The sequence below is a fragment of the uncultured Bradyrhizobium sp. genome, assembly GCF_947648125.1.
Taxonomy (GTDB): domain Bacteria; phylum Pseudomonadota; class Alphaproteobacteria; order Rhizobiales; family Xanthobacteraceae; genus Bradyrhizobium.
Map to the genome: position 1 here is coordinate 1 of NZ_CANSMR010000006.1, position 113456 is coordinate 113456.

Here is a 113456-nt window from a genome sequence, read left to right on the forward strand (position 1 = left end):
GCCCAGTCTCGCCGGGGAGAGCACGAAGTAAGCCGTAACCCATCGCGCAGGGAAAAGCCGGAGTTCCCGGTTACACCTGTGGTCCTACCTCCCGCGTTTTTTACTACGCGGGACCCATGGGTGCGATCGGCACCCGGCTTTCCCTGCGCCCTCTGCGAGAGGAGAGGGCGGAACGAAGAGCAAAGCTCGGGCAATTCATGTCGCGAGAATGCTGACGTATGACTCACGGGCCGCGCCACACACTCACTGTCGTCCCGGCCTAGTGCGCAATTGCGCACGGGGGCCGGGACCCATAACCACAAATGCCGATTGTTGTGCACCGTTGGAACGACGAGTCCCGCCAACTACAGCTGCTGCGGCGTATGGGTCCCGGCTTTCGCCGGGACGACGGATGGGGGCCATGCATTCCTCGTCGCCAGCCCCCAGCGATTGTTCAATCCTTGCGCAGCTGCATACTATTCCACCGCGGCCCCGACCGGCGGCCCGCCCGGCGGGCGGTGCAGGAAGGTGATCGACGCATAGGCGCCGACCCAGGAACCGGCCGCTGCGAAGCCGACGTAGAGCCAGTTCTCGGTGTAGCTGATCACCGCATAGGAGGAGAGCACGTACCAGACGCTGCTCCAGGTCGCAGCCGGCACGCGCTTGCGCGCCACGACCGCCGAGGTGAACATGACATAGACCGCGTCGGTCGCGGCGGTCGCGAGGAAGACGCCGCCGGCGGTGAGGGGATCGATGGCAGCCATTGCAACTCCTGTTCAGGTCGGTATGACGGTCGGGATCGGGCACCGCCATTCTGTCATCATGCTCGGGCAGAGAATAATCGCCAACAGGAATGCACATGCAGGGCATCCGTGAAATCCTTGCCGATATCTGGATCGGCGTCGGCGGCACACCGTCCGCGCTCGATGCGGTCACGCTGACCGGCAGCGAGCCGCAATTGCCGTCGTCGTTTCGGGTCGCGGCCGCAGCGCAGGCTCCGATCGCCGCCGCCGGCCTTGCGGCGGCCGAGATCTGGAACGCCCGCACCGGCGAGATGCAGAAGGTCGCGGTCGACATGCGCCATGCCGTCGTCGAATGCCGCAGCGAGCGTTACCTGCGCGTCGACGACAAGCCGCCGCCGCCGGCCTGGGACAAGATCGCCGGCGTCTACCGTGTCCGCGACAACCGCTTCGTCCGTCTCCACACCAATTTCCCGCATCACCGCGACGCCGTCTGCAAGGTGCTTGGCTGCAACGCCGAACGTGACGACGTCCAGGCGGCGCTGCTGCAATGGGACGGCGAGGCGTTCGAGACCACGGCCTACGCGGCCGGCGGCGTCGTCGCCTTGATGCGCTCTTACGACGAGTGGTCGGCGACGCCCCACGCCAAGGAGCTGGCAAAACTGCCGCTGATCTCGATCGAGAAGATCGGCGAGGCCGCGCCAAAGCCGTGGCCGGCGGGGAAGCGGCCGCTGGCCGGCATCCGTGTGCTCGACCTGTCGCGCGTGATCGCGGGTCCCGTCGCCGGCCGCACGCTCGCGGCGCATGGAGCCGATGTGCTCCTGATCTCCGGTCCCGACCTCCCGACGATCCCGTGGCTCACCATCGACACCGGCCGCGGCAAGCTGACGAGCTTCCTCGACTTGCGGAGCGAGGCGGGGCGGGGCGTGATGCGCGGTCTGGTCGCGCAGGCCGATATTCTCTCCCAGGGCTATCGCCCGCAGGCGATCGCAGGCCTCGGCTTCTCGGTGGAAGAGGCGGCGCGCATCAATCCCGGGATCGTTTATGTGACACTGTCGGCCTACGGTCATGCCGGATCGTGGGCCGAGCGCCGCGGCTTCGATTCGCTGGTGCAGACCACGACCGGCTTCAATCATGCCGAAGGGCAGGCGGCGGGTGTCGATGGACCGAAGGAACTGCCGGCCCAGATGCTCGACCACGCCACCGGATATTTCATGGCGTTCGGCGCAATGATGGCCAAGGCCCGCCAGGCGCGCGAGGGCGGCAGCTGGCACGTCCGGGTGTCGCTGGCGCAGACCGGGCGCTGGCTGTGGAATCTCGGCCGCCTCGACGGGGGCCTTGCAACCGAGGACCTAAAGGCGGACGCAGTGCGGCCCTTCGTCGAGCGGGTTCCGTCCGGTTTTGGTACGCTGAGTTCGGTCCAGCATGCGGCCGTTCTGTCGCGAACCCCGGCCTATTGGTCCCGTCCTGCCATGCCGCTTGGCAGCCATCCCCCGGAGTTTCCTGCCCCGGAGTTTCCCGGGTGAGACATTCTGTCGCCGTTGAGGTCGTCCAAACTTTCACAACAGGTGTTGCCGAAGTGTGATTTTTAGGTTGTTCGAAACGGCAATTCGGCACTATTAGCGCGCCGCTGGGGCTGCCCCGCCGGAAGCTGCAACATCGACCCGGCGGACCGCATGCTGAAAGAGTTTACCAAGAGAGTGCAGAGCTTTAGACGCCCGCGTCTGCTCGTCACCGCGGCGGTGCTGGTGGCCGCCTGCGCGGGTGCCTATGGCTACACGCGTATCGGCGCAGAGAAGCAGAAGCCTTCGGAAGTCTCGAGCCAATCCCGCAAAGGGGGCGCGCGCTACACCCCGTCGGCAGCGGAGTGGGCCAGCCTGACCTTCCAGACCGTCACGGAGCACACCTTCCGCTCCGAGCTGGTGACCGAGGGCAAGATCGGGATCGATGAGGACCGCTCGACCCCGGTCTACTCGCCCTATACCGGGCGGGTGACCCGTCTGCTGGTGCGGCCGGGCGATGCCGTGGTGAAGGGCCAGCCGCTGTTCGTGATCGAAGCGGCCGACACCGTGCAGGCGCAGAACGACTACGTCGCCGCGATGACCGGCCTCAACAAGGCGCAGTCGGCGCTCGATCTGGCCCAGATCCAGGAGAAGCGCGCCAAGGATCTGTCTGAAGGCAAGGCGATCCCGCTGAAGGATTATCAGACTGCGCAGGCCGCGCTGGTGCAGGCGCAGAACGATGCGCGCTCGGCGCAGACGCTGCTCGAAGCCGCGCAGAACAAGCTGCACATCCTCGGCTTCGGCGATGACGCCATCACGACGCTGCAGCAGAAGGGCCGCCTCAATCCGGAGACGACGGTGTTCGCGCCGATCGGCGGCACCGTGGTCCAGCGCAAGGCCGGCCCCGGCCAGTATGTCTCGACCGGCGCCAGCGACCCGGTCTATGTGATCGGCGATCTCTCGACGGTCTGGCTGATCGCCTTTGTCCGCGAATCCGATGCCGACAACGTCGCGGTCGGGCAGGACCTCAGCTTCAGCGTGATGGCGCTGCCGGGCAAGGTGCTGAACGCGCGCGTCAACTATGTCGCCGCTGCGATCGACGCGACCTCGCGCCGGCTCCTGGTCCGCGCCACCATCGACAACGTCGACAATCGGCTGAAGCCCGAGATGTTCGCCAATGTGACACTGTATTCGAAGGGCGACCACCCGGCCGTCGGCGTGCCGAAACAGGCGCTGATCTACGAGGGCGATCAGGTTCGCGTCTGGGTCGCGAAGGCTGACGACAAGACCATCGAGCTGCGCCAGATCAAACCCGGCCTCATCAATGGCGACCTCGTCGAGGTCGCCGGTAATCTCAAGCCGGGCGAGCAGATCGTGACGAAGGGAAGCCTCTTCATCGACCGCGCCGCATCTGGCACTTAAGACGCATGATCCGGAAAAGGGGGGAACCGGCCTTCCGGATCGACCATGCTCATCAAGAAAAATCCTCACCGTTGAAAGTGCCGATCTGAATGGATCGCCTCGTTGCCCTTGCCGTCAATCGCCGCTACTTGATGGTGGCCATGTTCGTCGCCGTCTTCATCGGCGGCCTGCTTGCGTTCAAGCAGCTCAACATCGAGGCCTATCCCGATCCGACCCCGCCGATGGTCGACATCGTGACGCAGAGCCCGGGCCTCTCGGCCGAGGAAATCGAGCGCTACATCACGATCCCGATCGAGACCCAGGTCGCTGGCATCAAGAACCTCAGGACCATCCGCACCATCTCGCTGTACGGCCTGTCCGACGTCAAGCTGCAGTTCTCCTTCGACTACACCTATGACGAGGCGCTGCAACAGGTGCTCAACCGCCTGTCGCAGCTTGCACCCCTGCCGGGCAATGTGCAGCCGGGCATCTCGCCAGTCAGTCCGATCGGTGAAATCTTCCGCTACCGGTTGAAAGGCCCGCCGAACTACAGCGTGCTCGACCTCAAGACGTTGCAGGATTGGGTGCTGCAGCGCCGCTTCCGGGCGGTGCCCGGCGTGATCGACGTCACCGGCTGGGGCGGCAAGACCAAGACCTACGAGATCCAGGTCGACTTCAACAAGCTGGTCGCCAATGGCCTGACGCTGCCGCAGGTGCTGCAGGCGGTCTCCAACGCCAACATCAATGTCGGCGGCAACACCGTCAACATCGGCTCGCAATCGGCCGTGGTGCGCGGCGTCGGCCTGATCCGCTCGATCGACGATCTCGCCAACACCATGATCTCGCAATCAGGCGGCAATCCGGTGCTGGTCAGGGACGTCGGCGCCGTCACCATCGGCGAGAAGCCGCGGCTCGGCATCGCGGGCATCGACAATGACGACGACATCGTGCAGGGCATCGTGCTGATGCGGCGCGGCGAGCAGAGTTCGCCGACGATCGCCCGCGTCGAGCAGCTCGTCAACCAGATCAACAATTCCTCGGTTCTGCCGCCTGGCGTGAAGATCGAGCGCATCTACGACCGCAAGGACCTGATCGATCTCACCACCCACACCGTGCTGCACAACATGGTGGTCGGCATCCTCCTGATCGTGCTGTTGCAATGGATCTTCCTCGGCGATCTCCGCAGCGCGCTGATCGTCGGTGCGACGATTCCGTTCGCACTGTTCTTCGCCGTGATCATCCTGGTGCTGCGCGGCGAGTCCGCCAATTTGCTGTCGGTCGGCGCGATCGATTTCGGCCTGATCGTCGATGCCACCGTGATCATGGTGGAGGCGATCTTCCGCCGGCTCTCGCAGACCACCGCGCTGTCGGAGGCCGAGCAAAGCCACATCTCCGAAGACACGGTGATGGGCATGAAGAGCCACGCAATTTTGTCGGCCGCGGCTGACGTCTCCCGGTCAATCTTCTTTGCCGCCACCATCATCGTCGCCGCGTTCCTGCCGCTGTTCACGCTGGGCGGTGTCGAGGGCAACATCTTCGGGCCGATGGCGCGGACCTATGCCTATGCCCTGGCAGGCGGACTGCTCGCGACGTTCACGATCACGCCGGCCCTGAGCGCGATCATCCTGCCGGCGCATATCCACGAAACCGAAACCTGGATCGTCAAGAAGCTCGACGCGATCTACCTGCCGGCGCTGAACTGGGCGATCGCCAATCGCAAGATCGTGATGGCCGGCGCCGCCGGCCTCGTGGTCACCACCATCATTTTCGCGCGCTTCCTCGGCCTCGAATTCCTGCCCAAGCTGGAAGAAGGCAATCTGTGGATCCGCGCCACGCTGCCGTCGACGATCTCGCTGCAGGAAGGCAATGCCTACGTCAACGACATGCGGCGGCTGATCCGCAGCCGTCCCGAGGTGGAATCCGTGGTGTCGCAGCATGGCCGGCCCGACGACGGCACTGACGCCGCAGGCTTCTTCAACGCCGAGTTCTTCGCGCCGCTGAAACCGGCCAGCCAATGGCCCGACACGCACGACAAGGAAGAGCTCACCGCGCAATTGCTCGCGCAGTTGCAGGCAAAGTTCCCCGGGGTCGAATTCAACTTCTCGCAGTACCTGCAGGACAACGTCTCGGAGGCGGTGTCGGGCGTGAAGGGCGAGAACTCGATCAAGCTCTACGGCAGCGACCTGCAGGCGTTGACCGACACTGCCAACAAGATCAAGGCTGTGCTGTCGACCGTGCAGGGCATCACCGACCTTGCGGTGTTCACCTCGCTTGGCCAGCCCACCATCCAGATCGACGTCGATCGTGCGCGCGCCGCGCGCTACGGTCTGGCGCCGGGCGATATCAATGCCACCATCAAGGTTGCAGTCGGCGGCGACAGCGCCGGCGATCTCTATGAGCCCGGCAGCGACCGGCACTTCCCGATCATCGTCCGTCTCGCGCCGGAATATCGCAAGAGCGCGGAGGCGATCCAGAACTTGCGGATCGGGGTTGCGAATGCCAATGGCGGCATCACGCAGATCCCGCTGAGCGAAGTCGCCTCGATCAAGCTGATCTCCGGTGCTGCCTACATCTATCGCGAGCAGCAGGAGCGGTATCTGCCGATCAAGTTCTCGGTGCGTGACCGCGACCTCGGCAGCGCGATCCTGGAAGCGCAGCAGAAGGTCAACGAGCAGGTCCAGTTGCCGCCCGGCTCGCGTCTCGAATGGGTAGGCGAGTTCGGCAATCTGCAGGACGCCATCAAGCGGCTGTCGATCGTGGTGCCGATCAGCCTCGTGCTGATCGCGGTGCTGCTGTTCTTCAATTTCGGCTCGATGGTCGACACCATGCTCGCGATGAGCGTGATCCCGATGGCGATCTTCGGCGGCGTGCTCGGGCTCCTGATCTCGGGTATTCCGTTCAGCGTGTCGGCGGCGATCGGCTTCATCGCGCTGTTCGGCATCGCGGTGATGGACGGCATCATCATCCTGTCGCAGTTCAACCAGCTGATCGACGAGGGCTATGACCGGATGCGCGCGGTGATCCGCACCGGCGAATTGCAGCTTCGTCCGGTGTTGATGACCTGCGTCGTCGCCGGCATCGGCCTGTTGCCGGCGGCGGTGTCGGAGGGCATCGGCTCGCAGGTGCAGAAGCCGCTCGCCATCGTCGTCGTCACCGGCATGATGCTGGCGCCGCTGGTGATCCTGATCACGCTGCCGGTCCTGATCTCCTCCTTCTCGCGCCGGCCGAAGGACAACGTTAGGTAAAGCCGTAGAGCCGTGCGGGATTGTCGACCAGGATGGTCTTGCGCACCGCGGCGTCCGGTGCCCAGACCGGAAGCTGGTTGAGGAGGCGGCCGTCGTCGATCTGGTACAGCGGCGTGACGTCGGTGACCCTCTTGCCTTGGGGTGTCACCGAATCCGGATGCGGCCAGTCGGTGCCCCAGACGATGCGCTCGGCATTGGCCGCGATCAGCGCCTGGGCCAGCGGCGTGGCGTCGGCATAGTCGGGCGCGAGCCTGGAGGCGCGGTAGGCGCCGGAGATCTTGACATACGCCTTGCCGGATTTGACCAGCGCGAGCAGATCGTCAAAGCCCGGCTGGCCCGTGCCGAGCGCGGCCTCGGCGCCGCCGAAATGGTCGAACACCACGGGTACCGGCGCTGCCGCGACCAGGTCCTTGATCGCGGAGATCATGGTGAGGCTGGTGAACAACTGCACGTGCCAGCCGCGCGCCCTCATCCGCTCGATCGCGGCCGAGAAGCGCTGCCGGCCGACATTGGGATCGTTGACGCCGCCGGTCGCAAGGTTGAGGCGGATGCCGCGGAAGCCGGCCTTCTGCATGGCGTCGAGATCGCTCTCGCTGGTCTTGTCGTCGATCACGGCGACGCCGCGCGCCGTGGGACCGCGCGCTGTCATGCCGAACAAGGTCGACGAATTGTCGGGGCCGTAGACGCTCGGCGTCACGATCACCACGCGCTCGACATGCAGTGCCTTGTGCAGCGCGCTCATCTCTTCCGGCGAGGCCGGTTCCGGCGTGTAGAGGCGGCCGGCGAAGAACGGGAATTTCGTGGGGTCGCCATGGATGTGGGTGTGGCAGTCGCAGGCACCGGCGGGCATGTCGAAGCTTACCGGGGTGGATGGTTGCGATGCCTTGGAAAATGCGTTGCTGCTGGTCATGGTCACTCCCGCTGCGATGGAAGCCGCCATCATACTGCGTCGCGTCAGCATTGGACGTCTCCCTGCGTGCTCGGCTGTTATGCGCGTGATCCGCGCACCGGCATTATTGATGGCCGGCGGGGGCGGAGGTTATCGGCGGAGAGAGCGGGCGGAAAGGACCGGTTCGCGGTGCGAACAGTTCCGCAACGCCTATTGTCCCGACGGCGTGCGCAGGCCGTGCCAGGCGTCGCGCACCTGATGGTAGTGCACCTCGGGCAGATAGTCGGGCGTCTTGAGATTGAGCGTCTTGACGTCGAGGCGTCCGACCGCGCTGAGCAGCGTGTAGGACGCGATCACGCGGTCGCGCTGCGCGCCGATCAGCCGGGCCCGCGCCGTGATCAGATCCTGTTGAGAGTTGAGCACGTCGACCGTGGTGCGCTGGCCGCCGGCAGCTTCCTTCTGCACGCCGGCGAGCGCAACTTCCGCAGCCTTCACCTCGGACTCGGAGGCCGACACCGCGATCTTGGCGCCCTCATTGGCGACCCAGGCGCTGACCACGGCGGTCTTGGCCTGGTTGCGGACATGGTCCAGCACAAGCCGGCTCTGCGCCGCCACTTCCTTGGCCTGCCGGGTCTGCGAAGCCGCGGTGCCGCCGTCGTAGATCGGCTGCGTGACCTGGCCGATCACCGAGGCTTGGTCGGTCCCGAACGTACCGAGCGTCTGGTCGCTGTCGCGGCTGCGGCTGACGCTGCCCTGCAGGGTGACGTTCGGCATCAGGCTGCTCTCGGCGACGCGGATCGAGGTCGAGGCGACGTCGACGTCGTAGCCTGCAGCCATCACGGCCGGATGCTCGCGCACCGCAAGCGCGATCGAATCCTCGCGGCTGCGCGGCAGCAGCCGGTCGATGGTCTCGGCCGGACGCAATTGCGACGGCGCGCTGCCGACCACCTGCGCATAGGTCGCCTGGCTGATCGCGAAGTTGACCTCGGCGGCGTTGAGATCGGACAGGCCGCGGTTGAGCCGGGCCTCCGCCTGCGCCGTATCGGTCGGCGTGACATCGCCGGCATTGAGGCGGCGCTGGGTGATCGCCTGGGTCTCCTTCAGGAAGGCGACGTTGGCGCGCTGCGCCTCGACCAGGGTCTGGTTGGCCAGCACGTTGGTGTAGGCGGTGACGGCGTCGAGCAGCACGCCCTGGCCGACATTGCGGAGGGCCTCGCGCCCCGACTGCACCTGCAACTCGGCGACGCGGACACTGTTTGCGGTCTTGAAGCCGTTGAACAGGGTCTGGGTCACGGTGACCCCGATCTGCCAGGGCTTCAGCGTCGCGCCCTGGATCACGTTACCGGGCAGCTGGTCGCGCACGGCCTGCAGGCCGACCGAGAGGCCGGCGATGATCTGGGGCCGGTAACCGGCCAGCGCCTGCGGCACGTTCTCGTCGGTGGCGCGCTGCCGCGCCCGTTCGGCATTGAGCTGCGGATTGGTCTGATACGCCTTGACCAGGGCCTCCGGCAGGCTCTCGGCGCGGGCTGCGGTGGCAGTCAGCAGCGCGCATGTCAATGCGCCAAGGCCGATGCCCGACAAAAGCACGCGCCTCGCTACGTCGCCAATATCAGCGGCACGCCCAACCATGTGATCCCGCAAACCAAAACCCCGGCAGTCCGCCTCCGCCGACGCCGTCGACACATCTACCTGTTTACGGGGCGGCGCCGCCACAGGCAAACCGCCGCGCCCCATCTGCACATCATTTCGGCTGTTGTCTGTTGCCGGTTCGTCACAGGCGAGCGCAACCGTCATATGAAGTATAAGTTCGAACCGCCGGCCGCCGATTCAGCGATGCCGGTCATCCACCGCCTTGCCCGGGTTCATCGCAGATGCCAAAAATCTTCACTGACCCCGAGGCGATCGCGGAGCATATCATTCGTGACGTCGGAACCGAGCTCGTGGTGGGGCTGCCGCTCGGCCTCGGCAAAGCCAACCACATCGTCAATGCACTGTACGCGCGGGCGGTCGCCGATCGCTCGATCAATCTGACGTTGTTCTCGGCGCTGACGCTGGAAAAGCCGAAGCCGAAGAGCCTGCTCGAACAGCGTTTCATAGGTCCGGTGATCGATCGCCTGTTCGGCGGTTATCCGGATCTCGCCTATGCGGAGGCGCTGCATCGCGGCGCGCTTCCGCCCAACATCAAGGTGATCGAGTTTTTCTTCCTCGCCGGGCAATGGCTGCATCAGCCGTTCGCCCAGCAGCACTACATTTCCGCAAATTATACCCACGCAGCGTCGTACCTGCTGTCGCGCGGACTGAATGTCGTGCCCCAGCTCGTCGCCACGCGCGTGGTCGATGGCGTGCCGCGCTACAGCCTGAGCTGCAACACCGATACGACGCTCGACGTGCTGCGCGCCCGCGCGCAGGGGCGCGCGTCATTCAAGCTGATCGGCCAGGTCAATTCCGAACTACCGTTCATGCCGGGGCCCGGCGATCTGCCGGCGGATGAATTTGATGCGGTGCTCGACAGTCCCGACACCGATTTCCCGCTGTTCGCGCCGCCGTCGGAGCCGATCAGCGACACCAAATATGCGATCGGATTGCATGCTGCGGGTCTGGTCCGCGACGGCGGCACGCTGCAGATCGGGATCGGGCAGGTCGGCGATGCGCTGGCGCAAGGGCTTGTGGTGCGTCACAGCGACAACGCCCAATTCCACGGCATCATGCAGCGCCTTGCGCCCGGTACCGCACAGCTCGCGGCGGCCGAGACCGGGCCGTTCGAGAAGGGCCTCTATGGCGTCAGCGAGATGCTGTTCGAGGCGTTCCTCGGGCTGATCGACGCCGGCATCCTCAAGCGCGACATTGGCGGCGTGATCCTGCACGGCGCATTCTTCCTGGGGCCGCAATCCTTCTATCGGGCGCTGCGCGAGATGACGGGCGAGCAGCTGGCGCGAATCCAGATGATGCCGGTGTCCTTCACCAACGAGATATTCGGCGACGAGGACGGCAAGCGCCGCGCCCGCGTCGATGCGCGCTTCGTCAACAACGCGATGATGGCGACGCTGCTGGGCGCTGCGATCTCCGACGGGCTCGAGAACGGCCAAGTCGTGAGCGGCGTCGGCGGCCAGTACAATTTCGTGGCCCAGGCGTTCGCGCTCGAGGGCGCCCGCTCGGTGCTGGCGCTGGAGGCGACCCATCCGTCCGGCAAGCAGACGCAGTCGAACATCCGCTGGTCCTACGGTCACGAGACCATTCCGCGCCACCTGCGCGATGTTTTCGTCACCGAATACGGCGTCGCCGACGTCAGGGGCAAATCCGATGCCGACGTGATCGCCGCGATGTTGCAGGTGTCGGATTCGCGCTTCCAGGGCGAGTTGATGCGGCAGGCCAAGGATGCCGGCAAGCTGCCGCGCGGCCATGAAATCCCGGCCGCTCACCGCGAAAATTATCCCGAGCGCATCAGCAGGGCGCTGAAGCCCGCGCGCGAGGCAGGTCTGTTGCCGTCATTCCCGTTCGGCAGCGACTTCACCGACGTCGAGCAACGGCTGATTCCGGCCCTGCAGATCTTGCAGCAGGCGCAGCAGACCCCGCTGCAACTCGCCGGCCTGCTGTGGCAGGGGATGCGGCATCCACCTGACGCCGCCGACCGCGAATGCCTGGCGCGGCTCGGTCTCGACAAGCCGACGCATTTCGCCGAGCGCGCCTATCGCGCGCTCGTGACCGCGGCATTGCAACGAAGCCGCGTGAACTAGCGGTTCTTGTTGACCGGCTTGCGCTTCTCGATGAAGGCGGCCATGCCCTCGGAGCGATCCTCGAGCGCGAAGGTCGAGTGGAACAGGTTGCGCTCGACATTCATGCCTTCCGAAAGCGGCGTCTCGAACGCGCGGTTGATGGCTTCCTTGGCCATCGCGGCCGCCGGACGCGACATCGAGGCGATCTTCTCCGCCGCGGCGAGCGCCTCTTCCAGCAGCTTGTCGGCCGGAACGATCCGCGACACGAGGCCCGAGCGTTCGGCTTCCGCCGCATCCATCATCCGTCCGGTGAGGCAGAGATCCATCGCTTTCGACTTGCCGATTGCGCGGGTCAGGCGCTGCGTGCCGCCGATGCCCGGGATGGTGCCGAGGGTGATTTCCGGCTGGCCGAACTTGGCAGTGTCGGCGGCGATGATGATGTCGCACATCATCGCAAGCTCGCAGCCGCCACCGAGTGCATAGCCCGCGACCGCCGCAATGGTCGGCTTGCGGCAACGGGCAACGCGGTCGCCGCCGATGGCGGTGAAGTCGCTGTTGAACATGTCGATGAAGCCCTTCGGCTGCATCTCCTTGATGTCGGCGCCGGCCGCGAAGGCCTTCTCGCTGCCGGTGATCAGGATGCAGCCGATCTTGTCGTCGGCCTCGAGATCGTCGACCGCCGCGGCGATCTCGCGGAACACGCCGAACGACAGCGCATTCAGCATTTTGGGCCGGTTCAGCGTGATGACGCCGACCGGTCCCTTGCTTTCGACGATGATGAATTCGAACGTAGCCATGACGCAAACCCCGTGCCTGATTTGCTGGGCAATGTGCCTGCTGGCGGGATGCGCTTCAAGTGGCTGAAACGAGGCTTTGGGCCGCGGCGCGAGGCTGCCCCCGCGCCGCAAGCCGCGAGGATGTCGGCCTAGGCCATGAACATGCGCGCGGCGGAGGCCACCGTGAGCAGGGCGCCGAAGCCGATGAAGATCTTGCCGATCAGCGAGGTCTGGTCCCAGCTCGCGCTGTCGCTGCTCGCCAGAACCGGGGCCGGCTTGGGCGCCGCTACGGCGGCAGGCGGCGGCGTCGCGGGCGCCTCCTGCTGGGCGGTCTGCGGTTGAACCGGTTGCGGTTGTTCCGCCGGCGGCTCCTGCTGCAGGGCCCGGTCGAGGTCGTTGAGCTGGTCGGATGCGACCACGCTGCCGTCGGGTTGCGCGTCGCCGGGCTTGTCGGAGGCGGCCATCACCGGATTGACGGCGGCGGGCGCGGTGCTCGCATTGCCGTCGCCGGACGTCAGCTCCGCATTGGCATTGGCGACCGTGGCGGGCATGCCCGCCGACGTCACGCTGCCGGCACCGTTCGTGGCCTTCTTGCTCTCGGATTTGTCGGCCGTCTTGGAAGACTGGTGGCGCGCATGGCGCCGGCCATGCCGCGAACTCTGGTCCGCGGACTTGTCGGTCGAAGCATTGTCGGATTTCGTCGCGGCGGGATCCGAACCGGCCGCATGCGCCGGCAACGGTCCGGCGAGACACACACAAAACGCTGTCAGCCCTGTCGCAACCATCAAGGCCAAGCGCCCGCTGGCTTTGATCTTCATTCTGATGATCTCCCCATTTCGCCCGTCCCGAACGCGAAATGAGACCCCGCGGCGTGTCTACACCGGGGCAAAAAAAGGGAATCTTCGGGCATCAGAGGGCAAAAGCTGGGCAATTTCATCCCGGTGGATCGTCGACGGCAGCAGCACCGATGCGTGTCGGACCGATCGGTGTTATGAGCCCTTCCGTCTGGAAACCCGCCGGAGCGATTCTTTGAGGCTGATCTTCGGCGCGGCCTTGCCGGAGGATGCTGGTCACGAATTCGTGATGTCCTTGGCTTGCCGCGTAACAAACTGAAAGATCGGCCGAATTGCAATTCAGGAGCCTGCGTGCGCGAACGTGAGGATGAATGGACCGACCTGATGCGGTCGGCCATTTCAGGCGATGACGCGGCGTATCATCGCCTGCTCAGGGCCATCACGCCGGTACTCCGTGCCGCGGCGCGACGCGGCCTGGCGCGCGCGGGACAACCGGTCGATCAGTCCGAGGACATCGTGCAGGACATCTTGTTGGCGGTGCATTTGAAGCGACAGACCTGGGACACCAGCGCGCCGTTCGCGCCGTGGCTGTTCGCGATCGCACGCAACAAGCTGATCGACGCCCTGCGCCGCCGCGGCAGGCGCATCTTCGTCAATATCGATGATTTCGCCGAGACGCTGCCGGGGGAAACACCGGAGCCGACCGCGTCGCCGAGCGAGGTGACCGCCCAGTTGCAGGCGTTGCCCGCGCGGCAGCGTGACGTGCTGCAATCGATCGCGGTCGACAGCACCTCGATCAAGGACACCGCGGCGAAATTCGCGATGACCGAGGGCGCGGTACGGGTCGCGCTGCATCGTGGGCTTGCGAGCCTGACTGCGAAACTACGGGACCGATGAGCATGGACACGGATCAACTCATTCGAACCCTGACCGCCGACAATGCCTATCGGGCTCGCCCGATCGGTCTTGCGCTGATGATGGCGCTGCTGGCGGCGGCGCCGGTCTCGCTGCTGATCTTCTTCGCCGAGCTCGGCGTGCGCCCCGACGTGATGACCGCGATGCATAATCCGTTCTTCGATCTGAAGTTCGCGGTGACGCTGGCGCTCGCCGCCTCGGCGATCGCGGTCAGCCTGCATCTGTCGCGGCCGGAAGCCTCGCTGCGCAGCTTCGGCTGGTGGCTGCTGATTCCCGCCGGCATCCTCGTCGCCGCGATCAGCGGCGAGATGATGATGCCGCAGCGCACGCCGATGATGACGCGCCTGATCGGCAAGAACTCGATGGCGTGCATGACCGCGATCCCCGCGATGTCGCTGCCGCTCTTGGTCGGCGCGCTGTACGGGCTGCGGCAGGGCGCGCCGGCGCGGCCGGCGGTCGCCGGCGCGGTGGCGGGCCTGCTCTCGGCAGGCCTCGCGGCGACCGTCTATGCGTCGCACTGCACCGATGACTCGCCGCTGTTCGTTGCCACCTGGTACACGCTGGCGACGGCGATCGTCGCAAGCGTCGGCGCGCTGATGGGGAAGCGGGCGTTGCGATACTAGGCCGCGGGCGCGGACTGCTGCATGCGATGGAAGCGCAGCACCTGCTGCGCGGTGGATGGCCGCAGCCGCTCATAGGTGTCCTTGCAGGCCTGCAGATCGGTCGGTTCACCGCCCGAGATGTCGTCGCGCAGATTAATGATCGATCGCACTGTCGACCATGACAGGCCCGAGACCTTGGCCAGGATCATCACGCCCTCGGCACGGGTTTCGATCATCATGTTCTCGGCGATGCTGACCGAGACATTGGCGAGCGCGGCAAGCGAGGCATTGGTCTCGTCGAACTTGCCGGCCTCGGCGAAGGCTGCGAGCTGGAATTCGTCGAGCCGGCCGTCCTGGTAGAGCGACTTGACCAGCGCATGCGCGATCGTGGTGTCCGGAGTGACGGCGGCGGGCGCCGAGCGCGCGCGTCGCGTCGCCTCCTTTACCGCGATCGGAATCTCCTTGGCCTGCTGCGGATTGGCAGCCTCGAGCCGTTGCCTGACCGCGTCCGAGGCCTTGGCGACCAGCTTGAGGTAGAGATGCCGCGGGATGTTCGGGCGCAGGCCGACACAGGTCGACAGATTGTCGTCGCCCTCGGCGCGGCTGACCAGCCGCGTGAAGCCGCGCTCGGTGAATTCCGCGCCGGGATTGTTGACCGCGCTCTGGATCACCTCGTCGTTGCCGCGCAGCACCAGCACGTCGGTGACGGCGCCGCTCAGCGTCTTGCGGTTGGAGATCGCGAGCAGATGCGCCTGGCTCTTGCTGCGCGCGGTCTCGATCAGGGTGTCGTCGTCGAGCCGCGGCGACAATGTCAGCACAGGGCCTGCGACCTCGATTAGGTCGTCGAATGCAAGGGTACGGATGGTCTGCGACGGCGCGGTGTCGATCGGGGCGAGGCGGTTGGCGAGTAACGCCTTCGCCGAATTTTCGATGTGCTCGAGCAGGCATTGGAAAACGTCGTCGAACAGCACGATCTGCTCGTCCGAATAGTTGACCGAGCCGTTGATGAAGAGGTCGGTCACGCGGCGCAGCGTCTCGACACGGCGTGCGACGGTGCCGTGCGCGAGCGTCGTCTGCAGCTCGTCGAGCAGACTTTCGGGGGCGGTCTCGGGCTTCGAACTCATGACTCTGTCCTGGAGCGGTGGCGACGGATTCTCCGGCGCCGAATAGGGAAATGAAAGGATGTTAGGCACTGGCGATGCGGTTGCGTCCCCTCGCCTTGGCTGCGTAAAGCGCGCCATCGGCGCGGGCGAGTAATGTGTCGGAGTTTTCGTGCGGCTTGAGCGTCGTGACGCCTGCGGAGATCGTCACCTGCATGCCGGGCGAGAATGCGCTCCAGTCGAGACCCGCGATGATCGCGCGCAGCCGCTCGAGCGCGCGCATCGCCTGATCCTGCGACAGGTCGGGCAGCACCAGCAGGAATTCCTCGCCGCCGTAACGGCCGAAGCGATCGATGCTGCGGAGATTGGCGAACATGCCGATGGCGAAGGTGCGCAGCGCCTCGTCGCCGATCGGATGGCCGTAGACGTCGTTGATGCGCTTGAAATGGTCGAGGTCGATCAGCGCCACCGCGCAGGAGCTGCCGTTGCGGGCGCAGCGCGCGATCTCCTCCTCGAGCGTGCGCATGATGCTGCGGCGATTGGAGGTGCCGGTCAGCTCGTCGAGCTCGGCGAGCTCCTCGATGCGCCGGTAGGCCTCCTTCAGCTTGACGCCGCTCTGATACAGCGATTGCTGCATCGAGCTCGAGAAGATGCCGAGATACATGCAGCGCCCGATCGTCAACGCGAACACCAGCATGGTGGCGAGGCGGTCGATCCTGGTCCCGGTCGGCATCCCGATCGCCTTGTCGGTGCCGAGGAACAGCGCGGCGAGGCCCAGCACCATGATGGTCCAGACGACCGCGGTCTGCCGCGCCGAGGTACGCAGCGCACCGAAGCCGAACACCACGAACAGGTTGCAGAGGAACAGCACGCCGACTTCCGGCGCGATGTAGGTGAACACGAGCAGGTTCACCATGTTGACGGCCGATTGCGGCGCGACCAGGTAGTGGTCGCGGAAGCGCTCGTGAAAACCGCGCTCCGAAAGCAGCACATAGATCGCGACGAGGGAGAGGCCAGTCAGGGCATAGCCCGCCGCCACCAGGACCGACGTGGTGCCGGCATGCGCGTAGATCAGCAGCACGACGGCATCGAGCACGAAGCAGGCGGCGATCATCGATTGGATCTGGCGGCGCTGCTTGGCCCGGCGCGCCAGGCGCTCGCGAGTCAGCCTGGGACGGCCGCTTTCCGATGCACCCGCGATCGGGCTGGGAAGTGACGACGCAGCGCTGCCCATGGTCTCGCCATTGCTGAAATCCGGCGAAAATCTAAGTGGGAAAGCCTTTAGGTTTGGTATCTTTTGGAACCGAATCTGCTCCGATGAAACCCGGTCATCACCCTTGTTTCGTAAGGGGAATCCGTTCGCCGAAGCGGGTCGGGAGCGATCGGGGCGGGGGCTTGCGGCGGCGCCCGCTTCGCAACAGCGCTGGCTTGCCGGCAAAGCCTTGGTATGGTCGCGCCGGATGGTGCGAGTCCGCGAGAGTTTTCACTATTATGATACCGCTTACCGAGTCTCCGGCGATTTTCCCTCATCGGGATCGTCGACTGTGTCATAGATCACACATGCGGTGCGCACATTGCCGTAATGTGAAGAATCTTGCCTCTCGCGTCGAACCACGCACCACCCCCCTCAGACCAACTTTGCGAGACGGCCATTGAGCGCGACACAGGCGGCTTCAGACGAGGTTCTGATCGCTCGGATCGCTCAAGGCGACCGGCTCGCCATGCAGGTGTTATACGGACGGCATCACGTCAGGGTGTACCGCTTCGGGCTTCGGCTCGTGCGGGACGAACAGGTGGCGGAGGATCTCATTAGCGAGGTCTTTCTGGACGTGTGGCGTCAGGCGGGCAAATTCGAAGGACGATCCGCCGTTTCGACCTGGCTTCTGGCGATTACCCGGTTCAAGGCGTTGTCTTCGCTGCGGCGAAGGAAGGACGCCGAACTGGACGATGAGGCCGCGAACGCGATCGAGGACACGTCCGACGATCCGGAAACGGTGGTGCAGAAGAAGGACACGGGTGACACGCTGCGCAAGTGCCTGACGGGACTATCGGCGGAACACCGGGAAATTGTCGATCTTGTCTACTATCACGAGAAATCCGTGGAAGACGTCGCAGAGATCGTCGGGATTCCGGAGAACACCGTGAAGACGCGCCTGTTCTATGCGCGCAAGAAACTTGCCGAGTTGCTGAAGGCAGCCGGTGTCGAGCGAGGTTGGCCATGATGGCTGCGAGCAACAAGAAAGTGCAGGGTCAAGATCCTGACGATGTCGAGATGCTGCTGCCCTGGCACGCGGCCGGCACGCTGAACGCGCGTGACGCGCGCCGCGTCGAGGACGCGCTCGCTTCCGATCCGGAGCTGGCCAGGCAGTATGCCGTCATCCGCGAGGAATATGCCGAGACGATCGGCCTCAACGAAAGCCTCGGTGCGCCCTCGGCGCGTGCCATGCAGAAGCTGTTTGCGGCGATCGATGCCGAGCCGGAGCGCAAGCCGTCGGCGGGCGCGCGGATGTCGGCCTCCGTCTCGGAGTTCTTTTCGAAATTGTCGCCGCGGACGCTGGCCTGGTCGTCCAGCCTCGGTGCGATCGTGGTGTTGCTACAGGCCGGCGTAATCGGTGCGGTGCTGATGCGCAGCGAGCCAGCCTCATTCCAGACCGCCTCGCTCGATGCCGCCGAACAACGCAGCGCGCCCAGCGCACCAAGCGCGGCCGTTGCACCCAGCGCGCCGATCACCCGCGACCTCGGCGCCAGCGTGGCGGCTGCGCCGACGCGGCTGTTGGTGCGCTTCACGCCGGATGCCCGGATCGCCGACATCACGTCGCTGCTGGACAACTACCAGGGCGCGATCGTCGACGGGAAGGGCGGCATGTTCCGGTTGCAGTTCCGCGCGATGGACAAGGACAGCGTCGCGGCGCTGATTGCCCGTTTGCAGAAAGAGAAGATCGTCAGCCTCGCGGTCGAGACGCCGTAAACGGCGGCTGACGGTCTGTGCCGAGTTGAGGTCACCATGACCGCCAACGGCCGGACCCGATCGACGAACAGAGCGGCCATCGCGGCCGCCGTGTTGTTGCTGGTGTCTGTTGCCGGCTCGGCCTACGCCCAGAATTTCATGCGATCACCGATCGGCGGCGGGCCGCAGCTCTCCATCGGGCCGCGGGTCAATCCCGGCATCGGCAGGGCCGGTGGCAACGCCGGCGGCGGGCTGGACGGCACGGTCGGCCGCATGCCGCTCCACGGCCCGGCTACGTCGTGGACCGACGATGGGCCGCGATCGAGCATGCCGCCGCTCCGTGCGCGTGACGCCCCCCGTTTCTCTGCCGATTGCGATGACGGCACGCGCCAATGCTCCGGCCGGCCGGTCTCCGTCAACGGGGGCGGCAAGGGCGCAGCGCGGAAGGGCAGGGCCGGCAGTGGCGGCAGCAGCCGCGCGCAGGACGTGGCGGCCACGCGAACCGTGCCGGACGAACTCGTGGCGGAGATCAACGGCGCATTGACCGAGACCCAGACCGATGCGCTCGCGCGCCGCCATGGTCTGAGCCGGATCGCCTCGCAGAACATCCCGCTGCTCGGCGCGACCATCGGCCTGTTCCGCACGGCTGGCAATCGCTCCGCCAACGCGGTGGCCCGCGACCTTGCAAGCGACGGCAGCGTCCGCGCCGTGCAGCCCAACTACCGTTATGCGCTGCAGGACCAGAAGCCGGCAGCGGGCAACAGCGATCCGGCGCAATACGCCCAGACGCAGCTGCATCTGCCCGAGGCGCACAGGCTGGCGCGCGGGATGAACGTTACCATTGCCGTCATCGACTCCGGCATTGATGCCGCCCATCCGGAACTGGCCAACACGGTCGCGGATACGTTCGATGCGCTCGGCAGCAAGGATGGCCCGCATGCCCACGGCACCGCCGTCGCCGGCGTGATCGCGGCGCGCGTCCGGCTGACGGGCAGTGCGCCGGAAGTACGGATCCTTGCCATCCGCGCCTTCGGTGCGGCCGCCGGCGGCGCCGAGAGTACGTCCTATGTGATCCTCAGGAGTCTCGATTATGCGGTGGCGCACGGCGCGCAGATCGTGAACATGAGCTTTGCCGGACCGCAGGACGCACTTGTCGCGCGCGCCGTGGCCGCCGCCGCGGCGAGGGACGTCGTGCTGGTTGCCGCGGCCGGCAATGCCGGCCCGAAATCGCCGCCGCTGTATCCGGCCGCCAATCCCGATGTGATCGCGGTGAGCGGCATCGATGCCGGTGAGCGGCCGATGGCGGTCTCCAACCGCGGCAGCTACATCGCGTTGGCGGCGCCGGGCGCCGATCTCCTCGTGCCGGTGCCCGACGGCAAGTACCAGCTGATGTCGGGCACCTCCTTTTCGGCCGCGTTCGTCAGCGGCATCGCGGCGCTGGTGCTGGAGCGCAGTCCGGCATTGAAGCCCGCCGAGGTGCGCAAGGTCCTGACCGGCACGGCCCGCGATCTCGGGACACCCGGACGTGACGATCTGTTCGGGGCGGGGGAGGCGGACGCGCTTGCCGCAGTGATGGCGGCGACCAATGCGCCGGTCGCGGCGACCGCGGACAAACCGTCGCAGCCTGCACCGGAGGCGGACGGCAATAACACTTCCGTGAGCCGCGCGTTGAATGAACCCGCGCCGTCGATCGCATCGCACGATTCCGCTGTAAATCACCGTGCTGCGCAGTGATTTTCCGTGCCGGACACCTGCAATGGTGCGATGGAACCGGGCGGCGAAAAGGTTAAAAAAATAGCCGGTGATTTGAACGTCCGCCGCCCTCTCACGACTTATGTGTGTGGGAGCGGTTTATCCCTCCCCGGCTGTATCAGGCGCGAGCGCCCATCCACCCCAAGCGCCCATATGGCTTTGACCCGTCCGGTTGTCCCCCCGGACGGGTCTTTCATTTTGGGGGCTGTCTTGCATGACGCACTGGCCGGACGTGATCGCGCTCGGCGATCGCGACGGGATGCGCGCGATGGCCGCGGCTGTTTGCTGTGGATCGTTCGGCTGCGCGGCGTTCGGAGGCGACGCGCATCGCCACCAAGGCAAGTCGATGACTTGACGAAGGTTCGGGCAACAAACTCCGTAGTCGAGCGGACTTCTTTCATCGCCCGTCCGCGATTAAGAATTTAGTTAGACTTTATTTACCTTTTCCACAGAATATCAGTGTCACGTCCAGTTGATTCGGTTCGGTTGCGTCTGCGTCCGTTTCTTTCCCTGCGGGCAACTTCAATGACACATCGGACCGACGTGGCCAGAGGCCAGGAGATCGTTGCACGCTGGTGCAACCTCGCCGAGCAAAGGCTGGAGCACCTCAACGAGCTGTTCGAAACCGGACGCTGGCGCCGCTATCACAGCGAGCAGGCCTTTCTCGAGAACGTCAGGGAAGCACGGGCCGCGGTCGACATCTGGCGGGAATTGCTGACCCGCGAAGCTTCGCTCGACAATTCGCCGATCGATCTGTCGTGGCTCGGCCGCGGCAAGTCGAAGCTGCCGCCGCGCGATCTTTCGGCGCTGCCAGAGCGCCGCTCGGAGACGGCGACATTGGCAGAGGCCGCGATGACCGCAGTCGCGGCCGCGCTGGAAACGGCGGCCGAGGTCCTCGAGCAGCCGGCCGTTGTGGCCGACGCGCCGCCGCTGGAGATGCCCCCTCCGGTGATGCCGCCGCCGGTGCTCGATCTCGACACCATCCAGCGGCGCTATCCGCTGCTGCGCAACGCGCTGTAGGCCGAAGGTTAGCGCCGCACCGCGTTCGCGCCGACCACGAGCTGTGCATATTGCTGGGCGCCGCCCACTGACAGGTCGGTGGTCACAGGGCGGGCGTGGTCGAGCCCGACCACCGCGCCGCGCGGGGTTTCCGAGATCATGTTGTTGTTGATCAGCGCGGTGCCGGCGCCCGGCACCACCGAGACGCCGATCCCGACGAAAGCCTTGCGCACGACATTGCCTGAGATCGCGACGTCGCGCAGATACTTGCCCCAGCCGGCGACGATGCCGAAGGTCGGCGCATTCTCGATCACATTGCCGGTGACGGCGCTGTCGGCCTCGACATAGATGCCGATGCCGGCGCCGTCATTCGGGTCGGTGCCGATCGGGCGCTTCGGCAGCAAATTGCGGATGATGTTGCCCTGGACCACCGCGATGCGGCCGCCTTCGTTGAAATTGCACACGGAGACGCCGATCGCGGCCCCGTCGACGGTGTTGTTGGCGATGACCGCGGCCTCGAACGCGAACTCCGAATAGAGCGCGACCTCGCGGACATTGCTGACGCTGTTGTCGGTGATGTGGATATTGGAGGCCGAATTGCCGCGCACCGCCGAGAAGTCGCAGTTGCTGATGCGGTTGCCGCGCACGATCACATTGCCGGCGCGGAAGGCGTTGATGGCGTTGCCGTACTGTCCGGAGCCGCCGGGACCGGCCTTGATGTCCTCGATGCGGTTGTCGGCGACGATCGAACCGTCATCGCCGATCGCGGTGCGCAGGATCTCGATGCCGTTGTCGTTGGTCCCCTTGATCGTGTTGCGCGAGACGAGGAGGCCGAGCGCGTCGAACGACACCAGCGCCGTCGACGCGATGCCGGTGAAGATGTTGTTGCTGACGTCGCCCGACATCTGCTCGAACCAGATGCCGGCGCCGCCGCTGCCGGTGAACTGGCAATCGGTGATGCGGATGTCGCGGCCGGACAGGCAATGCACAAGGCCGCGCCGCGCCGGCAGCGGGACGTTGCCGCCGTCGAGGGACAGGCCCATCAGGACGATGCCGCCGGCGCCTTCGCCTTCCAGCAGCGAGGCGCCGCCATTGAACACCAGCCGGCTGGCGCCGCGCACGCCGATCAGCTGGCTGCCGGGCGCAAGCCGCAGCAGGCCGGTGCGGTAGACGCCGGGCGGAAACGCCAGCGGCACCTGCGCGCGCGCGGCATCATCGATCGCGCGCTGCAGATTGCGGGTTTGATCGTCGGGGCTGCCGGGGCGCACACCATATTGCGTGACGTCGCGGCCGAGCGAGCCGGCAGATTGCGCGGCGCGCGCAGCATCCGGCGACATCGCAAGCGCGCCGGCGACGCCGGCGGCGGAGGCTCCGATCAGGTGGCGGCGGTTGACGTCCATGGGCATGGCCCTCGCTGAAGGCGCGAGCGGTGATCTTCGTTGCCGATTAGGTAATGCGAAATGCGCCGCTGCCTGGTGAACATGCCGACGCAGCCGGCTGTTTGTTGGCGGTAGGGTTAATCTCGGGTGCAGCAGGTCAGCGCGCGTCGTTAACGAGAGGTGGCCTGCCTCGTAACTGCGGGTGACGGCGCAGGAACTCCCGGCCGAAGGCGCGCGCTGCCAAAATATCGAAAACAACCCCATGCAAAGTAGGCTGCGGCTGCCGGCGTTCGACAAGGCAACTTGACACGTCGGGCAACTCAGGGATATTCTTCCAATATTCCGAAATCATGCACGCTCCTCACGCGCGACAGGTTGTGCGTGGAGGTTCTGCTATGCGTTGACGAGGACGCGCAGTTGTCCGCAGCCCCATGAACCACTCGAACGCGGCACCGCTCATATTCCTCGCTATGATCCCCATGGGCGTGGTTTTGTTTGGAGGCTTGCAGCTCTTTTCCCATTACCTCTGCGAGGTTAGGCTAGGAGCCGCGGCCGTCGAATTTGTGATCCTCAAAGGATTTGTTGTTTGGGCGATCCCGCGCGATGAGATCATGAGATTTGAAAAGCTCTCTTTTTGGGAGGCAGCTTTCACCTGGGCCATTAATCTCGTGAACCGTCCGTTTGGGCCGTATGTTCTCCTTCATCGCGACCGGGGCATTTTTCGGAAAGTCATTGTGACGCCGAGGGATGCGGACGCATTTTGCAAGGCGTTTAGAGAGCAGTGGGCAACAACAGCCTGAGCCGCGTAGGCGCTTATGGCCCTGTCACTTCGGCACTTCGCAAGGGGGCGCCGGTTACCAATAGCCACAATGGTCGCGCGCCTGACCGTCGTGCCGGGAACTCCGAGCTAACCCAACGAGCGCTTCTCCAGAGCCACCGCGATCTTCTCCAGGGCGGCGTTCTTGCGCTGCATTTCGGCGACCTCCTGTTCGCAAATCTCGACCATTGTCCGCCCGGAGAACCGTCCGCGCGCCTGCATGCCTAGTCGGCGACAGAGCCATGCCGCAGCCGCTAAAAAGACAGCAGTAGCAAGCCATGACGACACCTGACCCGGATCGGAGTCCGCGATGGCATGACGGAAATCGCCCTTGGACCAGTACGCCTTGGCGCGATTGCTGTGGGCGTCGTTGTCGTTCGGATCGAGCGCGATCATCTGATCGTAGTCGGCGATGGCGCGCTGGAGGTCCCCCTTGGCTTGGTAAGCGTAGGCGCGGTTATAGTAGGCGTCCCTGTATCTTGGATAGAGAGCGATCGCCCGACTTGAATCGGCGATGGCGCGATCGAGATCACCCTTCACCCGGTATGCAGTGGCGCGATTGTAGTAGGCGAGCGCATACTTCGGATCGAGCGCGATCGCCTGGTCGTAGTCGGCGATGGCACGATCAAGGTCGCCTTTGGCCCAGTAGGCGTTGCCGCGCGTGATGAGGGTAGCCTTGTTGTTCGCATCCAGCTGGATACTGCTGGTGTAGTCCGCGATGGCACGGTCGTTGTCCCCTTTGGCCTGATAGGCATAGCCGCGCTCGCCGTATCCGACCTGCTTTCCATAGTGCGACAGACCGCCTTCGAATGCCTGGTTGGCGTCCGCTATCGCGCGGTCGTAGTCGTGCCGTTGGTTGTAGATATGCGACCGGTTGAGCAGCGAGTCGGCAGCTTTCGGATCAATCCGGATCGCCTCAGTGTAGTCCTTGAAGGCGCGGTCGACCCGATCGGCGTCGTTTGTCCATGACCAGGAGTAACCGCGCTGATGATACAATTTGGATAAGCTCCGGTCACTGTAGTCTCCGCTTTCGATCGCCCGTGTGCAGGCGGCGATCGTCGCGACAGCGGTCTCCTTCGATCCTTTCAAGCACTCCTGCTGATCATCGGCCGCCGCTGCCCGGCTGACGGCTGCGGCGAGTGCCAGAGCAACTATCCAGAGATGCGCAGAGGCCCCCGAGCGCATATCTTTCATCCCCCGATGCGCCAGTGTCCGAGCTAGCCCGCAGACGGCTTTTCCAGAGCCGTCGCGATCCTCTCCAACAACGCATTCGTGCGCTGGGATTCTGCGACCTGCTGCTCATAGAGATCGACCCAACTTGTTCCGGATGATGTGCGGTAATTCCTGCGTGAGATCCACAGCCAGAAGCCCATCAGCACCAGGAACGGCAGCCAGGACACAATCAGACCGATCACCCAAGACGGTGAACCGCCGCCCGGCTTATTCATGAACGTGAACCATACGAGGAGAGCACCGACGAGCGCGACCCAGATCGCAACCAACAGAATCCAAGAGCGAGTTTTGGTCGTTCCGGCCACGGCAGTTCCCTTTGATAGGTCCAACGAGGCGCATGCTATCACTGGTTGATCGACGTTTCCCATGCCTGGCGCGGGCAGCCGTTGCCGTGTGGTTAGCCGTTGGTTGCAAGATCGATGAAAAGCTGTTCGAGGTCCGCCCGCGTTCACGCGCGCGCGGCTTGCCGGGTCAACTTTACGAGCTTCATGAGCATCGCCTCGCCGGCATCGACAAGCTGCTCCAGCGTGATGCGTGATTTGCCACGTTCGGCCGTTCCGTCATGCGCGAGCGGCGGCACGTGGACGAACTGCGCCAGGCGGAGGTCATTGTCCTCGTTGACGGCCTCGATCGCGCGCCAGCTCAGATAGTTGCAGAGATAGCTGCCGGCATCGCGCGACATCCGTGCATCTATGCCGGTGGCCAGCGCGGCGCGCAGCAGCTTTTCGCTGTGCGGCCCGAACAGCTTCGCATCGGCGCCGCCTTCGATCGATCCCTTGCGCGCGTGCTGGCGGCCGGCATCGGGGAAGCGCGTCGTTACCGCATTACGGGCGCGGCTTTCGATCCGAAGATATTTGGTGCGACCGGCAAGGCCGAACATCAACAGCGCCTGCGGGCGATGTCGTGTGATCAGCTCGGGCAAGTCGCGATCGACGGCAGCATAGGTGACGTCGAAGATGTGGCTGGTCAGCGCGACGTTGTCGAAAGCCGGGCGGCGCAGGGCGGTCAGCCGCTTCACCAGTGGCATGGTCGGGTTGAACGGCGCACCCGGGAACGGCCCGAAGCCGGTGACGAGGATGCGCAGTTTGCCGCTCAATGCAGCATCTCCGCGATCTGCTCGGCGGCGACCGCGGGCGAGATGCGGCCGCCGGCGACCTCGGCCTCCATCTTCTTCACCTTGGCGCGGATCGCAGCGTCCGAGCGCAGTCGCGCCATCATCCGGCCTTCCAGCATCGACCACATCCACTTCACCTGCTGCTCCCTGCGGCGGGCCTCGAATTCGCCCGAGGCGTTCATCGCGGTGCGGTGCTCGAGGATTTTTTGCCAGAGCCGGTCGAGCCCGGCGCCGGTCAGCGCCGAATAAGTCTCGACCGGCGGATGCCAGTGCTCGGAGCGCGGCGCCAGGATGTGCAGCGCGCTGCGATAGTCGGCAGCGGCGAGGTTGGCGCGCTTGAGGTTGTCGCCATCGGCCTTGTTGATCGCGATCATGTCGGCGAGCTCGACAAGGCCCTTCTTGATGCCCTGCAATTCGTCCCCGGCGCCCGGCAGCATCAGCGCGAGGAAGAAGTCGGTCATGTCGCAGACCGCGGTCTCGGATTGGCCGATGCCGACAGTCTCGACCAGCACGACGTCGAAGCCGGCGGCCTCGCACAACAGCATCGCCTCGCGGGTTTTCGCCGCGACGCCGCCGAGCGTGCCCGAGGAGGGCGAGGGGCGGATGAAGGCCTGGTCGGAGACGGCGAGCCGCGCCATCCGTGTCTTGTCGCCGAGGATCGAGCCGCCGGTGCGCGCCGAGGAGGGATCGACCGCCAGCACCGCGACCTTGTGGCCGCGCTCGATCAGGAACATGCCGAGCGCATCGATGGTGGTCGATTTGCCGACGCCGGGCGAGCCGGTGATGCCGACCCGCACCGCCTTGCCGGTGTCGGGCAGCAGCGCCTGCACCAGCTCGCGCGCCGCCGCCTGGTGATCGCCGCGCCGGCTCTCGACCAGCGTGATCGCCCGCGCCAGCGCGGCGCGGTGGCCGGCGCGGAGCTCCTTGGCGAGGGCGTGGATGTCGGGAGAGGCGGGCTTCGGCGAGGTCATGGCCTTGGTTTACAACGGCTGCCGGTTGCAGGCGAGGGCGGAGTCCGCACTCGTCCCCGATCAATCGCGAGATCGGAAATCGGGTGGGCGCGCCCGACGCCATGCGGTTGATCAGGGCGCGTTCCGCATCACCGCGGACCGACATTCCGGAGCCTGCCATGACCCGAGCCTATTACAGCACCGTTCTCGACCATCCGCTCGATACCGTGTGGTCGCTGATCCGCGACTTCAACAATTACCCCGCCTACATCGAAGGCGTCAGCGAAAGCGTGATCGAGGATGACAAGCGCGGCGACCAGATCGGTGCGGTCAGGCGCTTCTGCTATCTTGGGCTCTGGGTCAGGCAACGCCTTGCCGGTCACTCCGACACGCAGCATTCGCTGACCTATGCCAGCATCGAGCCGCTGCCGTTCCTGGCGGATGCCGGTTCGGACGCGCCGCAGCCGACCCATTACGAGGGCACGATGCATCTGCTGCCGGTCGTCGAGGGCAACCGCACCTTCATCGAATGGTCAGTCAAGCTCGACACCGTGCCCGGCGATGCCGATCGCTGGCACACTCAGTTCCAGGCGTGGATCCCGGACTGGACCGGCTCCCTGGTCAGAGCGCTGGCGCGCCAGCCAAGCTGAGGCCCGCTGAAGCAGCTATTGTTGCTGGTCGTCGGCGTCGGCCTTCGGCCGCGTCCCGCCGAAGATTTTGGTGCCTTCCGCCGTCAGATACGGCTTCAGCATCTCCCACGGCACGAAGACGACATACTGGCCTTCGGCGTAGGGGCCGACGGCGTAGGGCGGGTAGTGGAAGGTGAGGCCGGAGCTCTTGCCGGCTTCGGTCGACGGCGCCAGCGTCACGGCGCCGATCTTGAGCAAGGTCGGCTTCAGCTCCTTGTACCATTCGGCGGTTGCCGTCTCGCCGGCACCGCGCCGCTTCTTCTCGGCGTTCAGTGCGCTGACGACGGCCTTGCGCAGCGCCGTCAGGGTTGGGCCGTTGTCGGCTGTCTCGGTGAAGAAGGGACGGATGCTGATGCGCTTCTTCGCCGCCGTATCCCACAGGATGGTGTTGACGTCGGTGTTCGGATGCGCGCCGAGTGTGTCCATATAGTCGTCGCGCAGCACGCTGACATAGCGGCCGTCGACGATCGACCGCACCGTGTATTTGCGCTCGAATGAATAGCCGCCGCGGTCTTTGAAAAGCTCAGGCTCGTCCTTGCGCGCGGAAGCCGCCTCCGCAGCGTTCTTGTCGATCCACTTCCGGCCCTCGGCGAGGCAATCGGCCGCCAGCGCTGCGTCCGCCTTGATCTTGTCGTCGAGATAGACGTTGGCCTCGACGCTCGCGTTCTTGATCGTGGCGTCGGGCTTGGGATCGGCGGCGTGCGCCGGCAGCCAGAGGCACGCCAGCATGCCGGCAAGGCCCATGATGCGGGCAGACGTCATCGAGCGAGCGGCGCGCATGGAAAACTCCCATCGGTGGGCAGGAAATTGCGTACGGCGACGAAATTCTTGGCGCTGCCTTTTCCACGCTCGTCATGGCCGGGCTTGTCCCGGCCATCCACGTCTTTCTCGCCTGGAAGCCAAGACGTGGATGCCCGGCACAAGGCCGGGCATGACGAGTTTGTGGAGGGATCGAGCGCACCTGGTATGGCCCTGCTTCGGAGTGGAAGAGGGGACGCGGCAGCGTTACTCCGCCGCAGCGCTATGGCCGAGCCGGGCGTTGAGCTTGTGGATCAGCTCCTCGGCGGCGTCCGAGATCACGGTGCCCGGCGGGAAAATCGCCTCGGCGCCGGCCTTGTAGAGCGCGTCGTAGTCCTGCGGCGGCACCACGCCGCCGATGATGATCATGATGTCCTCGCGGCCGTGCTTCTTCAGCGCGGCCTTCAATTCCGGCACCGCGGTGAGATGGGCTGCGGCGAGCGAGGAGACGCCGAGAATGTGGACGTCGTTCTCGACCGCCTGCCGGGCGGCTTCGTCGGCGGTTGCGAACAGCGGCCCGATATCGACGTCGAAGCCGACATCGGCGAAGGCGGACGCGATCACCTTCTGGCCGCGGTCATGGCCGTCCTGGCCGATCTTGGCGACCAGGATACGCGGGCGGCGCCCCTCGGCTTCCTCGAAGGCGTCGATCAGCGCCTGCACCTTTTCGACCTTGTTGGACATGGCCGCTGCCTCTCGCCTGTAGACGCCGGTGATGGATTTGATCTCGGCACGGTGGCGGCCGAACACCTTTTCCATGGCGTCCGAAATCTCGCCGACGGTGGCTTTGGCGCGCGCGGCGTCGATCGCCAGTGCCAGCAGATTGCCGTTGCCTTCGCCCGCCGAGCGGGTCAGCGCGGCCAGTGCCGCGTCGACGTCCTTCTGGTTGCGCTCCTTCTTGAGCCGCGCCAGCTTGTCGATCTGGAGCCGCCGCACGGTGGAGTTCTCCACCTTCAGCACGTCGATCGGCCGCTCGTTCTCCGGCTTGAACTTGTTGACGCCGATCACCGCCTGGCGGCCGGCATCGATCCGCGCCTGGGTCTTGGCGGAGGCTTCCTCGATGCGCAGCTTCGGCACGCCGGCTTCGATCGCCTTGGCCATGCCGCCGAGTTCCTCGACCTCCTGGATGTGACCCCAGGCCTTGGCCGCGAGATCCCGGGTCAGCCGCTCGACATAATAGGAGCCGCCCCAGGGATCGATGATGCGGTTGGTGCCGCTCTCCTGCTGCAGGAACAGCTGGGTGTTGCGGGCGATGCGCGCCGAGAAGTCGGTCGGCAACGCCAGGGCCTCGTCGAGCGCGTTGGTGTGCAGCGACTGGGTGTGGCCCTGGGTCGCCGCCATCGCCTCGATCGTGGTGCGCATCACGTTGTTGAACACGTCCTGCGCGGTCAGCGACCAGCCCGAGGTCTGGCAATGCGTGCGCAAGCTGAGCGAGCGCGGGTCCTTCGGGTTGAACTGCTTGAGCAGCTTGGCCCACAACAGCCGCGCGGCGCGCATCTTGGCGACTTCCATGAAGAAGTTCATGCCGATCGCCCAGAAGAAAGAAAGGCGAGGGGCAAAACGATCGACGTCGAGGCCCGCGGCAAGCCCGGCGCGTAGATATTCGACGCCGTCGGCCAGCGTATAGGCGAGTTCGAGATCCTGCGTCGCACCGGCTTCCTGCATGTGATAGCCGGAGATCGAAATCGAATTGTATTTCGGCATCCGCTGCGAGGTATAGGCGAAGATGTCCGAGATGATCCGCATCGAGGGCGTCGGCGGATAGATGTAGGTGTTGCGCACCATGAACTCTTTCAGAATGTCATTCTGAATGGTGCCCGACAGTTTCTCCGGCGGCACGCCCTGTTCCTCGGCGGCGGCGACGAACAGCGCGAGGATCGGCAGCACCGCGCCGTTCATGGTCATCGACACGCTCATCTGGTCGAGCGGGATGCCGGCGAACAGCGTGCGCATGTCGTAGATGGAATCGATCGCGACACCGGCCATGCCGACGTCGCCGGAGACGCGCGGATGATCACTGTCATAGCCGCGGTGGGTGGCGAGGTCGAACGCGACCGACAGGCCCTTCTGTCCCGCCGCGAGGTTGCGGCGGTAGAAGGCGTTGGAATCCTCCGCCGTGGAGAAGCCGGCATATTGCCGGATGGTCCAGGGCTGGTTGACATACATGGTCGGGTAGGGGCCGCGCAGATAGGGCGCGATCCCCGGCCAGGTCTCGAGGAAGTCGATGCCTTCGAGATCGGCCTCGCCGTAGATGGATTTCACCGGAATGCCTTCGGGCGTCAGCCACGGCTCGGCGCTCGCGGCCGGCATCGCCGTGGCAACGGGCTGGAAGGCGACATCGGCGAAATTGGGAATGCGGGTCATTCCTTGGCTTCCTTAATCATGGTCCGGGTGCTGATGGCTGACGATGGTCGCCATCTTGTCCGGTCCGTAATTCTGCATCGTGGTCTGGCTCGGCAGGTTGGCGATGCCGACCACCCAGCCGTGGCGGGACTCGGTTCCGAATTGCTGCGTCGGGATCACCCGGTCGGGCCGGTCGAAGGCGCCGGTCATGATCTCGATGCGGGGACCGTCGATCCGCCGGAAGCTGAGCGGCGTGCCGCAGGCGGCGCAGAAGTCGCGCTCGGCGATCGAGGAGGATTTGAACGCCGCCGGCTTGCCCCGGGTCCAGGCGAAGTCCTCTTTGTTGATGTCGGCGAAAGAGGCGAACGGCGCACCGGAGGCCTTTTGGCACATCCGGCAGTGACAGATGCTGACGCGGTTGGGTGCCGCGGACACCGCAAAGCGCACGGCGCCGCACTGGCAGCCGCCGGTCAGAACGGGTTTCGCTGGTGCCTCTGCCGTCATGCCTGCTCCATCCGCCGATAGGCGTCGCGCAATGTCGCCAGCGCGTCACCGCCGGAGAAGACGAACTCACCGATGCCGGCCGCCCGCAGCGCCGCTTCCTGGTCGCCGGGCCGCCCTGCCAGATAGATATGCCTTGCTCCGCCGCCGTGAAGGGCCTTGGCGGCCTCAATGGCGCTGACGGCATAGACCTTGTCAGAGGAACAAATGCACGCCATCGCGGCGCCCGAGGCCTTGAACGCCGCGGCCAGCGCGGCCGCGTCGGCAAAGCCCTCGCTGTCGATGGCCTCGATCCCGCCGGTCTCGAAGAAGCTTTTTGCAAATGTGGCGCGGGCGGTGAAATCCGCCGGCGTGCCTAGGTTTGCGAGGAAGATCCTGGGCCGTGCGCCATGCGCCTTCAGCGCAACGTCCGACTTGTCGCGCAGCGCCTCGAACGGTTCGGCGAGCCGCATCGGCGCGAGGGCATCGAAGGTGACCTTGGCACCGGCGCTGGACACCGGCGCTGATGGTTTCACATCCAGGACCGCGAGGTCGGCCTCGTGCAGGTTCGGGAATTCGCTGGCGCCGGTCAGCACGTCGCGGCGCTTCGCCACGTTGGCTTCGCGCTGCAATCGCGTCGCGGCGACTTTGTTTTGCAGCAGCCCCTGCTCGAGCGCGACGAAGATGCCACCGGCCTTCTCGGTCTCCTGGAACAGCGCCCACGCCGCCTCGCAAAGCTGCGAGGTCAAGGTCTCGATGCCGCCGGCGCCTGCCGCGGGATCGGAGACCTTGGCAAGGTTGGATTCATCGAGCAGCACGAGTTGTGTGTTGCGCGCCACGCGGCGGGCGAAATCGTCCGGCAGGCCGAGTGCCAGCGTGTGCGGCAGCACCGTGATCGCATTGGCGCCGCCGAGCCCGGCGGCAAAGGTCGCGATCGTCGCGCGCAGCATGTTCACGTTGGGATCGCGCTGGGTCAGCATTCGCCAGGCGGTCTGCGCGTTGACGAAGATCGGCTTCGGCGCGAGGCCGCAGGCTTCTTCGATCCTTGCCCACAGGCGGCGCAGCGCGCGGAATTTCGCCATGGTCAGGAACTGGTCGGCATCGGCGCTGAGCCGGAACGACACGGCGCCACGCGCCGCATCGAGATCGAGTCCTGCGGCTTCCAGCATGCGCAGATAGGCGAGCGCGACCGCGAGCGTGAAGGCGAGTTCCTGCACCTCTGAGCCGCCGGCATCATGCACCGGCCGGCCATCGGCCAGCACGAACGGTCCCTTGAAGCCGCGCTTGATCAGGCCGTTGACCACCTGGCCGAACGGCTTTGCGTAGTCGGCCCACCTGGCTGCCGCTGCACCGCGCACGGCAATCGTGCTGAGCGCCTGATAATTGAAATGCAGGTCGAGCTTGGCCGGATCGAGCTTGCGAGCCTCGACCATCTCGGCAAACGTCTCGCCGGCATTCTCGCGTCCGATCACCGGGTTGAGCGCGATCATGATGCCGGCATCGAGATGGACGCCGCCGCAGGCCCGCGCCAGCGTCTTCTTGCTGGCGTCGGTGAGACCGAAGCCGCGCGCGCCGGGACCGCCGGCGAACTCGAATTCGAGGCCGGTCGCTCCGTTCTCGAGATCCTGCAAGGCCTGCGCATTGGCCGCTGCGGCATCGGGATGGTCGACCCGCTGCAGGATCTGCCAGGGGGTGGCAGCGGCGCGGCCCGGAAGGGGGCTCAGATTGGTGGCGCGACGATAGATCGGATCGATCCTCAGGCCATCATAGGTCTTGCCGACCAGCTTCTCGAACGGCGCGCCCTTCAGCACGCCGTCGACCAGCTTGCGCCAGTCGTCATAGGTCGCCGGTGCAAAATCCGAAGCCAGAGCCAAATCGTCAGTCGAGGTCGTCATCCGCCCAAATCGTCCTTCATCGGCCCCGCGAGGGCGCCCCTTGATTTGGCCGGAAATTGCCACGGGCGGGCGGCCAAGCCAAACGGTTGTTTGCGCTCGTGCGGCTTTTAATCGAGGTCCGCTAGACGGAAAATACCGTCCGTCGAGACCCCCGCCAGCGCATCCGCGACGCGGCGCCCGGCGATGACGCGGTCGGGAACGATCTCGGCCAGCGGCACCAGCACGAAAGCGCGCTCGAACAGGCGCGGGTGCGGCAGCGTCAGTTCCGGCTTGTCGAGTGTGACGTCGTCATAGGCGATCAGGTCGAGGTCGAGGGTGCGGGGTCCCCAGCGCTGTTCGTTCTTGCGGTCGCGGCCGAATTTGGTTTCGATCTTGTGCAGCGTGAACAGCAGCGCGTGCGGATCGAGGCTGGTGTCGATCTCGATGCAGGCATTGACGAAGCTGTCCTGCTGCGCGTCGCCCCAGGGCGGCGTCGAATAGTCCGACGAGCGCGCCACGAGCGCGGCCTGCGTCATGCCGCAGATATTGGCGATCGCCTTGCGAAACGTCGTGCGGACGTCGCCGACATTGCCGCCGAGTGCGATCAGGACATCAGCCATCGGTTCAACCGTGCGGCGGCGGATGCCGCGAGCGCGTCAGCACCACGCCGACATCGTCGAAGATCGCGGCGATCGGTGCATGCGGCTTGTGCACGGTGACCTTGACCGCCCTGACACGCGGGAAGCTCGCCAAAATGTCCTCGGCCACCGCGCCGGCGGCGCGCTCCAGCAACTTGTAATTGGTGTTCTTGAATGCCGAAGTCGCGGTCGCGACCACGTTGGAATAGGACACCGTGTCGGAGAGGCGGTCGGTGCGCGAGGATTCCGAGAGGTCAGTATAGAGTTCGAGGTCGATCACGAAGCGCTGTCCGACCTCGGTCTCATGTTCCATCACGCCATGACGGGCATGGATGACGATCCCGGTGATGAAGATCGTGTCGGTCATTGCTGTCCCTCGATTGCGGCGGCCACCCGCAGCGCCTGAACGGTTTCGGCGACGTCGTGCGCGCGGATGATGCGGGCGCCATTCCGCGCGGCGATCAGATGCGCCGCGATCGAGCCGCCGATCCGCTGTTGCGGCTCCGAGGCCACGATCGTGCTGATGAAGCGCTTGCGCGAGGCGCCGACCAGCACCGGCAGGCGGAACACGTCGAGCTCAGCGAGCCGCGCCAGCGCCATCATGCTCTGCTCTTGCGTCTTGCCGAAGCCGATGCCGGGATCGAGCACGATCCGGTCGGACGCAATGCCGGCGCGCGCCGCGATCTCGAGCGAGCGTTCGAAGAAGGCAGTGATGTCCTGCATGATGTCGATCGCGGGATCAGCCTGCTCGCGATTGTGCATGACGATCACGGGCACGCTGCGCGCGGCGACGAGCGGCGCCATGCCGGCGTCGCGCTGCAGGCCCCAGACGTCATTGGCGATCGCCGCACCCTGGTCGAGCGCCCACGCGACGACCTCCGACTTCATGCTGTCGATCGAGACCGGCACGCCAAGCGCGACCACCTCGGCCAGCACCGGCTTCAGCCGCGCCATTTCGGCCTCGGCGGTGACCGGCTGCGAGCCATAGGGACGGGTCGATTCCGCGCCGATGTCGATGATATCGGCGCCCTCGGCGATCAGCCTGCGGGCCTGCGCCAGCGCCTGTTCGGGCGCGATGAACTGGCCGCCGTCGGAGAACGAGTCCGGCGTCACGTTCAGGATGCCCATCACCGCCGGGTAGGGCCTCAACAGCAGCGCCGGCAGCACCGCTGATACGGCCGGGCCGGTCACCGCCGATGCTATGGGCCTGGTTGCCATCATGCGGTGGCTTTGCGCTGACCGCAGCGGCAAGTCAAGGTGCCGCAGCGATGCGTGGCGCCGGCGGCCGCGGGTGCGGTTAAGGCAGGCTAATAGTGATGCTAATAGGTGATCTTGAGCGGCAGCTTGCGTGCCTGTTCGATCAGCAACTCGACCGATTTCTCTGACGGCATCACGCGGACGAGCTTACGCCGCACATTGGCGTCCTTCATGCTCTGCGCCAGCCGCGACGGATTGCGCTGTGCGAGCTCCCGCACGGTGGTGACGCCGGCGGCGCGGACCAGCCCGACCTTCGCCTTGCCCATGCCGGGAATCCGCATGTAGTCGGAGATGTTGGCCCATTCGAGCAATTGTTGTTCGCTGATCCCGGTCTTGGCGGAGAGCGCTTTGCGTCCCTTGACGGTGCGGGCGGCTTCAAGCAGTGCGTCGGTCGTGCGGATACCCTGCGATTTCAGTTTGGTGGCGCAATAGGCGGACAGGCCTTCGATCTCGGAGAGGGGGTATGTCATGATACTCGTATGCAGGTAACAGGTAGAAGGGAGCGCGCGTGCAGGGGCGTTGGAAAAGTGCTTCAGGCAAACTGGCTGAGGCCCGGCGTCCCCGAGATGATCTCGCCCATTTGATCCGCTCCGATTTTGTCGCGGCCGAACCTGAAAAGTTCACGCGCGACGTTCTGAATTTCACCCATGCTCAGGCCAAGCGCCATGAGCCGGGTGCCGACAGCCATCAGGCCGCCGCCCATCAACCGCGATAGGCCACCGCTGTTGTTGGAGGCGGCGATTGCCGCTTCGGCGCCGGGGATTTGGTCGATCAGAGCCTGGACTTTGTCGGAAGGTCCCTCGTTACGGAGGAAACCCAGAACGATGCCGATGGTTTTTTCAGCGACAGCGCCGTCGATGCCGGCCTTCGCGGCCAGCTGTCCAACCAATTCGTCCATCTTGCCCCGCCTCAACCGGACTTTGCCGGGTCGTTCTTGAAGATTTATCTTGAGCGCCTGTGTCACGAAATACAAGCGATCCGCGCATTTCAGTTCGTTTTCTTTTTCGATCGCGTCGTGACTGTGGCCTCGCTGCAAGAGTGAGCGGCGGATTCACACCATCTTGTCGCAATGCGCAATGCCTTTCGTCACTTCGCCGGGAATAAAATATGAGGAACCAGTGGCGCGACAATATACGTCAGCATCTGCTGACGGTTTCAATCGACCGGCAAGATGCAATATGATGGCACTGGTTCGGTATCGAGCCGGATACGGACATCGAACCGGGTTCGAGGTTTCGAACCGGGTTCGACGTATCGGACCGGGTGCGATGATCGAAACGATCTAAATCTCCGCGAAGAGGCGAAGCGATGGCGACCTCCGACAACAAGTTGGCCGATACCGACGAGAAGATTTTTATCGGCAAGGGTGAGGAGACAGCCTGGCTGACGCTGGCGCTGGCCAACCGGCATGGCCTCGTCACCGGTGCAACCGGAACCGGCAAAACCGTCTCGCTTCAAGTCATGGCTGAAGGCTTTGCGCGCGCCGGCGTTCCGGTTTTCGCCGCCGACATCAAGGGCGATCTCTCCGGTATCTCCGAGGTCGGCGAGGCCAAGGACTTCATAGTGAAGCGCGCCCAGGAAATGGGCTTGACCTTCCAACCCGATCAATTCTCGACCGTGTTCTGGGACGTGTTCGGCGAGCAGGGCCATCCCGTGCGCGCCACCGTCACCGAGATGGGACCGCTGTTGCTGTCGCGGATGCTCGATCTGAACGACGTGCAGGAGGGCGTGCTCAACGTTGCCTTCCGCGTCGCTGACGAGAGCGGCCTCGCGCTGATCGACATGAAGGATCTGCGCGCCCTGCTGGATGCGATCGCGCCCGACAGCAGCAAGAAGGGCGCCGACGAGGGCGAAGATCCGCTGGCGTCGATCCGCAAGGCCGCGCAGAGCTACGGCAACGTGTCCAAGGCGACCGTTGGAACGATCCAGCGCCAGCTGCTGGTGCTCGAGAACCAGGGCGGCGCGAAGTTCTTCGGCGAGCCCGCGCTGACGCTGAAGGATTTCATGCGGACCGACCGCGACGGCCGCGGCATGGTTAATATCCTCGTCGCCGATAAGCTGATGCAGAGCCCGCGGCTTTACGCCACATTCCTGCTCTGGATGCTCTCGGAACTGTTCGAGGAATTGCCGGAGGCTGGCGATCTGCCGAAGCCGAAGCTGGTGTTTTTCTTCGACGAGGCCCATCTCTTGTTCAACGACGCGCCGAAGGCGCTGATGGACAAGATCGAGCAGGTGGTGCGGCTGATCCGCTCCAAGGGCGTCGGCGTCTATTTCGTGACGCAGAATCCGATCGACGTGCCGGACAAGGTGCTGGCGCAGCTCGGCAACCGCGTGCAGCACGCGCTGCGCGCCTTCACGCCGCGTGACCAGAAGGCGGTTGCCGCCGCCGCGCAGACCTTCCGGCCCAATCCGAAGCTCGACACCGCGCGGGTGATCATGGAGCTCGGCAAGGGCGAGGCGCTGGTGTCGTTCCTCGAGGGCGGCGGCACGCCGTCGATGGTCGAACGCATCATGGTGCGGCCGCCGTCGGCACGGATCGGGCCGATCACGCCGGAGGAGCGCAAGGCGATCATGGACGCGAGCCCGGTGAAGGGCAAATACGACACTGCGATCGACGCCGAATCCGCCTACGAGATCATCCAGAAGCGTCTCGCCAGCGCGGCGACGCCGGCAGACGGTACGGGCGGCGAAGGCGGCGGTATCCTCGGCCAGATCGGGGCCATTGCCGCCACGATCTTCGGCACCAACGTCAAGCGCGGCCGGCTCTCGACCGGACAGGTGATCGCGCGCAACGTCACGCGCTCGGTGACCGACAAGGTGGTCGGCGGCGTGGTCGCAGATCTCGGCAAGTCGGTTGGTGGTTCGGTCGGCGGCTCGATCGGTCGCGCGCTGGTGCGCGGCGCGCTCGGCGGAATTCTGCGCAGGTAACATCGCGATCATCCGACCGGAACGGGCAGCCGGCTTTGCCTCCGGCGGCCGGCGCGCTACAACGTCGGCAATGTCCAAACAAAAAGGATATAAGCGATGTCCAACGCCAAGCTGCAGCCCGTGCTCGACCGTATCGACGCCGATTTCGACAACAGTCTCGAGCGGCTGTTCACGCTGCTGCGGATCAAGTCGATCTCGGCCGATCCGGCCTTTGCCGATGACTGCAAGGCGGCCGCCGATCACCTTGCCAAGGATATCGCAACCCTCGGCTTCAAGACCGAGGTGCGTCCGACCGCCGGCCATCCGGCCGTGGTCGGCAAGCTGAACGGCGCGACCGACGGGCGTCCGCATGTGCTGTTCTACGGCCACTATGACGTGCAACCGGTCGATCCGCTGAATCTCTGGCACCGTCCGCCGTTCGAGCCCGTGGTGACCGACCATGCCGACGGGCGCAAGATCATCGTCGCGCGCGGGGCCGAGGACGACAAGGGACAGTTGATGACCTTCGTCGAGGCGTGCCGCGCCTGGAAAAATGTGACGGGATCGTTGCCGATCGACATCACCATCGTCATCGAAGGCGAGGAGGAGATTGGCTCGAAGAATTTCGTGCCGTTCCTCGAGGCGAACAAGGCCGAGCTCAAGGCCGACTTCGCACTGGTCTGCGATACCAGCATGTGGGATCCGAACACGCCCGCGATCACGACCTCGCTGCGCGGCCTGGTCTATGACGAGGTCAAGATCAAGGCCGCCAATCGCGACCTGCATTCCGGTGTGTTCGGCGGCGGCGCGCAGAATCCGATCCGCGTGCTGACGCGGATTCTTGGCGGCCTGCATGACGAGAACGGGCACATCACCATCCCCGGTTTCTACGACGGCGTGAAGGATCTGCCGCCGGACATCCTGGCGCAGTGGAAGCAGCTCAATCTGACGGCGGACAGCTTCCTCAAGCCGATCGGCCTCTCGGTGCCGGCCGGCGAGAAGGATCGGCTCCTGATCGAGCAGGTCTCCTCGCGCCCGACCTGCGACATCAACGGCATCGTCGGCGGCTATACCGGCGAGGGCTCGAAGACGGTGATCCCGGCCGAGGCGTCGGCCAAGGTCTCGTTCCGCCTGGTCGAAGGACAGGACCCCGAGAAGATCCGCCAGGCGTTCCGCGATTACGTGACGGCGCGCGTGCCGGCGGATTGCAAGGCCGAATTCATCGATCATTCCTCTGCGCCGGCGATCGCGCTCGACTGGAACATGAAGCCCCTGGCGGCCGCCCGCCGCGCGCTGACCGACGAATGGGGCAAGGAGGCGCTGCTGGTCGGCTCCGGCGCCTCGATCCCGATCGTCGCCGACTTCAAGCGCGCGCTCGGCCTCGACAGCGTGCTGGTCGGCTTCGGGCTCGACGACGACAACATCCATTCGCCGAACGAGAAGTACGACCTCAAAAGCTACCACAAGGGCATCCGCTCCTGGGCGCGGATTCTCGCCGCCTTCGCCGACGCCAAATAACATGAGACGCTCCAAACGCAAAAACGCCGCCCGGAATTGGGCGGCGTTTGTTTTGCGCGTAGGATGGGTAGAGCGCAGCGAAACCCATCACTTCTTGATCACGATCAGTCATGGTCACTTATCGTCGTAACTTCATTGCTGGAGGCAGCTTCTTCTTCACGGTCAACTTGGAGGACCGGCGGCGGCGATTGCTGACCGAGTACGTCGATCGCCTACGCGCCGCTTTTCGCGAAACGCGCGAACGGCATCCGTTCACGACCGAGGCGATCGTCGTTCTGCCCGACCACCTCCATGCGGTCTGGAGCTTGCCGGAAGGTGACACCGACTATGCGACGCGGTGGCGGCAAATAAAGTCGGCGTTCTCGCGAAGCCTTCCGGCCGGCGAGATCGTTTCGACCAGCCGCGCTGCCAAACGAGAGCGCGGGATTTGGCAGCGCCGCTACTGGGAGCACACGATCCGGAACGAGGATGATTTCGCTCGTCACATTGACTACGTGCACATCAATCCCCTCAAGCACGGTTTGGTAAAACGAGTGAAGGATTGGCCGTATTCGTCGTTCCATCGCATGGTCAACCTTGGCCTGTACCCTGAGGATTGGGCTGGTGACGGGGAGAGGGTGGATGGGGTATTCGGCGAGCGGTCTTGATGCGGGTCCATGATGGGTTTCGCTGCGCTCTACCCATCCTACGTTTTCGCCGGGTCCACGAACGCAAAAGCGCGGCCCAGGGCGCGCGGCGTGTTGATTTGGACGTAGGATGGGTAGAGCGAAGCGAAACCCATCGCTTCTTCGCTGCGATCGGCATGGTGACCCATCGTCGCGCTTTCATTGAATCCATCCCGCGGACTGGGCTGGCGATCGAACGAAATTGGATGGAATGTCCGGCGAGCGGTCTTGATGCGGGTCCATGATGGGTTTCGCTGCGCTCTACCCATCCTACGGTTTTCCGCCGGGTCCCCGCACGCAAAAACGCCGCCCGGAATTGGGCGGCGTTTTGATTCAGGTCGTGTAGAGGGTGTTGGCGGCTAGCTTACTCGAAGATTGTGAAATTTCAATCACGGTAGCCGGGATTGACGCGGTCGAGCTTGCGCAGCAGCGGCGGCCAGACCAGCTGGGTCGAGCGCAGCTCGGCGCGATCGGGGTTCGACAGCAGCTCGGTGTTCTTGTCGATCGCGTGCTGGTCGACCGGATAGACGCTCCCGCCGAGCGCGCGGGTCGCCACCTGCATCGAGCAGGCGCGCTCCAGATGGTACATCCGCTCGAAGGCGGATGCGACCGAGCGGCCGACCGTCAGCGTGCCGTGATTGCGCAGCAGCATGTGGTTTTTGGTGCCGAGATCGCGCTGCAGGCGCGGGCGCTCGTCATGATCGAGCGCGATGCCTTCATAGTCGTGATAGGCGAGGTCGTGGGTAACGAGCTGCGCGGTCTGGTTCAGCGGCAGCAATCCATCGGGGCCGCTCGACACCGCGGTGCCGTCGACCGTGTGCAGATGGAGCACGCAGCCGGCGTCCTCGCGCACCTCGTGGATCGCCGAATGGATGGTGAAGCCGGCCGGGTTGATGCTGTAGTCGCTCTTCGAGAGCTGGTTGCCGTCGAGGTCGACCTTGACCAGGCTCGATGCGGTGATCTCGTCGAACATCAACCCGTACGGATTGATCAGGAAGTGATGCTCGGGTCCCGGCACGCGCGCTGAGATGTGGGTGTCGACCAGATCGTCCCAGCCATAGAGCGCGACCAGCCGGTAGCAGGCAGCCAGATTGATCCGCTGCTCCCATTCCGCCGCACTGATATCCGACGGCACTTCCTTCAGGCGCGCTTCCGCTGGCGACATGGCCGATTGCTCCATTGATGACTGTTACTTGACGCGAGCCTAGCGTTGCGGCCCGACCTCAGCAAGGCAGCGTAACGGCGTGACAGACATGCCGGCATGCGGCCCACGATCCGAATGGCGACGGTCAGTGGGCAACCGCAGGATGGATATTCCAAGGCCGCGATCGGCGAGAGCATTTTCGGTTCTGATTGATGCGAACCGGCGTCTACTTCGTTCGAAAACGCCTTAGGGCGCCGGGATCGCGAGCAGGCTCGAGATGCTGCGGCCGCGGATATCGTAGACGCGGGCGAACACGACGTCGTCGCGCTTGATCTCGACCATCACGGGGGCGGCCAGGCCCTTGCAGTAGAACTCGCCGAGCGTCATCGCGAAGTCGGCGGCATGGCTATCCCAGCCGATCGTGAAGTCGGGCCCGAGCGCGACCTGCGCGGGGCGCTGCGGTCCGCACACCGCGACCTTCCACTTGCGGTGCTGCGGCGGCACTTCCTGCCGCTCCGCCAGCTGCTCGCGCAGCCCGTCGGATGCCTGCTTCAGCGCCAGGCCCCAATAGTCCAGCATGAAGAAATTGTCGGCGGTCCGCACCGTGCCGGCAATGTGGTTGAAGTGCGTGTACTGGTAGGGATGCAGCCGGATCATTTCGCTGAGCGGCAGCAGCAGGCCGAACGCGAACACGGCGAGCGCCGCGGGCTGCCAGGCGCGGCGGTTCTCGCCGAGCCAGTCCATGCCGCGGGCGAAGGCGACGCCGCCAAGCACCGCCATCGGCGGGATCACGAAGATGAAGTGGCGGATGCCGTTGTAGAGCGCCGGCCGCTTCACCATTGCGATCACCAGCGGCAGCGTCGCCGCCAGCGTCAGCATCAGCATGATCGACTTGCGCTTCGCCGTCACATCGATCCGCGACAGCGACGTGAAGGTGGCGATGACGGCCGCGGTCAGCAGCACCAGCAGCACTTCGGGAAGCTGCAGCGCGAACAGCGTCGGCAAATAGGACCACGGCATGTCCGGCACCGAGACCAGCGCGCCGTCGAACATCTCCTTCCACGGCTTCTCGAAGAAGTGCGAGAAATAGGTCACCGCTTCCAGCGGATGGCCGGGCTCCATGATCGACCACGGCCAGATCAGGCCCATCACGAGATAGCCGAGCGCGAGCCCCGGCAGCAGCACATAGACGACATGGGCAAAGCGATGGGTCGCCTCGCGCGGGCCCTGCTTGCGGAATTCGGCGATCCAGAGCGGGATGAAGCCGACCACTGCGTAGATCAGGGCGAGCCCGCCAAGGACGCGGCAGCCGATCGACAGGCCGGCCCCTAAGCCCACGATCAGGATCGTGCGCGGCGAGGGCGCCGGATACTCCTCGATCAGGCGGACGAGGCCCATGATCAGGACGATCATCGCCACGGCGAATGGCGCGTCCTTCGGGTTCATGAACATGTGGCCGTAGAAGGTCGGGCACAGCGCGAGCAGCAGCAGGGCCGCCAGTCCCGCCAGCGGGCCACCGACGCGGCGCGCCAGGCGCCAGGTCACGGCAAGCCCGATCACGCCGACGATCGCGCCAAGCAGTCGGCGCGTCTCGAACAATTCGAGCGGGATGACCTTGTGCAGCAGCGCCGCGGCCATATCGAACCCGCCGCCGTACATATAGAGATTGGCGAACGAGAGCGCGCCGGTGTCCTTGAAACCGGACCCGTACATACGCAGCAACAAATCGGCGTATTCAGCGTGGGTGTAATCGTCCCAGCCCAGACCGTAATCGCGGAATGTGAGGCCGGCGACCACGGCGACCACGCCGAGGACGAGGAATGCGAGATCGTCGCAGGTCTTCTCCACCGAGCGCCGTGCAGGCGCCTCGAGGGCAGACGTCGTAATCGATGACATAGCTAGTGATACCGGCGTGCCTGTGGCCCAGTTTGGCGCTTTAGGGCCTCATTCCCCGGCATCCATAGCGCAGTTCCGTTTCCAAGTAATTGGTAATTGTGGCGTAATTTCCCAGACGCATTGCAATATATTGGCAGCAATTCGTAGCCAGTAAATCTACGGGAGGCGGTTTCCTGACCGTGGCTGCAGCCGCGATCGAGAAGCGCATCAGGCCCTGTTAAGCGGGATTTTAGGGAACTCCGTCTACAATTGGCGGTTGGCGGTGTGGGCAATATGACGGTATCGTGGCGTTGGTGGCCGGCGCCGATTTTCGGTCGGATCTCCCGGGGGTTAGTTCGATGATGGTTGGTCTGTTGGTCGTCGGCGTGGGCCTGGTTGTGGCGGGCTTGGCGGCGATCGGCTTGGGAATCCCCTACAAGGAATTCAGCGTCGGCGGCGCGTTGATCACGACAGGCGTGACCGGCGTCTGCACCGGCGCGATCGTGCTGGCGCTCGCCGCCATCCTTCGGGAACTCCAGGTCATCGCCAGGCGGCTCGATCCCGTTGCCGCGGGCGCCCGGGCCGAGGTTCCGCTGCCGTCTGCAACTTCCCCGCGCAATGCCCCCGACGATCCTGTTTTCCCGCCGCCGCGTGAGCCAAAGGTTGCCGCGCCTCCGCCGCTGGCCCCGCCCGTCTCGCCATCCGCGTCCGCGGCGCCGCCGCCCTGGCACGACGAAATTTCCCCACGTGGCGCGTCAGGCGAGGCGCCGCCGCCGGTGCCGGGTGGAGCGCCCCCCGGGGGCGAAGCCGCGCCCAAGCGGCGCAACCTGTTGTTTTCGTCCTCGCGGAAGGAACGCGAGCGGGCCCAGAGCCGTACGGCCGAGCCGCTGACGCCGGATCTGCTGTCGCCGGAGCTGCGTCCTGATCCGGCCGCAGCGGCAGAGCCCGCACCGGCAACGTTCGACGATGCCTGGCCGAAGGCCGGGCGGCCGCGGTCGGTCGATGTCGCGCCACGGCGCACGCCCCGGCGATCGACCTTCGGCGAGACCCAGTCAGCCGGCGCGGCACCGTCATCGGGCCACCCGCCGCCGCCCCAGGAGCAGCCGCCGGTGACCGTGCTCAAATCGGGCGTCGTCGACGGCATGGCCTATTCGCTGTATTCGGACGGATCGATCGAGGCGCAGATGCCGGAGGGCATGATGCGGTTTGCCTCGATCGACGAGCTCAGGTCGCATCTGGAGCAGCGGCCCTAAGTCGGCGTCAATACTTGCGAGTGGCTGGTTCGAGGCCGGAAAAATACGGCCGTTCTTGTCAGATTTGCTGCAATCCGCTCATATTCGCAAAGTAGTACGCGATTCCATTGATGTATTGCTGCACGTGGATACTGTCCGGTGGGCGCCGGGCCGTCGATAGCACGGGGAAGATTGAGCCATGTCCGATACGTCAGGCAAAACGCCGGTCGAGCTGACCGCAAACATCGTTTCGGCCTATCTCAGCAACAATCCGACGCCGGCCTCGGATATTCCGAGCCTGATCAGCCAGGTCCACGCGGCGCTGCTGCGGGTGTCGAGCGGCCGCGCCGACACGCCGAGCGAGCCGGCCAAGCCGGCGGTGTCGATGAAGAAGTCGATCACGCCGGAATATCTGGTGTGTCTCGAGGACGGCAAGCGCTTCAAGTCGCTCAAGCGCCATCTGCGCACGCAATACAACATGACGCCGGAGCAATATCGCGACAAATGGGGCTTGCCGGCCGACTATCCGATGGTGGCGCCGAACTATGCGGTGGCGCGATCGCAGCTCGCCAAGAAAATGGGGCTTGGCCAGCAGGCGCGGAAGCGGAAGTAGAGGCTCAGAGCATTTTCGAGCGAAGTGGATACCGGTTCGCGTGAAGAAAATGCGTCAAACAAGAATCTGGAGCCCCGTTCCGATTCTATCGGAACGGAAATGGCTCTAGGCGGACGCCAGCGCCTCGCGGGCATCGTTGCGGATGCGATCGACCATCGAGCGGAGGCCGTTGGATCGCTGCGGCGTCAGATGGTCGCGGAAGCCGAACTCGTCGAACAGCGCAAGCGCATCGGTGGCCAGGATATCCTTCGGCGTGTGCCCGGAAAACAGCGTCAGCACGATCGCGACCAGGCCGCGCACGATGTGGGCGTCGCTGTCGCCGACATAGTTCAGGCGCGGTTCGCCCTTGGCATCGCGATCGATCCGCTTCGACAGCCAGACCTGGCTGACGCAACCCTGCACCTTGTTTTCGGCCGAGTGCTCCGCCTCCGACAACGGCTCCAGCGTGCGGCCGAGCTCGATGACATAGCGGTAACGGTCGTCCCACTCGTCCAGCAGCGCAAAATTGTCCCTGATTTCGTCGATCGTCGTCATCGTGGCCCGCGTCCTATTCTCAACGGCTTATATAGGAAGGCGGGCCGCGAAAGCGACGAAAATGGAACCGGTTCCCGGTTGTTTTGGCGCGTTTTCTGCACGCGAGCCGGCAGCCGCCTCACGCGAAAGCGCTCTATTGGCGCTTACGGCATCGGCGGCAGGCGGAATTCAATCATCTGATCGTCCGCCGTCAGCGTGTCGCGGGACGCGCCCGGATCGGTATCGTCCCTGCCGATCGAGCCGGTGTGGTCGGGCGGCTTCTTGTCGGTGATGATCTGGTAGAGCTTGCGCGCGCCATCGGTCGCGCGCTGGCCGATCGCGGTCGCGGCCTGGCCGCCGACTTCGCAGGCGGAAGGCTGGCGCTTGCAGAACTGACCCATGTCGTTGATCGTCGCGGTCGCAGCCGATACCGCGTCCGATGCGCTGATCTGCGGCGTCTTGTCCGCTTCAGGTGTTTTGTCTCTCGGCAGCAGCACGAGCACAAGCCCGAGCCAGAATGCCAAACGCAGCAGGAAGAACATGGCGCGATCCCGGTCGTCTATCTTGTCTTTTGCTTCTTGCGCGGTCGATGCCGCTCTTGCCCTCACGGTTAGCATCGGTCGATAAATCGGAAGTATCTGCATTGAAGTAAATCCGCCGAAAAATCGCGGAAAATTCGCCTGAATTGATTCGCCGTAAATTTTCGATTGATGGCCGCTGACGGGTGCCAAATCCGCAGGCTGCGCCGCGTCCACCATTTCGAAACCATAGATTGTCGCACCCGGAAACCAGCCGTTCACCATCCCCGACAAATGACCGGTGAATGACAGCGTCGCAGCCTCGCCAATGCACGGTGTTTGGCAGCAGGCCGCCCCGCCTTAGCGTTCGCTTAAGTTCGCTCTGACACGTTGGCCTGCAATCACAAAGGAGGCGTTCCGGCGCGTCTGTCTGACGATGAAGCCGAAGCGCGAGTGCTGTGAGTAGTTTGAGTCTGATCCGCGATTGCCTGGATGCGCTGCTGCATCCGTCGGCGCAATATGATGCGCTGACGCGTGCGCGCCACCGTGCCTTCATGGCGCCGCGGCTGCTCGGCAGTCTGGCGGCGCTGGCCTCGTTCCCGGCCTTTCTGGCGATGCGCGGGGCGCCGACGGCGATTGAGGTCGCGGCCTTCGCCTGGCTGATCGCGCCGATCCTGCTGTCCTGGTTCCTGTCGCGCACCGGCCGCTACGAAGGCGCGCATGTGCTGTCGTCGCTGGCGCTCGCCGGCCTCGTGATAGTGATCGCGGCCTCGACCGGCGGCATCGCGTCGTTCGCCGCGGTGTGGCTCGTCGTGATTCCGATCGAGGCGGCGCTGTCGGCGTCGCGGCGCGTGGTGGCGTTTGCGTTCGCGCTGGCGATGATCTGCGCGGCGCTCCTCAGCGTGCTTGGCCACTACCACGTGCTGCCGGTGGTCGATCCCGTGGTTGCCTCGAACAGCACGCTGGTCGGCTTCGGCGTCGTGTCGGCGATCTTCTATGCAGCCGGGCTTGCCTTCGGCGCGGAGTCGCTGGCGCGCACCAGCGTGGCGCTGCTTTACGTCGAGGAAGAGCGCTACCGCCTGCTTGCGCACAACATGAGCGACGTGCTGTCGCGGCACAGCCGCAACGGCGCGGTGCGCTTCATTTCTCCCGCGGTCGAGATCATGCTCGGCGTGCCGGCATCGCGGCTGTCCGGCCACGGCCTGTTCGACCGCGTTCATGTCGCCGATCGCCCGGCCTATCTCACCGCGTTGTCGGACGCCGCGCGCGGCGAATCCCGCAGCGTCGAGTTCCGCGTGCGCCGCGACGGTGCGCGTGGCGAGGCTGCCGCCGAATTCATCTGGGTCGAGATGCGCTGCCGTGCGCTCGATCAGGCCGCCGCCGATGCCGAGGTCGTCGCCGTGATCCGCGACGTCACCGATCGCAAGCTACAGGAGCAGGCGCTGGAGCAGGCGCGCCATGCGGCCGAGCAGGCCGATGCGTCGAAGACGCGCTTCCTGGCCACCATGAGCCACGAGCTGCGGACCCCGCTCAACGCCATCATCGGCTTCTCCGAGATGATCGCGCAGGAAGACGTGCTCGGCCTCGATGCGGCCCGCCGCAAGGAATACGCGCAGCTCATCAACGACTCCGGCCAGCATTTGCTATCCGTCGTCAACGGCATCCTCGACATGTCGAAGATGGAGTCCGGCAATTTCGAGATTTCGCCGGAGCCGTTTGCGCCGCGGCCGGCGCTGCTCAATTGCTGCAACCTGGTGGCGCTGAAGGCGCGCGAGAGCGGTGTCGACCTCGTCACCCGCGTGCCCGACGACCTACCGATCGTGAACGGCGATTCGCGTGCGTTCAAGCAGATCGTCCTCAATCTGGTTTCCAACGCCATCAAGTTCACCGAGCGCGGCGGCAAGGTGACCGTGTCAGCCGGCGTCGAGGGAGCGCGGCTATTGCTGCGGGTCTCCGACACCGGCGTCGGCATCGCCGCCGACGACCTCAAGCGGATCGGCGATCCATTCTTCCAGGCCGGCAAGACCTATCAGCGCCGCCACGAAGGCACCGGCCTTGGCCTGTCCATCGTCAAGGGGCTGGTTGGCCTGCACTACGGCGAAATGAACGTGGAGAGCAAGGTCGGCGAGGGCACCGTCGTGTCGGTCGCGCTGCCGCTGTCGTTCACGCCGCCGGCGGCGGTCGAGCCGTCCAGCAATGTCTCGACCTTGAAGCCCGCGTTGCGCCCCGGACTGCAAGAACAAACCCAACAGGTGAAGAAGAGTGCCTAGACAGACTTTGGATGACGACGAAACGCCGCGCCGTCGCCGCGGCGCCAAGGCAGTGGCCATCGCGGCCGAGGAGGAACGCGGCCTCGTCCTGCGCCTGCTGCTGCATAGTCCGAAGGATCTGGTTGCGGGCGTGCTGGCAACGTCTGCCATTGTTGCGATCCTGATCAATGCGCTGTTCTTGCAGGCTGGCCGTCATCCGTCGCCGATGTTCGGCGGTTCGGTGGTGACGCTGCCGCCGCCAGCCCCGGCTGCCGCGGCCACCAGCCCGCTGCCGCGCCCGCGTCCTGCCGAGGCCGCCGCCCGATCGGTCGAGCCCGCCATCGTGGAGCCGACCAAGCCGGTCGACGTGAAGCCGGTGGAGACCAAGCCGGCCGAGTCCAGATCCGTTGAAGCCAAGCCGGTGGAGCCCAAATCGGTTGAAGCGAAGCCGGTCGATCCGATGGCCAGCCTGGTGATGAAGTCGACCGCCGCGCCGCCGGCCGCCGCATCGTCCCCTGCCGCCGCGCCGTCCGGCGTCATTCGTCCGCCGGCGCCGATCCCGACACAGCATCTGAGCCCGGCCGGCAAGCGCATCGCAGCGGTCCAGCGTACGCTGACCGAATATGGCTACGGCCAGCTCAAGCCGACCGGCACGATCGGCGCCGATACCCAGCACGCGATCGCGAAATTCGAGCGCGCGCGCAAGCTGCCGGTGACCGGGCAGATGTCCGATCGCCTGGTGCGCGAGCTCAGCGCGATGATCGGGCATTCGATCGACTAGGTCTTGTCCTCTCGTCATGGCCGGGTGTCATCCGGCCATGACGTCTCTCCCCGACCCCCGTCAGACAGCTTCGCCCAGCAGAACGTCCCTGACCTCGTCAGAGAACAGCTTCCTGCGGCCGGCCAGCAGCACCCATTCCGGATCGTCGCGATCGGGAATGGCGCGCGGCATGCCGTGATCGAGCAGGGCCTGCGCGCAGCCCACCCAATCACCGCCGCTAACCGGTTCGTTGCAGGACGCCCACGACAGGGTGCCGGACACGTTGTCGCCGAAGCCGTGCTGCTCGGTCCAGTCAGCACCGTGCTCGAGCAGGAAGCGTGTCAGCGCGGCATCGCCGCGGAACACCGCATGATTGAGAGCCGACGCATCCCAATCGCCACCGCGCACCGTGATGGGCCAGCCCAGCTTGACCATCAGCCGCACCGCATCGTCGCCGCCTGCCGCGGCGAGCTCGGGAAGTAGTCGCAACTGCTGCGGTGAAAGCGAGCCAGGTAGATCGGGACGGCCGGCCTGGATCTGCCGTGCTTCGTCCTCGTTGCCGCTGCTGCACGCCGCGACGAAGCGCTCATCATCGGCAAGCGTCTCGTCGCCGGTACGCTGCCGCAGCAGCTCGGCGACCTCGGTCAGTCCAAACTGCAAAGCGTAGCGGTAGGCGCTGAGACCGTTCGGTGTCGTGATGCGCGGGTCTGCGCCGGCGTCGAGCAAGATCGCGATGCAGGTCCGCGAGCGCCGCCGCCGGATCGCCCACATCAGCGGCGATCCGCAATCCGTCAACGGCGCGTTGCGGGCCGGCTCGTTCGGATCGCCGCCGTGCCGCAGCAGCAATTCGAGCGCCGCCACGTTCTCGTCGTCGAGCACCTTGTACATCGCGTTGGTGCCGGTGATCCGCGCGCCGTGCTCGAGCAGCAGGCCTGTGGTCACCGAGCCTTCGAGCGAGTGGTACAGCGATTCATTGTCGTTCGGATTGGCGCCTGCCTCGAGCAACAGCCTGGTCAGCGCGAGATCGTGGTTGCATCCGGCGGCGCCATACAGCGCTGACAGCGGATTGCTGTCATCGGGCGCGTCGAGCGATTCGGGTGGCCAGCGGCTGCCGATGTGCTGATCGGGATCGGCGCCGGCCTGCAGTAGCAGGCGCGCGCAGCGATGCAGCCGTGCTTGAAATTCCGGAATCTGAAGCAGGCTCGAATGCGTCACCGCGACCAGCGGCGGCAGTTTCAACGGACCGCCGGGACGGTTGACCCATGCGGGATCATCGGCTGCGGCGCGTTTTACCGTCTCCTCGTCGCCAATGGTGCAAGCGAGATAGGGATCGTCGGCCACAAGATCGGGATCCTCGGTGAGCATCCGCACCGCGACGCGCGGATGGGCGCGATCGGTGGTGCCGTCGACGTCTGCGGCATAGACCAGTTGCAGCCATCGCCGCACGCGATCGTCCCGGCTCTTGCCTGGCGGCAATTGGGCTTCGACATAGCGCCGCAGGTCCGGCCATGAGGCGAAGCCGAGATCGCGCGCCACGCAGGACTGCGCATCGTGGAGCCGCAGATCAAGCGCTGCGATTTGCGCGTCGCTGCGTCCGGCCGCAGTCGGCAGTGCCTGTCGGAAGCGTGCGTAAGCCTCGGGGGCCTGCCGCCGGTAAAGGCGAATGAGCTCCTTGGCCTGCTTCTTCAGATGTTCGAGATTCAATCGCGCGGGCGATCGGTTCATGGAAACCTCCGTGCATCAATCGCCGATGGTCCACAAAACCGGCTGCACAAAGGCTTGGTTCGCCGCATATCAGATGCAAGTGGGTTCAACCCTTCCCGTGGACCCGGGCGCGGCTTGCACCGCAGATGCAAGGATATGAGTGACGTTTGGTTCGGTCAACCCGCCGGTACGTGATGTCATCTGTGACAATTGGACGTGGCTGCGCCGCTAGCTTATAGGTCGGCGCATGCGATTGAAAACCAGCATATGGGTCGCGGCGTATCTGCGCCGTTGCCAGACCGAAGGCGTGTTCGGCGCGATCCGCAAGAAGGGCGCGGAGGAAGCCGGCGCCGTGTTCGTCAAGGTGGCGCTGATGGACGGCAACGCGATGCTGTATGCGCCCGCACCGCAGACGGTCTATGACGACAGCCGTCCGGCAGAGCGGCTGTTCGTGCCGATGGCGCAACAACCGGTGTCCGAGCCGTCAATCGAGGAGCGATTGACCAAGGAGCTCCGCTTCGATCCCGATGCCTGGATCGTCGAGACCGAAGATCGCGCCGGACGGCACTTTCTCGATCTGGCGAAAAGCTAATTACCAGACTTCTGGTTGCGAATGCCGGGCGCGCTGCCGGGCTGCACGACGGGTCGTGTCTGTGACGGCGTCGCGCGCACGCGATGGCGCTCGTCGTCATAAAGGGACGAGCGGTACTTGGCACGGGCCACCGCCATGGTCGAGCCGCGCCACGCCGCCAGCATCACCAGCGCGGAGCGCTCGCTGAGGCGATCGTAGAGCCGCGACAGCCGATAAACATAGTTGACCGACGAGCCGGCTTCCGGATTGAGGAACATCAGGATCCGCTGGAACGCGGCGCTCGAGACGTCAAGCGCCCGCATCGCGCAGGCGAGCGGCTCGCCGCCGGGATCGTTGGCGACCTCCGCCGAGATCCGCGACGGCAGGATCAGTGCTTCGCCAAGTTCGAGCGCGAAGTTATCGAGGTCCTCGGCAAACGCCGCCATCTCCAGGATATGGATCGCGCGCGCGGCGCGCGCGGCCGGGATCCGTGCCGCGGCCTTCAGCGGCGACTCCTGCAGATTGTGCAGGATCTGTGCGCGTTCCTTGGCGCTGGCGGCAAAGAACATGTCGGAGATTTCGGCGGCATCGTTTGGCCGCATCGCAAGGCTCGCGGCCATCCGCAGCTCTGCCTCGGTCGGAATCCTGGCGGGCAGCATCGACGGTGCGGACGCAGGAACTGGCGCGGCAGCCGCCGTCGGCTGCTCCGGTCCGGCGCGGCGCAGCCCGAGCTTGTCGATGATCCGGGCCGGCGTCGCCGGATAGATCGCGAGCCGCGCGCGGACGGCGGCGCGGGTCGCATCGTCGACCTCGTCGATCAGGCGCGACGTCAGCTCGACGAACTGGCGTTCTTCATCGGCGGAGTGTGCGCTCGCCTGCACATACAGGTCGGTCAAGACGCGCAGCAAAGTGGGGCGGATGTCGACGCCCTCGCGGCGGGAGAGCGTCATCAGCCCATCGAAACCAGGAAATAGCGGAACTGCGCTCATCTCGGGCGTACGCGACTAGCCAATCAGACTCGGTTTGAAAACCTTCCGAGAGCGAGCCTACGCAGGCTGTTTTAAGACGCAGTTAAGGAAAACAAGCCGTGAAGGCGAACGTTCGAATTTGCGCGTGTCCATTAAGGCACAGCGACACATCCGTAACCGTCCGTATCGGCAGTTTAAGATGTCGTTAACCATACGCGTTCTTAACTCGGCGTGCGCGGGGCAAATCATGTCCGTGCGGGGCCAGAGAGAACGGAACATGGGCACCATCGTTGAGTTTCCGGCGGATGCGGCTGCACGGCGGCCGAGCATGGTCGGTGCTGCCGGCGAAGGCATGGGGACCGTACTGATCCTTCCCGTCGTGCGGATCGAGCGAACGACGGAGGAGACCGGCGGTGGGCGCGGACCGGAGCAGGGCACTGCGCAGGGCCGCCGACGCCGACGCCGCTCCTGATCGCGGACATCGTGCAATGTCGCAGCTTGCGCAGCGGACCGCCGCTCGGCGGTCACTCCCGGCGCTGATCCTGCTGTTGGCGGGCGCAGCGCTCGCGGGCTGCAGCGGCGGCGATTTCGGGCGCACCCGCGCCGACTTCCGCAACGACGACATGCATCGCTGGATGGGTGCCGAAGCGACCGGCAGCGTCGGCAAGAACGCCTCGCAATTCCAGCTCACCGAACACGAACGTCAGCTGCGCGATCTCGCTTATCAGTTCATCGAGCCGCCGCTGTCGCGGCCGGCCTGGAAGAGCGTGTATGGCGACTATCAGCCGCTGCCTTCGCCGTGGCGGCAGAAGGTCGTGTTCGATCGCACGGCGTATGGTCGCAATTTGATCGACGAGCCACATCGCTCGTTCGCCTCGCGCTATTCGCTGCTGATCGACCAGGTCCGCGACGACATCACGCGCTTCGAGCCGTTCTTCGCCACCGCGATCCAGGTGATCGAACTCGACCGCAAGCGCAATGCCAGCCTCAACATGATCGCCGACGTGTCGCCGCGCGAGCGGGCCGACGCGGTGGCGCGGATGGAAGAGAACACGCTGATCGTGCAATGGGTCCAGCAGAGCCTGGAGCGGCGGATCTCGTCCTATCGCTGGGCGCTGGAGCGGCTGGTGATCCAGGCACCTGACGGCATGGCGGCTGACGCCGAACGCCAGATCAACGAACTTGCCCGGCTCACCGCCAATGCACCGCTGGTCTCAGGACCGGCCACGGGCCATGCCGTCGTGACGAAGGGCTAGGCCCGCTTCGCTTTCCGCGCTGGTTTGACCCCGCGGCTGCTCGCTTGCCGCGGCAGGCTCGCAATGAACTCCTTCAGCGCGTCGGAGGGCGGGTGAGCCGAGGGGTAGGCGAGGCCGACCTGGCGCGTCACGTCGATCTCGATCGCACGCACCGCCACATCCGGATTGCCGCGCGCCACGCCTTCGGGAACGATCGCAACGCCGACCCCGGCCGCGACCAGCGCCATCGCCCATTCCTCCGATTCCGCGATCGCCACCGGCTTGCGCGGCGGCGCGGTGCGTTTGAAGAATTCCTGCTGCTCGCAATGACAGCGATCGATCATCGGAACGCCAGCGAAGTCGGTGGTCCGGAGCGTCTCCTTCAGGGTGAGGGGATGCGACGGCGGCAATGCCGCGACGTAGCGCTCGCTCCAGAGCGGGATGAAGTGTTCGCCGGCGTTGATCATGGTCTTTGCGACGATCCGCGCGTCGGCCTTCTCATTGGCGCCGACCAGCCGAAGCGCGAGATCGGCGTTGGCCGTCAGCGGCTTCAGCAGCGCGATCGTCCGGGCCTGATCGAGCGTGCGCAACAGGCCAAGCGTCAGCGCCTGCCTTGTCGCCGGTTTGCGAAACAGGTTTCGCGCCGCGTCCGCCTCGTCGATGATCCTGCGGGCGATGCCGTGAAACTGCGCGGCGGATTCCGTCGGCGCCATACCCTTCTTGTGCCGGATGAACAGCGTGGTGCCGAGCTCGGCCTCGAGATTGGTGATCGCCGCCGAGATCGACGGCTGCGAGATGAAACAGCGCTTCGCCGCAGCGGTCAGGTTGCGCTCGCGGTAGACCGCGGCGAAATAGCGGAGTTCGCGGATATCCATAGGTCTGTCCTATCGTATAGATAGAAAGACAATATTTTACCTATGGAAAGGCGGGTGGCAAGTCTGCGCTGAATTCAGCGGAGGACTGGTCATGCGCATCCACCATCTCAACACCGGCACCATGTGCCCGATCGGCAAGCGGCTCGTGAACGGCAGCGGCAGCATCTTCCAGCGGGCGCGGATGGTCTGTCACTGCCTGCTGGTCGAGAGCAATGACGGCCTCGTGCTGGTCGACACCGGCATCGGGCTCGACGACATCGGCGACCCGCCGCGGCTCGGGCGCAAATGGGTCCGGCAGACCACGCCGCGGCTTGATCCGGCCGAGACGGCCGTCCGCCAGGTGAAGGCGCTCGGCTTCTCGCCCGATGACGTACGGCATCTGCTGCTGACGCATCTCGATCGCGACCATGCGGGCGGCGTGCCGGACTTTCCAAAGGCCAAGGTACATGTCCATCGCAAGGAATTCGACATGGCGGTGACGCATCAGGTCGTGCCGCCGGAAGGACGCTACATCACGGCGCAGTGGAAGCACGGGCCGGATTGGGCGTTCTACGGCGCCGGCGGCGAGGACTGGTTCGGCTTCAAGGGCGTGCGCGCGCTCGGCGACCGCGAGCCGGACATTCTGATGATCCCGCTGCCGGGCCACACGCTCGGCCATTGCGGGATCGCGGTGCGCGACAAGGACAGATGGCTGCTGCACGCCGGCGATGCCTATTTTCACCACGCGCAGCTCGATGCCCGGCCGCGGATCCCGCTGGTGCTCGGCATGTTCCAGCGCCGCGCCGACATGGATCGCGCGACGCGCATCCAGAACCAGGAGCGGCTGCGCCAGTTGAAGGCGGCGCATAGCGACAGCGTCACGATCGTCAACAGCCACGATCCCGTCGATTACGAGACTTGCCGTTGCGGCCGCCACGCGCTGGCTGCGAGCTAGCGCTTGTTGCGCGCCGCGGGCGGCGGGGCGGGAGCGGGGAGCGGTGGCGGCGCTTCCTGCTTGGCTGCGACCGGCTCGGCCTGCAGCTTGCAGGACGAGGCCGCGAGCGAGGCCTGTGCCTGCGGCATCAGGCCGGGCTCCGGCGCCAGCGCCTTCAGCAGGATCAGGCCGGTCGAGGTCGGCGAGTCGATGATCAGCCGGTCGGCGGCGGTGACTTCCTCGTCCTCGGGCAGCTCGTTGTGCTGCGCTTCCGTCATCAGATCGAGCTCGATCACCTTCTTGCCGGCGGAGCGGTCGTTGATCGCGTAATAGGCGACCTCGTTGCGGGTGTAGAACGACACCGACGTGTAGGCCTGGCTGACCGGCACGGTGAGCTTGAGTGGCCCGGAGGAGAGATCGTAGCGGCAGATCGCCACCGCGAAGGCCGGATCCATCAGCGGCATCGGCGAGTTGCTCGGGTCGGCCAGCGGCAGCTGCGTCACCTCGTTGAGCTTGGTCATCGGCGTCAGCCGCGAATAGGCGTCCTGCGAGGCGATGCGCGGCAGCGCCAGCACGCTGACGAGATGCACCACGCCGCCGAGCAGCACGCCTGCGAGGATTGTGAACAGCACGCGGATCATGGGCAGCCCGTCGTTGCGATCGAGGGCATCGGCGCGTCGCGCTGGGTGCGGGTCGCGACCCCGACCGGCGTGTCGTAGAGGCGCAGCATCAGCGCGTAGCGCTCGATGCCGCCGGTCGGCAGCCAGTTGCCGGCGCGCGAGCGCGAGGCGATGTGGATCTCGAACGTGCCGTCGGAGGCGCGCATGATCTCCTGGCTGGTGAAGCCGTAGCGCTGCAGCGAATTCGCGACGAGGTGGCCCTTGCGGTCGAACAGCGTCAGCGTCCAGAACCGCGCCGCCGGCGTCACGCCGCTGACCACGATATCGCAGCGGCCGTCGAGCGGCTTGTTCTTGTCGTCGGTAGTTGCCGAGAACGCGATGCCGTCGCCGGTGCCGATCGGCAGCTCGCCGCTGCGCGCGATGGTGGCGCGCGAATAGGGGTCGACGTCGGAGGTGCCGTTCTTCGGCCGCGCGGTCCAGGCGCCGATCTTCAGCGTGCCGAGATCGGTGCCGCGCGTCGCCGTCGCGTAGGTCAGGCCGAGGCCAACGGCCGTGGCGATGACGAGTGCCAGCAAGGTGGTGAGGAGGAGCCGCACGTCAGTTCTTGCGTGGCGCAGGGGCTGTCGTGCCGTCCGGCCCGGCCGCGGCAACGTAGTTTTCGGGGAACGCCAGCGCGCTCGAGGATTCCGGCTTGCCGGCCTTCGAGGGCTCGTTCAGCGTGGTCTTGTTGGCGGTCTTGGCGGCGTCGTCGAGCAGCTTCTCGACCCGCACCAGGATATCGGCGCCGCGCTTGGTCAAAACCGGCGGCGGACCCGGCTTGGTCTCCAGGATACGCGGCGCTGCGTTGGCCTGGGCATTGGCCTGCGCCGGCTGCGGCGGCAGCTTCTGGCCCATGCCGACGCCGTTGAGTTCTTTCACCTCAACACCCTGATGCGCTGCGACCATGATGTCGTGCCAGGTCTGCGCCGGCAGCGAGCCGCCGGTCATGCGGTTGGTCGGCGAATAGTCGTCATTGCCGTACCAGACCGCGCAGGTGAAGTTGCCGGTGTAGCCAACGAACCAGGCGTCGCGATAGGCGTTTGTGGTGCCGGTCTTGCCCGCGGTCGGAATACCGTCGAGCGCGGCGCGGCGCGCGGTGCCTTCGCTGACCACGTGGCTCATCATGCCGGCCATGTCCGCGGCGATGTTCGGCGGAATGGCTTGCCGCGGCTTCGGGCCGTCGCGGTCCCACCGCCACACCAGGTCGCCGGCGCCGGTGCGCACTTCGAGCACCGAATGCGGCGTCACCGCCTTGCCGCGGTTCGGGAAGGTCGCATAGGCCACCGCATGCTCGATCACCGTGACTTCGTCGGAGCCGATCGGCAGCGACGGCGTATCGGGCAGCGGCGCCTTGATACCAAAGCGGCGTGCGACCTCGATGATCTTGGCGCGGCCGGCCTTCGGGCCGCCAATGTTCTTGCCGAGCTCGATCGAAAGCTTGACCGGCACCACGTTGATCGAACGGGTGATCGCCTGGGTCAGCGTCACCTGACCCGAATAGGAATGGCCATAGTTCTGCGGGCACCAATTGCCGATGCAGACCGGGCCGTCGACCACCTTCGAGTTCGGCGTGAAGCCGTTCAGCAGCGCCGTCGTATAGACGTAGGGCTTGAACGACGAGCCGGGCTGCCGGTAGGCGTCGGTGGCGCGGTTGAACTGGCTGGCGCCGTAGTCGCGGCCGCCGACCATGGCGCGGATGCCGCCGTCGAGATCGGACACCACGGTCGCGGCCTGCGTCGCGTGATAATCGCGCCCGAACTGGCGGAGCTGGTTCTCGATCGCTTCCTCGGCCGCCTTCTGCACGTTCATGTCGATCGCGGTGCGGACCACGAAGACGCGCTCGGTGTAGGATTTCGGGAAGGTGTCGACCAGCTTGCGCATCTCGTCGAAGGCGTAGTCGAGATAATAATTCGGCGAGTTCTCGTCGCGCCGGTCGACCGCGACCGCCGGATTGCGGCGGGCGCCGAATACCTGGCCCTCGGTCATGAAGCCGGCATCGACCAGGTTGTCGAGCACGACGTTGGCGCGGGCGCGCGCTGCGGGCAGGTTGATGTGCGGGGCGTATTTGGTCGGCGCCTTGAACAGGCCGGCGAGCATCGCGGCTTCCGCGAGGTTCACGTCGCGCACCGACTTGTTGAAATAGAAGTGCGCCGCGCCGTCGACGCCGAAAGTGCCGCCGCCCATATAGGCGCGGTCGAGATAGAGCTTCAGGATCTCGTTCTTGGTGAGCCGCGTCTCCAGCCAGATCGCAAGGAAGGCTTCCTTCACCTTGCGCTCGATGGTGCGCTCATTGTTCAGGAACAGGTTCTTGGCGAGCTGCTGGGTGATCGACGAACCGCCCTGGCGGACGCCGCCGGCCTGCGCGTTGGTGACGAGCGCGCGGGCGAGGCCCGGAACGTCGATGCCGAAATGGTCGTAGAAGCGGCGGTCTTCGGTCGCGAGCGTCGCCTTGATCAGGTTGTCCGGAAAGTCTTCCAGCGGGATCGAGTCATTATGCTTGATGCCGCGGCTGCCGATCGGGTTGCCGTAACGGTCGAGGAAGGTCACCGCGAGGTCGGACTTCTTCAACCAGTCTTCGTCGGCGGTCTCGCGGAAGGCGGGGATCGCGAGCGTCAGCATCAGGATCATGCCGCCGAGCCCGATGGTTGCGGCCTCCGACAGCGGCTCGATGAACACCCAGCGCTTCCAGCGGCCGACATAGAAGCGGTCCATGAAGGTGGAATAGCGCTCGTAGAGTTCGCGCAGGCCCTTGCCCGACGAGAACAGCGTCGAGTCGATACGCGCATCGAGGTCCAGGAAGAAATTCCGGACCTTCTGTTTCCAATGCGACGGCATGATCTGAAGGACCGGACCCTTGATCAGTTCGACAGCGCTGCGGGCGCCCGAAATGGGCACAGGCCAGCGTCTTGCTTCGATGTTGCGGCAATCCCAAGGCGCTTTTGCGTCGTTGGGGACTCGTTCGTTGTTCTATCCGAGCGCCAGCCATAAACCAATGGCGCGGCTGGTGAATTTAATGAAAGCCCTAACGCTGCCCACCGGCTTTTTCGACCCCGCAATATCACCCCCTTGCGAAGCCGGCGCCGGCGTCCCAAGAAGAGCCTTACCACCATGTCAGGGATATCATGACCGCACCGCCCAAGCGCCCGTCGGGCCAGGAGGGATTCTTCTGGAAAACCAAGACGTTGGAAGAGATGTCCAACGCCGAATGGGAAAGCCTGTGTGACGGCTGCGCACGTTGCTGCCTGGAGAAGCTCGAGGACGAGGACACCGGAAAAATCTACTTCACCCATATCTCCTGCAAGCTGCTCGATTCCGGCCTGTGCACCTGCAAGGACTATCCGAACCGCTCCGACCAGGTTCCGGATTGCGTCCGCCTGACGCCGGAAAACGTCAGGACGCTGAACTGGCTGCCGCCGAGCTGCGGCTACCGGCTCGTGGCCGAGGGGCGGGACCTTTACTGGTGGCATCCCCTGATCTCCGGCGATCCCAACACCGTGCATGAAGCCGGGGTCTCGGTGCGCGGGCGGGTGGAGGGCACCGAACTCGACGTCAACGACGCCGATCTCGAGGATCACATCGTGCGCTGGCCGGCCTTGCTGCCGAAACGGGCACAATTGAAGAAGCGGCCGAAGGTCTCCAAGTAGATTTCCAAGACGTGACGCTGACGGCGCGAGAGCTGGCGCCGGTGCTGCCGCGATCACGTCACCGCGAGAACAGTGCGGTGGGATGCACCCATGCGCTGAGGTGCCTGCCTCAGCAGCGAATTGCTGCATAAATTGCGGATCAGAGAATGATTCCATCGCGGCCCGCGCCCGCGCAGCAGCATTACGCCCCAAATGAACAAGTATGAACGGCAGAGCCGTTTTCCTGCCGAGCAAGAGACATTGCCTGACGACATTGCCGCAGAGCTGTCTCACCTCCCGAGCGAGGTGATCGAACTCAGCGACGCGCCGCCGCTGGCGCCGCCGGCCCCGCTCAATCCCGACGAAGTCCGCACCATCGTGATCAGCCTGATGCTGACGATGTTCCTGGCCGCGCTTGACCAGACCATCGTCGCGACCGCGCTGCCGACGATCGGGCGCCAGTTTCACGACGTTACCAACCTGTCCTGGGTGATCACGGCCTATCTGCTCGCCTCCACCGCGGTGGCGCCGGTGTTCGGCACGCTGAGCGACATCTATGGCCGCCGCGTCATGATCATCACCTCGCTCAGCCTGTTCGTGGTCGGCTCGGTGCTGTGCGCGATCGCGCCCAGCATGACCATGCTGATCATTGCCCGCGGCCTGCAGGGACTCGGCGGCGGCGGCATCATGCCCGTGGTGCAGACCGTGATCTCCGACGTGGTCACCCCGCGCGAGCGTGGCCGCTACCAGGCTTATTTCTCCAGCGTCTGGATGGCCGGCGGCATTCTCGGCCCGGTGGTCGGCGGCGTGTTCGCCGAGCATCTGCACTGGTCGATGATCTTCTGGATCAACCTGCCGCTCGCCGCGGCGGCGCTGGCGCTGCTGCTGCCGAAGATGAGCAAGATCCCGGTGTTCCACCGCAAGCGCAAGGTCGACTGGCACGGCGGCGTGCTGCTGATGGCCTCGGCCGTCGTGCTGATGCTGGTGCTGACCTGGGGCGGCACGCGTCTCTCCTGGCTGTCGCCGACCATTACCGCGATGGTCGGCGCCTCGATCGCGCTCGCCGGCGCCTTCGTCTGGCACGCCCGCCGCGCCGACGAGCCGTTCCTGCCGCTGTCGCTGCTCGGCGGTTCGGTGGTGCCGTTCGCAATGGGCGCCGGCGGCTGCGCGCTCGGCGCCATGGTCGGGCTCACCGTGCACCTGCCGCTCTATTACGAGGTGGTCTATCACCTCACCGCCAGCGAGGCCGGCCTTGCGCTGATCCCGCTCGCGGCGATCTCGACCTTCGGCGCGGCGATCGCCGGCCGGACCATGGCGAAGGCCAAGCACTACAAGCGTGTCGCAATCGTCGGCACCTCGGTGGCTGCGATCTGCGCCGTCGGCATGGCCGTGACGACGCTGCCGTTGTGGGGATTGCTGCTGTTGATGAGCGTGTTCGCGCTCGGGCTCGGCACCACATTCCCGATCAGCGTGGTTTCGCTGCAGAACGCGGTGGCGCGTCCGCAGGTCGGCACCGTGACCGGCGCGATGAACTTCTTCCGTGCCATGATGGCCTCCTTCACGGTCGCCGCCTTCACCACCATCCTGCTGATGACGCTCGGGACCGACATCTCGCTCGCCGGCGAGCACCATGCCGCTTCGGCCAGCACCGTCGGCGCGATCCCGATGGCCGACATGATCACCGCGTTCCGCTACGTGTTCGGCGCCGCCGCCGTGTTGCTGACCACCGCGTCGATCTGCATGATCACGATGGAAGAGCGCCCGCTCGCCGGTCCCGCCGCGCAGCCGGTGGAGATGGCGGAGTAGGGGCGGATTCACCCCTGACGTCGTCCTGGCGAAAGCCAGGACCCATAACCACCGCATTTGATGATGGATGGGATCGCGGCCCCAGCATCGCGCAACAATTCTCATTTGGGGTAATAGGCCCTGGCTCCCCGTGCGCAATTGCGCACTAGGCCAGGACGACACCGAATGTGTTGGACCATTTGTGATTCATACTTCGGCGTTCTCGCGACATGATTTGTCCGAGTCTTGCATCTCGTTCCGCCCTCCCACTTGGAAGGGGCGCGGGACCGCGCTTTTATTCCCGCGCTGCCTCAAATTTATTCAGCCGGCGAGTGGCGACCCAATACTTTAGTTGTCGTCCGCGCATGGCGATCTGCGCGCAGTTTCACTTGCTGCGCGTTTTGTCGCAGCTATAGTCCGGCCCCAAGAGCTCGAAGCAGCCGAACAAAAAGAGGAGAGAAACAGGGTGAAAAGAACATCGCGACTGCCTGTTCATGCGATGCAGCAACTTGCCGGAGTGGCCGTGTTGGGCCTTTTGGCAGCCAGCCCCAGCGGCGCGCTGGCGGCTGACACCCTCAAGATCGGCGTGATCGCCGAAGCGCAGGCGATTGCCGGGGCGTCGATCCCGCAGGCGGCGCAACTCGCCGCCGACGAGATCAACGCCAAGGGCGGCATCGACGGCCGCAAGATCGAAATCGTCTCCTACGACAATCACTCGTCCTCGGCGGACTCGGTGCGGGCATTCCAGCGCGCGGTCAACGAAGACAAGGTCAACGTCGTCATCTCGAGCTATATCAGCGAAGTGGTGCTGGCGCTCGAGCCCTGGGCGTCGCGCCTGAAGACGCCGTTCGTCACGCCCGGCGCGGCCTCCAACGAGATCAGCAAGAGCGTCCACGCCGACTACGAGAAGAACAAGTACACCTTCCACGGCTATCTGACCTCGGCGGCGCTGGCGCTGTCGGTGTGCGATGCCGCCAAGGAGCTCCTGGTCGATCAGAAGCACATGAAGACCGCGGTCATCATGAGCGAGGACGCGGCCTGGACCAAGCCGCTCGACGTCGGCTACGAGGAGTGCCTGCCGAAGATCGGGCTCAAGGTCGTCGACCATATCCGTTTCTCGCCCGACACCACTGACTTCACGCCGATCTTCAACAAAGTCGAAGCCGCCAAGCCCGACGTGATCATCACGGGCATCTCGCATGTCGGCGTGCAGCCGACCGTGCAGTGGAAGAACCAGCAGGTGCCGATCCCGATGTTCGGCATTTCCTCGCAGGCGACCAACGAGACCTTCGGCAAGGACACCAACGATGCGGCGGAAGGCGTGCTGTATCAGGGCGTGTCGGGCCCGAACGTCGCGGTGACCCCGAAGTCGGTGCCGTTCGCGGAAGGCTTCAAGAAGCGTTACGGCAACTATCCGTCCTATGCGGGCTACACCGCCTATGACGAGGTCTACTACATCGCGGATGCGGTGAAGCGCGCCGGCTCGGTCGAGGCCGACAAGATGGTCGATGCGCTGGAGAAGACCGATTGGGAAGGCACCATCGGGCGCGTCCAGTTCTACGGCAAGGACGATCCGTTCACCCATTCGATCAAGTACGGCAAGGGCCTGATCACCGGACTGATGCTGCAGTGGCAGGGCGGCAAGCAGGTCGCGGTCTGGCCGAAGGAGGTCGCCAAGAGCGATCTCAAGTTCCCGAGCTTCATCAAGCTCACCACCAACTGACTGATGATCATGCTCCCGGGCCGGTCCCGGGAGCATCCGTATTCAGTTCCGCATCCTCCACAACAGGCAGCCTTGCTGCCGCGGCCGATTTGAGATGCTTGCCTTACAAATCCTGATCGATGGCTTTGCCATCAGTGCGCTCTATGCGCTCGGCGCGACCGGCTTCACCCTGATCTTCGGCGTCTCCGGCGTTCTCAACCTCTCCCACGGCGCCATCATGGTGGCCGCAGCGGTCGCGGCCTGGGCTGCGGCGAGCGTGCTGCACCTCGACATCTACTCCGGCGCGCTGTTCGGTGTCGGTGTGGCGCTGATCATGGCGTTCGCGACCTACTTCGCGGTCGTGAAGCCGATCCAGAATTCCAGGCGGATCCCCAACGAGGAGAAGGAAATCTTCGTCCTCACCGGCACGCTGCTGTGGGGCATCATGATTCAGGAGCTGATCGCCTATTTCTTCACCAACAACGCCAAGACGGTGCTGCCGATCGTTGAGGGCGTCGTCGATATCTTCGGCAACCGCACGCCGCGCAACAATATCTTCACCGCGCTGGTTTGCTGCCTCGTGATCGGTCTGCTGTGGCTCTTGGTGAACCGTACCCGCACCGGCAAGGCGGTGCTGGCGGCCTCGATGAACCCGCGCGGCGTCACCTTGCTCGGGCTCGAGCTCACCCAGATCTACATCGTGGTGTGGGGCATCTACGGCATCCTCGCCGGTATCGCCGGCGTGCTGCTCGGCATGTTCCTCGGCGTCAGCTCCTACAGCGTCGGGCCGTTGACCGCGAGCGCGTTCTCGATCGTGGTGCTCGGCGGCCTCGGCAGCGTCTCGGGCTCGCTGATCGCGGCCTTCGTCGTCGGCTATCTCGAGACCATCACGGCCTACATGATCTCGCCGGCCTACCGCACCATTCCGGCGCTGCTGCTTCTGGTGTTCGTGATGTATATCCGGCCCCAGGGCCTCTTGGGGAGGCGCTGAGATGGCCAACTTCTTTACCTCGCGCCTGTTCTTCATTTCGCTGGTCTGCGTGGTGGTTGCCGCGACGCTGCCGCTCTATGTCTCGGGCTACATCCTCGGGCTGCTGACCGTCGCGTTCTATTTCGGCGTGTTCGCGATGGCCTGGGACCTCTTGTTCGGCTTCGCCGGTGAGGTCAATTTCGGGCCGACCTTCCTGATCGGCACCGGCGCCTACACGGCCGGCATCCTCAACAACCAGTTCGGCTGGTCGGTCTATGTCTGCATCCTGCTCGGCGCGCTGGCGTCGGTGGTCGCGGGCTTCGTGCTGGCGCTGCCGGCGCTGCGGGTGAGGGGACCGTATTTCGGCCTGACCACGCTGGTCGCGGTCTTGATGCTGCAGAACTTCGTCGTGGTGTTCGCCGACCTGACCGGCGGCGAGATCGGGCTCACCATTCCCGACGTCATCACCATCAATGCCGGCGCCAATTACTGGATCGCGCTCGGCTTCATGACCGTGAGCGCCGCGATCTTGTACGGGCTGTCGCAATCGCCGGTTGGACTCGTATTGCAGGCGAGCGGGCAGGACCCGGTGCAGGCCGGCGCGCTCGGCTTCAACATCGTCAAGCACAAGCTCGCGGCCTTCATCGTCAGCGCCTTCTTCTCGGGGCTGTCGGGGGCGCTCTTGGTGTTCTACTTCGGCACCGCCTCGGTCGGCACCGTGGTCGACGTCGCGGTCGGCGTGAACGTCATCGTGTCCGCCGTGCTCGGCGGCCGGCGTACGGTGCTCGGCGCGGCGTTAGGTGCGATCTTCCTGATCGTGGCCGGCGAATTCCTGCGTCCGACCGGCGAGCTTGCAACCTTCATCGTCTCGGCGGTGGCGCTGCTCGTCGTCCTGTTCTTCCCCGGCGGTTTCCTCGGAGCGGCCCTGTCACGCGAGGCGCGCTCCTAAATGGATCAGACTGTGACCACTACTCCGACACTTGCAGTTCGCGGCCTGACCAAGCGGTTCGGCGGCCTGACCGCGGTGAAGAATCTGAGCTTCGAGCTGCGGCCCGGCGAGATCCTCGGCCTGATTGGGCCGAACGGCTCGGGCAAGTCGACCGCGATGAAGAGCGTGATGGGCATCGAGCGCCCGACTGCGGGTGAGGTGCTGTTCGACGGCGAGAACGTGGCCGGGCTGCCTGCGCACAAGATCGCGCGCAAGGGCTTTGGCATGGTGTTCCAGCACTCGCGGCCGCTGAACCGGCAGACCGTGCTCGAGAACATCATGGTCGCGCTGTTGCCCGACAGCCTGTTCATGCTGTTTCCCGACAAGGCGCTGACCGAGCGCGCCAAGTGGATCGCCGAACGCGTCGGCCTGGGGGCGGTGATGAACCGCCGCCCGCCGACCTTGCCGTTCGCCGATCTGCGTCGGCTTGAGCTGGCGAAGGCGATCGCGCGCGATCCGAAGGTGGTGCTGGTCGATGAGCCCTTTGCCGGCCTCACCAGCGCCGAGGTTGGCACGTTCTCCGCATTGATCCGCAGCTTCCGCGACGAGGGACGCGCGGTGATGCTGGTCGACCACAACGTCAAGAGCGTCGCGGCGCTGGTGGACCGTGTGCTCGCGATGTATCTCGGCGAGGAGATCATGACCGGCCGCGCCGAGGACGTGATGAAGAACGAGACCGTACGGCGGGTCTATCTCGGCGGCGCGATCGAGACCCATGCGCGGCCCGAGACCTCGTTCAAGGACAAGGTGCCGCTGCTGCAGGTCGAGAATGTCAGTGTGCATTACGGCAAGGCACAGGCGCTGGAGAACGTCTCGATCCACGTTCATGAGGGCGAGTTCGTCTCCGTTGTTGGCTTGAACGGCGCCGGCAAGACCACGCTGTTCAACACCATCTCGGGCTTCCTGCCCTATACCGGCGAGATCCTGCGCGGCGGCCAGAAGTTGCGCGGAACGGGACCTGCCAAGATCGCCCGCTCCGGATTGGTGCAATGCCCGGAATCGCGCGAATTGTTCGGCGAGATGACGGTGCGGGAAAACCTCGACCTCGGTGGCCAGCATCTCGACGACGCGGCGCGGGCGAAGCAGCTCGCCTGGCTGTTCGAGCTGTTCCCGATCCTGAAGGAACGCCAGGGCCAGATGGCGCAGACGCTGTCCGGCGGCGAGCAGCAGATGCTGGCGATCGGCCGCGCGCTGATGATGCAGCCGCAGATTCTGATCCTGGACGAGCCGACGCTGGGCCTCGCGCCCGTCATCCTCGAACTGTTGTCGAAGGCGCTGGAGAAGCTGCGCCAGACCACCAAGATCACGGTGCTGCTCGGCGAGCAGAACGTGACCTTCGCGCTTCCGCATGCCGACCGCGTCTATGTGCTCGAGCACGCGCGGATCGTCTGGGAGGGCGACCCGGGCCGGTTCGCCGCGGAGGCGGGCAAGGACTTCCTCTGACGTTCGAAGTTTGAAGAATAACAAAACAAAGCAAGGGAGATCATGATGCCAGCATATTCAACCGCCACCCGCGTGAGCCTGTTGGCCCCGGCGCTGGCGCTGTGCCTCGCGGCGCCGGCCTATGCGCAGTCCAAGGATCCGATCAAGATCGGAATCATCGCCGAGGTGCAGTCGATCGCGGGTGCGGCAACCCCGGGTGGCGCGCAGATCGCGGCCGACGAGATCAATGCCAAGGGCGGCGTGATGGGCCGCAAGATCGAGATCGTCACCTACGACAACAAGAGTTCGTCGGCGGATTCCGTGCGCGCGTTCCAGCGCGCGGTGAGCGAGGACAAGGTTTCGGCCGTGATCGCGAGCTACATCAGCGAGGTGGTGCTGGCGCTCGAGCCGTGGGCCTCGCGGCTGAAGATGCCGTTGATCACGCCCGGCGCCGCCTCGAACGAGATCACCAAGGCAATCCACAACGACTACGAGAAGAACAAGTACACCTTCCACGGCTACCTGACCTCGGCTGCGCAGGCGCAGCTCGTCTGCGACGCGGCCAAGGAGCTCCTGGTCGACCAGCTCAAGTTCAAGTCGGTGGCGATCATGAGCGAGGATGCGGCATGGACCAAGCCGCTCGACGTCGGCTACGAGGCCTGCCTGCCGAAAGCCGGCCTGAAAGTCGTCGAGCACATCCGCTTCTCGCCCGACACCACGGACTTCACGCCGATCTTCAACAAGATGGAAGCCGCCAAGCCCGACGTGATCGTCACCGGCATCTCCCATGTCGGCGTGCAGCCGACGGTGCAGTGGAAGAACCAGCAGGTGCCGATCCCGATGTTCGGCATCAGCGCGCAGGCGCTGAGCCCGACCTTCTGGGGCGACACCAACGGCGCCGCCGAAGGCGTGCCCTCGCTCGCGGTGGCGACGCCCGACGTCGCCGTCACCCCAAAGACCAAGCCGTTCGCCGCGGCCTTCAAGGCCAAGTTCGGCACCCCGCCGGCCTATACCGGCTACACTGCCTATGACGAGGTCTACATCATCGCGGAGGCGATCCAGCGGGCCGGCTCGACCGATCCGGACAAGATGGTCACCGAGCTCGAGAAGACCGATTTCGACGGCACGATCGGCAAGATCCAGTTCTACGGCAAGAACGACGAGTTCACCCACGGCATCAAGTCCGGCCCGGGCGCCGTCACCGGCCTCGTGTTCCAGTGGCAGGGCGGCAAGCAGATCACGGTCTGGCCGAAGGCGATCGCGGAAGGGAAGCTGAAGTTTCCGGATTTCGTGAAGCTGTCGCAGTAAGCGTTGATAAGCCGCAGGCAAATCGGGATCGTCCGCCCCTGGCGGACGATCTCATTTCTCCGCAAACGATGTGCAGGTCACGTTGTACCAATCATATCCGCAACAGTTACCCTCTGCATGTCGAAACTTCGCGATGGAAAACCGTACCTTGTCGCCACAAAGCTTCTGTGCGACCGCATTCAAGTCCAGCCCGCGAGGGTCGTAACGGGGAAACGGAGGGCACGGTCCATCGTATTCGCCGGTGCAGATCTGATGAGTGACGACCCTTAGGCGAGACATCAGATCTTGCGTCACGCGGCTTTCGATCGAATTGGCATTTTCCTTGATTCGATCGGCGGCGCTGACACCGGCTTCACTGACTTTCGAGATAGCGGCTTGTTCGGCGGTAGCAATCTTTGGTTCGATGCCGTCAAGATCCTTCCGAATGGTGGTTGTCGAGGAGCCCAATTCCTGAATTTTGTTCTGCGCACTCACAAGAAGGCCGCCAATACCAGCACCGCCGAGACCGAGAACGATCGCGATAGCTACTGCTATTCCAAACTTCGTCTCGAGCGAAGTGGTTCGATCTTTTAGCTTTTCGAACTGCTGGTCGTCGGCTTTGCCGTCGACGTCCTGCTTATCGGCTTTGGAGTATTCGAAACCGGAGACGCGTTGTTCGAGAGCTGTTGTCCGCTGTTCCAAGGTGCTGGTGCGAGAGCGCACTTCGTCGATCGAGTCGTTCATTACCTGTCCGATGGTGCTCAAATAGAATAAAACCGAGGGTAGCATCTAAGTGCCAATAAGCAAGATCTCGGTATCCGGCACCCGCGCGCCGATCTCGTCGCGCGTGCGCGCGGCGCCGAGCGCGGCCCACAGCCCGGCGAAGGCGGCACCGAGCACCAGGATGCGCGCCATCTCGCCTCCTTGCGACGGCCTTACGTCCCCGGCCGCGACACCTCGGTCTCCTTGCTGGTGATGAATTCCAGCAGCACCGGCACGCCTTCCCTGGTCTTCTGGATGCCGCGCTTGATCGCGGGGATGATGTCTTCGGGCCTGGTCACCCGCTCGCCATAGCCGCCGAAGGCCCGCGCCATCGCGGCGTAGTCGCCGGAGATGTCGGTCGAGCGGTATTTCTCGGTCGAGATCGGCATCACCTTCAGTTCGATCGCCATCGAGAAATTGTTGAGCAGGATCGACATGATCGGAATCCGCTCGCGCACCGCGGTCTCGAAATCCATGCCCGTGAAGCCGATCGCGGCGTCGCCCCACACATTGATGCAGAGCTTGTCCGGCTTTGCCAGTTTGGCGCCCATCGCAAGACCCAGGCCGTAGCCGAGCTGCGTGGTCTTGCCCCAGCCGATATAGGACAGCGGCTCGATCGACTTCCAGAACGGCGACAGCTGGTCGCGCGGGCTGCCGGCGTCGTGGGTGATGATGGTGTTGTGGATGTCGACGGTGTGCTGCAGATCCCACAACACGCGGTAGGGATTGAGCGGCGCATCGTTATGCGTCAGCTTCGGCATCCACTTGGCGAGCCATTCCTTGTGGGAGGCGGCGATCTCCTCCGCGACCGCGCTCGCGCTACGATCCGCGGTCACGGTCTTGCCGATCTCCTCCAGCAGCGCGTCGAGCACGAGGCCGGCATCGCCGACGAGCCCGATCCTGGCCTCGACATCCTTGTTGACGTGGTTCGGATCGAGCGTCGAATGGATGATGGTCTTGCCCTTCGGCATCGCGATGCCGAACGACGTTTCGGTGAAGGAGCAGCCGATGCCGAAGATCACATCGGCTTCGCCGAGGAATTTCGGCACCGCGCGCGGCACGGCAAGGCCGCCGGAGCCGAGCGACAGCGGGTGCGTCTCTGGGAACGACGACTTGCCGCCGAGGCTCGTGGTGACGGGGATCGCGAGCCGCTCGGCGAGGCGCTTCAGCTGCGGCCAGGCTTTGGCGTAATGCACGCCCTGGCCGGCATAGATCACCGGGCGCTTGGCGCCAACGAGGAGGGCGGCGGCTTCCTTCACATGAATGGGATCGGCGCCGTAGCGGGTGCGCAGCACCGGCGTGTAGTTCAGCGGCTCCGGCACCTCCTCGTTCCACATGTCGGCGGGAATCTCGACGATCACAGGCCCGCCGCGGCCGTTCTTCAGCTTGGTGAAGGCGCGGCGGAAAATATTGCAGACTTCCGCGGCGATGTTGATCGGCTCCGAGGATTTCGAGAACGCCTTCATCGCCTGGCTGGAATTGAAGTTCGGATCGATGTTGGCAAGCCGGCGGGCATAGCCCATCGGCAGCACCAGGACGGGCACGGATTCGCCGTAGCATTGCGCGACGCCGCCCATCGCGTTCTCGGCGCCCGGTCCGTGCTGCATGCAGAACGCGCCGATCTTTTCGCCCGAGGTGACGCGGGAGATCGCGTCCGCCATGTGCACGCCGATGCGCTCCTGACGCACCATCACGGGGCGGATATCGGCACTGGCGGCGTATTCGATCAAATGGTTGACCGGGTAGCCCGTGAGGATCTCGATCCCCTCGCGCTTCATGATTTCCGCGATCGCGGTGCCGAGCTTCATGACGGTCACTCCCTTTGGATGCGGCCGGTTCGTTCCGGCCTCGTTGTCGTCCTGTCCGATAAAGGAACAGGATTCCGCCGCGAGGGTAAAGCGCCGCCGGGGCCGGATCAGGTAGTCCTGATATGCGTTTACGCCCAATCGCGGCTTGCCGCCTCGTGGGGCGAGGTCAGGATGCAGGCAGAACTAGCAGCGAGTTTCTCTGCAACCTTTAAGCGATCGTTCATCGTGTCCATCAATGGGCCGTCAACCAATGTGGCCTAGTTTTGCTGGAATATTGCTACGGCGCGGGAGAAAAAGCCGCGGGCGTCGGACAGGAGCTTTTCATGCGCGCGTTGCTTGCAAGATTTCTGCGTGATGACGTCGGCGCTACGGCGATTGAATACGCCATCATTGCCGGCGGCATCAGCATCGTGATCGTCGCCGGCGTCAGAGGCATCGGCACCACTGTGAGCGGCCAGTTCACCGCCGTCAGTTCGGCATTCAAGTAAGCGCCACCGGACACGCTTCACACTTTCTGATTCAGTCGCCTCCGCCGTCCCCATTCAGCGCGCGAAGCATCGCGATGCGTGACGACCTCAACCCGCCTTCTTCCTCGCCGCGGTGCCTTGCGCACGCGCGGCCTTCTCGGCCTTCTTCGGCTCCGGCTTGACGGCCTCCTTGGGCTCGCGCTTGCCGCTGCCCGAGATCGGCAGCAGCATCTCGCGCTGGCCCTCGATGCGCTTCTTCGGCTTCTTGCCCTTCGCCGCCTTTGCTTCAGCCTTGGCGGGAGCGGCCTGCTTCTCGTTGGCGAGGCTCTTCTTCAGCGCGTCCATTAGGTTGATGACATTGCCGCCGGTCTTCGCCGCGGGCTTGGCGATCTTGATGCCGTTGCGCTTCTGGTTGATCAGGTCGATCAGCGCCTGCTCGTAGCGATCCTCGAACTCCTCCGGATCGAACTCGGCGGACTTCTGCTCGACGATGTGCTTGGCGAGATCGAGCATATCCTTGGTGATCTTCACATCCTGGATGTCGTCGAAATATTCCTTCTCGCTGCGCACTTCATACGGGTAGCGCAACAGCGTGCCCATCAGCCCGTTGTCGAGCGGCTCGAGCGCGATGATGTGCTCGCGGTTGGTCAGCACGACGCGACCGATCGCGACCTTGTCCATACTGCGGATGGTCTCGCGGATAACCGCGAAGGCGTCGTGGCCGACCTTGCCGTCGGGAACGAGATAATAGGGGCGGATCAGATAGCGGCTGTCGATCTCGCTGCGCGGCACGAATTCGTCGATCTCGATGGTGCGGGTCGAATCCAGCGCGATGTCGTCGAGCTCTTCCTTGGTGACCTCGATATAGGTGTCGGTGTCGACCTTGTAGCCTTTCATGATGTCGTCGGTGGAGACTTCCTCGCCGGTCTCCGCGTCGACCTTGGCGTATTTGATCCGGTGGCCGGTCTTGCGGTTGATCTGGTTGAAGGAGACCTTCTCGGTATCCGACGTCGCCGGGTACAGGGCAACCGGGCAAGTCACGAGCGAAAGGCGCAAAAAGCCCTTCCAGTTGGCGCGGGGGGCCATGGGCAAAACTCCGATTACGCAACCGACGGAACGGTCAAGGATAACACCGGGATCCCCGGTTTGAAACAACGCGGCCCGGTGAATCTGGCAACGGCGTTAACCGTGGCCTCAGGCCTGCGCCCTTCGTTTGACGCGGCGGCGATGGCCGTTGGACAGCCGTCAAACGGCGGAACATCACTTCGGATCACCCGTTGGCCCTCCGCAGGGGGGCGGCAACCGCCGGAATTTCAGGCACTTAAGCAAACAGGTCGCCATGGCAACGGAACGATACGGTCAGATCATCGAAACCCCGACCGAGGCGCGCCAGGCCGAGCCCGGACCTTCGGTTCTCGCGCTGCTCACGGCCTCGATCGGGCTCGCAGTCTTGATCCTCGGAATTGTCTGGTTCGCCCTTTTCCGGGTGTGACGCTCCGACCGCGGTCTCCCGCAGGCGGGGTCTTGATTGTTAAACCGAGATGCAAGCAGAGCCGCCACCATGCGCTCGTGGGGTGTGCGGTCGATCACGCCTGCATCTCGCCACGGCCGTCGCGCATGCGTTCGCATGGCATCCTCTGGCTCGACGGTTGGTTCGACGCGCGATGAGCGTCTGCTGTGCAGATCGCAATATCACGCAACTGAAGATTCCGGCGCGCGGACTGCTGCGGTCGCTGACGCTGTCGAGCAGAATTTTCTTGAGCCAAGACTTTGTCAGCCGGGACGTGAGCCAGGAATCGTCTTCGACGGCCCGCGCCTTCACGAGATTTTGCAGCGGAGAGGAGATCTGTGACGTGCGAAGCGAATTGCTGCCGCGACACGTCATGAGATCATCGAAATTGGCTGCTAGCTGATTTGAATCAGATGCGTCTTGAGCTTGAGATGTTCTATCCGCAAGAAGAAAAAAACTCGCTGTTGGCGCGCCTCAAGGAGAAAAGCGTTTCAGGTGCGTTCGTCGGACTGACGCTGCTGGCGATGGCGGGGTGGATCTATCTTCTCAGCTCGATGTTCCTGAAATTCATGCTGTGGTGGTTCTCCTGAGGCCCCTCGCTCTCGAGAACAACCGATGTGGGCGCCTGGTTATTGTTGCGCCGTTTGATTGCACAAAAAATTCCAGCGGCTGAACATTCTTTCGGCGCGCGCAATCATGATGTCGTCACAACTCCGAATGTTAATAACATAAAATCTAACGTGGATGAATGTGATGCTTCCTCCTGTTCTCATCCTTGCCGCGGCGTTCATCGCCGGCTTCTTCTCCGGTTTCGCCGCGCGCGCGTGGCGCTCGCGCAAGCGCCGCGCGCAATATCGGATCTATGCGCCGTATGTGGCGCCGTCAGCCGCCAAATCGTCGAGGCGGGAACAGCCGGTTACCGCATTCGGCCACATGCGCCGCGCGTTCTAGCGGGCTAACTCGACAGAGGTAGCGCGACAGTGTCGTGAGTTGGGGTTGGCGGGCGGCATGCGATCGGTCATCTTGCCTTCATTGCAGCAGCCGGGCCGGGTTCGCGTGCCGGCTGGGTGCTGCCGTTGGCCTGCGCATCGTGAGGGAACTGGCACGCATGAGTGATCTCAGGGGGCATTCGCCAAGGCGGTATGTCGTCGATGTCAGTGGACGGCGCGTGCTGGTCGGCCTCACGCTTGAGGAGACTTCGGAATTCGAGGGACTGGACACCTCGCTGCCGGTGCTGGGCGGGGAAGCCCAGGGTACGGAACTGATGCCGTCAGCCGTCGAGGGACGGTGGCTCGAGCTCTATGACAAGCACGACAAGGCCTGGATCAAGTGGAAGGCCGACCTGATGGCCGGGCAAGGCGGCAATTCACCCTTTTTTAACTAAGACCGGGCGATTTTGAGCGATACTGCCTGAGTGGGCGCGAACCGGATACTCACAGATGTTTCAGCTGTTTTTGCGAACTCGCGCGCATGACCTGATCAGGTCGCGGCGTGGCGAGGAAGGTTTCAAGGCGCGCTCGGCCGAGCGCGATGCCGAGACCGATCGCGCCCGGATCGGATCGATCATGGCTGCGATCGAAGCCGCGTTGCAGGCGGCCGAAAGCGAGCAATCCGGCCTTGGCCGCCGTGTCGACGATGTTCTGGCCCGCGCGGCGGTGACGCTGGGCAACGGCACCGACGAGTATCTGGAACGCGAGGCGCTTGACAACTATCATCAAGACCTGTTTGACGCCGAGATCTCCAACGGCCAGCGTCGGCTGAAGGAATTGGCGACCGAGATTGCGCACTTCAAGTTCATGAAGGCCGCGGTATTGAGCCGATTTCCGGACTACAAACCTCCGGCCGCCAGCAACTGACGCGCCCCGCGGCCGCAACGCGAAGCCAGAAGCTGCGGCCCGCGCCTGACGGCGTATGCGGCCTGGTCGGGCGCAAGGCGAAAGGCACAGGCGAAACGTGGTGATCGCAGGCAATCTACTCGTCACGGGCTGCGCCGGCTTTATCGGCTTCCATCTGGCGGAGCATTTGCTGCGGGCAGGGCAGCCGGTCATCGGCATCGACAATCTCAACCAGTATTATGATCCGGCGCTCAAGCGTGCGCGGCTCGATCTGCTCAAGCAGCACCGTGGCTTCACCTTCCTGGAGCTCGACCTCGCCGACCGCGCCGGAATGAAAGCGCTGTTCGAGCGCCATCGCTTCGAGGTCGTGATCCATCTCGCTGCCCAGGCCGGCGTGCGCTACTCCCTGCAGAACCCGCATGCCTACATGGATTCCAATCTGGATGGCTTCCTCAACGTCCTCGAGGGCTGCCGGCATACTGCGTGCAGGCATCTGCTGTTTGCGTCGTCATCGTCGGTCTACGGCGCCAACACCAAGCTGCCGTTCTCGGTCCACGACAACGTCGATCATCCGGTCAGCCTGTACGCGGCCACCAAGAAGGCCAACGAGCTGCTCGCCCATTCCTACAGCCACCTCTATCGCATCCCGACGACAGGGCTGCGGTTCTTCACCGTATATGGGACCTGGTATCGGCCGGACATGGCGCTCTATGCGTTCGCGGATGCGATCACCAGTGGGAAGCCGATCCAGCTGTTCAACAACGGCAACATGCGGCGCGACTTCACCTATGTCGACGACGTGGTCGAGGCGATGGTGCGGCTGATCGGCCGCGCGCCCGAGGGCGACGTCAATTGGTCGGGAGCGCATCCCGATCCGGGTTCGAGCAAGGCGCCGTGGCGCGTCTACAACATCGGCAACTCCAGGCCGGAAGAACTGATGCATGTTGTGGCGCTGCTCGAGCAGGGCTTCGGCCGGCAGGCCGAAAAGCAGTTGTTGCCAATGCAACCTGGGGATGTCCTGGAGACGTCGGCCGATGTTTCCGATCTGGAGCGAGAGATCGGCTTTCGGCCGCAGACGCGGATCGAGGACGGCATTGCCAAATTTGTCGCCTGGTATCGGGCTTACCACAACGTCGATCGGACGTAGTGCGCTCCTTGCGAATTCCGGCTCGAGAAAAACCCGGCTCGGCGCGGAACGGAGTGCGGCAATGCGAGTTATCAGTAGTTTTGCGTTCGTGTCAGCCGCGATCATGTCCATCGCAATCGTTCCGGCGCACGCCATCGACGCCCAGGTCGCACGCGCCTGAATGCTTTGGTCGCGAGGGCGCGGCGAAGGATCTGCGCGACGATTGCAACAAAAGCGTCGCCAATGGCGGCAAGATGGGCAACGACACGTCTCCCAAATCGAAATAGCGCGCGAGCGCGACCCGCGTTGCGAATTAGCGATGCTTATGGCGGTTGGTCGAATCCGCTGCTGTACGCGTGGCAACCCTGCAAGTGCATGTGAGATGAGAACGCGAAGGCAGTTCGCTGCTTCTGCTGAAGCCGAAACGCGTCAGTACCACTCATTTTGAATTAGAACAGCATTGTCGCGTTCGGCCGAGGTCGAGGTGAATATCTTGCATGATCGAATATGTGGCGTTGATTCGTTCCGTCGCATTGTCAGGGCGGATCAGAACGCTCAGGTCTGCGGCCTCGATGTTTGAAACGGATCGAAACATTCTATGATCAATGCAGAAGACGCTGCGATCCATGCTGCTCGGTTCAACCTGTTATGCGCGGCAAGAAAAACCGATTGATCGAAGCAGCAGATTTAGTGTGTGCACGCTGTGTCTGGTGGAATATCTGGTTCGAGGCTGGAACACCGCGTCAAGTCCCGAGCCTTTGACGCAGCGACATTGTGATAGCCCGCAGGCGTGTCGCCGGTTTCGACGCCGATCGCTGCGATCAACGATCGTCAAATGATTTCATGCTCTTGGTCGCGCCTCATGGTTCGTTCCAGTTGCGCTCTTTGGCCGTGCGCCTCGTCGCTGCCGCTGACATCCCATCGCGACGACACATTTAAGGCCATCGTTCGAACATTTCGCGATCAGGTTGTGGAACCTGATTGAGAAAATTTAACGCGGAGCCACGTTCGTCGCAAACCTGCCCCATTAACCGCATTCCATGTGCGTGATCTAACACTGTCATCGAAACTTCAATCACATCGCTCATACCCTTAACCGCAGAGCGAGGGCGCGCCATGAAGCAGCACAAAGTTCAACATTCGCATCAGCCAATCGAAGAGGCGTTGCTCGCGACCAATCAATCGCTGCGCAACGAAGTCGTTGCGCTGATGCTTGATATCGCCGCGTTGCGTGAGATCCATGAGCGGCCAGCCGCGTCTCGTTCGTTCGGCATGTCGCGTGAGCGGAACGCTCCACGCGTCGCGTTGCGCCGGGTTCACCACAGCTAAAGTCCGTCAGCCTATCTCTCACCGAGCAGAAATTGCGGCCACATCCAAGCCAGTGGGCGAGGGCGTCGGTGCTTGCCGCTGCGGACAATTCAATTTCAAATTGAAAAGCTGATCGAGCAAGATTCCCGGCACGGTCAGATCATGCACGGCTCTTCGCACAAATCGGCACTGGCGAGGGCGAGGCAGTCAGTGTTGACGCATGGCCCTGCGCGTCACGACGTCAGAAAGGCGTTCGCGCAGGATCCAGGTCTGCAACACGAGCTCGATGGCCGTATTTCGCAGCTCGAAATTCTCGGCGACAAGGCGTTCCAGGGCATCGGTCGCCTCGCTACACGCTGATTGGTTCCCCTCGAAGACCTTGAGATGCGCCATAGTTTCGATCCTCGCAAAAAGTGTTGATCAGAGGTGGGCTCTGAAGGGCATCAGCGCTGGATAGTTCGTGGGTGATCGGGCGGTTGTGGCTCCGCCTCATGACTACCGGTAGCAAAGCGCTTAACTAACAACTTTTGGGCAGAGCAGCGAATGTTATGTGGAGCGAGGGTGGTCTTCAAGCGTGCTGAGGTTCTTGCGGGATTTAACGTATGTGTAACTATCGCTGCGAAGCCGCGCCCGCAAGCCGTCGGTTGCATGGGTTGCGGGATTAATTCGCTGGAATTTTCCGAAACTTTTGCTTGATCTGCTGCGTAGATGACATTGACGGTCATGGCGCACTCGCAATCCGTCGGAGAACCGATTGGGTGTTCTCATTTGTCGATGCAAAGGGTGCGCCAGTTGTGAGGATTAACTTCTCATACGCAAAAAGTTGTATAACTTTTTCTGTCAGGGCCTTCTGCGCGGGAATGAATGCTCACATATTTCGGTAACTAGCTTGTAGCTTCGGCATTTCTTCGCACAAAGTGTCGCTGCCGACGGCAAGTTCGAGGCTCCCGAAACGCCCCCGCGGAAATCCTCAATTTGAATTTCCTGTTGCATTTATATAGCTTATAGGCCATGCGATGTTTGCCAATCTTGGGGGCAATGAGATGACCAATGAGGCGTCATTCAACTGACGAGATAACTTCCAAGGTCAAACAGGCCGAGGAACTCATGGCGCGGGGGCAGTCACAGGCCCAGGCGTGCAAGGTGCTGGGCGTTAGCGTGATGACATTTCATCGCTGGCGTAAGCAGGAGGCTGCGCGCGGCCGTCAGGCGAATGGTACTGTCGCCGAATTCGCCGCTCACACCGAAGATCGAGATGGGATCCCGCCCGTCCCCAGTCGTATTGATGAATTGCGGCTGGAAAATGAACGGCTGCGCCGGATCGTGACGGACCTGCTACTCGAGAAAATGAAGATCGAGGAGAAGCTTGCGCTCAGGTCCAGCGGCGGGAGCGGGTTGCCTCGCCGCGGTGAAGTCCAGAGCTGACGAAGCTTACCCTTTAGTGGATACGTGGGGGCCTGGGCGCCAGCAGCAGCTGGTCGCTCAGATGCGCTTTCTCTGATCTTGCACGCAGATCTTCAAGGATCGGGCGTAGTCTGGCCTGCGCGAGGTCCAGACCTTTGACGATGTCCTGATTCGGCATTTCAGCCGGAAACCGGGCCGATCGCAGCTTGGTTTCAACCGCCTTGACCAGCACTTCGACGTCGTCGCGGTGTTGGCCCGCGACGAGCTCGGCGCCCATCAGGCGTATCAAGTGAAGGAGCGCCACTAGCGCGGCTTCGGTTTCGCCAGCCGATGAACTCATGGATACTCTCTGCCTGACATTGCCGGCAGGCCTTGCGAGCTCACGACCTGCCTGATATTACACATGTGAATTGTTAACACGAATGTTAATTCCCGATGGCCGACCTTTCGGATGCTCGATTGGTGAAGGTGCCGGTCTACCTCGGCGCCTTCTCGTCCGCTTTTGCCTCGCTCGAAGCGTTTGCCGTCGCCTCCGAGATGATCATCGTCGTGCTGTCCAGCATCATTGGTGGCGCGGCCTATCACCTGTTTTACTACCACACGATTTATAGCAACAGCTTCGAGGGCTTTCTAGGGATCGGGGTCCTCGCCGCCATCCTTCACATGTTCGTGGCGAAGTCGCAGGGCCTCTACCATGCGCAGGTGCTGGCCGGTCTCGACCGGCGCTGGAGCAGCCTGCTCGGCGGGTGGCTTCTGGTCGTCCTGCTGATGACACTGATCATCTTCCTTCTGAAGGTTGGCTCCGGCGTCTCGCGCGGGTCGGTGATGTCGTTCGGCTTGATCGGCGGTCTCGGGCTGGTGACCGGACGGACGCTGCTGCAGGTTCCGCTGCGACGCGCGATCGACCGCGGCATGCTGGCGACGCGCCGCGCGGTCGTGGTCGGGATGGCGGACGAATTGTCCCGGGTACGGCAATCGAGCCTGCTGCGCGATTTCGGCCTCAGCGAGGTGCGACGGATCCAATTGTCCGGCCTGTCCGACGACGCGGGCGATCGCGCCGCCGTCGCGTCGGCCATTCGCGCGGCACGGGAGTGCGGCGCCGACGAGATCATCCTGGCAATGCCCTGGCAGCAGGAGCCGCGCATCCAGTTCGTGTGCGATCAGCTGCGGGCGTCACCGCTGCCGGTGCGGCTGCTGCCGGATCGGACGGCGGAGCGATTCCTGACTCTGCGGATGGTGGCGTCTGGCCCGATGCCGACGCTGGAAATGCAGCGCTCGCCGCTTACCTCGGTTGAGCGTGCCGGCAAGCGGCTGTTCGACATCGTGGCATCGAGCGGCCTGCTGGTGCTGTTCGCGCCGCTTTTGATCGGAACCGCGATTGCGATCAAGCTCGACTCCAGAGGGCCGGTCCTGTTCCGGCAGCGCCGCAACGGGTTCGACGGCAGGCAATTCACCATCCTCAAATTCCGCTCCATGCACGTGCTCGAGGACGGCGATGTCATCACACAGGCTCGCGCGAACGATCCGCGACTGACCGGGATTGGCGCGACGCTGCGCCGCCGCAGCATCGACGAGCTGCCGCAACTGGTGAACGTGCTGCGCGGCGACATGTCGCTGGTCGGGCCGCGGCCGCATGCGCTGGCGCATGACGACAAATATTCGAAGCTGATCGCAAGCTATGCGCAGCGCCAGCACGTCAAGCCGGGCATCACCGGTCTCGCACAAGTGCAGGGACTGCGCGGCGCGACGCCCGCGATCGAGGATATGCAGCTGCGCGTCGAGCACGACCTCATCTACATCAAGAGCTGGAGCTTCGTGCTCGACCTGCGCATCCTGCTGCGCACGGTTGGCGCGGTGCTGCGTCACAAGGGTGTCTGACGGTTGGGTAGCTGACGGCCGTTCGCAGGACGACGGGCCTTACTCGGAGATGTTCTGGTTGGCGTCCTTGAATTCCGCCTCGATGATATGCCGGTTGGCATCGCTCGCCACGCGATAGGCCTGGCCGATCGCACCCTTCAGCTCCGGCGCGCGGGTGAGGATCAGGCGGACCTGCCGCTGCAGCAGATCGACCAGCTCAACATCGCGTGTGGTATCGACCTGCGCCAGCAGGATCAGGCGAGGCGCGATCAGGTCGCTGCGGTTGAAGCCGGTGTAGTAGGACATCTTCAGCGCCTTCGATGCGGTCGGGTTCAGCCAGTCGAACCGCCCGGTCGCCGAGGCGAGGCCGAACCAGGCGCCGCCGTCCATCGGCGAGAGCCGCAGCGCGCGCGTGAAGGCGGCTTCGGCCGCCTCGGGCGAGGTCTGCATTTCGCTCCAGCCGTCGGCGAGCCACAGCTCGCTCCTGACCACGCCGAGGCCGGCCGCGAGCGAAGGCTTGCCGCGCAATGCATCGGCGGCGAGCCACCAGGCCGACAACGCCAGCGTCGCGGCGCCGATCAGGATTGCAGCCGGCACGAAGGCCGGCGACAGCTGCCGCGCGTGCCGCCAGGTCGTGTCAGCTTTCGCGCTAGCCATGGCGCGCTGCCCGGTTGCCGGTCATCAGCAGGGTTCGCTGCGCGCCTTCCAGCTTGACGCAGGTCAGGCGGCCCGTGGCATAGGCGCCGGTGTCGACATTGATGCGGTTGCGCAGCAGCTCGGCTTCCTGCACCGGCGTGTGGCCGTGGACCACGACCTTGCCGAAATCATCTTCCGACACCAGGAAGTCGTCGCGGATCCAGAGCAGGTCCTCCTTGCGCTGTTGCTTCAGCGCGACGCCGGGCCTGACACCGGCATGCACGAAGAAATAGCGGCCGCGGGAATAGGTGATCGGCAGCGAGCGCAGGAAGGCGAGATGGGCCGGCGGCATCTGGCGGACCAACTGTTGGGCGAGCGCACGCCGTTCCGCGGCGTCGGGATTGAGCGAGGGCGTCAGTCCATAGGACATCAGCGTCTGCAGGCCGCCGAATTGCCGCCATTGCGCGAGCATGTCGGGATTGACGAGAAACTCCAGCAGGCAGGCCTCGTGATTGCCGAGCAGGCAGACCATGCTGTGGGTCCGGCGGCGTTGATCGAGCATCGCGATCACATCGCGCGAATCCGGTCCGCGATCGATGTAGTCGCCGAGGAAGACCTGGATCGGCCGCGCCGGCCGCGACTTGCGAATATCGGCATCGATACGCGCGCAGATCTCGTGCAGCAGGTCGGCGTGTCCGTGGATGTCGCCGACCGCATAGATGCAGGCCTCGTCGCCCTCGTCATGTTCGAGGTCGCCGGTCTGGCCGACCATACGCCGGAGGAGGCTGCGCATCTGTGGTCTAGCCCGCCTGCAACCGCGGACGGCTGATCCGCTGTGCCAGTCCTGTTCCGATCACGGCTCCCAACACGATCACTCCGGGCAGCGCCGGCAATTCCGGCAAGGTGAAGGCGGCGAGCAGCAGCGTCAGCAACGCGGCTGCCGCCGCCGCGGGATAGGACCAGTCACGGCCGCGATTGCGTGCACCGGCCGTGAACGCCGCGATGCCCACGATCGTAACCACGAGTGAAGTCCAGAACATGGCGGAACCGAATTGCGCGATCAAGGCGGCGGCGCTGGTTGCCACCACGGGCTTTGTGGTCGCGCCTTGCCAGTCCATGTAGGTCGATGCCAGCGTTGCGGTGGTGCCGGCACCTGCGCCGAGCGTGGGCAGGTCGGCGAGCAGATTTTGGGTCGACTGCACGAGCTCGTCCGGCGCATGGGCGAAGGCTATGGCAAGCGCCACGTCGGGATGACGGTTGGCGAGCGCCGTGACCAGCGCGATCAGGACGATCGCAGTCGCAGCAGCGGCGCTGCTCCAGCGAGGCAGATGAAGTTTTCGCGCGGCGAAGGTCATCAGGACGAGCGCGATGCCCGCAACGATCGCGATCGCGGCGCCGCGCCGCCCGTACCAGCAGGCGCTGGCGGCGCAAAACAGCGCGCTGGCGGCGAGCAGCCGGCGCGATCGGGTCGCGCGGCCGCCAATATGTCCGCCGATGTCGAGCGCGCGCGCGAGGCTGAGCGGGACGCCAATGAGAACGACGACGAGGAATCCGTTTGCCGTCCCGTCGTGCGCAGCGTCCGCCGCGCCAAGCCAAGCTTTGACCGGATCGCTGTACAACACCAGGATCAGCGCCGCGACGGTCGCCGTCGCTGCAATGCTGCGGGTCACCATGTCGGCGCGGCGGGCATCGATCGCGATCGCCGCGGCGGTGATCATGACCGAGAGCAGCGACAGCCAAAGCAGCAGCGCGCCAAGGCTTGCACCGGTATCGATCGTGATGCTGCCGCTGAGCGGTGCCCCCAGTGTTTCGCCGGCGAACTTCCACACCGGATGGGCCCAGAACGTCAGCGGAAGCATCTGCAGGATGATCCAGAGCATCGGCACCAGCGCCGCCGCAACGGCGGGCCCGGCGACCCGCTTCAGGAAAGACAATTCACCCGGACGGATCGCCGCCAGGCTTGCCAGCAGCCCGAGCGACGCTGCGGCGCCGACCAGGCCGATGGCGAGCGACGCGTCGATGAGACCCGCCGGAATCGACGCCCCGATCAAGATGCGGATGAAAGCCGTGACGTTCCACACGGGAGAGGCAAATCCTTGGGAAAATCCTTGGGAAGCAGGTCCTGCGGACGATGAGAACGCAAGGCAGCGGGATGCCCCGCGCTCGCCGCGAGGTCAATGGAAATCGGGCGCCAGATCGCGCGGCCGCGTAGCGCGCTACTGCGGACGGCGCAGGGCGACGAGTGGCGTCGAGGACCGGAGCAACGGCGCGAAGGCGCTTGCGAGATATCCGCCCTGCAGCGATACCATGGTGATGATCATGAGCAGCGCAGTCTCGGACCACGAGAGGCGCGCTACGCCGATGGCGGCCAGCAGCATGAGTTCCGCAAGCATCACCGGCACCAGCACCAGACAGTGCTGGCGCAGCCCAAGCACGGCGCCGCCGATCAAATTGCCAAGCAAAACAAATAACATAACCAAACCCTGCGCCTGCATATTATCGGGCAGGGACCTAAGCCGGGGTTAATCTGGTCGTCGCAAATTCGCCGGCCATGCAGCCCACAGGCGCCATCAAGCGGCGCGCAGGCGCGGTGCAGTGGAAGGGCCCAATTCCGCGGCAGAAACGCAAGGACAGCCGGCTCGAGCTGGCGTCCGACGGCGGAATGTTAAAGGACGGCGCGGTCAGCCGGGGCGCGCGGTCGGGCAGGGGTTTTAATTGGCGCGATAACCCTGGCTATGCTAACGAACTGTTAGCATTCGTTAGGGAGATAGCGGTGTTCACATTTGAGCGATCCGGCGGTCTTTCGGCTGCGCGCCTGGCGGTATTGGCGCGCCCGGCAGGATGCATCCTGCCGGCGCGGCGATAGGGCGAGATGCTTCAGCGCAACCAGATTTCGCCGTCTGTCGACCTGGGTAATCGTCCGGCCGAACTGCCGTCGCTGGCGGAAACCTTCGACGCCTTCGTCACCTATCTGCTGCGGCAGTACTGGGTCATCCTCGGGACGGCTGGCCTCTGCCTGTTCGGCGGCATCTGCTACCTGATGACGGCAGCGCCGAGCTATACCGCGCTCGCCACAATGATCATCGACACGCGCAAATTCCAGGCCGTCCAGCAGCAATCGCCGGTGAATGATGTCCCGGTCGATTCCTCCGCGGTCGAGAGCCAGGTCGAAATCCTGAAGTCGGAGAACGTGGCGCTCGCGGTGATCCGCGACCTCAAACTCAACGAGGATCCGGAATTCATCGGCTCCAGGGCCGGCGCGGCAGGAGTGGTGCTGGATTTCGTGTCCGGCCTGTTTACCCGCAGCGCGCCGCCCACCGAGTTCTACCGGACCCGGCGCGCGGTCCGCACCTTCGAGAAGCAGCTCGACGTCCGCCGCCGCGGCATGACCTATGTGATCGAGGTCAGCTTCCGCTCGCTCGATCCCGAGCGCGCGGCGCAGATCGCCAACGCCGTTGCCGACGCCTACATCGTCGAGCAGCTCGATTCCAAGTATCAATCGACCCGCCGCGCCAGCGTCTGGCTGCAAGACCGCATCCAGGAGCTGCGCACCCAGGCATCCAATGCCGAGCGCGCCGTGCTCGACTACAAGAAGACCAACAACATCGTCACGTCCAGCGGCAAGCTGCTCAACGAGCAGCAGCTCGGCGAGCTCAACACGCAGCTGGTCCAAGTGAAGTCGCAGGTCACCGACGCCAAGGCCAAGCTCGACCGCATCGAGGCGGTGGTGAAGGGCGGCGTCCCCGATGCGACGGTTGCCGATACCCTGAACAACCAGGTCATCACCAAGCTGCGCTCGCAATATCTCGAGCTTGCCAACCGCGAGGCCGACTGGTCGTCGCGCTACGGCTACAATCATCTGGCCGCCGTCAATCTGCGCAACCAGATGCGCGAGATCCAGTCGTCGATCATCGACGAGCTGAAGCGGCTCGCCGAGAGCTACAAGAGCGACTATGCGATCGCCCTGCAGCGCCAGACCGAGATCGAGCGCGCCGTGAACGATTCGGTGTCGCAGTCGCAGTCCACCAACCAGGCGCAGGTCACGCTGCGCGAGCTCGAGAGCTCGGCCCAGACCTACCGCTCGCTCTATGACAATTTCCTGCAGCGCTACATGGAGAATGTGCAGCAGCAGTCGTTTCCGGTCAGCGAGGCGCGGGTGATCACCCGTGCCTCGCGTCCGCTCAGCAGCAGCCACCCGCAGACCTTCGTCGTGCTCGCGCTCTCGGCGCTCGGCGGCTTGATCGCCGGGTTCGCGCTGGGCGTGTTGCGCGACCTCTATGACCGGGTGTTCCGTACCGCTGAAATGGTCGAGACCATCCTCGACGCCGATTGCGTCGCGATCGTTCCCCGCCTCTCGCCAAGCCAGCTCAAGGCGCCGGTGGCCGGTCGCCCGAACCTGCCGGTCGGCGCGCGCATGATCCAGCGCGGCGATGAGCGGGTGCTGTGGGCGGCGATCGATTCACCGTTCTCGCGGTTCTCGGAAGCGATCCGCTCGATCAAGGTCAATGCCGACCTCAGCGTCACCAAGCCGTCGAAGATCCTTGGCCTGACCTCGGCGCTGCCCAACGAGGGCAAGTCGACGCTGGCGTTCGTGTTCGCGCAATTGGTCGCCCAGAGCGGCGCGCGCGTGCTCCTGGTCGATTGCGACCTGCGCAATCCCTCACTCAGCCGCAAGATCGCCGCGAACGCCGAGCGCGGCATTCTGGACGTATTGTCGAACAATGCGACATTGCAGGACACGCTGTGGCGCGATCCCGAGACCGGCCTTTCGTTCCTGCCGGGCGCCACGCGGTCGCGCATCGCGCATTCGCACGAGGTGCTGGCCTCCGACCAGATGAAGGATTTCATTGATGCGGTCCGCAGCCACTATGATTACGTGATCGTCGACTTCCCGCCGCTGACGCCGGTGGTCGATGTCCGCATCACCGCGCACTTCGTCGATTCCTTCGTCTTCATCGTGGAATGGGGCAAGACCCAGGTGCAGGTGGTCGAGCGGGCGCTGCGCAGCGCCCGGGCGGTCAACGAGAACCTGCTCGGCGTTGTGCTCAACAAGGCCGATATCGCCGCGATGAGCCGCTATAGCGGCTATGGCGGCAAGAATTACTATTACAACTCGCACTATGGACGATATGGCTACACCGAGTGAGACGCGAGGCGGGATGCCCGGCGCGCCGCGATCTGGCTTGCGCGCGGCTTCCCGGCCGCGGTCGCGTGCGCGTCGGTCGCCTGGGGCGCGATGCAAATCGAACGACCGCCCCGATGGGCTTGCCCGCATGTCGCCCGGAGCGATGGCTAGACCATGACGATGGAATTCAGCATCGGACAGCACAACGCGCATTATGAGGGCGTCTACTCGGCGCAGGAGCGCGACTGGCGCCGCGTCTGCGCGGTCGACAAGGCCGATCATATTGCCGGCTTGCTCGGCGCTTCCGCCGCCAGTGTCGGCAATGTGCTCGAGGTCGGTTGCGGCACCGGCGCCGTGCTGGCGCGGCTGTCCGCGATCGGGATCGGCCGCGACTTCACCGGCATCGACGTCATCGATCCCGCAACCAACCTGGAGACCGACGGCGCCGCGTCAGCCCCGTTCCACTGGTCGAGCTATGACGGTGCAACGATCCCGTTCGCCGACGGATCGTTCGACCTCGTCTATGCCAGCCACGTGCTCGAGCACGTGCCCGAACCGCGCGCGTTCCTGCACGAGCTGGAGCGGGTGGCGCGGAATTTCATCTATGTCGAAGTGCCGTGCGAGCTGCATGCGCGTACCAATCGCCGGGCGCTGCAATCGACGCTCGACATCGGCCACATCAATTTCTACACGCCCGACACGTTCCGCCTGGTGCTGGAGACCGCGGGGCTCGATGTTGCCGGCTTCGGCACCTATGATCACAGCCTGCCGGTGCACGCCTTTCATTCGTCGCGCCTGAAGGGGCTTGCCAAGAGCCTTGTGCGGAAGTCGCTGCTGTCGGTCAGCCCGGCGTTCGCCACCCGGCTTGCGACCTATCATTGCGGGGCGCTCTGCCGGCGCGCCGTGGCGCCGCCGCGGGACCGCTAAGCCATGGCGCCGCGCGTGGTCGTCTTCAACAACATGATCACACCCTACACCAACCGGCTCTACAACGAGCTGGTTGGCCGCGGGCTGGATCTTGCCGTGCTGTCCTGTACCGCGCAGGAGGCCGATCGCTCCTGGGCGGGATCGTTCACACCGCGCTACACGACGCGCACGGTGCCCGGTGTCTCGATCCCGCTGACGCGGTCGCGTCACACCCATCTCAATATCGGGATCGGGCGCGCCTTGAACGCGCTCGCGCCCGACCTGCTGTTCGTCAATGGCCTTTATCCCTCGATGCTGGCTGGCGCGGCGTGGGCGCGCGCCAACGGCAAGGCGCTTGCGCTGACGATCGACGGCTGGCGCGAGACGATGCCCAACACGGCCTATCATCGCCTGGCGCGGCCATGGCTGCTGCGCCAATGCGGCGCGGTCGTGTGCTGCAGCGACAAGGGAAGGGCGTATTTCCGTGGCGAAGGTGTTGGCGACGACGATCTGTTCGTGGTGCCGCTGGTGCCGGCATGGGATCCGCCGGACACTGTCCCGGGTTTCCGCGACCGTCCATTTCACCTGCTCTGGTGCGCCCGCATCAACGACGACGCCAAGAACGCGATCTTCTTCGAGAACGTCGCCATCGCGCTCGTCCGGGTCTTGCCCGGCTTAAGGGTTCGCGTGGTCGGGTCCGGCGCTGCCGCGCAGCGCATGCTGGCGCGGCTCGGCGGCGCCGGCATCGATGTCAGGCACGACAGCTATGTGCCGTGGCAGGCGATATCGGAGGTCTATCTGCAATCACGGCTGCTGCTGCTGCCCTCGTTACTGGAACCGTGGGGTCTGGTGTGCAACGAGGCTCTGCAGTGCGGGGTTCCCTGCCTGGTGTCGCCCCATGTCGGAGCGGGCGGCGAGTTGGTGCGCGACCACGACAATGGCCATGTTTGCGCGCTCGATGAGCAGATCTGGGTCGACGCGGCGCGCGGCTTGCTCGAACATCCCGCGCGCTGGGAAGCAATGTCGCGGCGCGCCCGGCAGAGCGTGCGACGAGATGCGCTTGCGGACGCTGCGACGCGCTTCACGGCCGCGGTCGATCATCTCTTGAGGGCGCCAGTCCGGCAGGAAGCCGCGCAATGATCGACCGATGGTGGTTTCGAACCGACGTCTTTCTGCACGCCTATCTGGTGATGGTGCTCGGCTGCATCTACTTCCTGTTCAATTTCGTCGAGGGTATCTCGTTCGCGGAACGAGCCGGGGAGTCCACGCTGTTCCGCGGCGCGTGGCTGCTACTTTATATCCTGCTGATGCTGCACATTGCGGTCGATCGGAAACGCTTCGGCCTCTTGATGCTGCAATCGCATCTCTATCTGACATTCATGGCCTTCGCGGTGGTGTCGCTGGCGCTGAGCGCCGACCCCACGGGCGCGTCGATCAAGTTCGCGATGTATCTCCTGACCACGCTGTTCTCGGCATGGGTCGTGATCAGCTGCCCCGTCGATCGGCTCGTCGACACCCTGTTCCGGATCGGGATCGTGGTGCTGATCGTTCACGTCCTGCTGTTTCCGGTGATCGGCTCGCAATGGGACTACGACCCGTTGCATCGGCCGACGGTGCTCGGGACCCAGGCCTATGCCGGCGTGTTCGGCCACAAGAATCTCGCGGGCGCCTTCTTCGGTCTCATGGTGCTGATCTGTTTCGTACGCATGCTGGCGGGGCCGCGGCGGCAATTCGGCTGGTCGCTGTTGCTGATGGGATGTCATCTTTTTGCGCTCGCCGCGGCCGGCGCCGCAGGACCTCTGATCAGTATGTTGACGGCAATCGGCGTGACTTTCGGGCTGCTGCTGGTGGTGCTTGGGCGCAGGGGAGCTGCCTCGATCTACTGGCTCGGCCTCGCCCTCGTTGCGCTTGTCATGTTCACCGTGCCAAGCGACGAGTTGTATGGGCTGGTCGGCCGCAGCGGAAACCTGACCGGCCGCTCGTTCCTCTGGGCAGTCTGGCCGCACTTCTTCTGGCAACACCCCTGGCTCGGCTACGGCTTCTCGGGATTCTTCAACGAGCTGCCGAACTCGCCGGTGAACGAGCTGACCAGCATGGCGCCATGGAACACCGAGTTCGGCTCGTTCGAAAATTCCTATCTCGATGCCTTCCTCCAGTTCGGCCTGCTCGGCGGCGTACTCTATATGCTGCTGCTGGCGCGGGCGCTCTGGAACACCATCGTCTTCACCTTCGAGCGGCGCGGAATGTACTGGCTGGCGCCGTTCGCGATGCTGCTGTTCGTCGTGATCGCGTCAGCCAACGATTCCAGCCAGCTGCTGCATAATTATTTCGGCTGCGTGCTGGTGTTCTGGTGCTATTTCGGCCCGGAGGCCAGGCTGCAAACGGCGCCACGGCGGGCGTTCACCAGACTTCGTGTGAGTGAGGCGTGAGTGTGTTGACCGACAGGTTGGATCGCGTGGCGGCCCAGACCAGGGTCGCTGGAGCCGTGAGCGGAGCGCTCCGCCGGCTGCGGCGCGCCGGGGGCAATGTCGCGCTCGGCCTGATCGATCAGGCCCTGCTCAGCGGCTCAGCCTTCGCGCTGACGATCGTGCTGGCAAATGTGCTCGATATCAATTCGTTCGGCCAATTCAGCGTCGCCTGGTCGTTCTCGATTCTGATCGAGGCGGTGTTTCTGCGCGGGTTGTTCGACGACGGGCTGCCGGCGACCGCGCATCGCATCCCGAAGTCGCGGTGGCCACAGTTGCGGCTCGGTCTCTATCTGTCGTCGCTGCTGGTCTCGGCCGCGCTTGGCCTGCTGCTGGTGATTGCCGGCCTCATGATCGCTGCGGTCGGCGGCATCGCGGGTGGGCTCGTGATCGCAACCGGGCTCGCGATCCCTGCGGTTCGGCTGCAAAGCATGTTCCGCCGCATCGGCTATCTCGATGGGCGGCTGCCGCGCGCGGTGGCGTCGTCGCTGACCTATTGCGTGGCGCTCGTCGTCTCGGCTGGCCTGATGATCACGCTCAAACTGACCGGCGCTGCGGCCGCGATGGCCTGCATCGCGATCTCGGCGGCGCTCGCCGGCAGCTTGCTGCTCGCTCACACCGGCGAACTGGCCTGGCCGCAGAGCAGGATCTTCCGCGGCTCGCTGCGGCGGCTATTTCGGAACGGCCGCTGGTTCGTCGCGACCTCGCTCACCTACTGGATCGGCAGTATCGGGCTGATCCCGGTTTGCGGCTTCCTGATCGGGCTGGACGCGAGCGCGTCGCTGCGGATCCTGCTATTGGTGTTCGCACCGCTCAGCCAGTTCTGCGCGACCATGTTCTCGGTCCGGCTGCCGGAGATCGCATCCGAGCTGCGCGCCGGCCGGCGCAGCACGGTCGCCGCTGCTGCGCGCGAAAACGCCGTGCTGCTCGGCTCGATCGCGCTCGCCTATGGCGCAGTGGCCGTGCTGCTCGGACAGCGCATGCTCGCCCTCGTCATCAACGGCCAGGGTTACGAGATCGGCACCGGCAGCCTCGTTTTGATGGCCGCTGCGATGGCGCTCGACGCGGTGTGGCTCGGCCTCGCGCTGCCGCTGTTTGCGACGGGCAGGCCGCAGCGGTTCATGCTGAGCCGGGTGGCCGGACTGGTCGCGCTGTGCTGCGTTCTGCCGCTCGCGGCGGAGGCCTGGCAGGTGATGGGCGCGGTTGCGGCGATGGTGGCCTCCAGCGCGGCGTCGGTAGTCGTGGTCGTGCTGACCAATTCGCGGGAGCAGACATGACCGACAACGCACCCGGCCACGCGCTCTCAAGGCTGCATATCGGCGCCTTCAACTGTGGTATCGCCGGCTGGATCAACACCGATATCACGATGCATCTGTGGATCGCGCGGGTGCCGCTCGCGGCGAAAGCGCTGCATCTTGCCGGCCTGCTGAGCGACGCCCGCTATGCCGAGCATCGCCAGGGGAAGTTTGCCGGGCTCCGCTACATGGACCTGACCAAGCCGTTGCCGTTCGCGGATCGCAGCCTCTCGGCGGTGTTCAGCGCGCATGTATTCGAGCATCTGTTTCCCGACGAGGTCGAGCGGCTGGCGCGTGAGATCGCGCGGGTGCTGGCGCCGGGCGGGGTATGCCGCATCGTCGTCCCCAACATGGAAAGGATCGTCGCCCTCTATGATCCGGCCGCGCCGCAGGCCTTCCTCAAGGGGGTGTTCGAGATCGAGCGCCGCAGGGAGGCCGCGTTCGCGCATCACTGGGGCTTTACGCGCGCCTCCCTCGCGGCGCTGTTCCGCGAGGCGGGCTGTTCTGAAACCCACACCCGGGCCTATCGCGAGGGCATCTGTCCTGACATCGACCGGCTCGACAACCGGCCGGACGAGTCGATCTTCTTTGAGGCCATCAAGTGAGCGAGATCGGAACATCGATGCGCGGCTGCGTGAAGGATTGCGCGTGCCGTGCTAGACCGAAGCGACCGGTAGCAGGAGATTGACATTGCTGGGCGCAATTCAAGCTCGATTTTCCGGTGCAGCGCGCAAGCGGCGCGGCGAGTTCCTGGTCCGCACCGTGAACCTGCCGCTCGATGCAAAGATCCTCGATCTCGGCGGCGGCACCGGCCGGCACATTCGCGCGATCCTGCCCCGCCATGCCGACATCACGGTCTGCGACATATCGGCCGACGATTTGAAGGTCGCGCACGAGCGCTTCGGGTTCAAGACGGTCCTGCTGCAGGAGACCGAACGCCTGCCGTTCAAGGATCAGGTGTTCGACTTCTGCTTCTGCTCGTCGGTGATCGAGCACGTCACCGGGCCGAAGCAGGACGTCGTGACGATCGAGAGTGACACGGCATTCCGCAATATCGCGCGCGAGCATCAGAACCGCTTTGCCGGCGAGATCTCGCGGGTCGCGAAATCCTTTTATGTGCAGACGCCGTACCGGTACTTTCCGATCGAAAGCCATACCTGGCTGCCCGGAATCATCGTCCTGCTGCCGAGGCGGCTGCAGATCTCACTGATCGAAAGGTTCAACCGCTTCTGGTTCAAGCGGACCGCACCCGACTGGCATCTGTTCGACTGGCACGAGATGACGGAAACGTTTCCGGACGCGAAGATCTATCGCGAACGATATCTCGGCATGACCAAGTCGCTGATGGCGATCAAGGCGTGAAGCAGGCATCTGCCCGCCGTATCAATTGTCGCGGCGGGCGAGGATATTGATCAGCGTGCCGACCGCCGGCCGGCGATCGAGCGCCGGCGGGAGCGGCGAGCCGGCGAAGTTGGCGCCGAGCATCGTGAGAGCATGTTGCCGCAGCAGGTTCTGCATCGCAGCCGGCGTGGTGTCGAACTTGGAAAAGGCGAGGTAGCGGAACAGTGGCCGCGAAGACACGCGCGAGGAGGCGGCGTACGCGAGCTTGTAGCCCTGGCGCAGCAGCGATCCGCGGTTGGGGATCGAGACCACGAGCAGTCCGCCGGACCTCAGCACGCGATGGATCTGGACGAGGCACTGCGCCACGTCGGGGACATATTCCAGCACGCTCGCGCAGAGCACGCCGTCGAAGGATCGATCCGCAAACGGCAGGTTTGCGATCGTCGGGATTTGCTGGAATTTGAGCTGTCCGGCCAGCGGGCCATCGGAGCGGCCGCGTGCCGCCACAATCATCTCCGACGACGCGTCGACGCCGGTGACGTCGCAGCCGCGCGCGGCGAGCAGGCGGGACAGTGTTCCGGTGCCGCAACCTGCATCCAGCCAGCGTTGGCCATTGAGGTCCGCGTTCCCGAGTAGATCGAACATCGCGGCCGTGCGCGCCTTGAAGGTGCGGCTCTGGTGCAGCGTCTCCCACTCCGACGAGATCTCATCGTGAAAGCGGATTTCGGGTCGGTCGCGGGTCTGGGCCATGCTGGCCATGGTGATCCCTACCAGTGGAAGCCGCTCACTCTGGCGCGCACCTCGTCGGGCAATCCGATATCAGACAGTTCGAGCACCACTTGGTCGGGCCGGGTTGCCTTCAGCGCCGCGACGAAGCGTGGATCGGCCGTCGTCAGCACGATGATGTCGGCCCATTCGATCGTCGCCGTCACATCGTCATGCAGCAAGCCGACCAGCTCTGGATTGCGCATCATGAAGTCGCGGTTGGCGCCGATCAGTTGCGACAACTGCACGTTGGGGTCGTAGATCCGGATGTCGCGCTGCTCGCCACGTAAGCTCTTGACCAGCTCGACGAAGGGACTGTCGCGGACATCGTCGGTGCCAGCCTTGAAGCTGATGCCGAGGAACGCGATGCGGCGGCCCTCATGCGACAGGATCCAGTCGGCGCCGCGCGACATGATCATGTCGTTGCTCGGCAGGATGCTTTCGAGCACCGGCGTCGACAGTCCATGGCTGTGTGCGAGGTGTTTCAGCGCCTTGACGTCCTTGGGCAGACAGGAGCCGCCGAAGGCGAAACCCGGCCGCAGATAGGCCGGCGAGATGTTGAGCCGCGTGTCCCGCAGGAAGATGTTCATCACGTCGCGGCCGTCGATGCCCAGCGTCTTCGCGATGGCGCCGATCTCGTTGGCGAAGCTGACCTTCAGCGCGTGCCAGCTGTTGTCGACATATTTCACCAGCTCGGCGGTCTCGACCGGCGGCGTGATCTTGGCGCCCGGTAGATCCTTATAGAGCGCCATGACGCGGTCGGCGGTCTCCTGGTTGAAGGCGCCGACCACGGTCTTGGACGGCGCGTTGAAGTCGGCAATGGCGCTGCCTTCGCGCAGGAACTCCGGATTGAAGGCGAGGTCGAAATCGCGTCCTATCTTGTTGCCGGAGGCTTCCTCGATCAGCGGTCCGACGGTGTCGCGGGTGGTGCCGGGCAGCACGGTGGAGCGGATCGTCACGGTATGCGGCGCGTTCTTTGCCCGCAGCCCGCGGCCGATCTCGATGGCGACTTGCCGGATCGCGGTCAGGTCGAGGTTGCCATTGCCGGACGACGGCGTGCCGACGCAGACCATCGATATGTCGCTGTTGACGATCGCCTCGGTGGCGTCGGTGGTTGCAGTCAACTGACCCGTCGCAACCGCATGCGCCACCTTGTCCGAGATGCCCGGCTCGATGACCGGCGATCGGCCCCTGCGGATCAGGTCGACCTTGTCGACGCTCTTGTCGACGCCGATGATCTGGTGGCCGAGCTCGGTGAAGCAGGCGGCGCAGACCGTTCCGACATAGCCGAGGCCGAAAATGCTGACGTTCATGCTTCGACCTTCGACCATCCAGCGACCTGCGCGTGGCCGCGTCGCGTTTCGCGTGAGTGAGGCGGCAGCGCGTTCAACGCGATGCCCGCCCGGCGGCTGCATTGGCGCTGACGCTCGACGGCTGCGAGGTTGACCGCTCCGCGGTGGCGTTCGCGCGTGGGGCGCGGCTCTGCCAGGGGAGCTTCCTGGCGAACAACGCCTCATAGGCGGCGAGCAGCTTCGGCTCCTCGTGCGTCCAAGACAATTCGCGCTCGACGCGGCTGCGGCCGAAGGCCCCCATCGTCTGCCGCAGCGACGGATCATCGATCAGCGCGACGATCTTGCCGGCGAAATCCTGCGGATCGTTCTTCGCCGCATAGAGCGAGGCTTCGAGCGCCGAGCGGCGGCCTTCGCGAACCTCGAATTGAACGATCGGGCGTCCGAGCGCCATGTACTCCATGATCTTGTTCATGGTGGAGATGTCGTTCATCGGCGTGACGCGATCCGGATTGACGCAGACGTCTGCGGTCGAGAGCATCGTGAACAGCGCCTCGTCGGCGATAGCACCGGTGAAATTCACGTAGTCGGAAAGCTGCATCTCCTCGCAGAGCTTGACCACCGCATTCCACTGCGGCCCGGTGCCGGCGATGTTGAACTGGACGTCGGTGCGGCCGAGATCGTGCACGATGTGGCCGATCGACTGCAGCAGGAGATCGATGCCTTCCGACTGGCCGATCACGCCGACATAGCCGACACTGTAGCGCCGGCCGCGGCGCCAGGCCGGATCGGCGGGGCGGGAGCGCACCCGGTCGAGATTGGGGCCGGAGCGCACCACGAAGACCCGGTTGGCCGGCATCCTGCCGCGGGCAATCGCGATCTCGCGATAGGATTCGTTGGTCGCGATCGAGATGCTTGCGGTCTTGAAGGTGAGATATTCGACCAGCCGCAGCAGATGCCAGAAAAAGTCCCTGCGGCCGAATTTTGCTTCATAGAGCTCGGGATTGACGTCGTGATGATCGAACACGAAGCGTTTGCCGCCGAGCTTGAACAGCAAGCCGATCAGGAAGATCAGGTCGGGCGGATTGCAGCCATGGATCACATCGAAGCCGTGCTTCCACGCCACCTTGATCGCAAGCCACGTCTCCCAGAACAGCGCGACCGGATATTCGATGAGGTAGGCGGCGATCCCGCGCGCTTCCAGCGGCATCGGATGACGGTAAATGTGAATGCCGTCGAGGCACTCGTAAGCTTCGTCATGACCGCGGCCCTTCGGGCAGATCACTGAGACTTCATAGCCCGCCTTGCGCAGTGAGGTGGCCTCGCACCACACCCTGCGATCGAAAGGAACCGGAAGGTTCTCGACGATGATCAGGATCCGCCGCGGTGATGGTTCAGCTCTCGACATCTGCGATGATCTATACCATTGACCTAACAACATCACAATCCGATTAACATCGGCATTAACATGAGCGACTTCCATTATGCAATCCCGACGCGGATGTGACGGCGGCGAGACACCGACATGGCAGGCAAAGTGAGGGATTGGGTACAAACGGCGTTGATTGCACTGATTTTGAGTGCGCTGGCGCCGCTGGCTCACAAATGGCCGCTGCAGTGGGCCGGTGCGGCGGCAAACGATGCGCTCAATGTGAGCCGTGTGAACGTGGTGATCCCGCCGACGTTTTTCGGCATGACGATCAATGCGATCGGGCAGTCGCAGCCATGGCCCGAGCTCAAGTTTGACGGCGTTCGGCTGTGGGGCGCGATCTACTGGGCGCAGGTCAACCCGGCGCCCGGCATCTACAATTGGGCGCGCTTTGACGCCATCCTTGCGGCGGCGGAGCGCGAGCACGTCGATATCGTCCTCAATCTCGCCTTCACGCCGCGCTGGGCCGCGTCCGTGAAGGATGCGCCGCCGGCATTCACGCCGGGCGCCAGCTCGCCGCCTGCCGATCTCGCATCATGGGACGAATGGGTGCGCGCGGCCGTGACGCGTGCCGCCGGCCGCATCAAATACTGGGAAATCTGGAACGAGCCCGAGGATCCCAAATATTACTCGGGCGATATCGCGACGATGGTCCAGATGCAGAAACGGGCCTACGAGATCATCAAGGCCAGCGATCCAACGTTGACCGTGCTGACGCCGCCGTCCAACGGCACGCCGGACGGCTATCGCTGGCAACAGGCCTTCATGGCGCAAGGCGGCGGACAATATGCCGATGTCTTCGCCTTCCACGGCTATACGAATGAACCCGAAGCGGCGATCGGGGTCATCGCCCGCTTCAAGCAGATTCTCGCCGCGCACGATCTCTCCACACGGCCGATCTGGGACACCGAGGCCGGCTGGCCGTCGCATGAGGACAACCCGGATGGCTGTCTGGCGCGCGCCTATATCCTGAGATGGATCAGCGGTGTCGACCGGTTCTATTGGTACGAGTTCGCCGGCGGGGGCAGCGACTTCGGCAAATTATGGGACCGGGCGCGCGGGCTGCTTCCGAGCGGAATCGCCTATCGCACGGTCCAGTCTTGGTTGGTCGGCGCCAGCGTCGTGGCCGCGGCCAGGACGTCGCCGTCGATCTGGCGCGTCGATCTCCGCATGAAGGATGGCCGCAGCGGTTTGGTCCTCTGGACCACCAATGGGCGGTCCATTTATCGGGTCGACCCGCGTTTTAGCCGTTACCAGGGTCTCGACGGCGGCGAAGGAGTTGTTGCCAACGGTGAGGTCGAGATCTCGCCCAAACCGGTCCTATTGCTGGAATGATAACGATGTTAAACCCCCGAGCCATGGGATAACGATCACGATGTTCTTATCTTCATTGCGGGCGGCGGGCGCGATACAACGGGCACTGTTAACTTGAGGCGATTGACCGACTGTGAAGCAGATCGCGCAGAACTATAAGAGCGGCGAGCTCAGGCTGATCGATGTGCCGGCGCCGCGCTGCCGCCCCGGCGGCGTGCTGGTGCGCACGGCATTCTCGGCGGTGTCGACCGGCACCGAGATGATGAAGTTCACCGAAGGCCGGCTGTCACTGCTCGGCAAGGCGCGTGCGCGCCCCGACCAGGTTGCCAAGGTGGTGCGCTCGGTCCGCCAGCAGGGATTGCTTGCGACCTATCAGAAGGTGATGAATCGGCTCGATTCCTACACGCCGCTCGGTTACTCGCTGTCCGGCACCGTCGTGGAGGTGGGCGAGGGCGTCGGCGGCTTCTCGGTCGGACAGCGGGTCTGCTGCGGCGGCAATCAATATGCAACCCATGCTGAATACAATTGGGTGCCGGTGAACCTCTGCGTGCCGCTGCCGGACGGTGCCGCGCTCGATCAGGCGGCGTTCACGACGATCGCCTCGATCGCGCTGCAGGCGATGCGCCAGTCGGAAATCGGTTTCGGCGAGACCGCCTGCGTGATCGGCCTTGGCCTGATCGGGCAGATCATGGTGCGCCTGTTGCGCAGCGCCGGTGTCGTGGTCGTCGGGCTCGACAGGCTGGAGCCGCGCTGCCGTCAGGCCGAAGCGGCGGGTGCCGCGCTCTGTGCGGTCGCATCGGATGAGGCCGCGGCCGAATTTCGCGCGCGGATCGATCAGCTGACCGCAGGCAACGGTGTCGATTGCGTGTTCATCACGGCGGGCAGCGACGATCCCGATCTTGCCTCGCGTGCGGCCGCGTTGCTGCGCGACCGCGGCCGCATTGTCGATATCGGCAAATGCACGCTGAACCTGCCGTGGAACGAATTTTACGACAAGGAGCTCGACGTTCGCTTCTCGCGCTCCTACGGCCCCGGCCGCTACGATCCGCTCTACGAGGAGGGCGGCATCGACTATCCGATCGGCCATGTACGCTGGACCGAGAAACGCAACATGGAGGCGATCGTCGCGCTGCTCGCCGACGGGCGGCTCGACTTTTCTTCGCTGATCTCCGAAGTGGTGCCGTTGAAGCAGGCGACGTCGGCCTTCGAGCGCATGAGCCGGGGCGAGGTTGGTCTCGGCATGGTGTTCGCCTATCCGGACGCCGCCTCCCGCACGATGCAGATGGTCTATCGTCCGGCCGTTGCGCTGCGCAGCGGCCGGGTCCGGCTCGGCGTCATCGGCGCGGGCAATTATGCCTCCAGCATGTTGTTGCCGCCGCTTGCAAGTGACGCGCGCGTCGATCTTGTTGAGGTCGCAACCAACACCGGCCTGAGCGGCGCCACCGCGGTGCGCAAGTTCGGCTTCGCGCGCGCCTCGACCGATGCGGCCTCGGTGCTCGAGGCCGACGACATCGATGCCGTGCTGATCGCGACGCGCCATGCCTCCCACGCCGACCTCGCGGCGCAAGCGCTGCGGGCCGGCAAGGCGGTGTTTGTCGAGAAGCCGCTCGCGATCGGTGCAGACGCGCTCGATCAATTGGAGCAGGTGATCCGCGAGACCGGCAACAACAGGCTGATGGTGGGCTTCAACCGCCGCTTCTCGCCGCTGCTGCAGGGCATGCACGCGGCGTTCGCGCCGGCAGGGCCGCAGACCCTGCAATATCGCGTCATCGCCGGCCCGCTGGAGAAATCATCCTGGTATCTGCAGGCTGAGAGCGAGGGCAGCCGGTTCGTCGGCGAGGGCGGGCATTTCATCGACGTGTTGTCCTGGTGGCTCGGCGCCGAGCCGGTGCGCGTCTCCGCGAATACTGCCGGCAAGGATGTCGACAATCTCGTCGCGACGTTCGACTTTGCCGACGGTTCGGTCGCGAGCCTCAGCTATCTCACCGGCGGCGATCCGCGTGTGCCGAAGGAGGCGCTCGAAATATCGGCAAGCACCGGCTTTGCCGCCTTCGACAATTTCGCGGGCTTCGAGGTCTGGCACGCCGGGCAGCGGACCGCGAAGAAGGCGCGGCTCGACAAGGGGCAGCGGCCGATGCTGGATGCCTTCATCGCCGCGGTCGCATCGGGGACCGCGATGCCGATCGGGCTCGAATCGCTGCTTGCGACCACGCGCGCAACGCTCGCGGTGCAGCAGAGCGCGGCAGCCGGGATGCCGGTCGATCTGACGATCGGCGCAGCAGAGCAGGGCGTCGCACGCGCCGCGACCGGCTTGAGATGAATCCGGCCTGGTATCTGCGCAGGCTGCAGCGCATGGAGCCGTCCGAGCTTGCCGGACGGGTGAACGACCAGCTGTTGCGCCTGCTCTGGCGCATCACGCCGCCCGATATCGCACGACACGCCAGCGCGAGGCTAGCCCCGGGCCCGCGGCGGCCGCGGCTGAAGCCGCTGCCTTTGCCGGCGCACGCTCCACAGCAGGCTACCGAGCGGCTGATGCATGCTGCCGACCGGATTCTCGCCGGACATTGGCAGGTTTTTGCCAGAGATCATGATGCTTTGGGCGAACGGCCGGACTGGTTCGTTGATATCAGAAGCGGCAAGCGGGCGCCAGCGGACATGTACGCGTTTGCAATGCCCTATCGCGACGAAGCCGCGGTCGGGAATATCAAATACATCTGGGAGCCGTCGCGTCACCACCATCTCACGGTGCTCGCGTCGGCGTATTACCTGACCTCGGACGAACGCTACGCCGAGCGCGTCGCCGCGCATCTCACAAGCTGGTGGCGCGAAAATCCGTTTCCGCGCGGCCCGCACTGGATCAGCGGCATCGAGCTCGGCATGCGGTTGATCTCGTGGGCCTGGGTGCGCCAGCTGCTACAGAACTGGCCCGGCGCGCCTGCGTTGTTCGAGGACAACGACCAGTTCCTGACGCAACTCTACGCGCATCAATACTGGTTGTCGCAGTTCCCGAGCCGGGGCTCCTCCGCCAACAACCACATCATCGCGGAGGCTGCCGGGCAGTTCGTGGCGGCCTGTGTGTTTCCGTTCTTTCGCGACAGCGCGCAGTGGCGCCAGAATGCCGCCAGGATGCTGGCAGACGAAGCTGTTGCGCAAACCTTCGCCTGCGGCAGCAACCGTGAACTCGCGACCGATTACCACGGCTTTGTCCTGGAGCTGCTGCTGGCCGCGGCGGTGCAGGGCGAAGCGTCCGGGCACCAGCTGGGCGACGTGGTCTGGGCCACGATGTGCCGCATGAGTGACGTCATCGCCGCGATGCTCGACGATCGCGCGCATCCTCCGCGTCAGGGTGATGGCGACGAGGGCATTGGCCTGTTGCTCGACGATCCGGCCTGCAATCGCTGGCCCGGTTTGCTCGCCACCGGCGCGCGCCTATTCGGCGATCTGCCGTGGTGGCCCAAACTGCCGGAGCCCGATCTGCGCACGGTTTTTCTGACCGACGGCATCAAGGCGCGTGCGATCGCCGCGCGCCCCGCCCGCCGCCCGCATTTGCTTGATGAGGCGGGACAGACTTTTCTCGTCGATGCCGGCCGAGCGGTGTGGTGCCGCTGCGATCACGGCCCGCATGGCTTCGGCCGCATTGCGGGACATGCGCATGCGGATGCGCTGTCGCTCGAATGCAGGATCGGCGGGGTCGATATCCTCGCCGACCCCGGCACCTATTGCTATCACGGCGATCCGCGATGGCGTGCCTATTTCCGTTCCACGCTGGCGCACAACACGCTCTGCCTGTTCGGGCGCGACCAGTCGGTGTCGGGCGGCCCGTTTCTCTGGACGCGGCATGCGCAGAGCCGGTTGATCGCATCGAGCGGCCTGGACGACCGTGATGCGGACGCAAGCTGGGTCGCGGAGCATTCGGGATATCAGGACACGGCAGATCGTCTCGTGCATCGCCGTTCGGTGCAATTGCAGCGTCTGGCGGCGCGGCTCGTCGTCACCGATATTGTGCTTGCCGGTGAAGGGCTTGCGGTGCCGGCGGGCCTCAGCTGGCATCTCGGTCCCGACGTCGAATGCAAGCTCGAAGGGGGGACGGCGCAGCTGTCATGGCCCGGCGGACGCGGCGAACTCGATCTGCCGGCGGCGCTCAGCTGGACACAGTATCGCGGTGACGAAACCGTGCCGGCCGGCTGGTATTCGCCGTCGTTCGATCTCAAGGTGCCGGCGACGACGCTGATCGGCTCCGGAACCCTCGCCGCCGGTCAAAGCCTGGTGACGGAGCTGCGCTGGTTTTCCGACCCTGCACGCCGATCATGAAGATCCTGGTCGCTCACAACAGGTATCAGGGACGCGGCGGCGAAGACGTCGTGTTCGAAGCGGAAGTCGACCTGTTGCGCGGCGCTGGACACAATGTCGAGACGCTCACGGTCAGCAACGAGGCGATCAATTCGCTTGCCGCGCGGATCGCGACGACGCTGTCGATCGCAGACAATGCGGAGGGAAAGCGGGCTATGGCGGAAGCGATCGACCGCTTCCGTCCCGACATCGTGCACGTCCATAATTTTTTCCCGCTGCTCTCGCCCGCCGTGTTCGATGTCTGCCGGCAACAGCGCGTGCCTGCGGTGGTGACGCTGCACAATTATCGCACCATCTGCACCGGCGGCATGCTGCTGCGCGACGGTCGCATCTGCCACAAATGCCTGGACCGCGGACATCTGTGGGGCGTCGTGCACCGCTGCTACCGCGGATCGCTGCCGGGCTCGCTGGCCTCGGCCTACATGATCGCGCGGCACAAGCGCCGCGGCACCTGGGTGCGTCCCGGTGTGCGCCTGATCGCGCTGACGCAGTTTGCCCGAACGTTGTTCACGCAGGCAGGCTTCGATGCAGGCCGGGTCGACGTGAAGCCGAACTTCATGGCCGATCCGGGTGCGCCCGATCCGGCCATACCGCGCACAGGGCTGCTCTATGTCGGCCGGCTGAGCCGCGAGAAGGGCGTTGGCGTATTACTCGACGCCGTCGCGGGGACCGGCGTACCCTTGCGGATCGTCGGTGAAGGACCGGAGCGCGCTGCGCTTGAGGCTCGGGCGCCCGCCAATGTCAGGTTCCTCGGCGCGCTCTCGCGCGCAGACGTGCTTCGGGAAATGGCGAGTGCCCGGGCCTTGGTCGTGCCGTCACTATGGTACGAGGGATTTCCGATGGTCGTGGTCGAGGCTTTCGCACAGGGGACGCCCGTCATTGCATCCGAGATCGGCGGACTTGCCGAGGTGGTGAGCGCCGGCAAGACCGGCGCATCGGTGCCGCCGGGCGATGCCGCCGCGCTCAGACAGCGGATCGCTGAGCTTCTGGACGCTCCCAATCTCGCGACCGCATGGGGGCAGGCCGCACGGGCCGCCTATCTCGAGCGCTACGCGCCGGACGAGAATCTGCGGCTGCTCGAGGCCATCTACGCGCGCGCAGCCGCTGGATGATTGCCTCAGACGGTTGCTTCGGGCTCCGTCTTGCCGTTTCCGTGCTCCTGCCCCTAACGGATTACGGCGAATCTGATGTTAATTTGTTATATCGGCCGCTTGATCCGGCTCCGCTCCGGCTTCAGCCGGGCGGCCGAATTGCCCGATTCTGTGATCGATTCTCCGGTTTTCGCCCGCTTGACGCTCGGAGCCGGCAACCAGAACCCGGCATAACACCGCTCGCGTGCCGGCCGGTTGTGAAGTTTGACGCTTTTCTGAAAAAGCTCTTACGCGGCGCAGAAATATTTTTTCAGATCAGAAAATCGCGTCGAAGCGCGCGCAAAGGCTGCGAAATTCCGCGCTTTGGCGCCATCGGGGCACCGGATGAAACCCCGTATAATCACTACCCTTTTTTGCGCCGCGGCTAACATTTGTGAGCGGCCTGCGTTGAATGTTAGCTCGAGTCGAAAACGGTGCTAAGTCTCACAAAAGCCTCATGGAACCGGACGTTAATGGTGCGTTGCTGATTGACACTCCGGCATTGCGGTCTTAACAATGGACTTAACAAGTTCGTAACGTATGTCCACATTTGAGCTGCGTCGCAACAAACCAGTTGTGATTCAACGGCTTAGGTGCGGGCGAGCGGCTTGAATCCTCGCATCCCAAAGCAGGGGCTACATCGATGGCGACTTACAATCTCGACCAGACTGACCTCAAACACGCGATCCACGGCACAATCGACCATGCAACCCAGCAACAGATTCTTGACTATCTGATCAACGCTGGGATCGGGTACACCAGCCCGGACAATGGCACGGCGATCCCGGTGCAGGTGGGCGCTGGCATCACCAACCCGGATCCGAACGCCAATGTTCTGATCGAAACCAACCCGAATAACACTGTTACCACCGACGCCAACCTGAAGGCGATCATCGAAGACACCAACAAGGACGTGACGCTGACGGTGAACGGCAGCACCCCGGTGCTGGTCGCGACCGGCAACGGCAACGATCAGGTCTTCCTTAACAACACCGGTGACACCACGGTTCTCGCCGGCAACGGTAACGACACGATCTTCGGTGGTGCCGGTCACGACTCGCTCTCCGGCGGCAACGGCAACGATGTCCTCATCGACAACGTCTCCGGCCACAGCACTCTCGATGGCGGCAAGGGCAACGATCTGCTGTTCGGCACCGGTGCCGACACGCTGATCGGCGGTTCCGGCAGCGACACGCTGTACGGCGGCAGCTCGTCGACTCTCGAGGGCGGTACCGGCAACGACGTGCTGGTGTCTGGCAGCACTGCCGATAATTCCAGCACGCTGGAAGGCGGCAAGGGCAACGATGTGCTGTACGGCGGTGCAGGCTCCGATCGCCTGTTTGGCGGCGACGGCAACGACACGCTTTACGGCGGTTCGGGCGACCAGGTTCTCTACGGCGGCAAGGGCAACGACGTCCTGGTCGGCGGCGCGGGCAATAACCAGCTCTACGGTGGTGCAGGCAACGACGCGCTCTACTCGAACTCGGATGCGTCGCACGCCTCGATCCTGGACGGCGGCGCCGGCAACGATTCGCTCTATGGCGGTGCCGGCAACGACACGCTGTATGGCGGCTCCGGCCACGACACGTTGATCGCCGGCTCGGGCAACCAGACGCTGATCGGCGGCAATGATGGCTCGTCGTTCGTCGGCTCCGCCACCGGCACGGCCTCGATGGTCGGCGGCAATGGTCAGGACTACTTCTACCTGTCCAACCTCCACAGCAGCGACACCATTGACGGTGGTGCCGGCAGCAAGGACTCGCTGACTTTCCTGGATCACGCCTCGACCGATGTGACTGGTATCACCGCGGGCAAGGATGGTTCTCTGGACGTCAACTTCAGCAACGGCCAGGTGACCCAGATCAGCAACATCGAATACCTGATCTTCAACGATGGTCACTCGACCAAGCTGTAAGATGCTAGGTTTTCTGCACTGAGCTAAGGCGCCGCCTCAACCCGGGTTGAGGCGGCGCTTTTTTCAGGGGCTACATCGATGGCGACTTCCAATCTGGACCAGACGGGCCTCAAGGCAGCGATCCACTCCACGATCGATCACGCAACTCAGCGACAGATTCTTGACTATCTGATCAACGCGGGCATCGGCTACACCAGCCCGGATGACGGCGCGACGATCCCGGTGCAGGAGGGGGCTGGCATCAGCAACCCGGATCCGGCCGCCAACGTTCTCATCGAAACCAGCGCCAACAACACTGTTCGCACTGACGCCAGCCTGAAGGCGATCATCGAGGCCACCAGCAGCGATGTGACGCTGAAGGTGAGCGGCAGCACCCCGGTGCTGGTCGCGACCGGCGACGGCAGCGATCAGATCATCCTCAACACCACCGGCGATACCACGGTTCTCGCCGGCAACGGCAACGACACGATCTTCGGTGGTGCCGGTCACGACTCGATCTACGGCGGGGCCGGCGACGACACGCTTTATGGCGGCAACTGGTCGGCGCTGTACGGCGGCAGCGGCAACGACGTGCTGCTTTCCGGCAGCCAGGTGGGCACGTCCAACACGCTTTACGGCGGCACCGGCAATGATCGGCTGTTCGGCGGTTTGGGCAATGATCGCCTGTTCGGTGGTACCGGTGACGACTGGTTGAGCGCGGGTTTGGGCAACGAGAGTCTCTACGGCGGCACGGGCAATGACACCCTGGTCGCCGGTGTGAACAGCTGTCAGCTCTACGGCGGCGCCGGCAACGACGTGCTCTACGCGGACCTGTTTGCGGAGCAGGGCTCGTTGCTGTCGGGCGGTGCCGGCAACGACACGCTGTATGGCGGTGCCAGTGCCGCGGCCGACACGCTGGATGGCGGCTCCGGCGACGACGTGCTGATCGGCGGCATCAGGACTGCTGCGGAGTATGGTGGCAGCGGTAACGACGTTCTCTATTCAGGCTCCGGTGCGACGTTCGGGACGCTGCTCGATGGCGGTGCGGGCAACGACACGCTGGTTGCCGGTGCGGGGTATAATCCTAAAGATATCGGTTCCGACACGCTGGACGGCGGAGCCGGCAACGACCTGCTGATCGGCGCTGCCGGGACCGTTGCGGAGTATGGCGGCAGCGGCAACGATGCGATCTATTCGCACTCGGATGCGTCGCATGGCACGATCCTCGACGGCGGTGCCGGCAACGACTCGCTGTATGGCGGTGCGGGAGCCGACACGCTGAAGGGCGGCAGCGGCAATGACCTGCTGGTCGGCGGCACCGGCACCGTCGCCGAGTATGGCGGCAGCGGCAACGACATCCTCTACTCGGGCAGCGATGCGGCGCACGCGACCTCGCTCTATGGCGGTGACGGTGACGACTCGCTCTACGGCGGTGCCGGCAACGATACACTGCGCGGCGGCTCCGGCCACGATACGCTGGTCGCCGGCTCGGGCACACAGACGCTGATCGGCGGCAACGATGGTTCGTCGTTCGTCGGCTCCGCGACCGGTACGGCCTCGATGGTCGGCGGCGCCGGCCAAGACTATTTCTACCTGTCCAATCCCCACAGCAACGACACCGTCGACGGCGGTGGCGGCAGCAAGGACTCCTTGACCTTCCTGGATCACGCCTCGACCGATGTGACCGACATCAGCGCTGGAAAGGGCGGTTCTCTGGACATCAACTTCAGCAATGGCCAGGTGACCCAGATCAGCAACATCGAATACCTGATCTTCAACGATGGTCACTCGACCAGGCTGTAGGATCCCAGATCTTCACATAGCAAGGGTGCTGCCTCGACCTCGGTTGGGCGGGCGCTTTTCTTTCTATGCGAACACGTAACCGGAACTTGTCGGTCGATCGGTGTCGGATACGACGATCTTCGTCTCAGGTTCCGCGCCAGGTGGGAACGGACGTTAAAAAGTTAGTTCGTCACATTCGGACCACGTAGCTTTTGTAAAGGCGTGTAGCTCGCTTGACCGAACCGTGCTGTGGCCGATGGTTTCCCGCGGCGCCGGCAAACGTCGGTCAAGACGAGCGATCGCTGCAGAAATCAGCCGCTTAATGTGCGAACCGCGGAGCTCTCGAATTGGCCAAGAAGAAAATGCTGAACGCCGGCGCTGGATCGACGGTTGCCAAGCGCATCCAGCCGCTCCTGACGTCGCATGAGTGGGAAGAGGTTCGCCTCGATGTCGACGGCAGCGTGAATCCGGATATCGTCGGCTCGATCACCGATCTCGCCAAACTGTGCCGGCCGGCTTCGTTCGACGCGATCTGGTGCTCCCATCTGATGGAGCATCTCTATGCCCATGAGATCCACCCCACATTCGTCCAGTTCCGCGAGGTTCTCAAGCCGGACGGATTCGCGCTGATCATGTCGCCCGACCTGGAGGCGGTGGCTCAGCACCTGCTGACCCAGGGTCTCGGCGCGGTCGCCTATGTCTCGCCGGCCGGTCCGATACGGCCACTTGATATGATCTACGGGCACTCCGGCGCGATCGAGCAGGGACGCCACCATATGGCGCACAAGACCGGCTTTTCGTGCGACCGGATGGGAAACCTGCTGCTCAGCGCCGGGTTTCCGACGGTCTCCGTTCGCAGCGGGAATTTCGAGGTCTGCGCGCTGGCGCTGATGCCGGAGGCCGAGGAGAGACGGATCCGGCCACAGCTCGAGGCCTGCGGATTCGACTTCCGGGAGACGGTGACCGCAGCCCCGTGATTGTCTATGTTAAATAATGTTATAAGGTTCCGTGGTTAAATCGTCCGCAGCAATCAGCCGGAACCGGCTACTTTGCTTGTCCGACACATATCTTTTCGGAACGATGCGCTGAAAATGCTGCGTTAGCGAACTAACAGTGATAAGTTATATATCGCTAGGGACCGGATCTTGCGCAGTCGAAACCTCGAGGCTTCCATGACCAAACACCTCTCGCTCGTCGGCGCACCTTCGGTGGAGGCGCTGCCGCCCTCGGGTCTCGCCTGTCTCGTCATCGTGGCAAGACAGCATGGTTTGCATCTGACCCCGTCCCAGCTCATCCATGACAATCTCCTCGGCGATCAGGAAGTCACGCTCGCCGAGCTTTTGAAGTGCGCGAATTCCTCGGGCATGACGGCAAAGGCCGTCTCGCTGGACTGGAAGGGCCTGAGCCACCTCAAGCGGGCGCTGCCGGTCATCGTTCGTCTGCGCGATGGCAGCCATATGGTGTTGCTGCGCCTTGAAGGCGAGGAAAACAGCTCGCGGGTGGTCTTGCAGGATCCGAACGCGAGTGAGGATGCGCTGCTCGTCATCGATCAACCGCGCTTTGAGGACATCTGGTCGGGCGACGTCGTCATGGCCAAGCGCGATTACGAGATCTCCGATGAGACCCAGCCGTTCAGCTTCGGTTTTGTCACGGCCTTGCTGTTCCGCGAACGGCGGATCCTGCGCGACGTCGCGATTGCGGCGCTGATCCTGGGCTTCATGGGCCTCGGACCGATCATGTTCTGGCGGCTGCTCTCGGACAAGGTCATTTTCTACAAGGCCTACAACACGTTCTACGTGCTGTGCATCGCGATGCTCGTGCTCATCATGTTCGAGGCGGCGTTCACGTTCCTGCGGCAGTATCTGGTGCAGCGTCTGACAGCACGCCTTGACGTCAAGCTGTCGACCTACGTGTTCGAGAAGGTGCTCAATCTGCCGATCGACTACTTCGAGCAGAACGCTGTCGGCCTGATTTCGCGGGACATCCGCGAGGTGTTTCGAATTCGCGGCTTCCTCACCGGGCAGTTGTTCGGAACCATTCTCGATTCGACGACGTTGTTCTTCTTCCTGCCCGTCATGTTCTTCTTCAGCCCGATCATGACGCTGATGGTTCTCGGCTTTGCCGGGGTGATCGTCACCTGGCTCGTCCTGATGCTGCCGGCCTACCGGAAGAAATCCTCGGCAACCTTGGCGGCCGAAGGCGCACAGGGCGCGTTTCTGATCCAGAGCCTGAACGGCATGCGGACCATCAAATCGCTGGCGCTCGACACGCGGCAGCGGCACATGTGGGATGTGCTTGTGGCGCGCGTCGCCAAGGCGCGTCTTGCCGAAGGCCTGACTGGAACCGCCATCCAGACGGTGGTGCGTCCGTTGGAACGGTTGGCGGTGAGTGCGCCCTATGCGTTCGGTGTCTACATGGCCGTGTCGAGCGGCGATCCGGTCTACGTCGGCGCGCTGTTTGCCTTTCTGATGCTGTCGCAACGTGTTGCCGGCCCGCTGATGCAGATGGCCCAGCTCATCAACCAGTATGACGAGGCGCGCACCGCCGTCGCGATCGTCGGCAGGCTGGTGAATCAGCCGCCTGAGGAGGGCCGTTCCGGCCACGGCGTGCGGGTTCCGCTCAAGGGGCTGGTCGAATTCTCCGGCGTCACCTTCAAGTACAAGGGGGCGGTGTCGCCGGCGCTGAACAACATCTCGTTCGAGATTCCGCTCGGCACGACGCTGGGCGTGATGGGCAAGAGCGGCTCGGGCAAGACCACGATCACGCGGCTGTTGCAGCGCCTGCACTCCGACTACGGCGGTTTGATCAAGGTCGACGGCATCGATGTCCGTGAATACGATGTCGACCATCTCCGGCGCAACGTGGGCGTCGTGCTGCAGGAGAACTTCCTGTTCAGCGGCACGATCCGCGAGAACATTTCAGCCGCCAAGCCCGATGCAACCTTCGACGACATCGTCAGGGCGGCGCGTTTGGCGGGCGCCGAGGAGTTCATCGACAAGCTACCGCGCGGCTACGAGACCTATATCTACGAGGGATCCACCAATCTTTCCGGCGGGCAGCGTCAGCGCCTCGCGATCGCGCGCGCGCTGATCGTCAATCCCCCGATCCTGATCCTGGACGAAGCGACCAGCGCGCTCGATGCGGAGAGCGAGACGATCGTGAACGCGAATATTTCGCGGATCGCCCAGGGGCGCACGCTGATCATCATCTCGCACCGGCTGTCGTCGCTCACCAAGGCCGATGCGATCCTCGTGCTCAATCGCGGCGTGGTCAACGACATCGGCCGCCACGAGGAGCTTTTGGAGCGAAACGACATCTATAGCTCGCTCTGGTACCAGCAGAATACGCATCTCGTGCCGGCGGGCCGCAACGAGAAGAACTTCAGGAGTCCGACCCTTGTCTCCTAATCAGGCTTCGCTCGCGACCGTTCGCCAGTTCCAGTCCGAAACCGATGCCATCCGCGAGGCGGCCGAGCCGTTGCTGGCCCGCGCGACGCTGTTCGCGCTGGCCGGCTTCATGGTATGCGTCGTGGCGATCATGTGCTTCACGCGCATCGATCGGGTCATCACGAGCGTGGGCGGCCGGATCGTCCCCGTCGACCAGATCAACGTGCTGCAGGCGCTGGACGCGTCGATCATCAAGACGATCGATGTTCGGGAAGGTGAGCAGGTCGAGACGGGGCAGCTGCTCGCGACCCTCGACTCGACCTTCACCGCGGCCGATGTGACGCAGTACAAGCTGCAGATCGCGAGCCTCGACGCACAGGTTGCCCGCGACGAGGCCGAATTGTCTGGCAAGCCGCTGACATTCGGTCAGTCCAACGATCCGGAAGTCACCCGGTACAACGCCTTGCAGAAGGCGCTCTACGACCAGCGCGTCGCCCAGTACAGCGCGCAGGTGAACAGCTACGACTCCAAGATCAGTCAGACCGAAGCGACGATCCAGAAGTCGAAAAAGGACGACGAGCGCTACAGCCAACGTGCCGAGATCGCCGGCAAGATCGAGGACATGCGCTCGACGCTTGCGGAAAGCGGCAGTGGGTCCAAGCTGAACTTGTATCTGTCTCAGGATAATCGCCTGGAGTTGTTGCGCCAGATCGACAACACGCACAACACCTTGCTGGAGGCGCAACACCAGCTGGAATCGTTGAAGGCCGATCGCAAGGCCTTCGCCGAGCAATGGAACGCGCAGCTGAGCCAGGATCTGGTCACGACGCGCAACAGCCTGGATACGGCCCGCTCGAACTATGACAAGGCCATCAAGCATCAGGACCTGGTGCGGTGGACGGCCGCCGAGCCGTCGGTCGTCCTGACCCTCGCCAAGCTCTCGGTTGGATCGGTGCTGAAGCCGGGCGATCCCTTCATTACGCTGATGCCGCTCAAGACCCGGCTCGAGGCCGAGATCCAGATCCTGTCGCGCGATGTCGGCTTCGTCCGGCCGAACGACCCCTGCACGATGAAGGTCGAAGCCTTCAACGCGGCGGAGCACGGTACGGCGCAGGGCAAGATTCGCTGGATCAGCGAAGGCGCCTTCACCACCGATGAAGACGGAAAGCCGGTCGATGCCTACTACAAGGCGCGATGCTCGGTCGACGAGACCAACTTCAAGGATGTTCCGAAGAATTTCCGCCTCATCCCCGGCATGACGCTGCAGGGCGATGTCAATGTCGGCACCCGTTCGGTGGCGATGTATCTGCTCGGCGGCATGCTGCGTAACGCTAAAGAAGCAATGCGTGAGCCATGACGGTATCGGCGCGATCCCTTCTCGACCTGCTCCGGCCCGGTTCGTCCCGTTCAGACTCAACGCAGTTTGAACGGGGCCTGGAGGCGTACGAGAACCGGCAATATCTCGAGGCGCTACGTCTGTGGCGGCGTGCGTCGCGCGCGGGCACTCCTGAGGCGGATTACCGGATCGGGCTGCTCTATGCGAGGAACGAGGGCGTTATCGGCAACATTCCGGACGCGGTCGCGTGGTATGAACGCGCCGCCCTGCATGGACATGTCGAGGCGCAATTTCAGCTCGGCTTGATCCACTTCCACGGCTTTCAGGCCGCGCTCGGACCGAACAGGCCCGAGATGTGGCGGCAATCCACTGCGGCGAGGCTGGGTGACAAGGCGACCAACCTCCACGATCTGGTGTTCCCGAACGGGATCGGCGTGCCGAGGGATCTCGACGCCGCCTTCCTCTGGATGTCGGTGGCGGCGGAGGCCGGCAAGGCGGACGCGCAAGCGCTCCTGGGCGACATGTACGCCAACGGGCAAGGCTGCGCCAAGGATCACGCCGTTGCCCTGCGCTGGTACGAGGCTGCGGCCGAGCAGAAGGCGGCGGCCGGCGAATTCGCGCTCGGCGACGTGTATTATCAAGGGCGCGGCGTTGCCGTCGATTTTGCGCAGGCCGCGATCTGGTATCACAAGGCCGCAGAGCAGGGGCATGTCCGCGCGCAGGTGGCACTCGCTTTCATGTGCCTCAAGGGCACCGGGCTTCCCGAGAATGTCGAGGAAGCCGCGCGGCTGTTCCAGAGTGCCGCTGCCCATGACGATACCATCGCGCTCTACAACATCGCGCTATTGCGGCTGAGCGGCAAAGGTGTGGCCAAGGATCTCGACAAGGCCGAGACCGCGTTGCGCAAGGCGGCACGGAAGGATTACCTGCCGGCGATCCAGGCGCTGGCCGAGTTCTATGCGCTCGGCACTAGCGCCGAGCCGGATCTGCGCGAGGCGGCGTATTGGTACGAGAAGGCGGCCGAGCGCGGCGACGTGCAGGCGCAGTTCTTTACCGGGCGCTTCTACGCCACCGGCACCGGCGTTCCGCCCAGCGTCCGCCAGGCCGCGAAATGGTTCGAACGCGCGGCCGAGAGCGGCCATGCCACGGCGGCCCACAACATCGCGGTGTTCTATCTCAACGGCACCGGCGTGACGCGCGATGTCGCGACTGCGATCAAGTGGTTCGAGCGTGCGTCCGAGGGCGGCATCAGCGCCGCAGGCGTACAGCTCGGCCGGCTCTATTCGGCGGGCAACGGCGTGCCGCGCGACCAGGTGCGCGCTGCCGAATGGCTCAGCAAGGCGGCGAAGGGCGGCGACGCCGATGCAAAGACAGCCTATGCCGTATTTCTCATCCAGCAGGAGCCGTCCGAAGCGGGCCTTGCGCAAGCACGCACGCTGCTCACCGATGCCGCCGAGGTGGGTCATTCCGCCGCGGCATTCCAGCTGGGCGGGCTTCATATGGGAAGGTCCGGTGGCGCCGTCGATCTTCCGGCTGCGGCGCAATGGTTCAAGCGCGCGGCGAGTGCCGGCCACGTCGAGGCCCAGCACACATTGGCGTTGCTGTATTCCGATCCCAAGAGCGCCCTCAAGGATCCGCAGGCGGCCGCCGGCTGGATCGTGAAGGCTGCCGAAGGCGGCAGCGCCGCAGCGCAGTTCAAGCTCGCGGTGATGTATTGCACCGGGCAGGGCATCGAGCAGGATCTTGCCCAGGGCGTGAAATGGTACGAGGCGGCGGCGCGCCAGGGCCACACGACAGCGCAATACAACCTTGCCGTGATGCTTGGGCGAGGTCAGGGCCGCGACGCCGATCCGGCGAAGGCGGCCGAGTGGTTCGCGGCAGCTGCGGAGCAGGGCATGGCCGAAGCGCAGCTCGCCATTGGTGACGCACTGCGTACCGGCAACGGCGTCGCGCAGGACCGCGATCAGGCGCTGCGCTGGTATCGACAGGCGGCGCAGCAGAACAACGAAGGTGCGCTGCGTCGTCTCGAGGCGATGGGCGAGAGTGTCGGCTGAGATTGTTGGAGGCGGATATCACGTCGCGCGCAAGCCATGGCAGAGACGGTGAACGGCTTTGTTTTTGGGCGCGAAGGCACGGAAGCGTGCACGTCTGCGTGACAATCTAGGCAGAACTAACAATGGCCTTCATATCGACGATAGAGAGATTGCGTTAATGTGGGTTCGCGGAATAAATGCTCATTGCACCTCTGGTTGTGTGAAGATGATCGATAAGAACCGAGAGGTCACGATCTGGAGCGTGTCAGGCAATGTGATCCCGGGATCGAATGTGCGCGTGACCGGGAAAGAAACTGGAGCCGGCGTTAAACGTTGGCAGGAGATTGAGTGGCAATGAACAAGATGGTCGAACGGAGCGTCAGGGATACGAAGGATATGTTGCCCGTTGCCAGCCCGGTTCAGCAGGACGACCATCCGCAGAGCCTGTTCCTGGATCCCGATATCAGCGATCTCCAGTCAGGCTCGCGGTTGCGTGGCGCGATCCTCGAATATTCGGGGCGAGGCATCTCGGGTTGGATTGTCGATGCCCAGTCGCCCGCTTCGACCGTTTCGCTAGCGCTCTTTGTCGCTACACACTGTGTCGAAGAAGGACGCACCGGCCGATCCATGCCGGCCCGCATCGGCCCGCGGAGCGTGATCGGGCGTCCGGGATTTCGTCTCGATCTATCCACGCCGGGCGTGCGCCGTCGCCTGGCGCGTGCCCTCCGAAACACGCTCGTCGAGCCCAAGCATGCGCAGATCTATCTGCGCATCAGCCTGAGCGATGGCGAATACTACGAGATACCGCTGTTCGAGAACTTTACGGCCAGCGAAGTGGTCGTTGCGCTGGGCTTCTCGGTCGAAGACTACGACGATCTGCTGTTTCCAAACAACGACAACAGGACAGTTGCCGGAGTGGCGGACGTCGCCACCAAAGAGGTGCGCTACATTTGCTTCTACCTGCCGCAATTCCATTCATTTGAAGAAAATGACAGGTGGTGGGGACCGGGGTTCACCGAGTGGACCAACGTCGCGCGCATGCGTGCCCAGTTTCCGGCTCACGAATCGCCGTGGTTGCCGGCCGATCTTGGATTCTATGATGTCCGGCTGCCGGAGACGCGCCGTCAGCAGGGCGACCTTGCGCGCAAGTACGGCATCGATGGATTTTGCTACTATGTCTACTGGTTTCAGGGGCGAAGGCTGCTGGAAAAGCCGCTTCAGCTCCTGCTCGAGGACGGCGAGCCGAACCTGCCGTTCTGCATCTGCTGGGCAAACGAGAAC

General features: G+C 64.5%; 104 protein-coding genes (1 of these 104 running past the window's edge). 60 read left to right on the top strand and 44 right to left on the bottom strand.

Features of this window, described 5'->3' with window-relative positions; genetic code table 11:
- Window positions 1–455 precede the first annotated feature (455 nt).
- Window positions 456–743 (bottom strand): hypothetical protein, encoded by a 288-nt coding sequence (locus Q0030_RS13150; RefSeq protein WP_298367356.1) that lies wholly within the window; start codon window positions 741–743, stop codon window positions 456–458.
- Window positions 744–838: 95 nt separating this feature from the next.
- Here Q0030_RS13150 and Q0030_RS13155 point away from each other — a divergent pair, with 95 nt between their 5' ends.
- From Q0030_RS13155 to Q0030_RS13165, 3 genes are all read left to right on the top strand, one after another.
- Window positions 839–2245 (top strand): CoA transferase, encoded by a 1407-nt coding sequence (locus Q0030_RS13155; protein ID WP_298367358.1) that lies wholly within the window; start codon window positions 839–841, stop codon window positions 2243–2245.
- Between the two features lie 150 nt (window positions 2246–2395).
- On the top strand, window positions 2396–3643 hold the full coding sequence (locus Q0030_RS13160; protein WP_298367360.1) for an efflux RND transporter periplasmic adaptor subunit: 1248 nt from the start codon (window positions 2396–2398) through the stop codon (window positions 3641–3643).
- An 89-nt stretch (window positions 3644–3732) separates the two neighbouring features.
- Window positions 3733–6867 carry a CusA/CzcA family heavy metal efflux RND transporter gene (locus Q0030_RS13165; RefSeq protein ID WP_298367362.1) on the top strand — a complete coding sequence of 1045 codons (3135 nt, stop codon included), beginning with the start codon at window positions 3733–3735 and terminating at the stop codon, window positions 6865–6867.
- Here the strand turns inward: Q0030_RS13165 and Q0030_RS13170 are convergent.
- Window positions 6860–7828 (bottom strand): amidohydrolase family protein, encoded by a 969-nt coding sequence (locus tag Q0030_RS13170; protein ID WP_298367364.1) that lies wholly within the window; start codon window positions 7826–7828, stop codon window positions 6860–6862. The genes Q0030_RS13165 and Q0030_RS13170 overlap by 8 nt on opposite strands.
- Window positions 7829–7966: 138 nt before the next feature.
- Window positions 7967–9385: a TolC family outer membrane protein gene (locus Q0030_RS13175; RefSeq protein WP_298367366.1), complete on the bottom strand. Its 1419-nt coding sequence runs from the start codon at window positions 9383–9385 to the stop codon at window positions 7967–7969.
- A 242-nt stretch (window positions 9386–9627) separates the two neighbouring features.
- Between Q0030_RS13175 and Q0030_RS13180 the strand changes: the two genes are divergently transcribed.
- Complete coding sequence (locus Q0030_RS13180; protein WP_298367368.1) at window positions 9628–11490, top strand: acetyl-CoA hydrolase/transferase C-terminal domain-containing protein; 1863 nt, start codon at window positions 9628–9630, stop codon at window positions 11488–11490.
- Here Q0030_RS13180 and Q0030_RS13185 read toward each other — a convergent pair.
- Window positions 11487–12266: an enoyl-CoA hydratase gene (locus Q0030_RS13185; protein WP_050403329.1), complete on the bottom strand. Its 780-nt coding sequence runs from the start codon at window positions 12264–12266 to the stop codon at window positions 11487–11489. The two genes, Q0030_RS13180 and Q0030_RS13185, sit on opposite strands and share 4 nt — an antisense overlap.
- A 128-nt stretch (window positions 12267–12394) precedes the next feature.
- Complete coding sequence (locus Q0030_RS13190) at window positions 12395–12796, bottom strand: hypothetical protein (protein ID WP_298367373.1); 402 nt, start codon at window positions 12794–12796, stop codon at window positions 12395–12397.
- On the opposite strand from Q0030_RS13190, the gene Q0030_RS13195 reads away from it, so the two are divergent.
- From Q0030_RS13195 to Q0030_RS13205, 3 genes are read left to right on the top strand one after another with little or no spacing between them, the layout of a single operon-like run.
- Window positions 12795–13358, top strand: a complete 564-nt coding sequence (locus Q0030_RS13195; protein WP_298367375.1) for a hypothetical protein — start codon at window positions 12795–12797, stop codon at window positions 13356–13358. The genes Q0030_RS13190 and Q0030_RS13195 overlap by 2 nt on opposite strands.
- Before the next feature lie 32 nt (window positions 13359–13390).
- On the top strand, window positions 13391–13936 hold the full coding sequence (locus Q0030_RS13200; RefSeq protein ID WP_298367377.1) for a sigma-70 family RNA polymerase sigma factor: 546 nt from the start codon (window positions 13391–13393) through the stop codon (window positions 13934–13936).
- Window positions 13937–13938: 2 nt separating this feature from the next.
- Window positions 13939–14577 carry a DUF1109 domain-containing protein gene (locus tag Q0030_RS13205; protein ID WP_298367379.1) on the top strand — a complete coding sequence of 213 codons (639 nt, stop codon included), beginning with the start codon at window positions 13939–13941 and terminating at the stop codon, window positions 14575–14577.
- On the opposite strand, the gene Q0030_RS13210 is transcribed toward Q0030_RS13205, so the two are convergent.
- Window positions 14574–15680 carry a DUF2336 domain-containing protein gene (locus Q0030_RS13210; RefSeq protein WP_298367381.1) on the bottom strand — a complete coding sequence of 369 codons (1107 nt, stop codon included), beginning with the start codon at window positions 15678–15680 and terminating at the stop codon, window positions 14574–14576. The two genes, Q0030_RS13205 and Q0030_RS13210, sit on opposite strands and share 4 nt — an antisense overlap.
- A gap of 61 nt (window positions 15681–15741) precedes the next feature.
- Window positions 15742–16890: a GGDEF domain-containing protein gene (locus tag Q0030_RS13215; protein WP_298367383.1), complete on the bottom strand. Its 1149-nt coding sequence runs from the start codon at window positions 16888–16890 to the stop codon at window positions 15742–15744.
- A gap of 418 nt (window positions 16891–17308) precedes the next feature.
- Here Q0030_RS13215 and Q0030_RS13220 point away from each other — a divergent pair, with 418 nt between their 5' ends.
- From Q0030_RS13220 to Q0030_RS13240, 5 genes are all read left to right on the top strand, one after another.
- The gene (locus tag Q0030_RS13220) at window positions 17309–17878 is read left to right on the top strand and encodes a sigma-70 family RNA polymerase sigma factor (RefSeq protein WP_092125157.1); all 570 of its coding nucleotides are present in this window, start codon (window positions 17309–17311) and stop codon (window positions 17876–17878) included.
- Window positions 17878–18624 (top strand): hypothetical protein, encoded by a 747-nt coding sequence (locus Q0030_RS13225; RefSeq protein ID WP_298368013.1) that lies wholly within the window; start codon window positions 17878–17880, stop codon window positions 18622–18624. The genes Q0030_RS13220 and Q0030_RS13225 overlap by 1 nt, the downstream gene beginning before the upstream one ends.
- A gap of 36 nt (window positions 18625–18660) precedes the next feature.
- Entirely contained in the window at window positions 18661–20337 is a 1677-nt protein-coding gene (locus Q0030_RS13230; RefSeq protein WP_298367389.1) for a S8 family serine peptidase, read from the top strand.
- Between the two features lie 232 nt (window positions 20338–20569).
- Window positions 20570–20710 carry a hypothetical protein gene (locus tag Q0030_RS13235; RefSeq protein ID WP_298367391.1) on the top strand — a complete coding sequence of 47 codons (141 nt, stop codon included), beginning with the start codon at window positions 20570–20572 and terminating at the stop codon, window positions 20708–20710.
- A 170-nt stretch (window positions 20711–20880) separates the two neighbouring features.
- Window positions 20881–21375 (top strand): TIGR03809 family protein, encoded by a 495-nt coding sequence (locus Q0030_RS13240; protein WP_298367393.1) that lies wholly within the window; start codon window positions 20881–20883, stop codon window positions 21373–21375.
- 8 nt (window positions 21376–21383) lie between these two features.
- On the opposite strand, the gene Q0030_RS13245 is transcribed toward Q0030_RS13240, so the two are convergent.
- On the bottom strand, window positions 21384–22754 hold the full coding sequence (locus tag Q0030_RS13245; RefSeq protein ID WP_298368015.1) for a TIGR03808 family TAT-translocated repetitive protein: 1371 nt from the start codon (window positions 22752–22754) through the stop codon (window positions 21384–21386).
- Between the two features lie 410 nt (window positions 22755–23164).
- Between Q0030_RS13245 and Q0030_RS13250 the strand changes: the two genes are divergently transcribed.
- A complete protein-coding gene (locus Q0030_RS13250) occupies window positions 23165–23533 on the top strand; it encodes a hypothetical protein (RefSeq protein WP_298367395.1) in 369 nt (122 codons plus the stop codon).
- Between the two features lie 107 nt (window positions 23534–23640).
- Here Q0030_RS13250 and Q0030_RS13255 read toward each other — a convergent pair whose 3' ends face one another.
- From Q0030_RS13255 to meaB, 4 genes are all read right to left on the bottom strand, one after another.
- Window positions 23641–24744, bottom strand: a complete 1104-nt coding sequence (locus Q0030_RS13255) for a tetratricopeptide repeat protein (protein ID WP_298367397.1) — start codon at window positions 24742–24744, stop codon at window positions 23641–23643.
- A gap of 23 nt (window positions 24745–24767) precedes the next feature.
- Window positions 24768–25088, bottom strand: a complete 321-nt coding sequence (locus tag Q0030_RS13260) for a hypothetical protein (protein WP_298367399.1) — start codon at window positions 25086–25088, stop codon at window positions 24768–24770.
- Between the two features lie 143 nt (window positions 25089–25231).
- On the bottom strand, window positions 25232–25879 hold the full coding sequence (locus Q0030_RS13265) for a pyroglutamyl-peptidase I (RefSeq protein WP_298367401.1): 648 nt from the start codon (window positions 25877–25879) through the stop codon (window positions 25232–25234).
- Window positions 25876–26868, bottom strand: coding sequence for a methylmalonyl Co-A mutase-associated GTPase MeaB (gene meaB, locus Q0030_RS13270; protein WP_298367403.1), 993 nt, complete (start codon window positions 26866–26868; stop codon window positions 25876–25878). Before meaB ends, Q0030_RS13265 begins: the two co-directional genes overlap by 4 nt.
- Before the next feature lie 158 nt (window positions 26869–27026).
- On the opposite strand from meaB, the gene Q0030_RS13275 reads away from it, so the two are divergent.
- Window positions 27027–27497, top strand: a complete 471-nt coding sequence (locus Q0030_RS13275; RefSeq protein WP_298367405.1) for an SRPBCC family protein — start codon at window positions 27027–27029, stop codon at window positions 27495–27497.
- A 15-nt stretch (window positions 27498–27512) separates the two neighbouring features.
- Here the strand turns inward: Q0030_RS13275 and Q0030_RS13280 are convergent, their stop codons facing one another.
- The 9 genes from Q0030_RS13280 to Q0030_RS13320 all read right to left on the bottom strand — a co-directional run bounded on the left by Q0030_RS13280 (window position 27513) and on the right by Q0030_RS13320 (window position 35824).
- A complete protein-coding gene (locus Q0030_RS13280; protein WP_298368017.1) occupies window positions 27513–28280 on the bottom strand; it encodes an RsiV family protein in 768 nt (255 codons plus the stop codon).
- Between the two features lie 261 nt (window positions 28281–28541).
- Entirely contained in the window at window positions 28542–30698 is a 2157-nt protein-coding gene (scpA, locus tag Q0030_RS13285; protein WP_298367407.1) for a methylmalonyl-CoA mutase, read from the bottom strand.
- A gap of 12 nt (window positions 30699–30710) precedes the next feature.
- Entirely contained in the window at window positions 30711–31181 is a 471-nt protein-coding gene (locus Q0030_RS13290) for a GFA family protein (RefSeq protein WP_050420173.1), read from the bottom strand.
- Window positions 31178–33052: a methylmalonyl-CoA mutase family protein gene (locus Q0030_RS13295; protein ID WP_298367411.1), complete on the bottom strand. Its 1875-nt coding sequence runs from the start codon at window positions 33050–33052 to the stop codon at window positions 31178–31180. Before Q0030_RS13295 ends, Q0030_RS13290 begins: the two co-directional genes overlap by 4 nt.
- Window positions 33053–33159: 107 nt before the next feature.
- A complete protein-coding gene (gene folK, locus Q0030_RS13300) occupies window positions 33160–33651 on the bottom strand; it encodes a 2-amino-4-hydroxy-6-hydroxymethyldihydropteridine diphosphokinase (RefSeq protein WP_298367413.1) in 492 nt (163 codons plus the stop codon).
- A 4-nt stretch (window positions 33652–33655) separates the two neighbouring features.
- Window positions 33656–34036 (bottom strand): dihydroneopterin aldolase, encoded by a 381-nt coding sequence (gene folB / locus Q0030_RS13305; protein WP_097670628.1) that lies wholly within the window; start codon window positions 34034–34036, stop codon window positions 33656–33658.
- Complete coding sequence (gene folP / locus Q0030_RS13310; RefSeq protein WP_298368019.1) at window positions 34033–34887, bottom strand: dihydropteroate synthase; 855 nt, start codon at window positions 34885–34887, stop codon at window positions 34033–34035. The genes folB and folP overlap by 4 nt, the downstream gene beginning before the upstream one ends.
- A gap of 101 nt (window positions 34888–34988) precedes the next feature.
- Complete coding sequence (locus Q0030_RS13315) at window positions 34989–35396, bottom strand: DUF4332 domain-containing protein (RefSeq protein WP_097670629.1); 408 nt, start codon at window positions 35394–35396, stop codon at window positions 34989–34991.
- A 62-nt stretch (window positions 35397–35458) separates the two neighbouring features.
- Window positions 35459–35824, bottom strand: a complete 366-nt coding sequence (locus Q0030_RS13320; protein ID WP_092127034.1) for a hypothetical protein — start codon at window positions 35822–35824, stop codon at window positions 35459–35461.
- 410 nt (window positions 35825–36234) lie between these two features.
- On the opposite strand from Q0030_RS13320, the gene Q0030_RS13325 reads away from it, so the two are divergent.
- The 3 genes from Q0030_RS13325 to Q0030_RS13335 all read left to right on the top strand — a co-directional run bounded on the left by Q0030_RS13325 (window position 36235) and on the right by Q0030_RS13335 (window position 39998).
- Window positions 36235–37854, top strand: coding sequence for a helicase HerA-like domain-containing protein (locus tag Q0030_RS13325; RefSeq protein WP_298367419.1), 1620 nt, complete (start codon window positions 36235–36237; stop codon window positions 37852–37854).
- Window positions 37855–37950: 96 nt separating this feature from the next.
- On the top strand, window positions 37951–39351 hold the full coding sequence (locus Q0030_RS13330; RefSeq protein ID WP_298367422.1) for a M20/M25/M40 family metallo-hydrolase: 1401 nt from the start codon (window positions 37951–37953) through the stop codon (window positions 39349–39351).
- Between the two features lie 110 nt (window positions 39352–39461).
- Entirely contained in the window at window positions 39462–39998 is a 537-nt protein-coding gene (locus Q0030_RS13335; protein ID WP_298367424.1) for a transposase, read from the top strand.
- A 403-nt stretch (window positions 39999–40401) separates the two neighbouring features.
- Here Q0030_RS13335 and Q0030_RS13340 read toward each other — a convergent pair whose 3' ends face one another.
- Together Q0030_RS13340 and Q0030_RS13345 are read right to left on the bottom strand one after the other, a co-directional pair.
- Window positions 40402–41181 carry a class II aldolase/adducin family protein gene (locus Q0030_RS13340; RefSeq protein WP_223968282.1) on the bottom strand — a complete coding sequence of 260 codons (780 nt, stop codon included), beginning with the start codon at window positions 41179–41181 and terminating at the stop codon, window positions 40402–40404.
- Window positions 41182–41406: 225 nt separating this feature from the next.
- On the bottom strand, window positions 41407–43056 hold the full coding sequence (locus Q0030_RS13345) for a glycosyltransferase family 39 protein (RefSeq protein WP_298367427.1): 1650 nt from the start codon (window positions 43054–43056) through the stop codon (window positions 41407–41409).
- A gap of 341 nt (window positions 43057–43397) precedes the next feature.
- Here Q0030_RS13345 and Q0030_RS13350 point away from each other — a divergent pair, with 341 nt between their 5' ends.
- On the top strand, window positions 43398–44288 hold the full coding sequence (locus tag Q0030_RS13350; RefSeq protein WP_363323455.1) for a DUF308 domain-containing protein: 891 nt from the start codon (window positions 43398–43400) through the stop codon (window positions 44286–44288).
- A 178-nt stretch (window positions 44289–44466) separates the two neighbouring features.
- Window positions 44467–44880 (top strand): MucR family transcriptional regulator, encoded by a 414-nt coding sequence (locus Q0030_RS13355; protein ID WP_092125178.1) that lies wholly within the window; start codon window positions 44467–44469, stop codon window positions 44878–44880.
- 105 nt (window positions 44881–44985) lie between these two features.
- Here Q0030_RS13355 and Q0030_RS13360 read toward each other — a convergent pair whose 3' ends face one another.
- Window positions 44986–45414: a SufE family protein gene (locus tag Q0030_RS13360; protein ID WP_298367433.1), complete on the bottom strand. Its 429-nt coding sequence runs from the start codon at window positions 45412–45414 to the stop codon at window positions 44986–44988.
- 143 nt (window positions 45415–45557) lie between these two features.
- Window positions 45558–45935 carry a DUF5330 domain-containing protein gene (locus Q0030_RS13365; RefSeq protein WP_298368021.1) on the bottom strand — a complete coding sequence of 126 codons (378 nt, stop codon included), beginning with the start codon at window positions 45933–45935 and terminating at the stop codon, window positions 45558–45560.
- 434 nt (window positions 45936–46369) lie between these two features.
- Between Q0030_RS13365 and Q0030_RS13370 the strand changes: the two genes are divergently transcribed.
- Both Q0030_RS13370 and Q0030_RS13375 read left to right on the top strand, forming a co-directional pair.
- Window positions 46370–48181, top strand: coding sequence for an ATP-binding protein (locus Q0030_RS13370; RefSeq protein WP_298367437.1), 1812 nt, complete (start codon window positions 46370–46372; stop codon window positions 48179–48181).
- Window positions 48174–48941 (top strand): peptidoglycan-binding domain-containing protein, encoded by a 768-nt coding sequence (locus Q0030_RS13375; protein ID WP_298367439.1) that lies wholly within the window; start codon window positions 48174–48176, stop codon window positions 48939–48941. Before Q0030_RS13370 ends, Q0030_RS13375 begins: the two co-directional genes overlap by 8 nt.
- A gap of 60 nt (window positions 48942–49001) precedes the next feature.
- Here Q0030_RS13375 and Q0030_RS13380 read toward each other — a convergent pair whose 3' ends face one another.
- Window positions 49002–50645, bottom strand: coding sequence for an ankyrin repeat domain-containing protein (locus Q0030_RS13380; protein ID WP_298367440.1), 1644 nt, complete (start codon window positions 50643–50645; stop codon window positions 49002–49004).
- A 226-nt stretch (window positions 50646–50871) separates the two neighbouring features.
- On the opposite strand from Q0030_RS13380, the gene Q0030_RS13385 reads away from it, so the two are divergent.
- On the top strand, window positions 50872–51216 hold the full coding sequence (locus Q0030_RS13385) for a DUF1491 family protein (protein WP_298367442.1): 345 nt from the start codon (window positions 50872–50874) through the stop codon (window positions 51214–51216).
- Here Q0030_RS13385 and Q0030_RS13390 read toward each other — a convergent pair.
- Window positions 51213–52145, bottom strand: coding sequence for a DUF2336 domain-containing protein (locus tag Q0030_RS13390; protein ID WP_298367445.1), 933 nt, complete (start codon window positions 52143–52145; stop codon window positions 51213–51215). The two genes, Q0030_RS13385 and Q0030_RS13390, sit on opposite strands and share 4 nt — an antisense overlap.
- 295 nt (window positions 52146–52440) lie before the next feature.
- Between Q0030_RS13390 and Q0030_RS13395 the strand changes: the two genes are divergently transcribed.
- Together Q0030_RS13395 and Q0030_RS13400 are read left to right on the top strand one after the other, a co-directional pair.
- Entirely contained in the window at window positions 52441–52635 is a 195-nt protein-coding gene (locus Q0030_RS13395) for a hypothetical protein (RefSeq protein ID WP_298367447.1), read from the top strand.
- Between the two features lie 16 nt (window positions 52636–52651).
- A complete protein-coding gene (locus Q0030_RS13400; RefSeq protein ID WP_298367450.1) occupies window positions 52652–53419 on the top strand; it encodes a hypothetical protein in 768 nt (255 codons plus the stop codon).
- On the opposite strand, the gene Q0030_RS13405 is transcribed toward Q0030_RS13400, so the two are convergent.
- On the bottom strand, window positions 53416–54273 hold the full coding sequence (locus Q0030_RS13405) for a LysR family transcriptional regulator (protein ID WP_298367452.1): 858 nt from the start codon (window positions 54271–54273) through the stop codon (window positions 53416–53418). The genes Q0030_RS13400 and Q0030_RS13405 overlap by 4 nt on opposite strands.
- 91 nt (window positions 54274–54364) lie before the next feature.
- Here Q0030_RS13405 and Q0030_RS13410 point away from each other — a divergent pair, with 91 nt between their 5' ends.
- Window positions 54365–55207, top strand: a complete 843-nt coding sequence (locus Q0030_RS13410) for an MBL fold metallo-hydrolase (protein WP_298367455.1) — start codon at window positions 54365–54367, stop codon at window positions 55205–55207.
- Here Q0030_RS13410 and Q0030_RS13415 read toward each other — a convergent pair.
- From Q0030_RS13415 to Q0030_RS13425, 3 genes are read right to left on the bottom strand one after another with little or no spacing between them, the layout of a single operon-like run.
- Window positions 55204–55827 (bottom strand): DUF1254 domain-containing protein, encoded by a 624-nt coding sequence (locus Q0030_RS13415; RefSeq protein ID WP_298367458.1) that lies wholly within the window; start codon window positions 55825–55827, stop codon window positions 55204–55206. The genes Q0030_RS13410 and Q0030_RS13415 overlap by 4 nt on opposite strands.
- Entirely contained in the window at window positions 55824–56402 is a 579-nt protein-coding gene (locus Q0030_RS13420) for a DUF1214 domain-containing protein (protein ID WP_050424324.1), read from the bottom strand. The genes Q0030_RS13415 and Q0030_RS13420 overlap by 4 nt, the downstream gene beginning before the upstream one ends.
- Before the next feature lies 1 nt (window position 56403).
- The gene (locus Q0030_RS13425) at window positions 56404–58680 is read right to left on the bottom strand and encodes a PBP1A family penicillin-binding protein (RefSeq protein ID WP_298368023.1); all 2277 of its coding nucleotides are present in this window, start codon (window positions 58678–58680) and stop codon (window positions 56404–56406) included.
- 287 nt (window positions 58681–58967) lie between these two features.
- Here Q0030_RS13425 and Q0030_RS13430 point away from each other — a divergent pair, with 287 nt between their 5' ends.
- The 7 genes from Q0030_RS13430 to Q0030_RS13460 all read left to right on the top strand — a co-directional run bounded on the left by Q0030_RS13430 (window position 58968) and on the right by Q0030_RS13460 (window position 67643).
- Entirely contained in the window at window positions 58968–59489 is a 522-nt protein-coding gene (locus tag Q0030_RS13430; protein WP_092125191.1) for a YcgN family cysteine cluster protein, read from the top strand.
- Window positions 59490–59681: 192 nt separating this feature from the next.
- A complete protein-coding gene (locus tag Q0030_RS13435) occupies window positions 59682–61274 on the top strand; it encodes an MDR family MFS transporter (RefSeq protein WP_298367466.1) in 1593 nt (530 codons plus the stop codon).
- Between the two features lie 478 nt (window positions 61275–61752).
- A complete protein-coding gene (locus Q0030_RS13440) occupies window positions 61753–62976 on the top strand; it encodes an ABC transporter substrate-binding protein (protein ID WP_298368025.1) in 1224 nt (407 codons plus the stop codon).
- Window positions 62977–63070: 94 nt separating this feature from the next.
- A complete protein-coding gene (locus tag Q0030_RS13445; RefSeq protein WP_092125194.1) occupies window positions 63071–63946 on the top strand; it encodes a branched-chain amino acid ABC transporter permease in 876 nt (291 codons plus the stop codon).
- Window position 63947: 1 nt separating this feature from the next.
- The gene (locus tag Q0030_RS13450; RefSeq protein WP_298367471.1) at window positions 63948–64874 is read left to right on the top strand and encodes a branched-chain amino acid ABC transporter permease; all 927 of its coding nucleotides are present in this window, start codon (window positions 63948–63950) and stop codon (window positions 64872–64874) included.
- Window positions 64875–66356, top strand: a complete 1482-nt coding sequence (locus tag Q0030_RS13455) for an ATP-binding cassette domain-containing protein (RefSeq protein WP_298367473.1) — start codon at window positions 64875–64877, stop codon at window positions 66354–66356.
- Between the two features lie 42 nt (window positions 66357–66398).
- Window positions 66399–67643 carry an ABC transporter substrate-binding protein gene (locus Q0030_RS13460; protein WP_298367476.1) on the top strand — a complete coding sequence of 415 codons (1245 nt, stop codon included), beginning with the start codon at window positions 66399–66401 and terminating at the stop codon, window positions 67641–67643.
- A 51-nt stretch (window positions 67644–67694) separates the two neighbouring features.
- Here the strand turns inward: Q0030_RS13460 and Q0030_RS13465 are convergent, their stop codons facing one another.
- The 3 genes from Q0030_RS13465 to Q0030_RS13475 are packed head-to-tail and all read right to left on the bottom strand — an operon-like array spanning window position 67695 to window position 70192.
- Complete coding sequence (locus Q0030_RS13465) at window positions 67695–68366, bottom strand: hypothetical protein (RefSeq protein WP_298367479.1); 672 nt, start codon at window positions 68364–68366, stop codon at window positions 67695–67697.
- A gap of 45 nt (window positions 68367–68411) precedes the next feature.
- Entirely contained in the window at window positions 68412–68537 is a 126-nt protein-coding gene (locus tag Q0030_RS13470; RefSeq protein WP_298368060.1) for a hypothetical protein, read from the bottom strand.
- Window positions 68538–68557: 20 nt separating this feature from the next.
- Window positions 68558–70192: a thiamine pyrophosphate-requiring protein gene (locus Q0030_RS13475; RefSeq protein WP_298367481.1), complete on the bottom strand. Its 1635-nt coding sequence runs from the start codon at window positions 70190–70192 to the stop codon at window positions 68558–68560.
- Window positions 70193–70515: 323 nt separating this feature from the next.
- Here Q0030_RS13475 and Q0030_RS13480 point away from each other — a divergent pair, with 323 nt between their 5' ends.
- The gene (locus Q0030_RS13480; RefSeq protein ID WP_092127042.1) at window positions 70516–70680 is read left to right on the top strand and encodes a Flp family type IVb pilin; all 165 of its coding nucleotides are present in this window, start codon (window positions 70516–70518) and stop codon (window positions 70678–70680) included.
- An 87-nt stretch (window positions 70681–70767) separates the two neighbouring features.
- Here Q0030_RS13480 and Q0030_RS13485 read toward each other — a convergent pair whose 3' ends face one another.
- Window positions 70768–71745 (bottom strand): Ku protein, encoded by a 978-nt coding sequence (locus Q0030_RS13485; protein ID WP_298367483.1) that lies wholly within the window; start codon window positions 71743–71745, stop codon window positions 70768–70770.
- Between the two features lie 253 nt (window positions 71746–71998).
- Here Q0030_RS13485 and Q0030_RS13490 point away from each other — a divergent pair, with 253 nt between their 5' ends.
- The 7 genes from Q0030_RS13490 to Q0030_RS13520 all read left to right on the top strand — a co-directional run bounded on the left by Q0030_RS13490 (window position 71999) and on the right by Q0030_RS13520 (window position 76459).
- On the top strand, window positions 71999–72151 hold the full coding sequence (locus Q0030_RS13490; RefSeq protein ID WP_298367485.1) for a hypothetical protein: 153 nt from the start codon (window positions 71999–72001) through the stop codon (window positions 72149–72151).
- Window positions 72152–72600: 449 nt separating this feature from the next.
- Window positions 72601–72759: a hypothetical protein gene (locus tag Q0030_RS13495; RefSeq protein ID WP_171948113.1), complete on the top strand. Its 159-nt coding sequence runs from the start codon at window positions 72601–72603 to the stop codon at window positions 72757–72759.
- Window positions 72760–72922: 163 nt separating this feature from the next.
- Window positions 72923–73120 carry a hypothetical protein gene (locus Q0030_RS13500; protein WP_298367486.1) on the top strand — a complete coding sequence of 66 codons (198 nt, stop codon included), beginning with the start codon at window positions 72923–72925 and terminating at the stop codon, window positions 73118–73120.
- Window positions 73121–73277: 157 nt separating this feature from the next.
- Window positions 73278–73553, top strand: a complete 276-nt coding sequence (locus Q0030_RS13505; RefSeq protein ID WP_298367489.1) for a hypothetical protein — start codon at window positions 73278–73280, stop codon at window positions 73551–73553.
- 55 nt (window positions 73554–73608) lie between these two features.
- Window positions 73609–74025 (top strand): hypothetical protein, encoded by a 417-nt coding sequence (locus Q0030_RS13510; RefSeq protein WP_298367491.1) that lies wholly within the window; start codon window positions 73609–73611, stop codon window positions 74023–74025.
- Window positions 74026–74080: 55 nt separating this feature from the next.
- Window positions 74081–75151, top strand: a complete 1071-nt coding sequence (locus Q0030_RS13515; protein ID WP_298367494.1) for an NAD-dependent epimerase — start codon at window positions 74081–74083, stop codon at window positions 75149–75151.
- Between the two features lie 1095 nt (window positions 75152–76246).
- Window positions 76247–76459: a hypothetical protein gene (locus tag Q0030_RS13520; RefSeq protein ID WP_298367496.1), complete on the top strand. Its 213-nt coding sequence runs from the start codon at window positions 76247–76249 to the stop codon at window positions 76457–76459.
- A gap of 186 nt (window positions 76460–76645) precedes the next feature.
- Here the strand turns inward: Q0030_RS13520 and Q0030_RS13525 are convergent, their stop codons facing one another.
- On the bottom strand, window positions 76646–76831 hold the full coding sequence (locus Q0030_RS13525; protein WP_097670658.1) for a hypothetical protein: 186 nt from the start codon (window positions 76829–76831) through the stop codon (window positions 76646–76648).
- A 657-nt stretch (window positions 76832–77488) separates the two neighbouring features.
- On the opposite strand from Q0030_RS13525, the gene Q0030_RS13530 reads away from it, so the two are divergent.
- Window positions 77489–77863, top strand: coding sequence for a helix-turn-helix domain-containing protein (locus tag Q0030_RS13530; protein WP_298367498.1), 375 nt, complete (start codon window positions 77489–77491; stop codon window positions 77861–77863).
- Window positions 77864–77876: 13 nt separating this feature from the next.
- Here Q0030_RS13530 and Q0030_RS13535 read toward each other — a convergent pair whose 3' ends face one another.
- Window positions 77877–78182, bottom strand: a complete 306-nt coding sequence (locus Q0030_RS13535) for a hypothetical protein (protein WP_097670660.1) — start codon at window positions 78180–78182, stop codon at window positions 77877–77879.
- 95 nt (window positions 78183–78277) lie between these two features.
- Here Q0030_RS13535 and Q0030_RS13540 point away from each other — a divergent pair, with 95 nt between their 5' ends.
- Window positions 78278–79720: an undecaprenyl-phosphate glucose phosphotransferase gene (locus Q0030_RS13540; protein ID WP_298367499.1), complete on the top strand. Its 1443-nt coding sequence runs from the start codon at window positions 78278–78280 to the stop codon at window positions 79718–79720.
- A gap of 39 nt (window positions 79721–79759) precedes the next feature.
- On the opposite strand, the gene Q0030_RS13545 is transcribed toward Q0030_RS13540, so the two are convergent.
- From Q0030_RS13545 to Q0030_RS13560, 4 genes are all read right to left on the bottom strand, one after another.
- The gene (locus Q0030_RS13545; RefSeq protein WP_298367501.1) at window positions 79760–80356 is read right to left on the bottom strand and encodes a hypothetical protein; all 597 of its coding nucleotides are present in this window, start codon (window positions 80354–80356) and stop codon (window positions 79760–79762) included.
- Window positions 80349–81128 carry a metallophosphoesterase family protein gene (locus Q0030_RS13550; protein WP_298367502.1) on the bottom strand — a complete coding sequence of 260 codons (780 nt, stop codon included), beginning with the start codon at window positions 81126–81128 and terminating at the stop codon, window positions 80349–80351. Before Q0030_RS13550 ends, Q0030_RS13545 begins: the two co-directional genes overlap by 8 nt.
- A gap of 7 nt (window positions 81129–81135) precedes the next feature.
- Complete coding sequence (locus Q0030_RS13555; RefSeq protein ID WP_298367504.1) at window positions 81136–82416, bottom strand: hypothetical protein; 1281 nt, start codon at window positions 82414–82416, stop codon at window positions 81136–81138.
- Window positions 82417–82551: 135 nt separating this feature from the next.
- A complete protein-coding gene (locus Q0030_RS13560; protein ID WP_298367505.1) occupies window positions 82552–82830 on the bottom strand; it encodes a hypothetical protein in 279 nt (92 codons plus the stop codon).
- Between the two features lie 377 nt (window positions 82831–83207).
- Between Q0030_RS13560 and Q0030_RS13565 the strand changes: the two genes are divergently transcribed.
- The 7 genes from Q0030_RS13565 to Q0030_RS13595 all read left to right on the top strand — a co-directional run bounded on the left by Q0030_RS13565 (window position 83208) and on the right by Q0030_RS13595 (window position 91488).
- On the top strand, window positions 83208–85481 hold the full coding sequence (locus Q0030_RS13565; RefSeq protein ID WP_298367506.1) for a polysaccharide biosynthesis tyrosine autokinase: 2274 nt from the start codon (window positions 83208–83210) through the stop codon (window positions 85479–85481).
- A gap of 153 nt (window positions 85482–85634) precedes the next feature.
- Window positions 85635–86387 carry a class I SAM-dependent methyltransferase gene (locus tag Q0030_RS13570; protein WP_298367507.1) on the top strand — a complete coding sequence of 251 codons (753 nt, stop codon included), beginning with the start codon at window positions 85635–85637 and terminating at the stop codon, window positions 86385–86387.
- Window positions 86388–86390: 3 nt separating this feature from the next.
- Window positions 86391–87506: a glycosyltransferase family 4 protein gene (locus Q0030_RS13575; RefSeq protein ID WP_298367509.1), complete on the top strand. Its 1116-nt coding sequence runs from the start codon at window positions 86391–86393 to the stop codon at window positions 87504–87506.
- On the top strand, window positions 87503–88795 hold the full coding sequence (locus Q0030_RS13580; protein WP_298367512.1) for an O-antigen ligase family protein: 1293 nt from the start codon (window positions 87503–87505) through the stop codon (window positions 88793–88795). The genes Q0030_RS13575 and Q0030_RS13580 overlap by 4 nt, the downstream gene beginning before the upstream one ends.
- Before the next feature lie 2 nt (window positions 88796–88797).
- A complete protein-coding gene (locus tag Q0030_RS13585; protein WP_298368029.1) occupies window positions 88798–90108 on the top strand; it encodes a polysaccharide transporter in 1311 nt (436 codons plus the stop codon).
- Window positions 90105–90731, top strand: a complete 627-nt coding sequence (locus Q0030_RS13590) for a methyltransferase domain-containing protein (protein WP_298367514.1) — start codon at window positions 90105–90107, stop codon at window positions 90729–90731. Before Q0030_RS13585 ends, Q0030_RS13590 begins: the two co-directional genes overlap by 4 nt.
- Before the next feature lie 85 nt (window positions 90732–90816).
- Window positions 90817–91488 carry a class I SAM-dependent methyltransferase gene (locus Q0030_RS13595; RefSeq protein WP_298367516.1) on the top strand — a complete coding sequence of 224 codons (672 nt, stop codon included), beginning with the start codon at window positions 90817–90819 and terminating at the stop codon, window positions 91486–91488.
- A gap of 21 nt (window positions 91489–91509) precedes the next feature.
- Here Q0030_RS13595 and Q0030_RS13600 read toward each other — a convergent pair whose 3' ends face one another.
- The 3 genes from Q0030_RS13600 to Q0030_RS13610 all read right to left on the bottom strand — a co-directional run bounded on the left by Q0030_RS13600 (window position 91510) and on the right by Q0030_RS13610 (window position 94929).
- A complete protein-coding gene (locus Q0030_RS13600) occupies window positions 91510–92226 on the bottom strand; it encodes a class I SAM-dependent methyltransferase (RefSeq protein ID WP_298367518.1) in 717 nt (238 codons plus the stop codon).
- Between the two features lie 8 nt (window positions 92227–92234).
- Window positions 92235–93545, bottom strand: a complete 1311-nt coding sequence (locus Q0030_RS13605) for a nucleotide sugar dehydrogenase (protein WP_298367522.1) — start codon at window positions 93543–93545, stop codon at window positions 92235–92237.
- Between the two features lie 73 nt (window positions 93546–93618).
- Window positions 93619–94929: a glycosyltransferase family 4 protein gene (locus Q0030_RS13610; protein ID WP_298367524.1), complete on the bottom strand. Its 1311-nt coding sequence runs from the start codon at window positions 94927–94929 to the stop codon at window positions 93619–93621.
- Between the two features lie 117 nt (window positions 94930–95046).
- Between Q0030_RS13610 and Q0030_RS13615 the strand changes: the two genes are divergently transcribed.
- The 11 genes from Q0030_RS13615 to Q0030_RS13665 all read left to right on the top strand — a co-directional run.
- Window positions 95047–96285, top strand: a complete 1239-nt coding sequence (locus Q0030_RS13615; RefSeq protein WP_298367534.1) for a glycosyl hydrolase — start codon at window positions 95047–95049, stop codon at window positions 96283–96285.
- Between the two features lie 112 nt (window positions 96286–96397).
- Window positions 96398–98584: a bi-domain-containing oxidoreductase gene (locus tag Q0030_RS13620; RefSeq protein ID WP_298367535.1), complete on the top strand. Its 2187-nt coding sequence runs from the start codon at window positions 96398–96400 to the stop codon at window positions 98582–98584.
- Window positions 98581–100575 (top strand): alginate lyase family protein, encoded by a 1995-nt coding sequence (locus Q0030_RS13625; protein WP_298367536.1) that lies wholly within the window; start codon window positions 98581–98583, stop codon window positions 100573–100575. Before Q0030_RS13620 ends, Q0030_RS13625 begins: the two co-directional genes overlap by 4 nt.
- The gene (locus tag Q0030_RS13630) at window positions 100572–101726 is read left to right on the top strand and encodes a glycosyltransferase (RefSeq protein ID WP_298367537.1); all 1155 of its coding nucleotides are present in this window, start codon (window positions 100572–100574) and stop codon (window positions 101724–101726) included. Before Q0030_RS13625 ends, Q0030_RS13630 begins: the two co-directional genes overlap by 4 nt.
- 661 nt (window positions 101727–102387) lie before the next feature.
- Window positions 102388–103659 carry a calcium-binding protein gene (locus tag Q0030_RS13635; protein ID WP_298367539.1) on the top strand — a complete coding sequence of 424 codons (1272 nt, stop codon included), beginning with the start codon at window positions 102388–102390 and terminating at the stop codon, window positions 103657–103659.
- A 78-nt stretch (window positions 103660–103737) separates the two neighbouring features.
- The gene (locus Q0030_RS13640; protein ID WP_298367547.1) at window positions 103738–105441 is read left to right on the top strand and encodes a calcium-binding protein; all 1704 of its coding nucleotides are present in this window, start codon (window positions 103738–103740) and stop codon (window positions 105439–105441) included.
- Between the two features lie 341 nt (window positions 105442–105782).
- Window positions 105783–106397: a methyltransferase domain-containing protein gene (locus tag Q0030_RS13645; protein WP_298368032.1), complete on the top strand. Its 615-nt coding sequence runs from the start codon at window positions 105783–105785 to the stop codon at window positions 106395–106397.
- A 195-nt stretch (window positions 106398–106592) separates the two neighbouring features.
- On the top strand, window positions 106593–108827 hold the full coding sequence (locus Q0030_RS13650) for a peptidase domain-containing ABC transporter (RefSeq protein WP_298367549.1): 2235 nt from the start codon (window positions 106593–106595) through the stop codon (window positions 108825–108827).
- Complete coding sequence (locus Q0030_RS13655; protein ID WP_298367552.1) at window positions 108817–110163, top strand: HlyD family type I secretion periplasmic adaptor subunit; 1347 nt, start codon at window positions 108817–108819, stop codon at window positions 110161–110163. Before Q0030_RS13650 ends, Q0030_RS13655 begins: the two co-directional genes overlap by 11 nt.
- Entirely contained in the window at window positions 110160–112196 is a 2037-nt protein-coding gene (locus tag Q0030_RS13660) for an SEL1-like repeat protein (RefSeq protein WP_298367554.1), read from the top strand. Before Q0030_RS13655 ends, Q0030_RS13660 begins: the two co-directional genes overlap by 4 nt.
- Before the next feature lie 333 nt (window positions 112197–112529).
- A protein-coding gene (locus Q0030_RS13665) for a glycoside hydrolase family 99-like domain-containing protein (RefSeq protein ID WP_298367557.1) crosses the window boundary here: on the top strand, window positions 112530–113456 show its 5' end (the start). 1281 nt of this gene lie beyond the right edge of the window; only the first 927 of its 2208 coding nucleotides appear in the window; it begins with the start codon at window positions 112530–112532; the stop codon falls past the right edge of the window.

Excerpts from the sequence above, each read along its gene's own strand:
- Q0030_RS13660 (WP_298367554.1), top strand. The coding sequence starts at position 110,160 with ATGACGGTATCGGCGCGATCCCTTCTCGACCTGCTCCGGCCCGGTTCG.
- Q0030_RS13520 (WP_298367496.1), top strand. The coding sequence starts at position 76,247 with ATGAAGCAGCACAAAGTTCAACATTCGCATCAGCCAATCGAAGAGGCG.
- folP (WP_298368019.1), bottom strand. The coding sequence starts at position 34,887 with ATGGCAACCAGGCCCATAGCATCGGCGGTGACCGGCCCGGCCGTATCA.
- Q0030_RS13150 (WP_298367356.1), bottom strand. The coding sequence starts at position 743 with ATGGCTGCCATCGATCCCCTCACCGCCGGCGGCGTCTTCCTCGCGACC.
- Q0030_RS13165 (WP_298367362.1), top strand. The coding sequence starts at position 3,733 with ATGGATCGCCTCGTTGCCCTTGCCGTCAATCGCCGCTACTTGATGGTG.
- Q0030_RS13250 (WP_298367395.1), top strand. The coding sequence starts at position 23,165 with ATGAACCACTCGAACGCGGCACCGCTCATATTCCTCGCTATGATCCCC.
- Q0030_RS13230 (WP_298367389.1), top strand. The coding sequence starts at position 18,661 with ATGACCGCCAACGGCCGGACCCGATCGACGAACAGAGCGGCCATCGCG.
- Q0030_RS13245 (WP_298368015.1), bottom strand. The coding sequence starts at position 22,754 with ATGGACGTCAACCGCCGCCACCTGATCGGAGCCTCCGCCGCCGGCGTC.
- Q0030_RS13290 (WP_050420173.1), bottom strand. The coding sequence starts at position 31,181 with ATGACGGCAGAGGCACCAGCGAAACCCGTTCTGACCGGCGGCTGCCAG.
- Q0030_RS13570 (WP_298367507.1), top strand. The coding sequence starts at position 85,635 with ATGACGATGGAATTCAGCATCGGACAGCACAACGCGCATTATGAGGGC.
- Q0030_RS13295 (WP_298367411.1), bottom strand. The coding sequence starts at position 33,052 with ATGACGACCTCGACTGACGATTTGGCTCTGGCTTCGGATTTTGCACCG.
- Q0030_RS13440 (WP_298368025.1), top strand. The coding sequence starts at position 61,753 with ATGCAGCAACTTGCCGGAGTGGCCGTGTTGGGCCTTTTGGCAGCCAGC.
- Q0030_RS13195 (WP_298367375.1), top strand. The coding sequence starts at position 12,795 with ATGCCCGCCGACGTCACGCTGCCGGCACCGTTCGTGGCCTTCTTGCTC.
- Q0030_RS13255 (WP_298367397.1), bottom strand. The coding sequence starts at position 24,744 with ATGAAAGATATGCGCTCGGGGGCCTCTGCGCATCTCTGGATAGTTGCT.
- Q0030_RS13335 (WP_298367424.1), top strand. The coding sequence starts at position 39,462 with ATGGTCACTTATCGTCGTAACTTCATTGCTGGAGGCAGCTTCTTCTTC.
- Q0030_RS13170 (WP_298367364.1), bottom strand. The coding sequence starts at position 7,828 with ATGCTGACGCGACGCAGTATGATGGCGGCTTCCATCGCAGCGGGAGTG.
- Q0030_RS13155 (WP_298367358.1), top strand. The coding sequence starts at position 839 with ATGCAGGGCATCCGTGAAATCCTTGCCGATATCTGGATCGGCGTCGGC.
- Q0030_RS13280 (WP_298368017.1), bottom strand. The coding sequence starts at position 28,280 with ATGGGCCTTGCCGGCATGCTGGCGTGCCTCTGGCTGCCGGCGCACGCC.
- Q0030_RS13395 (WP_298367447.1), top strand. The coding sequence starts at position 52,441 with ATGGGCACCATCGTTGAGTTTCCGGCGGATGCGGCTGCACGGCGGCCG.
- Q0030_RS13495 (WP_171948113.1), top strand. The coding sequence starts at position 72,601 with ATGTTCTATCCGCAAGAAGAAAAAAACTCGCTGTTGGCGCGCCTCAAG.
- Q0030_RS13210 (WP_298367381.1), bottom strand. The coding sequence starts at position 15,680 with ATGAGTTCGAAGCCCGAGACCGCCCCCGAAAGTCTGCTCGACGAGCTG.
- Q0030_RS13605 (WP_298367522.1), bottom strand. The coding sequence starts at position 93,545 with ATGAACGTCAGCATTTTCGGCCTCGGCTATGTCGGAACGGTCTGCGCC.
- Q0030_RS13455 (WP_298367473.1), top strand. The coding sequence starts at position 64,875 with ATGGATCAGACTGTGACCACTACTCCGACACTTGCAGTTCGCGGCCTG.
- folB (WP_097670628.1), bottom strand. The coding sequence starts at position 34,036 with ATGACCGACACGATCTTCATCACCGGGATCGTCATCCATGCCCGTCAT.
- Q0030_RS13315 (WP_097670629.1), bottom strand. The coding sequence starts at position 35,396 with ATGACATACCCCCTCTCCGAGATCGAAGGCCTGTCCGCCTATTGCGCC.
- Q0030_RS13475 (WP_298367481.1), bottom strand. The coding sequence starts at position 70,192 with ATGAAGCTCGGCACCGCGATCGCGGAAATCATGAAGCGCGAGGGGATC.
- Q0030_RS13505 (WP_298367489.1), top strand. The coding sequence starts at position 73,278 with ATGAGTGATCTCAGGGGGCATTCGCCAAGGCGGTATGTCGTCGATGTC.
- Q0030_RS13330 (WP_298367422.1), top strand. The coding sequence starts at position 37,951 with ATGTCCAACGCCAAGCTGCAGCCCGTGCTCGACCGTATCGACGCCGAT.
- Q0030_RS13465 (WP_298367479.1), bottom strand. The coding sequence starts at position 68,366 with ATGAACGACTCGATCGACGAAGTGCGCTCTCGCACCAGCACCTTGGAA.
- Q0030_RS13630 (WP_298367537.1), top strand. The coding sequence starts at position 100,572 with ATGAAGATCCTGGTCGCTCACAACAGGTATCAGGGACGCGGCGGCGAA.
- Q0030_RS13425 (WP_298368023.1), bottom strand. The coding sequence starts at position 58,680 with ATGCCGTCGCATTGGAAACAGAAGGTCCGGAATTTCTTCCTGGACCTC.
- Q0030_RS13540 (WP_298367499.1), top strand. The coding sequence starts at position 78,278 with ATGGCCGACCTTTCGGATGCTCGATTGGTGAAGGTGCCGGTCTACCTC.
- Q0030_RS13525 (WP_097670658.1), bottom strand. The coding sequence starts at position 76,831 with ATGGCGCATCTCAAGGTCTTCGAGGGGAACCAATCAGCGTGTAGCGAG.
- Q0030_RS13215 (WP_298367383.1), bottom strand. The coding sequence starts at position 16,890 with ATGGGCAGCGCTGCGTCGTCACTTCCCAGCCCGATCGCGGGTGCATCG.
- Q0030_RS13510 (WP_298367491.1), top strand. The coding sequence starts at position 73,609 with ATGTTTCAGCTGTTTTTGCGAACTCGCGCGCATGACCTGATCAGGTCG.
- Q0030_RS13480 (WP_092127042.1), top strand. The coding sequence starts at position 70,516 with ATGCGCGCGTTGCTTGCAAGATTTCTGCGTGATGACGTCGGCGCTACG.
- Q0030_RS13430 (WP_092125191.1), top strand. The coding sequence starts at position 58,968 with ATGACCGCACCGCCCAAGCGCCCGTCGGGCCAGGAGGGATTCTTCTGG.
- Q0030_RS13590 (WP_298367514.1), top strand. The coding sequence starts at position 90,105 with ATGACCGACAACGCACCCGGCCACGCGCTCTCAAGGCTGCATATCGGC.
- Q0030_RS13415 (WP_298367458.1), bottom strand. The coding sequence starts at position 55,827 with ATGATCCGCGTGCTGTTCACAATCCTCGCAGGCGTGCTGCTCGGCGGC.
- Q0030_RS13650 (WP_298367549.1), top strand. The coding sequence starts at position 106,593 with ATGACCAAACACCTCTCGCTCGTCGGCGCACCTTCGGTGGAGGCGCTG.
- Q0030_RS13275 (WP_298367405.1), top strand. The coding sequence starts at position 27,027 with ATGACCCGAGCCTATTACAGCACCGTTCTCGACCATCCGCTCGATACC.
- Q0030_RS13345 (WP_298367427.1), bottom strand. The coding sequence starts at position 43,056 with ATGTCATCGATTACGACGTCTGCCCTCGAGGCGCCTGCACGGCGCTCG.
- Q0030_RS13485 (WP_298367483.1), bottom strand. The coding sequence starts at position 71,745 with ATGGCCCCCCGCGCCAACTGGAAGGGCTTTTTGCGCCTTTCGCTCGTG.
- Q0030_RS13640 (WP_298367547.1), top strand. The coding sequence starts at position 103,738 with ATGGCGACTTCCAATCTGGACCAGACGGGCCTCAAGGCAGCGATCCAC.
- Q0030_RS13225 (WP_298368013.1), top strand. The coding sequence starts at position 17,878 with ATGGCTGCGAGCAACAAGAAAGTGCAGGGTCAAGATCCTGACGATGTC.
- Q0030_RS13635 (WP_298367539.1), top strand. The coding sequence starts at position 102,388 with ATGGCGACTTACAATCTCGACCAGACTGACCTCAAACACGCGATCCAC.
- Q0030_RS13340 (WP_223968282.1), bottom strand. The coding sequence starts at position 41,181 with ATGTCGCCAGCGGAAGCGCGCCTGAAGGAAGTGCCGTCGGATATCAGT.
- Q0030_RS13445 (WP_092125194.1), top strand. The coding sequence starts at position 63,071 with ATGCTTGCCTTACAAATCCTGATCGATGGCTTTGCCATCAGTGCGCTC.
- Q0030_RS13515 (WP_298367494.1), top strand. The coding sequence starts at position 74,081 with ATGCGGCCTGGTCGGGCGCAAGGCGAAAGGCACAGGCGAAACGTGGTG.
- Q0030_RS13450 (WP_298367471.1), top strand. The coding sequence starts at position 63,948 with ATGGCCAACTTCTTTACCTCGCGCCTGTTCTTCATTTCGCTGGTCTGC.
- Q0030_RS13325 (WP_298367419.1), top strand. The coding sequence starts at position 36,235 with ATGGCGACCTCCGACAACAAGTTGGCCGATACCGACGAGAAGATTTTT.
- Q0030_RS13610 (WP_298367524.1), bottom strand. The coding sequence starts at position 94,929 with ATGTCGAGAGCTGAACCATCACCGCGGCGGATCCTGATCATCGTCGAG.
- Q0030_RS13175 (WP_298367366.1), bottom strand. The coding sequence starts at position 9,385 with ATGGTTGGGCGTGCCGCTGATATTGGCGACGTAGCGAGGCGCGTGCTT.
- Q0030_RS13470 (WP_298368060.1), bottom strand. The coding sequence starts at position 68,537 with ATGGCGCGCATCCTGGTGCTCGGTGCCGCCTTCGCCGGGCTGTGGGCC.
- Q0030_RS13490 (WP_298367485.1), top strand. The coding sequence starts at position 71,999 with ATGGCAACGGAACGATACGGTCAGATCATCGAAACCCCGACCGAGGCG.
- Q0030_RS13460 (WP_298367476.1), top strand. The coding sequence starts at position 66,399 with ATGATGCCAGCATATTCAACCGCCACCCGCGTGAGCCTGTTGGCCCCG.
- Q0030_RS13560 (WP_298367505.1), bottom strand. The coding sequence starts at position 82,830 with ATGCAGGCGCAGGGTTTGGTTATGTTATTTGTTTTGCTTGGCAATTTG.
- Q0030_RS13600 (WP_298367518.1), bottom strand. The coding sequence starts at position 92,226 with ATGGCCAGCATGGCCCAGACCCGCGACCGACCCGAAATCCGCTTTCAC.
- folK (WP_298367413.1), bottom strand. The coding sequence starts at position 33,651 with ATGGCTGATGTCCTGATCGCACTCGGCGGCAATGTCGGCGACGTCCGC.
- Q0030_RS13535 (WP_097670660.1), bottom strand. The coding sequence starts at position 78,182 with ATGAGTTCATCGGCTGGCGAAACCGAAGCCGCGCTAGTGGCGCTCCTT.
- Q0030_RS13405 (WP_298367452.1), bottom strand. The coding sequence starts at position 54,273 with ATGGATATCCGCGAACTCCGCTATTTCGCCGCGGTCTACCGCGAGCGC.
- Q0030_RS13530 (WP_298367498.1), top strand. The coding sequence starts at position 77,489 with ATGAGGCGTCATTCAACTGACGAGATAACTTCCAAGGTCAAACAGGCC.
- Q0030_RS13320 (WP_092127034.1), bottom strand. The coding sequence starts at position 35,824 with ATGGACGAATTGGTTGGACAGCTGGCCGCGAAGGCCGGCATCGACGGC.
- Q0030_RS13400 (WP_298367450.1), top strand. The coding sequence starts at position 52,652 with ATGTCGCAGCTTGCGCAGCGGACCGCCGCTCGGCGGTCACTCCCGGCG.
- scpA (WP_298367407.1), bottom strand. The coding sequence starts at position 30,698 with ATGACCCGCATTCCCAATTTCGCCGATGTCGCCTTCCAGCCCGTTGCC.
- meaB (WP_298367403.1), bottom strand. The coding sequence starts at position 26,868 with ATGACCTCGCCGAAGCCCGCCTCTCCCGACATCCACGCCCTCGCCAAG.
- Q0030_RS13390 (WP_298367445.1), bottom strand. The coding sequence starts at position 52,145 with ATGACGCTCTCCCGCCGCGAGGGCGTCGACATCCGCCCCACTTTGCTG.
- Q0030_RS13645 (WP_298368032.1), top strand. The coding sequence starts at position 105,783 with ATGCTGAACGCCGGCGCTGGATCGACGGTTGCCAAGCGCATCCAGCCG.
- Q0030_RS13565 (WP_298367506.1), top strand. The coding sequence starts at position 83,208 with ATGCTTCAGCGCAACCAGATTTCGCCGTCTGTCGACCTGGGTAATCGT.
- Q0030_RS13385 (WP_298367442.1), top strand. The coding sequence starts at position 50,872 with ATGCGATTGAAAACCAGCATATGGGTCGCGGCGTATCTGCGCCGTTGC.
- Q0030_RS13550 (WP_298367502.1), bottom strand. The coding sequence starts at position 81,128 with ATGCGCAGCCTCCTCCGGCGTATGGTCGGCCAGACCGGCGACCTCGAA.
- Q0030_RS13350 (WP_363323455.1), top strand. The coding sequence starts at position 43,398 with ATGGTTGGTCTGTTGGTCGTCGGCGTGGGCCTGGTTGTGGCGGGCTTG.
- Q0030_RS13625 (WP_298367536.1), top strand. The coding sequence starts at position 98,581 with ATGAATCCGGCCTGGTATCTGCGCAGGCTGCAGCGCATGGAGCCGTCC.
- Q0030_RS13235 (WP_298367391.1), top strand. The coding sequence starts at position 20,570 with ATGACGCACTGGCCGGACGTGATCGCGCTCGGCGATCGCGACGGGATG.
- Q0030_RS13160 (WP_298367360.1), top strand. The coding sequence starts at position 2,396 with ATGCTGAAAGAGTTTACCAAGAGAGTGCAGAGCTTTAGACGCCCGCGT.
- Q0030_RS13180 (WP_298367368.1), top strand. The coding sequence starts at position 9,628 with ATGCCAAAAATCTTCACTGACCCCGAGGCGATCGCGGAGCATATCATT.
- Q0030_RS13575 (WP_298367509.1), top strand. The coding sequence starts at position 86,391 with ATGGCGCCGCGCGTGGTCGTCTTCAACAACATGATCACACCCTACACC.
- Q0030_RS13360 (WP_298367433.1), bottom strand. The coding sequence starts at position 45,414 with ATGACGACGATCGACGAAATCAGGGACAATTTTGCGCTGCTGGACGAG.
- Q0030_RS13410 (WP_298367455.1), top strand. The coding sequence starts at position 54,365 with ATGCGCATCCACCATCTCAACACCGGCACCATGTGCCCGATCGGCAAG.
- Q0030_RS13500 (WP_298367486.1), top strand. The coding sequence starts at position 72,923 with ATGCTTCCTCCTGTTCTCATCCTTGCCGCGGCGTTCATCGCCGGCTTC.
- Q0030_RS13240 (WP_298367393.1), top strand. The coding sequence starts at position 20,881 with ATGACACATCGGACCGACGTGGCCAGAGGCCAGGAGATCGTTGCACGC.
- Q0030_RS13205 (WP_298367379.1), top strand. The coding sequence starts at position 13,939 with ATGGACACGGATCAACTCATTCGAACCCTGACCGCCGACAATGCCTAT.
- Q0030_RS13185 (WP_050403329.1), bottom strand. The coding sequence starts at position 12,266 with ATGGCTACGTTCGAATTCATCATCGTCGAAAGCAAGGGACCGGTCGGC.
- Q0030_RS13365 (WP_298368021.1), bottom strand. The coding sequence starts at position 45,935 with ATGTTCTTCCTGCTGCGTTTGGCATTCTGGCTCGGGCTTGTGCTCGTG.
- Q0030_RS13380 (WP_298367440.1), bottom strand. The coding sequence starts at position 50,645 with ATGAACCGATCGCCCGCGCGATTGAATCTCGAACATCTGAAGAAGCAG.
- Q0030_RS13545 (WP_298367501.1), bottom strand. The coding sequence starts at position 80,356 with ATGGCTAGCGCGAAAGCTGACACGACCTGGCGGCACGCGCGGCAGCTG.
- Q0030_RS13580 (WP_298367512.1), top strand. The coding sequence starts at position 87,503 with ATGATCGACCGATGGTGGTTTCGAACCGACGTCTTTCTGCACGCCTAT.
- Q0030_RS13355 (WP_092125178.1), top strand. The coding sequence starts at position 44,467 with ATGTCCGATACGTCAGGCAAAACGCCGGTCGAGCTGACCGCAAACATC.
- Q0030_RS13615 (WP_298367534.1), top strand. The coding sequence starts at position 95,047 with ATGGCAGGCAAAGTGAGGGATTGGGTACAAACGGCGTTGATTGCACTG.
- Q0030_RS13190 (WP_298367373.1), bottom strand. The coding sequence starts at position 12,796 with ATGCCCGCCACGGTCGCCAATGCCAATGCGGAGCTGACGTCCGGCGAC.
- Q0030_RS13435 (WP_298367466.1), top strand. The coding sequence starts at position 59,682 with ATGAACAAGTATGAACGGCAGAGCCGTTTTCCTGCCGAGCAAGAGACA.